Source organism: Acetobacter estunensis (assembly GCF_019083805.1).
Taxonomy (GTDB): domain Bacteria; phylum Pseudomonadota; class Alphaproteobacteria; order Acetobacterales; family Acetobacteraceae; genus Acetobacter; species Acetobacter estunensis_A.
The window spans coordinates 57,398-172,090 of record NZ_JAHRDV010000003.1 but is presented as its reverse complement, the minus strand read 5'-3'; the positions used below and the strand labels follow the sequence as shown (position 1 = coordinate 172,090).

The 114,693-nt window shown below is 58.7% G+C and carries 109 protein-coding genes and 1 tRNA gene (2 of these 110 only partly in view); 64 read left to right on the top strand and 46 right to left on the bottom strand.

Translation table 11 applies throughout. The annotated features are described in order from the left end of the window. Positions 1-321, top strand: partial view of a hypothetical protein gene (locus KUA11_RS05555; protein WP_217409370.1) — the 3' portion only. Its footprint begins 183 nt before the window's first position; 321 of the gene's 504 nt are visible here — the last part of the coding sequence; its start codon lies off the left edge, out of view; its stop codon occupies positions 319-321. A 112-nt stretch (positions 322-433) separates the two neighbouring features. Here KUA11_RS05555 and KUA11_RS05550 read toward each other — a convergent pair. The 7 genes from KUA11_RS05550 to hisG form a co-directional block, all read right to left on the bottom strand. Continuing rightward, a tRNA-Phe gene (locus KUA11_RS05550) sits at positions 434-509 on the bottom strand. Positions 510-575: 66 nt separating this feature from the next. Further along, positions 576-761, bottom strand: coding sequence for a DNA gyrase inhibitor YacG (locus KUA11_RS05545; RefSeq protein WP_217409369.1), 186 nt, complete (start codon positions 759-761; stop codon positions 576-578). Then, positions 754-1,878: a ribonuclease E/G gene (locus KUA11_RS05540; RefSeq protein ID WP_217409368.1), complete on the bottom strand. Its 1,125-nt coding sequence runs from the start codon at positions 1,876-1,878 to the stop codon at positions 754-756. Before KUA11_RS05540 ends, KUA11_RS05545 begins: the two co-directional genes overlap by 8 nt. After that, on the bottom strand, positions 1,866-2,462 hold the full coding sequence (locus KUA11_RS05535) for a Maf family protein (protein WP_217409367.1): 597 nt from the start codon (positions 2,460-2,462) through the stop codon (positions 1,866-1,868). Before KUA11_RS05535 ends, KUA11_RS05540 begins: the two co-directional genes overlap by 13 nt. A 48-nt stretch (positions 2,463-2,510) precedes the next feature. Further along, positions 2,511-2,729, bottom strand: a complete 219-nt coding sequence (infA, locus tag KUA11_RS05530; RefSeq protein WP_146889024.1) for a translation initiation factor IF-1 — start codon at positions 2,727-2,729, stop codon at positions 2,511-2,513. A 108-nt stretch (positions 2,730-2,837) separates the two neighbouring features. Beyond that, positions 2,838-4,130, bottom strand: a complete 1,293-nt coding sequence (hisD, locus tag KUA11_RS05525; protein ID WP_217409366.1) for a histidinol dehydrogenase — start codon at positions 4,128-4,130, stop codon at positions 2,838-2,840. A 56-nt stretch (positions 4,131-4,186) separates the two neighbouring features. Continuing rightward, positions 4,187-4,924 (bottom strand): ATP phosphoribosyltransferase, encoded by a 738-nt coding sequence (gene hisG / locus KUA11_RS05520; RefSeq protein WP_217409365.1) that lies wholly within the window; start codon positions 4,922-4,924, stop codon positions 4,187-4,189. Between the two features lie 173 nt (positions 4,925-5,097). Here hisG and KUA11_RS05515 point away from each other — a divergent pair, with 173 nt between their 5' ends. From KUA11_RS05515 to KUA11_RS05495, 5 genes are all read left to right on the top strand, one after another. Then, a complete protein-coding gene (locus KUA11_RS05515; RefSeq protein WP_217409364.1) occupies positions 5,098-6,099 on the top strand; it encodes a glycosyltransferase family 2 protein in 1,002 nt (333 codons plus the stop codon). A gap of 112 nt (positions 6,100-6,211) precedes the next feature. Next, a complete protein-coding gene (locus KUA11_RS05510) occupies positions 6,212-6,913 on the top strand; it encodes a YggS family pyridoxal phosphate-dependent enzyme (RefSeq protein WP_217409363.1) in 702 nt (233 codons plus the stop codon). Positions 6,914-7,003: 90 nt separating this feature from the next. Further along, positions 7,004-8,992, top strand: coding sequence for a potassium transporter Kup (locus KUA11_RS05505; protein ID WP_217409362.1), 1,989 nt, complete (start codon positions 7,004-7,006; stop codon positions 8,990-8,992). A gap of 4 nt (positions 8,993-8,996) precedes the next feature. After that, on the top strand, positions 8,997-10,199 hold the full coding sequence (hemW, locus tag KUA11_RS05500) for a radical SAM family heme chaperone HemW (protein ID WP_217409360.1): 1,203 nt from the start codon (positions 8,997-8,999) through the stop codon (positions 10,197-10,199). Between the two features lie 178 nt (positions 10,200-10,377). Then, the gene (locus KUA11_RS05495; protein WP_217409359.1) at positions 10,378-10,908 is read left to right on the top strand and encodes a hypothetical protein; all 531 of its coding nucleotides are present in this window, start codon (positions 10,378-10,380) and stop codon (positions 10,906-10,908) included. Between the two features lie 45 nt (positions 10,909-10,953). Here KUA11_RS05495 and KUA11_RS05490 read toward each other — a convergent pair whose 3' ends face one another. Together KUA11_RS05490 and KUA11_RS05485 are read right to left on the bottom strand one after the other, a co-directional pair. Next, on the bottom strand, positions 10,954-11,496 hold the full coding sequence (locus KUA11_RS05490; RefSeq protein ID WP_217409358.1) for a peroxiredoxin: 543 nt from the start codon (positions 11,494-11,496) through the stop codon (positions 10,954-10,956). Between the two features lie 3 nt (positions 11,497-11,499). Then, positions 11,500-12,903, bottom strand: coding sequence for a lytic transglycosylase domain-containing protein (locus KUA11_RS05485; protein ID WP_217409357.1), 1,404 nt, complete (start codon positions 12,901-12,903; stop codon positions 11,500-11,502). 226 nt (positions 12,904-13,129) lie between these two features. On the opposite strand from KUA11_RS05485, the gene KUA11_RS05480 reads away from it, so the two are divergent. From KUA11_RS05480 to trhO, 3 genes are read left to right on the top strand one after another with little or no spacing between them, the layout of a single operon-like run. Then, the gene (locus tag KUA11_RS05480; protein WP_254454701.1) at positions 13,130-14,053 is read left to right on the top strand and encodes an ABC transporter permease; all 924 of its coding nucleotides are present in this window, start codon (positions 13,130-13,132) and stop codon (positions 14,051-14,053) included. A 15-nt stretch (positions 14,054-14,068) separates the two neighbouring features. Further along, the gene (locus tag KUA11_RS05475; RefSeq protein ID WP_217409356.1) at positions 14,069-14,896 is read left to right on the top strand and encodes an ABC transporter ATP-binding protein; all 828 of its coding nucleotides are present in this window, start codon (positions 14,069-14,071) and stop codon (positions 14,894-14,896) included. Next, a complete protein-coding gene (trhO, locus tag KUA11_RS05470; protein WP_217409355.1) occupies positions 14,896-15,816 on the top strand; it encodes an oxygen-dependent tRNA uridine(34) hydroxylase TrhO in 921 nt (306 codons plus the stop codon). Before KUA11_RS05475 ends, trhO begins: the two co-directional genes overlap by 1 nt. A 19-nt stretch (positions 15,817-15,835) precedes the next feature. Here trhO and KUA11_RS05465 read toward each other — a convergent pair whose 3' ends face one another. The 5 genes from KUA11_RS05465 to KUA11_RS05445 all read right to left on the bottom strand — a co-directional run bounded on the left by KUA11_RS05465 (position 15,836) and on the right by KUA11_RS05445 (position 22,176). After that, complete coding sequence (locus KUA11_RS05465) at positions 15,836-16,990, bottom strand: major royal jelly family protein (protein ID WP_254454700.1); 1,155 nt, start codon at positions 16,988-16,990, stop codon at positions 15,836-15,838. Positions 16,991-17,176: 186 nt separating this feature from the next. Beyond that, positions 17,177-19,342: a TonB-dependent siderophore receptor gene (locus KUA11_RS05460; protein ID WP_254454699.1), complete on the bottom strand. Its 2,166-nt coding sequence runs from the start codon at positions 19,340-19,342 to the stop codon at positions 17,177-17,179. 45 nt (positions 19,343-19,387) lie between these two features. Then, positions 19,388-20,515: an LLM class flavin-dependent oxidoreductase gene (locus tag KUA11_RS05455; RefSeq protein ID WP_217409354.1), complete on the bottom strand. Its 1,128-nt coding sequence runs from the start codon at positions 20,513-20,515 to the stop codon at positions 19,388-19,390. A gap of 195 nt (positions 20,516-20,710) precedes the next feature. After that, positions 20,711-21,445 carry an ABC transporter ATP-binding protein gene (locus KUA11_RS05450; protein ID WP_408744158.1) on the bottom strand — a complete coding sequence of 245 codons (735 nt, stop codon included), beginning with the start codon at positions 21,443-21,445 and terminating at the stop codon, positions 20,711-20,713. Continuing rightward, positions 21,445-22,176, bottom strand: a complete 732-nt coding sequence (locus KUA11_RS05445; protein ID WP_217409496.1) for an ABC transporter permease — start codon at positions 22,174-22,176, stop codon at positions 21,445-21,447. Before KUA11_RS05445 ends, KUA11_RS05450 begins: the two co-directional genes overlap by 1 nt. Before the next feature lie 287 nt (positions 22,177-22,463). On the opposite strand from KUA11_RS05445, the gene KUA11_RS05440 reads away from it, so the two are divergent. From KUA11_RS05440 to KUA11_RS05415, 6 genes are all read left to right on the top strand, one after another. Beyond that, positions 22,464-23,438, top strand: coding sequence for an ABC transporter substrate-binding protein (locus KUA11_RS05440; RefSeq protein ID WP_217409352.1), 975 nt, complete (start codon positions 22,464-22,466; stop codon positions 23,436-23,438). Between the two features lie 20 nt (positions 23,439-23,458). Then, a complete protein-coding gene (locus KUA11_RS05435) occupies positions 23,459-24,619 on the top strand; it encodes an acyl-CoA dehydrogenase family protein (protein WP_217409351.1) in 1,161 nt (386 codons plus the stop codon). Positions 24,620-24,894: 275 nt separating this feature from the next. Next, entirely contained in the window at positions 24,895-25,563 is a 669-nt protein-coding gene (locus KUA11_RS05430; RefSeq protein WP_217409350.1) for an energy transducer TonB, read from the top strand. 60 nt (positions 25,564-25,623) lie between these two features. Then, on the top strand, positions 25,624-26,625 hold the full coding sequence (locus tag KUA11_RS05425) for a MotA/TolQ/ExbB proton channel family protein (protein WP_217409495.1): 1,002 nt from the start codon (positions 25,624-25,626) through the stop codon (positions 26,623-26,625). Positions 26,626-26,627: 2 nt separating this feature from the next. Further along, positions 26,628-27,053 carry an ExbD/TolR family protein gene (locus tag KUA11_RS05420; protein ID WP_217409348.1) on the top strand — a complete coding sequence of 142 codons (426 nt, stop codon included), beginning with the start codon at positions 26,628-26,630 and terminating at the stop codon, positions 27,051-27,053. Between the two features lie 36 nt (positions 27,054-27,089). Continuing rightward, positions 27,090-27,515, top strand: coding sequence for an ExbD/TolR family protein (locus KUA11_RS05415; protein WP_217409347.1), 426 nt, complete (start codon positions 27,090-27,092; stop codon positions 27,513-27,515). 95 nt (positions 27,516-27,610) lie between these two features. Here KUA11_RS05415 and KUA11_RS05410 read toward each other — a convergent pair whose 3' ends face one another. Next, entirely contained in the window at positions 27,611-27,817 is a 207-nt protein-coding gene (locus KUA11_RS05410; protein WP_217409346.1) for a hypothetical protein, read from the bottom strand. 366 nt (positions 27,818-28,183) lie between these two features. Between KUA11_RS05410 and KUA11_RS05405 the strand changes: the two genes are divergently transcribed. Next, positions 28,184-28,870, top strand: coding sequence for an RBBP9/YdeN family alpha/beta hydrolase (locus KUA11_RS05405; protein WP_217409345.1), 687 nt, complete (start codon positions 28,184-28,186; stop codon positions 28,868-28,870). A 34-nt stretch (positions 28,871-28,904) separates the two neighbouring features. Here KUA11_RS05405 and KUA11_RS05400 read toward each other — a convergent pair whose 3' ends face one another. Continuing rightward, on the bottom strand, positions 28,905-29,516 hold the full coding sequence (locus KUA11_RS05400; RefSeq protein WP_217409344.1) for a nitroreductase family protein: 612 nt from the start codon (positions 29,514-29,516) through the stop codon (positions 28,905-28,907). A gap of 370 nt (positions 29,517-29,886) precedes the next feature. Here KUA11_RS05400 and KUA11_RS05395 point away from each other — a divergent pair, with 370 nt between their 5' ends. Continuing rightward, positions 29,887-31,218, top strand: a complete 1,332-nt coding sequence (locus KUA11_RS05395) for an FAD-dependent oxidoreductase (protein WP_217409343.1) — start codon at positions 29,887-29,889, stop codon at positions 31,216-31,218. Further along, complete coding sequence (locus KUA11_RS05390; RefSeq protein WP_217409342.1) at positions 31,215-31,607, top strand: 4Fe-4S dicluster domain-containing protein; 393 nt, start codon at positions 31,215-31,217, stop codon at positions 31,605-31,607. The genes KUA11_RS05395 and KUA11_RS05390 overlap by 4 nt, the downstream gene beginning before the upstream one ends. Positions 31,608-31,623: 16 nt before the next feature. Here the strand turns inward: KUA11_RS05390 and KUA11_RS05385 are convergent, their stop codons facing one another. After that, a complete protein-coding gene (locus KUA11_RS05385; protein WP_217409341.1) occupies positions 31,624-32,616 on the bottom strand; it encodes an ABC transporter substrate-binding protein in 993 nt (330 codons plus the stop codon). Between the two features lie 454 nt (positions 32,617-33,070). On the opposite strand from KUA11_RS05385, the gene KUA11_RS05380 reads away from it, so the two are divergent. Continuing rightward, on the top strand, positions 33,071-35,239 hold the full coding sequence (locus KUA11_RS05380) for a TonB-dependent receptor (protein WP_368040936.1): 2,169 nt from the start codon (positions 33,071-33,073) through the stop codon (positions 35,237-35,239). Positions 35,240-35,340: 101 nt separating this feature from the next. On the opposite strand, the gene KUA11_RS05375 is transcribed toward KUA11_RS05380, so the two are convergent. The 5 genes from KUA11_RS05375 to KUA11_RS05355 are packed head-to-tail and all read right to left on the bottom strand — an operon-like array spanning position 35,341 to position 40,483. Next, positions 35,341-36,954: a rhodanese-like domain-containing protein gene (locus KUA11_RS05375; protein WP_217409339.1), complete on the bottom strand. Its 1,614-nt coding sequence runs from the start codon at positions 36,952-36,954 to the stop codon at positions 35,341-35,343. Beyond that, on the bottom strand, positions 36,951-37,550 hold the full coding sequence (locus tag KUA11_RS05370) for a cysteine dioxygenase family protein (RefSeq protein WP_217409338.1): 600 nt from the start codon (positions 37,548-37,550) through the stop codon (positions 36,951-36,953). Before KUA11_RS05370 ends, KUA11_RS05375 begins: the two co-directional genes overlap by 4 nt. A 26-nt stretch (positions 37,551-37,576) precedes the next feature. Then, complete coding sequence (locus tag KUA11_RS05365) at positions 37,577-38,371, bottom strand: class II aldolase/adducin family protein (RefSeq protein WP_217409337.1); 795 nt, start codon at positions 38,369-38,371, stop codon at positions 37,577-37,579. Between the two features lie 26 nt (positions 38,372-38,397). Further along, entirely contained in the window at positions 38,398-39,384 is a 987-nt protein-coding gene (locus KUA11_RS05360; protein WP_217409336.1) for an NAD(P)-dependent oxidoreductase, read from the bottom strand. Between the two features lie 7 nt (positions 39,385-39,391). Beyond that, positions 39,392-40,483, bottom strand: a complete 1,092-nt coding sequence (locus tag KUA11_RS05355) for an LLM class flavin-dependent oxidoreductase (RefSeq protein ID WP_217409335.1) — start codon at positions 40,481-40,483, stop codon at positions 39,392-39,394. Positions 40,484-40,639: 156 nt separating this feature from the next. Here KUA11_RS05355 and KUA11_RS05350 point away from each other — a divergent pair, with 156 nt between their 5' ends. The 7 genes from KUA11_RS05350 (at position 40,640) to KUA11_RS05320 (ending at position 47,103) form a co-directional block, all read left to right on the top strand. Then, the gene (locus tag KUA11_RS05350; RefSeq protein ID WP_166318250.1) at positions 40,640-41,542 is read left to right on the top strand and encodes a LysR substrate-binding domain-containing protein; all 903 of its coding nucleotides are present in this window, start codon (positions 40,640-40,642) and stop codon (positions 41,540-41,542) included. Positions 41,543-41,638: 96 nt separating this feature from the next. After that, positions 41,639-42,337 carry a peroxiredoxin-like family protein gene (locus tag KUA11_RS05345; protein ID WP_254454698.1) on the top strand — a complete coding sequence of 233 codons (699 nt, stop codon included), beginning with the start codon at positions 41,639-41,641 and terminating at the stop codon, positions 42,335-42,337. Beyond that, positions 42,327-42,887 carry a flavin reductase gene (locus KUA11_RS05340; RefSeq protein WP_217409333.1) on the top strand — a complete coding sequence of 187 codons (561 nt, stop codon included), beginning with the start codon at positions 42,327-42,329 and terminating at the stop codon, positions 42,885-42,887. Before KUA11_RS05345 ends, KUA11_RS05340 begins: the two co-directional genes overlap by 11 nt. Then, positions 42,887-43,948 (top strand): ABC transporter substrate-binding protein, encoded by a 1,062-nt coding sequence (locus KUA11_RS05335; protein ID WP_217409332.1) that lies wholly within the window; start codon positions 42,887-42,889, stop codon positions 43,946-43,948. Before KUA11_RS05340 ends, KUA11_RS05335 begins: the two co-directional genes overlap by 1 nt. Then, the gene (locus tag KUA11_RS05330) at positions 43,945-44,925 is read left to right on the top strand and encodes an ABC transporter permease (protein ID WP_217409331.1); all 981 of its coding nucleotides are present in this window, start codon (positions 43,945-43,947) and stop codon (positions 44,923-44,925) included. The genes KUA11_RS05335 and KUA11_RS05330 overlap by 4 nt, the downstream gene beginning before the upstream one ends. After that, the gene (locus KUA11_RS05325; RefSeq protein WP_217409330.1) at positions 44,919-45,698 is read left to right on the top strand and encodes an ABC transporter ATP-binding protein; all 780 of its coding nucleotides are present in this window, start codon (positions 44,919-44,921) and stop codon (positions 45,696-45,698) included. Before KUA11_RS05330 ends, KUA11_RS05325 begins: the two co-directional genes overlap by 7 nt. Positions 45,699-46,125: 427 nt before the next feature. Beyond that, positions 46,126-47,103 (top strand): MIP/aquaporin family protein, encoded by a 978-nt coding sequence (locus KUA11_RS05320; protein ID WP_368040945.1) that lies wholly within the window; start codon positions 46,126-46,128, stop codon positions 47,101-47,103. Between the two features lie 184 nt (positions 47,104-47,287). Here the strand turns inward: KUA11_RS05320 and KUA11_RS05315 are convergent, their stop codons facing one another. The 4 genes from KUA11_RS05315 to KUA11_RS05300 all read right to left on the bottom strand — a co-directional run bounded on the left by KUA11_RS05315 (position 47,288) and on the right by KUA11_RS05300 (position 51,262). Beyond that, positions 47,288-47,890 carry a YceI family protein gene (locus KUA11_RS05315; protein ID WP_217409328.1) on the bottom strand — a complete coding sequence of 201 codons (603 nt, stop codon included), beginning with the start codon at positions 47,888-47,890 and terminating at the stop codon, positions 47,288-47,290. A 48-nt stretch (positions 47,891-47,938) separates the two neighbouring features. After that, entirely contained in the window at positions 47,939-48,742 is an 804-nt protein-coding gene (locus KUA11_RS05310; protein WP_217409327.1) for a DODA-type extradiol aromatic ring-opening family dioxygenase, read from the bottom strand. Positions 48,743-48,964: 222 nt separating this feature from the next. Next, positions 48,965-49,987: a phosphotransferase enzyme family protein gene (locus KUA11_RS05305; protein WP_217409326.1), complete on the bottom strand. Its 1,023-nt coding sequence runs from the start codon at positions 49,985-49,987 to the stop codon at positions 48,965-48,967. Positions 49,988-50,002: 15 nt separating this feature from the next. After that, entirely contained in the window at positions 50,003-51,262 is a 1,260-nt protein-coding gene (locus tag KUA11_RS05300) for a class-III pyridoxal-phosphate-dependent aminotransferase (protein WP_217409325.1), read from the bottom strand. 246 nt (positions 51,263-51,508) lie between these two features. Here KUA11_RS05300 and qhpR point away from each other — a divergent pair, with 246 nt between their 5' ends. After that, positions 51,509-52,558: an AraC-like transcriptional regulator QhpR gene (gene qhpR / locus KUA11_RS05295; RefSeq protein ID WP_217409324.1), complete on the top strand. Its 1,050-nt coding sequence runs from the start codon at positions 51,509-51,511 to the stop codon at positions 52,556-52,558. 21 nt (positions 52,559-52,579) lie between these two features. Here the strand turns inward: qhpR and KUA11_RS05290 are convergent, their stop codons facing one another. The 4 genes from KUA11_RS05290 to KUA11_RS05275 all read right to left on the bottom strand — a co-directional run bounded on the left by KUA11_RS05290 (position 52,580) and on the right by KUA11_RS05275 (position 57,365). Then, positions 52,580-52,894: a hypothetical protein gene (locus KUA11_RS05290; protein ID WP_217409323.1), complete on the bottom strand. Its 315-nt coding sequence runs from the start codon at positions 52,892-52,894 to the stop codon at positions 52,580-52,582. Continuing rightward, positions 52,891-54,315 (bottom strand): PepSY-associated TM helix domain-containing protein, encoded by a 1,425-nt coding sequence (locus tag KUA11_RS05285; RefSeq protein WP_217409322.1) that lies wholly within the window; start codon positions 54,313-54,315, stop codon positions 52,891-52,893. The genes KUA11_RS05290 and KUA11_RS05285 overlap by 4 nt, the downstream gene beginning before the upstream one ends. Continuing rightward, entirely contained in the window at positions 54,312-54,560 is a 249-nt protein-coding gene (locus KUA11_RS05280; RefSeq protein WP_217409321.1) for a hypothetical protein, read from the bottom strand. Before KUA11_RS05280 ends, KUA11_RS05285 begins: the two co-directional genes overlap by 4 nt. A gap of 336 nt (positions 54,561-54,896) precedes the next feature. After that, positions 54,897-57,365: a membrane-bound PQQ-dependent dehydrogenase, glucose/quinate/shikimate family gene (locus KUA11_RS05275; protein ID WP_217409320.1), complete on the bottom strand. Its 2,469-nt coding sequence runs from the start codon at positions 57,363-57,365 to the stop codon at positions 54,897-54,899. A gap of 293 nt (positions 57,366-57,658) precedes the next feature. On the opposite strand from KUA11_RS05275, the gene KUA11_RS05270 reads away from it, so the two are divergent. The 5 genes from KUA11_RS05270 to KUA11_RS05250 all read left to right on the top strand — a co-directional run bounded on the left by KUA11_RS05270 (position 57,659) and on the right by KUA11_RS05250 (position 63,332). After that, the gene (locus KUA11_RS05270) at positions 57,659-57,991 is read left to right on the top strand and encodes a hypothetical protein (RefSeq protein WP_166313622.1); all 333 of its coding nucleotides are present in this window, start codon (positions 57,659-57,661) and stop codon (positions 57,989-57,991) included. 117 nt (positions 57,992-58,108) lie between these two features. Next, complete coding sequence (locus KUA11_RS05265; RefSeq protein WP_217409319.1) at positions 58,109-60,214, top strand: S9 family peptidase; 2,106 nt, start codon at positions 58,109-58,111, stop codon at positions 60,212-60,214. Positions 60,215-60,352: 138 nt separating this feature from the next. Further along, complete coding sequence (locus KUA11_RS05260) at positions 60,353-61,426, top strand: AI-2E family transporter (RefSeq protein ID WP_254454719.1); 1,074 nt, start codon at positions 60,353-60,355, stop codon at positions 61,424-61,426. 169 nt (positions 61,427-61,595) lie between these two features. Continuing rightward, positions 61,596-63,101 (top strand): MATE family efflux transporter, encoded by a 1,506-nt coding sequence (locus KUA11_RS05255; RefSeq protein WP_254454697.1) that lies wholly within the window; start codon positions 61,596-61,598, stop codon positions 63,099-63,101. Positions 63,102-63,128: 27 nt separating this feature from the next. After that, entirely contained in the window at positions 63,129-63,332 is a 204-nt protein-coding gene (locus KUA11_RS05250; protein WP_166313473.1) for an SHOCT domain-containing protein, read from the top strand. Positions 63,333-63,382: 50 nt separating this feature from the next. Here the strand turns inward: KUA11_RS05250 and flgH are convergent, their stop codons facing one another. The 6 genes from flgH to KUA11_RS05220 form a co-directional block, all read right to left on the bottom strand. Beyond that, positions 63,383-64,108, bottom strand: coding sequence for a flagellar basal body L-ring protein FlgH (gene flgH, locus KUA11_RS05245; protein WP_166313474.1), 726 nt, complete (start codon positions 64,106-64,108; stop codon positions 63,383-63,385). A gap of 30 nt (positions 64,109-64,138) precedes the next feature. Further along, the gene (gene flgA / locus KUA11_RS05240) at positions 64,139-65,137 is read right to left on the bottom strand and encodes a flagellar basal body P-ring formation chaperone FlgA (RefSeq protein WP_217409317.1); all 999 of its coding nucleotides are present in this window, start codon (positions 65,135-65,137) and stop codon (positions 64,139-64,141) included. After that, a complete protein-coding gene (gene flgG / locus KUA11_RS05235; RefSeq protein WP_217409492.1) occupies positions 65,134-65,919 on the bottom strand; it encodes a flagellar basal-body rod protein FlgG in 786 nt (261 codons plus the stop codon). Before flgG ends, flgA begins: the two co-directional genes overlap by 4 nt. 30 nt (positions 65,920-65,949) lie before the next feature. Continuing rightward, complete coding sequence (flgF, locus tag KUA11_RS05230; RefSeq protein ID WP_166313477.1) at positions 65,950-66,690, bottom strand: flagellar basal-body rod protein FlgF; 741 nt, start codon at positions 66,688-66,690, stop codon at positions 65,950-65,952. 81 nt (positions 66,691-66,771) lie between these two features. Then, positions 66,772-67,983 (bottom strand): 5-demethoxyubiquinol-8 5-hydroxylase UbiM, encoded by a 1,212-nt coding sequence (gene ubiM, locus KUA11_RS05225; protein WP_217409316.1) that lies wholly within the window; start codon positions 67,981-67,983, stop codon positions 66,772-66,774. A 10-nt stretch (positions 67,984-67,993) separates the two neighbouring features. Further along, a complete protein-coding gene (locus KUA11_RS05220; protein WP_254454696.1) occupies positions 67,994-68,599 on the bottom strand; it encodes a nitroreductase family protein in 606 nt (201 codons plus the stop codon). 277 nt (positions 68,600-68,876) lie between these two features. Between KUA11_RS05220 and KUA11_RS05215 the strand changes: the two genes are divergently transcribed. Then, on the top strand, positions 68,877-69,476 hold the full coding sequence (locus tag KUA11_RS05215) for a biliverdin-producing heme oxygenase (RefSeq protein WP_217409314.1): 600 nt from the start codon (positions 68,877-68,879) through the stop codon (positions 69,474-69,476). 3 nt (positions 69,477-69,479) lie between these two features. After that, complete coding sequence (locus KUA11_RS05210) at positions 69,480-72,053, top strand: HWE histidine kinase domain-containing protein (protein ID WP_217409313.1); 2,574 nt, start codon at positions 69,480-69,482, stop codon at positions 72,051-72,053. A 71-nt stretch (positions 72,054-72,124) separates the two neighbouring features. Here the strand turns inward: KUA11_RS05210 and KUA11_RS05205 are convergent, their stop codons facing one another. After that, positions 72,125-73,885 (bottom strand): alginate export family protein, encoded by a 1,761-nt coding sequence (locus KUA11_RS05205; RefSeq protein WP_217409311.1) that lies wholly within the window; start codon positions 73,883-73,885, stop codon positions 72,125-72,127. A 378-nt stretch (positions 73,886-74,263) separates the two neighbouring features. Here KUA11_RS05205 and KUA11_RS05200 point away from each other — a divergent pair, with 378 nt between their 5' ends. Beyond that, on the top strand, positions 74,264-75,511 hold the full coding sequence (locus tag KUA11_RS05200) for a DNA recombination protein RmuC (protein WP_217409310.1): 1,248 nt from the start codon (positions 74,264-74,266) through the stop codon (positions 75,509-75,511). Between the two features lie 77 nt (positions 75,512-75,588). Further along, positions 75,589-76,449, top strand: coding sequence for a KPN_02809 family neutral zinc metallopeptidase (gene ypfJ, locus KUA11_RS05195; RefSeq protein ID WP_217409309.1), 861 nt, complete (start codon positions 75,589-75,591; stop codon positions 76,447-76,449). Between the two features lie 14 nt (positions 76,450-76,463). Here the strand turns inward: ypfJ and KUA11_RS05190 are convergent, their stop codons facing one another. After that, complete coding sequence (locus tag KUA11_RS05190) at positions 76,464-76,832, bottom strand: DUF488 domain-containing protein (RefSeq protein ID WP_217409308.1); 369 nt, start codon at positions 76,830-76,832, stop codon at positions 76,464-76,466. Positions 76,833-77,026: 194 nt separating this feature from the next. Here KUA11_RS05190 and KUA11_RS05185 point away from each other — a divergent pair, with 194 nt between their 5' ends. From KUA11_RS05185 to KUA11_RS05070, 24 genes are all read left to right on the top strand, one after another. Beyond that, positions 77,027-80,185 carry an efflux RND transporter permease subunit gene (locus tag KUA11_RS05185; protein ID WP_217409307.1) on the top strand — a complete coding sequence of 1,053 codons (3,159 nt, stop codon included), beginning with the start codon at positions 77,027-77,029 and terminating at the stop codon, positions 80,183-80,185. Between the two features lie 8 nt (positions 80,186-80,193). Next, entirely contained in the window at positions 80,194-81,546 is a 1,353-nt protein-coding gene (locus KUA11_RS05180; RefSeq protein ID WP_217409490.1) for an efflux RND transporter periplasmic adaptor subunit, read from the top strand. Further along, positions 81,543-83,156, top strand: coding sequence for an efflux transporter outer membrane subunit (locus tag KUA11_RS05175; protein ID WP_217409306.1), 1,614 nt, complete (start codon positions 81,543-81,545; stop codon positions 83,154-83,156). Before KUA11_RS05180 ends, KUA11_RS05175 begins: the two co-directional genes overlap by 4 nt. Before the next feature lie 171 nt (positions 83,157-83,327). Next, positions 83,328-84,059 carry an endonuclease III gene (nth, locus tag KUA11_RS05170; RefSeq protein ID WP_254454694.1) on the top strand — a complete coding sequence of 244 codons (732 nt, stop codon included), beginning with the start codon at positions 83,328-83,330 and terminating at the stop codon, positions 84,057-84,059. A gap of 163 nt (positions 84,060-84,222) precedes the next feature. Beyond that, entirely contained in the window at positions 84,223-85,173 is a 951-nt protein-coding gene (locus tag KUA11_RS05165; protein ID WP_217409304.1) for a tetratricopeptide repeat protein, read from the top strand. A 6-nt stretch (positions 85,174-85,179) separates the two neighbouring features. Further along, positions 85,180-85,890, top strand: a complete 711-nt coding sequence (locus KUA11_RS05160; RefSeq protein ID WP_217409303.1) for an LON peptidase substrate-binding domain-containing protein — start codon at positions 85,180-85,182, stop codon at positions 85,888-85,890. Between the two features lie 52 nt (positions 85,891-85,942). After that, positions 85,943-86,125, top strand: coding sequence for a Trm112 family protein (locus KUA11_RS05155; RefSeq protein ID WP_217409302.1), 183 nt, complete (start codon positions 85,943-85,945; stop codon positions 86,123-86,125). 20 nt (positions 86,126-86,145) lie between these two features. Further along, positions 86,146-86,505, top strand: coding sequence for a hypothetical protein (locus KUA11_RS05150; protein ID WP_368040935.1), 360 nt, complete (start codon positions 86,146-86,148; stop codon positions 86,503-86,505). A gap of 87 nt (positions 86,506-86,592) precedes the next feature. Beyond that, positions 86,593-88,134 carry a hopanoid C-3 methylase HpnR gene (gene hpnR / locus KUA11_RS05145; RefSeq protein WP_217409301.1) on the top strand — a complete coding sequence of 514 codons (1,542 nt, stop codon included), beginning with the start codon at positions 86,593-86,595 and terminating at the stop codon, positions 88,132-88,134. A 313-nt stretch (positions 88,135-88,447) separates the two neighbouring features. Then, positions 88,448-89,956 (top strand): exopolysaccharide biosynthesis polyprenyl glycosylphosphotransferase, encoded by a 1,509-nt coding sequence (locus KUA11_RS05140; RefSeq protein ID WP_254454693.1) that lies wholly within the window; start codon positions 88,448-88,450, stop codon positions 89,954-89,956. Beyond that, on the top strand, positions 89,946-90,761 hold the full coding sequence (locus KUA11_RS05135; protein WP_217409300.1) for a WecB/TagA/CpsF family glycosyltransferase: 816 nt from the start codon (positions 89,946-89,948) through the stop codon (positions 90,759-90,761). The genes KUA11_RS05140 and KUA11_RS05135 overlap by 11 nt, the downstream gene beginning before the upstream one ends. 42 nt (positions 90,762-90,803) lie before the next feature. Next, on the top strand, positions 90,804-92,987 hold the full coding sequence (locus KUA11_RS05130; protein ID WP_254454692.1) for a GumC family protein: 2,184 nt from the start codon (positions 90,804-90,806) through the stop codon (positions 92,985-92,987). Positions 92,988-93,008: 21 nt separating this feature from the next. Next, on the top strand, positions 93,009-94,130 hold the full coding sequence (locus KUA11_RS05125; RefSeq protein WP_368040934.1) for a glycosyltransferase family 4 protein: 1,122 nt from the start codon (positions 93,009-93,011) through the stop codon (positions 94,128-94,130). A 19-nt stretch (positions 94,131-94,149) separates the two neighbouring features. Then, positions 94,150-95,529: an outer membrane beta-barrel protein gene (locus tag KUA11_RS05120; RefSeq protein WP_254454717.1), complete on the top strand. Its 1,380-nt coding sequence runs from the start codon at positions 94,150-94,152 to the stop codon at positions 95,527-95,529. A 59-nt stretch (positions 95,530-95,588) separates the two neighbouring features. Next, the gene (locus tag KUA11_RS05115; RefSeq protein ID WP_368040932.1) at positions 95,589-96,158 is read left to right on the top strand and encodes a polysaccharide biosynthesis/export family protein; all 570 of its coding nucleotides are present in this window, start codon (positions 95,589-95,591) and stop codon (positions 96,156-96,158) included. 449 nt (positions 96,159-96,607) lie between these two features. Beyond that, positions 96,608-97,960 (top strand): adenylosuccinate lyase, encoded by a 1,353-nt coding sequence (gene purB / locus KUA11_RS05110; protein ID WP_217409297.1) that lies wholly within the window; start codon positions 96,608-96,610, stop codon positions 97,958-97,960. Positions 97,961-98,115: 155 nt separating this feature from the next. Further along, positions 98,116-98,880, top strand: coding sequence for a phosphoribosylaminoimidazolesuccinocarboxamide synthase (gene purC / locus KUA11_RS05105; protein ID WP_166313495.1), 765 nt, complete (start codon positions 98,116-98,118; stop codon positions 98,878-98,880). Between the two features lie 48 nt (positions 98,881-98,928). Then, positions 98,929-99,171, top strand: coding sequence for a phosphoribosylformylglycinamidine synthase subunit PurS (purS, locus tag KUA11_RS05100; protein WP_217409296.1), 243 nt, complete (start codon positions 98,929-98,931; stop codon positions 99,169-99,171). After that, complete coding sequence (locus KUA11_RS05095; protein WP_217409295.1) at positions 99,168-99,575, top strand: Rap1a/Tai family immunity protein; 408 nt, start codon at positions 99,168-99,170, stop codon at positions 99,573-99,575. The genes purS and KUA11_RS05095 overlap by 4 nt, the downstream gene beginning before the upstream one ends. Further along, positions 99,572-100,273 carry a phosphoribosylformylglycinamidine synthase subunit PurQ gene (purQ, locus tag KUA11_RS05090; RefSeq protein WP_217409294.1) on the top strand — a complete coding sequence of 234 codons (702 nt, stop codon included), beginning with the start codon at positions 99,572-99,574 and terminating at the stop codon, positions 100,271-100,273. Before KUA11_RS05095 ends, purQ begins: the two co-directional genes overlap by 4 nt. Further along, positions 100,270-102,480 (top strand): phosphoribosylformylglycinamidine synthase subunit PurL, encoded by a 2,211-nt coding sequence (purL, locus tag KUA11_RS05085; RefSeq protein ID WP_217409293.1) that lies wholly within the window; start codon positions 100,270-100,272, stop codon positions 102,478-102,480. Before purQ ends, purL begins: the two co-directional genes overlap by 4 nt. Before the next feature lie 19 nt (positions 102,481-102,499). Continuing rightward, positions 102,500-102,730: a BolA family protein gene (locus KUA11_RS05080; RefSeq protein ID WP_217409292.1), complete on the top strand. Its 231-nt coding sequence runs from the start codon at positions 102,500-102,502 to the stop codon at positions 102,728-102,730. 71 nt (positions 102,731-102,801) lie between these two features. Next, the gene (grxD, locus tag KUA11_RS05075; RefSeq protein WP_166313501.1) at positions 102,802-103,137 is read left to right on the top strand and encodes a Grx4 family monothiol glutaredoxin; all 336 of its coding nucleotides are present in this window, start codon (positions 102,802-102,804) and stop codon (positions 103,135-103,137) included. A 130-nt stretch (positions 103,138-103,267) separates the two neighbouring features. Then, positions 103,268-103,585: a hypothetical protein gene (locus KUA11_RS05070; protein WP_217409291.1), complete on the top strand. Its 318-nt coding sequence runs from the start codon at positions 103,268-103,270 to the stop codon at positions 103,583-103,585. Positions 103,586-103,645: 60 nt separating this feature from the next. On the opposite strand, the gene KUA11_RS05065 is transcribed toward KUA11_RS05070, so the two are convergent. Further along, a complete protein-coding gene (locus tag KUA11_RS05065) occupies positions 103,646-104,179 on the bottom strand; it encodes a YraN family protein (RefSeq protein WP_254454691.1) in 534 nt (177 codons plus the stop codon). Between the two features lie 30 nt (positions 104,180-104,209). Between KUA11_RS05065 and dapB the strand changes: the two genes are divergently transcribed. From dapB to trmB, 3 genes are all read left to right on the top strand, one after another. Further along, positions 104,210-105,016 (top strand): 4-hydroxy-tetrahydrodipicolinate reductase, encoded by an 807-nt coding sequence (gene dapB, locus KUA11_RS05060; RefSeq protein WP_217409290.1) that lies wholly within the window; start codon positions 104,210-104,212, stop codon positions 105,014-105,016. A gap of 133 nt (positions 105,017-105,149) precedes the next feature. After that, complete coding sequence (gene metK, locus KUA11_RS05055; RefSeq protein WP_217409289.1) at positions 105,150-106,337, top strand: methionine adenosyltransferase; 1,188 nt, start codon at positions 105,150-105,152, stop codon at positions 106,335-106,337. A gap of 9 nt (positions 106,338-106,346) precedes the next feature. Further along, positions 106,347-107,075, top strand: coding sequence for a tRNA (guanine(46)-N(7))-methyltransferase TrmB (gene trmB, locus KUA11_RS05050; RefSeq protein WP_368040931.1), 729 nt, complete (start codon positions 106,347-106,349; stop codon positions 107,073-107,075). On the opposite strand, the gene KUA11_RS05045 is transcribed toward trmB, so the two are convergent. The 6 genes from KUA11_RS05045 to aroQ form a co-directional block, all read right to left on the bottom strand. Then, a complete protein-coding gene (locus tag KUA11_RS05045) occupies positions 107,045-108,502 on the bottom strand; it encodes a hypothetical protein (RefSeq protein ID WP_217409288.1) in 1,458 nt (485 codons plus the stop codon). The two genes, trmB and KUA11_RS05045, sit on opposite strands and share 31 nt — an antisense overlap. Positions 108,503-108,705: 203 nt before the next feature. Continuing rightward, positions 108,706-109,425: a hypothetical protein gene (locus tag KUA11_RS05040; protein WP_217409287.1), complete on the bottom strand. Its 720-nt coding sequence runs from the start codon at positions 109,423-109,425 to the stop codon at positions 108,706-108,708. A gap of 114 nt (positions 109,426-109,539) precedes the next feature. After that, entirely contained in the window at positions 109,540-111,120 is a 1,581-nt protein-coding gene (gene purH / locus KUA11_RS05035; RefSeq protein WP_217409286.1) for a bifunctional phosphoribosylaminoimidazolecarboxamide formyltransferase/IMP cyclohydrolase, read from the bottom strand. 160 nt (positions 111,121-111,280) lie between these two features. Then, positions 111,281-112,624 carry an acetyl-CoA carboxylase biotin carboxylase subunit gene (gene accC, locus KUA11_RS05030; RefSeq protein WP_217409285.1) on the bottom strand — a complete coding sequence of 448 codons (1,344 nt, stop codon included), beginning with the start codon at positions 112,622-112,624 and terminating at the stop codon, positions 111,281-111,283. Beyond that, a complete protein-coding gene (locus tag KUA11_RS05025; RefSeq protein WP_166313518.1) occupies positions 112,624-113,076 on the bottom strand; it encodes an acetyl-CoA carboxylase biotin carboxyl carrier protein in 453 nt (150 codons plus the stop codon). The genes accC and KUA11_RS05025 overlap by 1 nt, the downstream gene beginning before the upstream one ends. Continuing rightward, positions 113,073-113,528 carry a type II 3-dehydroquinate dehydratase gene (gene aroQ, locus KUA11_RS05020; protein ID WP_217409284.1) on the bottom strand — a complete coding sequence of 152 codons (456 nt, stop codon included), beginning with the start codon at positions 113,526-113,528 and terminating at the stop codon, positions 113,073-113,075. Before aroQ ends, KUA11_RS05025 begins: the two co-directional genes overlap by 4 nt. Before the next feature lie 209 nt (positions 113,529-113,737). Here aroQ and KUA11_RS05015 point away from each other — a divergent pair, with 209 nt between their 5' ends. Beyond that, positions 113,738-114,220, top strand: coding sequence for a septal ring lytic transglycosylase RlpA family protein (locus tag KUA11_RS05015; RefSeq protein ID WP_254454714.1), 483 nt, complete (start codon positions 113,738-113,740; stop codon positions 114,218-114,220). An 8-nt stretch (positions 114,221-114,228) separates the two neighbouring features. Here the strand turns inward: KUA11_RS05015 and KUA11_RS05010 are convergent, their stop codons facing one another. Then, a protein-coding gene (locus tag KUA11_RS05010; RefSeq protein ID WP_217409282.1) for a YihY/virulence factor BrkB family protein crosses the window boundary here: on the bottom strand, positions 114,229-114,693 show its 3' end. 528 nt of this gene lie beyond the right edge of the window; only the last 465 of its 993 coding nucleotides appear in the window; its start codon lies beyond the right edge, outside the window — the gene reads right to left on this strand; its stop codon occupies positions 114,229-114,231.

The following is a 114,693-nucleotide window of genomic DNA, read 5'->3' as shown; positions in this document are numbered from 1 at the left end:
GGTCCAGTCGTTCTTATTCCAAAAGGCAACAAATATATTCCTGAACCAGCAGGAACAATTATTAATGGAATACCTGCGCCCCAGATTAAAGGCGCTATTACCTTGAAGGACGGCTTTCAGTACGATGTCACATCATCGTCTGTCTCGCTTTATACAGCGGCCGGAACCTCCGTTAATAGCAGTCAGACACCGTTGTCTGTGTCACTTGGAATGGATCGAGAATCAGAAGCGGCAAACAGTAAGGAGGCGTTGATTGCAAAACTGTTTTCGAACACAACGGAGGACAAAAAGAATGTCTCTTCGTATCGGACATCAGCTTGAGAGATACTCTTTTGAGAACTCAAGGCAATACTGTTTCAGTAGAAAATACTGCGTTGCTTTTTCTAAGAGGAGAGCAATCTGAGGACTAAGTTTTTGATAAACTTATTTGGAATGGTGCCCAAGACCGGGATCGAACCAGTGACACTGCGATTTTCAGTCGCATGCTCTACCAACTGAGCTACTTGGGCACCGTGCTGAAGGGGACGTATCCCCGTCAGGCATGAAAAGGCGTTTAACCCGACAGACGGCGAAGATCAAGACAGCAGATCGTCATCTTTGCGAGATTTTTCGTCCTCTTTGTCAGCAATCGGTTCCGGCACGCGGTAATCGCCAGAAAACCAGCGTCCCAGATCCACGTCGGCGCAGCGTCGTGAGCAGAAAGGGCGAAAAGCGGGCGCGCTCGGCTTGCCGCAGATGGGGCAACGGGTCTGTTCAGTCACGTGCGGATCGTCCCTCGACAAGGTTCCATGACAACGGTGGCAGCGAAGGATCGCTGATGATCGTTAGCGGATGTTCACACCATACAGTGACGTCGTTCACCGCCAGCGGATCCTCTTCCAGCGCTCGAGCAAGTGTTGTGCCGGCTTTCAGAACGGGGCGCAGCCCGGATTGACCCGCGCAGTGTGCAGCGACTTCCCGCAGGGCAGCCAAAGCGCGTCCGTGCGGGCTGGCCAGCTCTTCGTGCAGAGGCGCGTGAGTGCGAGCACGCACGATTTCAATCAGACCAAGCGCCGTGATGCCGAGGCATCGCGCACGAAGAGGGTCGGCTTCCAGCGCTTTGTCCACGCAATCGCGGAGCGCCTGTCGTTTGCGGGTGGACAGACCGGCCGGGTCGATCAGGATCGCGCCCGAAAGATTGCGCAGAACAATCTGGCGCACGATCGCAGGCAGGGCGTCGCGGTTGAGAGCGAACTGCGCCGTCTGCTTCGGGAGCGAGGCGTTCGCTGCCGTGCCGCTGTCCATGTCGATGGCCACCAGCGCTGGCGTGGGCGTGATGGTGGCCGCCATGCCGCCGGGCAGGGAGACATCGGGAACGCTCAGGGCATCTACGGCGTCCGCAATGTCCTCATCCCATGTTTGCGGGACGATGCGGACACGTTCCCGTAAGCGGCTTGGTACACGGGCAGCAAAAGTCGGCGTGTCGATCAGGATGTCACCCGTCCAGCGCTGTGCCATTTCTTCCAGAGCCGAAGGACCGGGTTTCAGAAGTCCCGGAGAGGCCGCAGGCATCTCGCGGGCAAGACTCAGGCGTGGCCCTTTGTTCCCCATGGGCGCGCGAGTCACGCGCACGGTGATGGCTTCGCCTTCGCACAGTGGAGGGTGATGTTCTTTCAGGGACAGGAAGCCATCGCTGCCAAAACCGGGGAGCGCGATGAATGCGCCGCCAAGAGTGGGCGCCAGTTTGCCGACGCGGCCTCGGAAAACGGCGCCCAGCAGATCCGGTTTTCCCGGTATCCACAGACCAAAATCTTTCAGAGTGCCATTTTCGAAAACGGCGATCCGGGCCAGTCCCGGTGAACAGGCCACCCGCAGGGCAGCGTCCGTCACGGCAACCATGCCCCTTTCTGACCGCGCAGAAGCTGAGCTGTCTCAAACAGGGGCAGGCCGATAACGGCTGAGGGGCTGCCGGACACGAAGCGGATGCAGGCGGCGGCCTGTCCCTGCAGCGCGTAGCCGCCCGCCTTGCCTTCCCAATCTCCACCGTCCAGCAAGGCTGTGATCTGGGCATCGGTCAGGCGTGAAAACGCCACAGCGGTCTCGACCACGCGCAGACCGCATCGTCCGTCCGGCCATGCGGCAGAGGGACGAACGGCCACAGCCGTGATGACAGTGTGACGACGACCTGAAAGCAGTCGAAGGCAGCGTTCCGCTGTTGCGCGGTCGGTGGCTTTGGGAAGAATGCGTCGCCCGAGCGCCACAACGGTATCGGCCCCGAGAATGAGAGCGGGATCGGATGTGCGCGTGGCGACGATCTCGGCCTTGGCGCAAGCGAGACGCTCGGCGTAGGGACGCGGCAATTCACGCGGCGCGGGCGTTTCATCGAGGTCGGGCGCGTCGATGCGGTCAGGCGTCAGTCCGATCTGGGCAAGCAGAGCCAGACGGCGGGGAGACGCGGAGGCGAGCACGAGCGCAGGGCGCACGCGACTCGACTCTGTCTCCGGGTGAGCGGGTGTTCCCGTCACGCAGGCTTACTTGAAGCGGAAGGTGATGCGACCCTTCGTCAGGTCATAAGGCGTCATCTCTACGCTCACACGGTCACCGGCCAGCACGCGGATGCGGTTCTTGCGCATCTTTCCGCTCGTGTGGGCAAGGATCATGTGCTCGTTGTCGAGCTTGACGCGGAACATGGCGTTGGGCAGCAGCTCCGTGACGGTTCCGCTGAACTCGATCATGTCCTCTTTAGACATTCTGGCTTCCACTCATTCTGTGTTTCCTGTCCCATCTGGGGAAATGCAAGGTCGGGGTTATGGCCGCGGCACGGGGCCGCGGTCAAGTTTAGGTTGCGCGGCCGCGCCTCAGCGTTTGTCCAGCCGGGCCGAAATGCTGAGCGCGTGGGCTTCCAGCCCTTCGGCCTGAGCGAGTGTGACGCCTGCGGGACCGATGCGTTCCAGCGCAGTTTTATCGGCGGCGATGAACGTCGTACGTTTGAGAAAATCATAGACAGACAGACCGGAGGCGAACCGCGCCGTGCGCGATGTCGGCAGCACATGGTTCGGACCGCCGATGTAGTCTCCCACGGCTTCGGGGCAGAACCGTCCGAGGAAGGCCGCGCCTGCGTGTTTTGTCTTGGCAAAGAGGGCGCGTGGGTCGTCCACCATCAGTTCCAGATGTTCCGGGGCAATACGGTCCACCAGACGCGCCGCCTCGTCCCAGTTGGGAACGAGGATGATCGCACCGAAATCACGCCAGCTTGCTGAGGCAATGACCCGGCGTGTCAGCATTTCCAGTTCGCGGGCAACGGCTTCGGCCACACGATCGGCGAAGGAGGCGTCATTGGTGATGAGGATGGCCTGCGCCAGTTCATCGTGCTCGGCCTGTGCAAGCAGATCGAGGGCCACGAGTCGCGGATCATTGTTGGCGTCGGCCACCACCACCACTTCGGACGGCCCTGCGATGCTGTCGATCCCCACGCGACCGAATACCTGCCGCTTGGCTTCCGCCACATAGGCGTTGCCGGGACCGACGATGCGGTCCACCGGACGGATTGTTTTCGTGCCATAGGCCATAGCACCTACGGCCTGCGCGCCGCCGATACGGTATATTTCGGTCACACCTGAACGGCGGGCGGCCGCAAGCACCAGCGGGTTGAGGATGCCATCGGGGGTCGGCACGCACATGGCCAGCCGCTCCACGCCTGCGACATGGGCGGGAATGGCGTTCATCAGCACCGAGGAGGGGTAAGCCGCCTTGCCGCCCGGCACGTACAGCCCCACGGCGTCGAGAGAGGTCCAGCGTTGACCGAGCGTCACGCCGTCTGCGTCGGTGAATTCCATGTCCGTGGGGAGCTGGGCGCGATGAAAGGCCTCGATGCGGGTGGCCGCGACTTCCAGCGCATCGATCTGATCGCGGGGCACCTGTGCAATGGCGGCGTCCACTTCGGCGGACGGGATGGCAAGCCGGTCAGGTGTCAGTTCCATGCGGTCGAAGCGGGCGGTGAACTCGCAGATGGCTTCATCGCCCCGCGTACGCACGGCTTCAAGAATGGCGGCGACCGGGGCGTCCACCCGTCCGCTTTCGGTCTCGCGGTCCGCGAGCAGGGCGGTAAAGCTGGCCTCGAACTCCGGCGTGCGGCTGTCCAGACGTTTCATGGCTGTTCTCTCTGGTCTGGCATCCGTGTTCGGCATTGCTTCACGGATGCGGGCATTCAGGCAGCGACGGGCAGGAGAGCGTCGCGGAAGCGGGCGATAAGGGCGGCGATTTCTTTCGGGCGCGTCTTCAGCGCGGTGCGGTTGACCACTAGTCGGCTCGTGATCTGCATGATGGTTTCCACTTCGTGCAGGCCATTGGCGCGCAGGGTAGAGCCGGTGTCCACCAGATCCACGATCAGGCGCGAAAGGCCGAGCATTGGGGCCAGTTCCATCGCGCCATGCAGATGCACGATATCGGCGTTGATGCCGCGCTCTGCGAAGTGACGACGGGTGATGTTGGGATATTTGGTGGCAACGCGGATGCAGGAGTGACGGCTCCAGTCGTGGGCGTCGTCATCGCCATCAGGGCTTGCGACCGAAACGCGGCAACCGCCGATTCCGAGATCAAGCGGGGCATAAAGCTCGGGGTAATCGAACTCCATCATAACATCTGCGCCGCAAATGCCGAGCTGCGCTCCACCCTGCGCCACGAAAGTGGCCACGTCGAACGAGCGCACGCGCACGACGTCGAGATCGGGGTTGTTGGTGTCGAAGCGCAGACGGCGGCTGCTTTCGTCGAGGCAGTCGGAGGACGGCACGATTCCCGCGCGCGCCAGAAGTGGTTTCGCGCTCTTGAGAATACGGCCCTTGGGCAGGGCAAGAATCAGCTTGCCATCCGCCGCTCCGCCGTGATGCGGGGTTCCGGCACAGACGGGGGAGGGTGCTACAGGGGCCGGGTTCCGCTCGACAGTCATCCAACACTCCGGGGCGGTCGGGACGTGGGAATCAGGGGTCCGCGACGGCTTCATGATGTTCGCTGCCGCCTTACCATACTGCGCAAGGAGCGCCAAAACGGTGTGGTCGGTGGGCAGGCGGCACGCGGCGGCGTAGGGTGCGCGCAAACGCGAGAGACTGAAGCGAGGGCGCCATGGCGCGAGTAAAATGCGTGATGATGCAGCGTGACGAGACGCTGCTGCTGGAGCCGTGGTTCCGCCATTACGGGCATCTGTTCGGTTTTGAAAACCTCGTGGTTCTGGATAATGGCTCCGTCGAGCCGGACGTGCTTACCACGCTCGATCGCTACGCCCGGGCGGGCGCGCAGGTTGTGCGGGGTCTTGGCCGCACCATGGATTTTGAGGCCAAGGGCCAGTACGTCCGCCAGATCATCGAACACTGGGACACGGCGGAGGATTATGACTTCGCCCTTCCCGTGGATTGTGACGAGTTTCTCGCGACTTACACCGCTGGCGGGTTGAGCTGCGCGCGAGGGGCCATTCACGCGACGCTCGATGCATTGATCGGGGAACAGCGCGCCATGCAGATCCGCTTCAACCCGGCGAACGTGCCGGGCGTGGCGGGTGGATTTCTTCCGATGGATTTCCCCAAGAAGTTCGTTGCGCGCGGCACTGTGGGAGAGGTGGATCTGGGCTATCACGCCATCTCGTCGCGCGTGGCGGAAGGCTTCGTGGAGACGACGCTTGCCTATCTTCACATGCACAACAAACCGTTTCCCATGCTTGTGGAACATGCGGCACGCAAACTGCGCGACCGCGTGGACGTCACGGACAAGAAAGCGCTGAAGACTTTCGTGGGTGCGGGGATGCACCTGATCGATTACTTCTTCATGACAGAAGAAGACTATCTCGCGCGTTTCGCCAATGGCGTGTTTCTGCGTTTTCCGGGCGTGGTGAACCATTTCCGGGCTTTGGGAGTGTGCAACGAATTCTTCGGCACGCTAGCCCCTATGGAGCCTGAACGACCGCTCGACCTCGTGGAACTGGTGGAGGTTGTGGACGGTCAGGTCACACGTTCACGCCCATTCGACGCTCAGGCCTATATGGCGTTGCACGCAGACGTGGCGGCCTCAGACATGTCCGCCTTTTACCACTACTGCGCATTCGGGATGCTGGAAGGGCGAGGGATCGGGTGATCGTTGCATCCGGACATTTCTCGTCACCTGGTTTCCTGAAAAGGAGGGTGATTGTCTGCTGCTCGTACGCGCCCTCTTGACCCTCCGCTTGCGTGCGGCATTTTGTGCCATCATGGATATCGCATCTTCCCAGCACGACGTGGTGTCGGCACTTGCCGGTGTGCGGGCTCGCATAGAGCGGGCGGCGCGTGAAGCCGGACGTGATCCGGCGGATGTAACGCTGGTGGCCGTCTCCAAATTCCATCCGCAAAGCGCGGTCGAGGCTGCATTACAAGCGGGCCAGCGCGTCTTTGGCGAGAACCGCGTGCAGGAAGCCACGGCGAAGTTTCCGGCGCTGCGCAAGGCATGGCCCGATCTGAAGCTGCATCTCATCGGTGGTCTCCAGACCAACAAGGCGCGGGAGGCCGTGCGTATCGCGGACATGATCGAGAGCCTCGACCGGCCCTCTCTGTCGGATGCGCTGATGAAGGCAGCCGATCAGGAAGGGCGTCTGCCCGATCTTCTGATCGAGGTGAATACGGGTGACGAGCCGCAGAAATTCGGCGTTCCGCGTGAGGAAGCGGACGCTTTCATCCGGGCGAGCCGGGTGCGCTTCGGCGACAGGCTGCGCGGTCTGATGTGTATCCCGCCCGCAGGCCAAGACCCCATTCCGCATTTTCAGTTTCTACGTCGGCTTGCCGATGAGCACGGGCTTGCCGTGCGTTCCATGGGCATGTCGGCGGATTTTCCACAGGCCATTGCACAGGGTGCAACACTGGTGCGAGTGGGAACGGCCATCTTCGGTGCCCGGCCCGCAGGACTTGCGGCGAACTGACCGGGGCCGGTAAGTCAGCCGGACATTGAGAGACCCGCAGGCACGGTCGGGGCATGTGTGCATACCGTGCGAGGGAGTGTGACTCGGAATATGACTGCAAGCGCGACACCGCCGGACAACCACGCGGTCCCTTCGCCACCTTCGAACGGCCAGGAACCGGCGAAGAAGGCTGGAGCGTGGAGCGCTGAGTTCGGAGCGGACCAGCCGCAACACGCGGCTCCGCCGGTCGGCTTTGCCGCGCTTTTGGGCGTTCTGGGTGTGGTCTATGGCGACATCGGCACCAGTCCGCTCTATGCACTGCGCTCCACGATCGAGATCGTCTCGGGTCATCACGCGGTCCAGAACGCGGAAGTCATGGGCATTGAAAGCCTGATCTTCTGGACCCTGATCGTGGTGGTGACGTTCAAATACGTCCTGCTCGTCATGCGGGCCGATCACAACGGGGAGGGCGGCATTCTCGCGCTGGCGTCATTGGCCCAGCGTGTGACGGCCAATAGCCGTGTGCGGTTGGTGCTCGGCCTGACCGGCATCGCGGGCGCCTGTCTGTTCTTCGGTGACGGTGTGATTACGCCCGCCATTTCGGTGCTGTCGGCCATTGAAGGTGTGGAAATCAGTGTGCCGGGTGCGCGGGACTTCGTGATCCCGATCGCCATCGCCGTGCTGATCGGACTGTTCAGCGTGCAGTGGGTGGGCACAGGCAAGGTCGGTGCCATCTTCGGGCCGGTGATGCTGCTGTGGTTCGGCTCCCTGGGCATGATGGGACTGGTCCAGATCCTCCATCACCCGGGCGTTCTGCTCGCCATTTCGCCGCTTTATGCCATCCTGTTCATCATCCACCATGGAGCGCTGTCCTTTCTGGCGCTCGGTTCCGTGGTGCTGTGCGTCACCGGTGCCGAGGCGCTGTACGCCGACATGGGACATTTCGGGCGCCAGCCCATTCGCTATGCGTGGCTGTTCTTCGTGCTGCCCATGCTGGTGCTGAACTATTTCGGCCAAGGCGCACTGGTGATGTCTCACCCGGATGCTCTGGCCAATCCGTTCTTCATGATGGCCTCGAAGTCGATGCAGATCCCGCTGGTGATTCTCGCGACATTTGCCACCGTGATCGCCAGTCAGGCAGGCATTTCAGGCGGCTTTCAGGTCTGCCGCCAGCTCATCCAGCTTGGCTATCTGCCGCGGATGCGGATCGTGCACACGAACGCGGAAGAAGAGGGGCAGATTTATCTGCCGGGCTTCAACCGCTTTCTCATGGTGGGGTCCATCCTGCTGGTTCTGGCTTTCCGTAGTTCGGATGCCTTGGCAGCGGCCTACGGTATTGCCGTGACGGGCACCTTCCTGTGCACGGATGCGCTGTGCTTCGTCGTGTTCCGGGGCCATTTCAAATGGGCGGCCCGTGCGGTTTATGCGACCTTCGTGCCGCTAGCGCTGGTTGATCTGACGTTCTTTTCCGCCAACGCGCTCAAAATCCCCGATGGTGGCTGGGTGCCGCTGATGCTCGGCTGCGTGCTGACACTGATGATGACGACATGGAAGCGTGGCCGCAGCCTGATCGTGGCCCGTCAGGGGCAGGACAGCCTGCCGATGGGGTCGTTCATTGCGCGTCTGCCGCAGTCGCGCACCATCCGTGTGCCGGGCATGGCTGTTTTTCTCACCGCCACGCCGGATTTCGTGCCGCCGTGCCTGCTGCATAATCTCAAGCACAACAAGATCCTGCACGATCACGTCCTGTTCGTGACGGTGGAAACGCTGGATCAGCCGGAGGCGGATCGTGGGCATCGTGTCGCTGTCGAGGAACTGGCGCATGATATTTATCGCGTGATCCTGCGTTACGGCTTCATGGAAACGCCGAACATCCCGCGCGCGCTGGAAGACCTGAAGGCCAACGGTGTGGACTTCGATCCGTTGCAGGCGTCCTACTTCATCTCGCGTGAACTGCTCACCCGTTCCTCTGTGACCAAGATGTCGCGTTGGAGATTCGCCTTGTTCATGTTCATGGCGCGCAATGCGACCCCGGCTACGGAGTTCTTCCGTATTCCGATGGACCGTGTGGTCGAACTGGGCGTGAAGGTCGCCATCTGACGGCGTGACGCTTTCTCCTGTCGCCCTCAATGCCTCATCGGCGCCATCCCGGCACGGTGAGGCATTCGCGCTCTACATTCACTGGCCGTTCTGTCTGGCCAAGTGCCCTTATTGCGACTTCAACAGCCATGTGCGGGAGCGCATTCCCACCGAGCGGTTTATCGCAGCCCTTCGGCGCGAACTGACGCACGAGGCAGAGCGGCTCGGTCGCCGCCGCCTGACGTCCATTTTTTTCGGGGGCGGCACGCCCTCACTCATGCCGCCCGAAGGAGTGGGTGCGCTAATCGCGGATGCCCGACGGCTTTTCGAGGCAACCGACGACATCGAGATCACGCTGGAGGCCAATCCGACGAGCGTGGAAATCGATCGTTTGCGTGGCTTCCGGGATGCGGGAGTCAATCGCGTCTCTCTGGGTATTCAGTCGCTTCGTGATGATGCGCTGAAGATGCTGGGGCGTGAGCATTCCGCCGCGCAGGCCGTGAGTGCTCTGGAAATGGCCCGCAGGCTTTTCCCCCGCGTGACATTCGATCTGATTTACGCCCGACCCGGTCAGTCACTGGCGGACTGGCGAGTGGAACTGGATCAGGCCCTTACGCTGGTGGCGGATCATGTGTCGCTTTATCAACTCACCATCGAGCCGGGGACACGTTTCGAGGGGTTGGCGCGGCAAGGCAAGATCGTCATGCCCGATGAAGACCACGCTGCAGCTCTCTATGGGGAAACCGGCGATGTCACGGCCCGCCATGGGCTCGCGGCCTATGAGGTGTCCAACTACGCACAGCCGGGCGCGGAAAGTCGGCACAATCTCGCTTACTGGCACTACGACGATTATCTAGGCATCGGTGCGGGTGCTCATGGACGGTTGACGCTGGGGGGAGAGTTGTGGGCCACGCGTCGGCACCGTGCGCCCGAACCATGGGCCGAGCGTGTGGAGGCGACAGGAACAGGGCAGGTGTCAGCGGAAACCCTCAGCCGTGAGGATCGCGCCCGCGAGATGTTGCTGATGGGGCTGCGGCTGGAGAGTGGTGTGGACGCCGCGCATTTTGCCGCTCGTGTAGGACTGCCATTGGAAGCGGCCGTAGATCGGGATGTGCTCGCGGCCTGTCTGGAAGAAGGGTATCTTGCCGCATCACCGGAGGGCGGACTACGCGCCACAACCAGTGGGCGGGTGCGGCTCGAAGCCATTCTGCCGCGTCTGGTGCTGTGAAGGTGGGTGGTGACATCATCAATGAAAGATCAATGATGCACGTCTGCATTGCCTGTCCGCCCGAATGCTTTATCAGGAAAGAGACGCGCTTCACCCGAAGACACGCAGAACGGCTTCTGGGCGTCGTGGGTGCATCTGGCGCGTGCCCCGTTGCAGGAGGACAGTCGTTTAGCCCGTCATGACGTCCGAAGATCCAAAGACCTCCGAACAGCCTGCCTCAACCGCCACATCTCCCGGGCAGATAACATTTCATGCCGTGGCATGGCTGGTGCAGCCCACATCCGGGGAAGGGTGGGTGGATGCGACGGACCCGGAGCGCTACCGTTCGCTGGGCTATGCGATCATGCCACTTGTGCGGGAAGATCAGGCCCTGACTGCCATCAAGGCTGCCGTGGAGGCCGAGCATGAGGTGGGCGTGCAGCGTCATGCCCGCGATCTGGTCGCGCTGGCGTCTGTCGTGCATCGGCTCAAGACGATCCTGAACGAAGGTTATGAGTACGACCGCGAGAAAATCCGCGCGGATCTGGTCGGTTGGGGATACATCGAACCGGATGGAGAGGACGGGGAGAGAGCTGTCGAAACGCCGGAAGGGCACAGACTTGCGGCAGTCATGGAACTGGAATGGCTGAAAGCGTCCGTGGAGCGTAAGACCGATCGCCACTTTCTCCGCGCCATTGCCGCCATGAAAAGCGCCGCAAAGTCAGACTGACACCGAACCGCGGGTATGTGTGTTCAGGATAAAACTGTTCCGGGATCAGTGACCCGAACGGGTCTTCCATTTTTCGAGTGTGGCCAGAGCGGTTTCGATGTGGCTGTCCGGAGCCCGGTCTTGATGAGCCGAAAGAATCCGTCCGTCAGGAGCGATGACGTAGGAAACGCGCTGGGCATGTTGATCGGATGTCTTGCGTGCATCGTAACGTGAGGCGACGGCACCGGTTGTGTCGGCGGCTACGGCAAAGCGACTGCGGCAGGCGCTGATGGAGAACCGTGTGACCGTTGCAAGGTCATCCATGGAGACGCCAATGACCGTTGCACCAAGAGCGTGAAAGCGGTCCATGGCGTCTGCGAAATCATGGGCTTCGATAGTGCAGCCGGGGGTGAAGGCGGCAGGATAGAAGTACACCACCACCGGCCCTTTACGCAGCGCATCCTTCAGTGAAAACGTGAAAGCATGGCCCGCAACGCTGGCCGGAAGCGTGAAAGCTGGCGCGGAATGTCCCACGGGGAGGGCGGCCTGCGCGGAGGACAACCCGAGTCCCGCTGTCAGCAGAGTGACCGCGACAAATCGCTTTCGCATGTTCTAGGTGCCTTCAGGGGAGACAACGACGCAGGGACCAGCGCTCAGTCGCCGACAGGCGTCCACGGCTTCATTGCGTGACAATCCTGTCAGGCGCGCGCGGTAGAGCTGGCCATGCGGCGCATGGACGCCGGCAATCTGGGCGCGGGCTCCGGCGAGATCACCGGAAGCGCGCGTGCGGGCGTGAGTGGCTGCCGCCTGCGCCATGGCCGGGGAACTGAACGCCCCCACCTGAATGGCCCAGTTCCGCGCACTTCCGACCAGTCCGACAGAGCGTGTCGTCTCGCGGGCGGGAAGACGCGAGGAGGATGCGCTCGCGGGGGACACCAGCGCAAAACGCGGACTGGCGACTCTCGATGAGGGGAGCGCTGCGTCCATCGAATGAACGACCACAGGAGCGGAAGCGGTGCTGGCCGCCTCCGAGGTGTTGTCGCTGCTGTCGGAAGAAGAGACTCCCTCCGCCTGCAGGCGCTGCTGCCAGGCCGCGCTGACGGATTGCGGCGATTCTACAGCATTATGCGACACTGCCGGGAGCGTCTGGGTATAGGCAGGCGCCGTCTCGTTGACGGGTGTGGTGTCCTCATCCGCGGATGCCTGCGCTTCCGCCACTTCCACCGGCCGCTCTGCGCCATTGGTCCGATGGGTCCAGGCGTTGCGTACGGACGCTGCCGTGGAAGAGGGCATGGCCGCTGCGGCATAGGCGTAGGCCGGGCTGCTGGTCGAGGTGTGGCTGGCTACGAGCAGATCGGCCTGCGAGCGGCTGGCGGGATAAGTGCCGATGATCTCGCGCCCGATGGCCGCGACATAGTTGCGTGTCTCGCGCGGGAGCGTGCGGTTATGGCCGAGAAACTCTTCCAGTCGTCCCGGTCCGGCATTGTAGGCGGCGAGGAAACCGGGGGAGCCGTAAATGTCGTACATCTGCCGGATATAGGCGGTGCCGGCCAGAATGTTGTTGTGCGGATCGTAAGGATCGCTGCCGAGATTGTACTGGGACCGCATGGTGTCGTAGGTGGGCGGCATGAGTTGCATCAGCCCCATGGCGCCGGGCGCGGACGTCACAAGCTGGCCATGGTGATAAAGCTGACCGCCCGACTCACGCTGGATCACGCTGCGAATCCATAGCTCGGGAACATCGAAGCGTTGCGAAGCTTCGGTGATGTAGGGCCCCCATGGATCATCGGAGCCGCCTGGTGGCGCGTAATAGGACTTGGCCTGCGCGCGGTAACGGGCCTCTTCCTGAGCCACCGAAATTTGCATATCGGAGGCGGGATTCTGGCTGGCGCAGGCCGATAGCAGGGCCAGAAGACCAAGGACAACGGGAACCTTGAGGTTCCGTGAGACGGCGGGGGGGCGAGAGGCCTTCGGCAAGATGGTGGTGTGGGTCCGTCCCGTCCGCAAGGTCTGCATCTCCGCTCTCGTCTCTGATTCCGGTGACAGGAATACTGCCCGTTGCCGTCGATTGCACGTGGTTTGTCTGGATTCTCCGGGCGTCGTTGCAGACGCTGCGGTTCATGGCCACAAATCTGTGACGCGATTGTGGCCCGAACGTGGCAGAGGCGACGCTCCTTGCGTCACTGAACGGAGAGGAGTGCACAGTTGCCGCGTGCGGTCCGGATGGGCTACGCGAAGGCCCATGAACATCCCTTCCGGTCAGCCACCCGTGGCCTCACAGGATAAGGACAGCGGCTCATCCTCCGATGTGCTGCTGGCGCCTGTGCGCGTGCAGACGGTTCCGCCCATGGTGCGTCGCCTGCGCGCGTTGCCCCGTCGCCGGGTGGTGCTGGCGCTCGAAGACATCGCGGAAGGGTTGCATCTATGGCGACTGGCGGTCTCGTTGGGATTGCTTGACATCCGGTTGCAGTTCCGTGGCTCCACGTTCGGTCCGCTATGGCTCACGCTGGGCACGGCTATCATGATCGGCGCGATGGGTGGTATTTATGGCCAGTTGTTCCATCTCGTGCTGCGCGATTATCTGCCCTATCTCTCCATCTCCATGATCCTGTGGCAGGTGGGCATCGCGTCCATCACGCAGGAAGCCTGCATGTGCTTCATCAGCGCAGCGTCCTCCATCCGGGCCACACGCCTGCCGTTCTCGCTTCAGGCGCTGCGGGTAATGGTGCGCAACGGCGTGACGTTCGGCTACAACATTATCGTGCCGATCGGGGTCTATCTGATCTTCGGGCTGTTGCCCGGTCCCGTGGCGCTTCTGGCTCTGCCGGGCCTGCTGGTGTGGGGCATCAATGCGTTCGCGTTCTGCCTGCTGCTTGGGTCCATTGCCGCGCGGTACCGCGATATACCGCCGATCGTGAGCAGCGCGGTGCAGGTGGCATTCTACGTCACGCCGATCATATGGAACGCCAGTCAGCTTGGTGAGCGCGGGTGGTGGCTGATCTTCAACCCGTTCTATTCACTGCTTGAAATCGTGCGGGCGCCGCTGACGGGACATATGCCCTCACTGCTCATCTGGAGTGTGGCGCTCGGGTTGAGCGGTCTGCTCTGGGCGGCGGGTTTCTTCGTCTTCTCGCGGTCGCGGCCTCGGCTGGCGTTCTGGCTGTAGGGACATATGAGCACGATGACCGATATTTTGCCAGTTAGGGGCACGCAGGATGAGGAAAAGCCTTTTATCCGGCTCTCCCATCTCACGCTGGATTTTCCAATCTTTCATGGCGGCTCGCGCTCGCTGAAAAAGACCCTACTGCGGAGATTGAAGAAACCGCTGGAAGCGCAGGAGTCCGGTCATCGCACCGGAGGCGAGATTCACGATGCTGCGGGTGTGCTGCATGTGCGGGCGCTTAACGATCTGTCGTTGTCCATCGACAGCGGAGAGCGTGTGGGGCTGGTGGGGCATAATGGCGCTGGCAAGACGACCCTGCTGCGCGTGCTGGGTGGAATCTACGTCGCGATGCCGGGCATGGCGACTGTCCATGGCACGGTCGAGACGCTCATTAACCCCAATTCCGGCATGAACCCGGAACTGACGGGGCGCGAGAACATCGCCCTGCATGCCCAGCACAAGGCGTTGCGTCCGGCGCAGTTGCGTGCACTGGAAGCGGATGTGGAGGCGTTTGCCGGACTGGGCGAATTCATGGATCTGCCTGTACGGCTTTATTCCTCGGGTATGACCGTCCGGCTGGGATTCGGTTTGGCCACTGCGATCGCTCCCCAGATCCTGCTGATGGACGAGTGGTTCATGGCGGGCGATGCCGCCTTTCAGGACAAGGCGCGGGCACGGCTTGCGGGTGTGGTGAAGGGGGCGGATATTCTTGTGCTGACGTCTCATTCCTTGCCTGTGTTGGCGGAATGGTGCACCCGCGTGATCTGGCTGGAAGGGGGCGCGGTGCGGATGGACGGTCCGGCGGCCGATGTTCTCGCTGCCTATGAAAAAGCCATGGAACTCTGATGACCGACGACACTCTGCTGCCCGTGAGAGTGGTGGCGCTTTATCGTTTCACCCCTTTTGCCGACCACGAGACGCTGCGTCAGCCATTGGCGAAGCTGTGCTGTTCGCTCGGTGTGAAGGGCACGCTCCTGCTGGCGCATGAAGGCATCAACGGCACCATCGCAGGACACGATGACGCCATGGAGCAGGTGCTGACGCATATCCGTGCTTTGCCGGGATGCGCCGATCTGGGCGTGCGCGAATCCCGCGCCGCCGAGATGCCGTTCGGGCGCATGAAAGTTCGGCTCAAGCGCGAGATTGTCACCATGGGGGAGCCGGATATCGATCCCCGTACGGTGGTCGGCACCTATGTCGAGCCTTCGGCATGGAATGCGCTGATTTCGGACCCGGACACGCTCGTGATCGACACTCGCAACGATTACGAGGTGGCGGTGGGGACGTTTCGTGGCGCGGTCGATCCCGATATCGCCACGTTCCGGGAGTTTCCGGAATGGTTCCGCAAGCGTCGTGACGAACTAGCCGCGCAGGGCCGCACGCCCAAGGTGGCGATGTTCTGCACAGGTGGCATCCGCTGCGAGAAATCAACTGCGCTGGCGAAGAAGGAAGGCGTGGACGAAGTCTATCATCTGCGTGGCGGCATCCTGAACTATCTGGAGACCATCCCCGAGGCTGAAAGTCTGTGGGATGGAGAGTGTTTTGTCTTTGACAAGAGAGTGACGGTGACGCACGGGCTGAAGCAGGGGCAGTACGATCTCTGCCACGCCTGCCGCCGTCCGATCAGCGAAGAGGACAAACGCTCGCCGCTTTATGAAGAAGGCGTGAGCTGTCCCGCCTGTCATGACGAGCGCACGGACACGCAGCGCCAGCGCTACGCCGCGCGCGAGCAGCAGATGAAGCTGGCGCAGCAGCGCGGAGAGTAAATCCGCGCGCTGTCACGCTTCAGTTTTTGCCGAGAGTGATCCGCACAAGAATGTAGGGCCGTTCCTGCATGTCGCGTCCGTTGTGAAAAGCGGGCAGACGCGCCCACTGCCCTACTGTCATCAGCAGGCCACTGGTGCCGTCCGGAGCGATGCTGTCGGGCGCGATCAGACGGGGATCGTGCGCGACCAGAGTGAGCGTGCCATCCGGCGTACGACGGGTGACGCCATGCCGCTCTTCGTCCGCCATGTAGAAACTGCCGTCGGTCGCAGTAAAGATACCGTCCACGACACCGACTTCGCCTTCGTCATGCACGGCCTGCACAAGATCAGCGGGCTTCACTCCCGGATCGGCCAACACGGCAGTGGGTACGCTGTAGAGACGGCGTGAGGAGAAGGGCGACCAGAACAGACGCGCGGAATCGCGGCTTAGCCCGATCCCGTTTATGCCGCCCTGCGGCATGGCGGGATGGTCCGGATCGTAGCGAAACAGTTTGCCGTCCACTTCCATGACATGGCCGGGTGCGGCGCTGACGCTGCGGTCATCGGCCAGCAGTCGTCGTGCCTGTCCGGTGGCGATGTCGAGTGCGATGATAGCTGGATGCACTGTCTGGGAGGAATCGGAAATGAAGACCGTCCCTTCCGCGCCATGTGTCAGGTCCACGCGCAGATCATTGATGTGACTGTCCGCGCGTACTACAGGAACGGCGAGTGAAAAGCGGCGTACGATGCGATTGGCGACCGGGTCGATCAACACGATGGCGGGTGTCAGCGGTGTCGTCTGCCCGGCGACCGATCCTTCATCGATGACCCACAGCCGTCCACGACCGTCCACTGTCATGCCGAGCGGAGAGATCAGGTCTTTCTGTGCATTGGCGTTGGGAAAGGGCGTCAATGTCGTGCCGCCATGCCACACGGCGAGGACCGGACCCGGATGTGTCTGTGCGCTGGTGGGGAAGGACAGCACCACGCGCCCGTCGGGCAGGCGGGCGATGCCGGAAGGTTGCGCGTGAGCGAAACGGGCGACGACCGTGACATTGCCGGAAGGCGCGGCGCCATGATCGACGCTATCGGCAGCATGGGCTACCGGGTTGGTGGAAAGAAGGCATGAGGCTGCCAGCAGTCCGGCTTTCATCCAGAAGGGAAGGCAGAGTTTACGAAAGCGGTTTTCCGACATGCGAGGATCCTCAGCGGCCTGACTGTTCGGATCAGCCATAACGGGAAAGACGGCAGGCGACCACATATCGCCGGACGAACGCTTTGCGCGGCACCGTTGCAGCGTATGCACGTTGATGGACCGTTTTGCCGGAAATGAAGGGATGACATGGTCATGTTTCACTTCCGGCGAGAGGACCGGGGCACGTTACAGATCGAAGCGGGTGCTGAGCGTGACGGTGCGAGGCGCGCCAGCAAACAAAAGGCTGTCGCCGCGGCTGAGCCAGTAGCGCACGCCGCCGATGTTTTCCACGGCAGCGCGGAATGTCAGTGTGTGATCGCTGACGCGCGTGATGTAGGTCGCGCCGATATTGCCCACGATGTAGGACGGAAGCCGGATGGTGTTGGCGGCGTCCAGCCAACTGCGGGAAAGATAGTTGAAGCCCGCATTGACACTCAGCCCCTTGATGGCCGGTACGCGGTAATCGGCGTTCAGGGCCGCCTGAAAGGGTGCGACGGCTTCAATCCGGTGACCGGCATAGCCAACAGCAGCCTTTACATAACGCGCGTCCAGATAGGCCAGACTTGCATTGATATTCAGGTCTTTTGTCACGAGCCACGAAGCCGCAGCTTCTACTCCCTGATAGCGTGATGTTCCGTCCTGCACGTAATAGTTCTGGGCATTGGTGTAGGCGGCGCCTGTATCCATGCGAAAGAGCGCGAGCGTGCCGCTGAACGTCTTGCGCTGGACTTTAACGCCCAGTTCATACTGATCGCTGCGCATCGGGCTGAAGACCTGCATGTAATTGGCGGTGCCGGCGGTGGCCTGGCCGCCCGCCTGCATGGCCTGCACCCAACTGAAATAGGCGTTGATCCACGGCTTGAACTTGTAGCTCAGTGAAACAACGGGGGTGACGGGATTGTTGCGATGGGCTGCCGTGCGCGCCCCGGTCGTCGCGTAATCGTTTTCCATGTAATTGGTGTAGCGGGCCCCCGCCATTAGAGACCATTTGCCCCATGTCATGGTGTCGCTCCAGAATGGCGCGACCTGTTGGTAATCGATGTAGCGATACATACGTGGATTATAGTGTGACGCACTCGTCAGGGACGGGCGGTTGAAATGCACATTGCCGTATTCATATTCGGAAGCCGCACCGGAGTTGGCGTCCGCATCGAATATCTGTCGGAGCCACGTTACACCGATGACGACATCGTGGCGCAGCGGGCCTGTATCGAAATGTCCCTGTGTCATGAAATCGACCTGATGGTAGGTCAGGACACGGGTCATCTGGAACGGCTGACTCATGTAATTGCCGCCAGTGCTTGTGAATGTCAGCATGCTGGAAGGAAAGCGCTCGTCCAGATGTGTGTAGCCATAGGTCAGGCTCGCGTTCCAGTTTTTCGCAAACTCCCAGTCAAATCCAGTGCTGAAGCGCTTCATGTCGTTAGTTTTCCATGAACCCTGCGCACCGAACGCGGTGCGTCCACTGATGGGTTGAACCGTGCCCACGCCACTGGCGACACGAATGCCGTTCACCAGACCTTTCTGAAGGGTGTTCAGATAAAATGTATTGAAATGCCAGTGCAGTTTGTCGGTGATGCGCACATTGGTGGTGAACGATGTGGAAAGATTGCGTACAAAGCCCTTGTTGTACTGATCGCCGACCTCGCTTGCGAAAACGAGGCGCGTCTGGACCCGGTGGTCCTTGTCCAGCGAGCCGCCGACATCGAGCATCTGTCGAAAGATTGAGTCCGAACGATATCCGGCTTCCAATGTCAATTTGCGATTTTCCAAAGGCGCCTTGAGGCGATAGTCCAGCACGCCGCCCGGCGAGCCGAAACCGTACATGAAGGCGGATGCGCCTTTGAAAACCTGAATCGTGTCGAAATTCGCGACCGGCAGATCGATATACCAATAAGGAATGGCAAGACCGTCGATCTTGTAGCCATTTGTCCAGTCAAGATTGAGACCGCGCACACGCACGCTTGAGCCAGACGCGGTGGCTCCTCCATTGGAATTGGCCTGCACGCCCGGCTCATAGCGCATGACGTCGTTGATATCGTTTGCCTGCATGGCCTCGATACGAGCAGCGGAGACGGAACTGACGGAAAAAGGCGTGTCGAACTCGGAGTGGTTGCCGAATGCGCCCAGCGGCACATGACGAGCAAGACGCGGTGTGTTGCGGCCCACTCGGATGGAGAAGGTCTCGTTGCCGCCCTGAACCGGCGCATGGGCTTTTTGTTGATGTATTTTCTGGTGGGGTAGGGCGGCAGCCGTAGACGACGTGGCATGAGGTGTTGCGGCATACGCCGTGGCAAGGCCGGGAAGAGGGGCGAGCAGAAGGGCGCGCAGCCCGGTGCGGATCATGATCATTGGATTTCCGGGCAAGAAGAAACGAAAATACTGAAGAGGAGGATATCAGGCAACGGAGGCGCCACAGCGTTCTTCTTGTGCGACAAGCGCTTTTACACGTGGGATCAGTTCACGGCCGTAGAGAACCGTGTCTGCGATCGGGTCGAAGCCCCGGATAAGGAATGTCTCGATACCAAGACGGTAGTAGCGCAGAAGGCTTTCCGCGACCTGATCGGGTGTCCCAACGAGCGATGTCGAGTTCCAGCGCCCGCCGGTAGCCTGAACCACACCTGTCCACAGTCGCTCATCATGGCGTGCGCCACGGGATGAAATCGCCTGAAGACGTCGAGATCCTTCGTTTGTGGGAAGTGTTTCAGGAGTAGGGCGTGTACCGGGACGATCGAGGGCGATACCGCCTTTTTCGCGCTCATGTTCCTGACGTGACCTGAGCGTGGCTTCAATGTCAGCAGCCCGTTCCCAAGCCTGCTTTTCCGTATCCGCGATGATGGGCCGAAAGGAAATGGAAAAGCGTAGAGTGCGACCGTATTTTCCGGCGGCTGTACGAACGCGGTTGACCAGCTGTGCGGCTTCATCAAGAGGTTCCCCCCACAGAGCGTATCCGTCCGCCTGCTCTGCCGTGACAGCGATGGCTTCTTCCGAAGCTCCGCCAAAATAAATGGGAATACTTCCCGATGCGTGCGGCAAGACGGTCGAGTTGGCGCCATGTAGGCGATAGAATTTACCCGTGTGATCGAAGGGAGTGCTGCTTTCCCATTCCCGTCGAACGATGCGGATGTATTCGGCCGCTCGGGCGTAGCGCTCGGCTTTGGTCAGGCGATCGCCATCGGCTTGCAGTTCGAGATCGTTGCCACCTGTGATGACATGCATGGCCACGCGCCCGTTGGTCAGATTGTCCAGCGTGGCGAATTGTCTGGCGGCCAATGTGGGGGAAGCAAAACCCGGTCGATGCGCAATCAGCAGACCCAGCCGTGTGGTGACGGACGCTGCGTGCTGGGCCACGAGCAGGCTGTCGGGTGAATTGGAATGGAAAGCCACCAGCACACGGTCGAAATCACCGCGTTCATGCAGCAGAGCAGAAGATTCGATATAGACGGGATCGACGGCTGGACCAAAGGGTCCGACGATTTCCGTCTGCTCACGCGCGCTGACATATCCGATGAATTCGACAGGCATTTTCTCTGACCACATAATCTCTTGATGAGTAGATGTTATGGATTTTTCAGATAAAATCACGAGAGGAATGGTCATGTATAATGTTGTGAATCGTAAACGATGCTATTTATTAAGTATTGTTGTTCATCCACTTCGTGGTAAGGCAGTGATCGTGGTGTCTATCCCGTCACAACATTATAGAATCTGAGTGTGCTGCTATTCATGCACGCCCAGATGTTCCAGCAGCGTAGCACGCAAGCGCACAAAAACAGGATCGGCGTGCCGACGCGGACGGGGAAGAGGGATCGGCAACTCAGCCCGGATACGCCCAGCTTCCAGAACTACGGCGCGATCCGCCAGTAAGAGCGCTTCATCCACGTCGTGAGTCACCAAAAGCACGGCACTTTTGTGTCGTTGCCACAGGGCTGACACGAGATCCTGCATACGCAGGCGCGTCAGCGCGTCGAGTGCTGCAAAGGGTTCATCCAGCATCAGGAATTTCGGCTCCCGTATGAGCGCCCGCGCCAGTGCAGCGCGTTGGGCTTCCCCGCCGGATAGGGTCAGGGGCCAGGCATCAATGCGATGGGCAAGTCCCACTTCTTCCAGAACATGGCGTGCCTGATCTCGTGGTGTATCGTTGCGGCCCAACGTCACATTCTGCCAGACTTTTTTCCATGGCAGGAGCCGGCTTTCCTGAAACACCACGGAGATTTCCTGAGGGCAGGAAATGTGACCTTCCGTGACAGGGTCGAGACCTGACAGGGTACGGAGCAATGTCGATTTACCCGAACCGCTGCGACCGAGAAGAGCGACAAACTCGCCTTGAGCAATATCCAGATTCAACTGATCGAGTACGCGCGGACCGTTTCCAAAACGGCGGCTCAGGCCGCGCACACTGACAGCGGGTTGAGCGACGGAGGGAGCGGCGATCAGGGGAGATATCTGATTCATCATGCGCCCGCTGTTGTTTTAAGATGCTGAGGACGCCAGACGAGGGCTTTTCGTTCCAATATGCGCACGACCTGATCCGAGATCAGTCCCAGAAGTCCATAGATCGCAAGTCCGACGAAAATGATATCGGTGCGCAGGAAATCCTGTGCGTCCATCATCATGTGTCCGATACCACTGTCGGCGTTGACCTGTTCGGCCACAACCAGCATCAGCCATGATATGCCGACCGCAAAACGGATGCCGACCAACAGATCGGGCAATGCTCCGGGAAGGATCACATCGCGGATGGTCTGGCTGCGTGACAGGCGCAGGGTGCGGGTCATTTCCAGCAATTTGGGGTCGATCGAGCGAATGCCCTTGTGAAGATTGAGATAGATTGGAAACATGGAGCCTAGTGCTACGAGAAGAATTTTTGGGGTTTCTCCGATGCCAAACCAGAGAATGAACAGCGGCACGAGAGCAAGAACCGGCAGCGTACGGAAGATCTGAAGTGGGGCATCCACGATGTTTTCACCAAGTTGGGAAAGTCCCGAAATCAGGGCGAGGCTGGTTCCAACCAAGAGAGCAAGGGAAAGCCCGGCGACCGCGCGCAAGAGTGACACACCCATATTGGTCGAGAGGGTGCCGTCTTGAACCAGCGTCCAGCCTGTTCCGAGAATTTGAAGGGGTGACGCAACAAGTCGGGTGGACAGCAGTCCTGTAGAACATGCGGTCTGCCAGCACAGGATCATCAGCAAGGGGGAAAGATAGCGGGCAAGGTTCTGCAGTTGCAGCCTGTTGACCCACTCTCTCCGCGAGGAGGAAGAGAAGGCAGTGCCTGACGGCACGTCAAACCGGGGTGCGGCGGGAGATGTGTTGTGCAGGGTTGCGCCGGACATGACTTCGTGACTCCACGCTGTACGTATTTTCAGGAGACATCCTTTCATATTTACATTTTTATATAGTGTGAATTATATTAATGTCATATGTTTACGTGATTTGATTGAACTCCGCGATGTCTGGTGATGGTTTTTCGAGAATGAAACATGCTTCACCGCTTTTGCGCCGCCTGTTCGGCCGCTCTCGCCTCCTGTCATGCGTTTTTGTTCTTGTGGCTGGGGCGCTTCCGGGGATGTCCGCCCGGGCGCAAGACGAATTGATTGTCGCGGATCAGAAAGGCCAGCAGAAAGCCTTGTTGGAAGCGGCTGGGGTGGACAAGGACTTGCCCTATCGCATTCGCTGGGTGGAGTTCGAGGCGGCAGCCCCGCTGTTGCAGGCGCTGGGAGCCAGAGCTGTCGATACGGGTATCGCTGGAGACGGTCCGTTCATTTTTGCCTGGGGAGCAGGATTGCCCATCAAGGCGGCGTGGCTGATTCCGCCGCGTGGGGGAGGAAAAGCCACGGCCGTGATCGCACCGGAAGGTTCTTCCATCACCAGTGCGACGCAGTTGTCGGGTAAGCGGATTGCCACGGGTCGAGGCTCCATAGGTCATCTGCTTCTGCTACGTCTGCTGGCAACAGGAGCCATTTCTGCTCCAGCGCCGAAGTTCGTTTTTCTTTTGCCGGCACAGGCAAAGGCGGCGCTCGATACACAGCGTGTGGAGGCGTGGTCTACGTGGGAGCCTTATGTCTCTCTCGCCGTCATATCCGGACATGGACACGTTGTGGCGGATGCCGCCGGTCTGATGCCGAACAACAGCTTCTTTGTGGCCAATACGGAGGCGCTGGTCAGCAAGCGTGTGCTGCTGGCTGATTTCTATCGCCGGATTACGGCGGCCTATGCATGGGGCACTCAGCATCAAGCGGAATATGCCCGCATTCTTGCCCGCCAGACCGGAATCCCGGAAAATGTGGCTGTGTCTGTGGCGAAAAAACTTATTGCCACGCCAGCACCTGTGACGCCTGATGTAATCAAGGCCGAAACAGGTGTTGCCGATGCCTACCGATCTGCCGGTTTCCTCACGCGGTCGGGCGCTTTCGATAAGGCATTCGAACAGAATCTGACATCACCCTGACGGAAGATGGATAGTTTATCATGGACGGATCACGGATTATCGAACCCACGCAGGTCGAGATAGAAGTGCCGGATGATCTCGTGCGCCGGTTTGCTCTTCATGCGGCGGAACATGATCGTCGTGGTGAAATCGGTTTTGATAACCTAGAAGATTTGCGAAAAGGCGGGTTTCTTTCTCTGGCGGTGCCTCGCAACAGAGGCGGCGGTGGGATTACCCTGCGTCAGATCGTGAAAATCGTGGCGCGTGTGGCGCAGGGTGATCCTTCCACAGCTTTGATTCTGGCCATGCAGTATCTTCAGACAGCTGGGATCGTGGCATCCGACACATGGCCCGAGGATGTACGTGGCGAGGTGCTTGATTCGATTGTCCGCTCGGGCGCGCTCGTCAACGCTTTGCGGGTAGAGCCGGAGCTTGGCACGCCAGCACGTGGCGGAATCCCGGCCACACGGGTGCGCCGGGAAGGCGGGCGTTGGCTGCTCTCCGGGCGCAAAATCTTTTCGACCGGTTCCTCGGCGCTGCACTGGGGCGTTGTATGGGGTGCCACTGAGGAGGATGTGCCGCGGATCGGGCAGATCCTTGTGCCGCTCAATTCTCCCGGTGTCCGGATCGAGAAAAGCTGGCATCAACTCGGGATGAGAGCGACCGGCAGCGACACCATCGTCTTTGAGGATGTTGAAATTCCTGAGCGGTATCTCATCAATTTCCATGACAGCCGGAGCAATCCGGAAACCCCTGCGCTCGCCACATGGCATACGGTTGTTGTACCCGCCCTCTACGATGCGGTTGCGCACGCGGCCCGGGAATGGCTGGTTGGATTTCTCGAAGGACGCGTTCCTACGGCACTGGGTCGTCCTTTGTCCACATTGCCGCGTTTTCACGCTGTTCTGGGAGAGATAGACGGATTGCTTCTCACCAATGAAGCTCTGCTGGATCGAGCGCTAGCGAAGGTTGAGAACGGAACCATCACTCTGGTGGAGGCTGGACAGATCAAGCGTCTGGTGACCGAAAATGCCATTGCCTCCGTTGCCCGGGCTGTGGAAGTCACGGGAAATCCGGGCCTTAGTCAAGACAATCCTCTGGAGCGGCATTATCGAAATGTTCTGTGCGGGCGTATCCATACCCCGCAGGCGGATGCGGTGCTTGAAGGTGCGGGACGATCGGCTTTTGAAACCGTGCGGTAAACGGCTGCGATCAAAAGCGATTATGCGTCGATAGGGGCCTTGGTCTGGAAAGATAATTTCTGGCCAAGGCTTTTTTGCGTCCGTGACAATATCGATTCATTGGCGAGCATTGACTGACGGTTGAATATAACTCCGGTTTCATAAGAGGGTTTTTCGCATACACTTTCAGAACGGGCCATTCTTCGGAATTCACGTTTTCAAAAGGGAAATGGATTTCCCTACCACCCGAAGTATGGCTCTCGCGCCAATACATGGCTGTCTGGGAGTTGTCTTGCATGTTCGATTACGCGCAGGAGCAGCGCAGTCCGGTAAAGCAGGCCGTTGGCGTTGGCGGGGTCTCGTTCATCTTTCTCGTGCTGGGGGGGATTTATGCGACCTGGGTGGACAAACAGCCGGCTCCTGTTCAGCACGTGCCCATGCAGGCTGTAGTGATTCGACCGGTCAAGCCGCCCCCGCCTCCTCCGCCTCCACCCCCGCCTCCGCAGCTGACCGCACCACCACCGCCCTATATTCCTCCACCAAAGATCAAGGTGCCGCAGCCGCCCAAGCCGGTCGTTCGGCACGTGACGCATACAAAGCCGCTCAAACCGGTTGTGCCTTCGCCGCATGTGGCAGCGACACCCGCGCCGACGTCATCAGCGCCACCGGGTCCAGCCGTGCCCGATCATGTCGCGGGCTCGCGCCCTGTGAACCACGTGGCGCTGGAATATCCCGATGAGGCCCAGGATGAAGGGCGAGAGGGACGTGTTTCCGTCGTGTGCGACGTGGAGCCTACGGGCGAGACCAGCAACTGTAAGGCGACAAGTGTTACCGGAGGGCAGGACTTTGCCCGTGCCGCACTCGATTACGTGCGCAAAGCCCGTTACGTGCCGGCCACGGCAAATGGTGTGCCCGTCAAAGAGTTTCACCACACCTATACGATTTCATTCAGCCTGAATGAATGAGTTTCCGACGTTCGCGATTTTACTATCTGTTGATCACAAGACACAGGAATGGAAATGCCAATGACACCCCTGTCGCACCGCTCGCGCTTTGGTGGTTTTGCCGTCCCGCTGCTCGTGGGGCTGCTTGCTTCCTCAGCACCCATCGCTGCTTTCGCGCAGGACGCTGCTGCACCTGCAATTCCGTCGGCGGCACAGAATGCCGCCGCTGACGGCACAGCTGCACCTTCTTCATCGTCGTCTCAGGCTCCGGTAGTTGCGGCACCTTCCGTAAATGCGGCGCCGGAGGCTGCGCCTATCGCTCCATCTCCGGTGGTGACTGAGAAATCGGCGGACAATCCTTATGGACTGAGTGCGCTCTGGGCGAATGGTGACATCATTGCGCGCGGCGTTCTGATCATCATGCTGCTGATGTCCATTGGATCGTGGTACATCATCATTACGAAATTCGTTGAACAGGCACGTCTTCTGTCCTCGGCCAAGGCGGCTGCGAAGAATTTCTGGTCGCACCGGACACTTCAGGAAGGAGCGGCATCGCTCAAGACGACTTCGCCGTTCCGTTACGTGGCCGAGACCGCTATCACGGCTGCAGAGCATCATGAAGGGACGATGCAGGATTCAATCGATCTTTCCGACTGGACATCTGCCCAAATCCAGCGATCTGTCGATACGGTGCAAAGTAACCTTCAGAGTGGACTGGCCTTCCTCGGAACGGTTGGTTCGACCTCGCCATTCGTGGGGCTGTTCGGCACGGTCTGGGGTATTTACCACGCACTCACGGCCATCGGCATCGCTGGGCAGGCGTCAATCGACAAGGTGGCAGGACCTGTCGGTGAATCGCTCATCATGACAGCGATTGGTCTGGGCACCGCCGTTCCTGCCGTTCTGGGCTACAATCTTCTGGTTCGTCGCAACAAGAACGCTCTTGAACGGGTACGCAATTTTGCGTCAGACGTGCAGTCGATCCTGATCGGTGGTTTCCGGCATGGCGCTACACGCGAGACGATTGTCGTGCGGCCCGATCGTTCGCCCACCACAGCGACCGCATCAGCCCGGGTGGCCTGATCATGGCAATCTCCATCGGTGGGGGCGGGGATGATGATGAGGTCATTTCCGCCATCAACACGACGCCTCTCGTTGACGTCATGCTTGTGCTGCTCATCATCTTTCTCATCACCATTCCGGTGGCGACCCACACGGTGAAAGTAAGTCTGCCCAAAGACACCAACCAACCCAGCAAAGTATTGCCGGGCAACGTCACCCTCGCGGTGACGGCGGATGGACAGACATGGTGGGATCAGACGCCGCTGCGTGACCATGCGGATCTGATGGCGCGGCTGGATAAGGTCGTACGTCAGCAGCCGCAGCCCCAGATCATGATCCGGGGCGATGCAAGTGCCCGCTATGAGCCGGTAGGGAAGCTGGTTGCAGCCTGTCAGGAAGCGGGTGTGACGCGAGTGGACTTCATCACGGAGCAGCCTCATGCAAACTGAAGCGTGGCTCTTCATTGGCCCGAGAGGAGAGTGCTCATGGGTATGAATGTCGGTTCTGACAGCACCACTGAGGATGAGGGTATTGTCGATATCAACACCACGCCGCTGATCGACGTGATGCTGGTGCTGCTGATCATGCTCATCATTACTATTCCGCTTCAGACGCACTCCGTTTCGCTTAATCTTCCGCAGGGCGATCCACCGCCACAAACCACGCCGGATCCACAGACCGTCACACTTGGGATTGATTTCGACAACACGATCACCTGGAACGGTGCCCCTGTTGTAAGTGAGGCTGAACTCCAGAGCCGCCTGCAGGAAGCTGTTGCTCAGCCGGAGCAGCCGGAAATGCACATCAGTCCGAACCGTCTTGCTGATTACAAGATCGTTGCTCATGTGTTGGCAGATGCCCAACGGTTGGGCATCACAAAGCTTGGGATTATCGGAGGCGGGGAGGAATAGCGGCTCCCGATCCTGATTTTATCTGATCTGAAAAAAAAAGCCCGGATGCTGTTCAGCATCCGGGCCTTTTTCATGATGGAAACTGGTGGCGATGATCACGAAGGATATGCGGCAGTATACCGAGCACGCCGCAGATGCAGAGCTGCTTGTCGCATGAGTTCGCCCGGTTCGGACGCCGTGCGTTTATGAAGTGAGCGAACGCTATCGTGCACGGCATAGAAACGATGTCTTGGCGGTGTATGGTCCAGAATCAGGGTTCCGAGGAATATGCCGTCAATCTTGATGATGCGGGAGGCGATCATGGGAATGTTTCCCTATCGGAGTAAAGTGAAACTACTGTCTTCGGTGTGAGAGATCTCTGCCCGCTGAAAGGGAAAGAAGATCGGGTGATGCGTGCGGGGACTTTCGACATCGTGGAAAAGTCGCTGTTTTGGAACTCATTGTCGGTAAGATCCTTTAATTTTCGAAATGGATTCGGAATTTGATTGTTTTGTCAGATGAAGATCCGCATGATTCGTGAAATCGTTTCATGATGTTATTTTCTGTTTCTCAACAGCTCATTGATTCCTGCGAAATGTATGGGTTTTCTCTTATTCACGAAAGACGTTTTCAGAAAAGAGTATCATGATATCTACAATGATGTGATGCCCGCTAGCCGGAGACCTGTCATGCGTCTTTCCTCTTCGTCGCGCTCCAAATTTCCCGTGCCGCACCCGGTTTCGTCACTGGTTGATGAAGAACAGGATGGGCGGAAGAGTCTCGTTCAACGTCTCGCCGCTTTTGATGTGGTAATTGTGCCCGGTCTTGACGGTTCAGGTGCGCGACATTGGCAATCCCTGTGGGAGGAGTTTCTGCGGAGGCATGGGGTGTCTGTGCAGCGCGTCGAACAGACTGACTGGTCGCGTCCTGATCTGGTGGCGTGGCAAACGGCCCTGCAAGCTCTTGTCAACGTGTGTGTCCGGCCTGTCATAATCATTGCCCATAGTCTGGGCGCCTTGCTGACGGTTCATTGTGCGAAACTGAACATTGCTGGCGCTTTGCTTGTGGCGCCGGCAGATGTGGACGAGTCCAGGGCATCGGGTGTGATGCGCACAAGAGGGTTCGCACCCGTGCCTCAAAAGATTATTGCATTTCCATCCGTTCTGGCCGCGAGCGATAATGACGAGTGGCTTTCGCCGTGCCGCGCACGGTTTCTGGCTCAACGTTGGGGAGCGGAGCTATTTCCGGCAGGATGGGTTGGGCATATAGGAAACCGAGAAAATCTGGGGATGTGGCAGGCAGGATTTCATGCTCTGGAGCGACTTCTTGATCGGATCGACAGGGAACGAAAAACCGAAGGAGAGTATGAAATCTGAAACGGCGATCCCACTGGGATCGCCGCCTGAGCGGTCAGGATTGGGATGTCGGAGGTATAAAGCGGCCCTCGAAGGCCAGCGTTTCAAGGGAGGCACGTGTCGATGGCGCTTCCCGTTCCCGAAGATTTTCCGGTAGCTGGCTGGCATCTCCACGATGTCCAAGAACGATGGCTGCATGCACCACATGGTCTTCAGGCAATTCCAAGCCAGCGTGGGCTAACTCTTTGTCGAAGCCGCTGATGGGATGAGTAAACCATCCATTCTGATTGGCCTGCAACTGGATCAGAACACTGGCGGCGCCAGCATCAAATGCGTGAGACGGCGCATCGACTGGTTCACCTGTGCGGGCGCTGTCTGTGATGGTTCGGGAAGCAATATAAATAATGGCGGAAGCATTTTCTGCCCAGGCGCGGTTGAAGGGGATCAACCATGACAGGAACCGCTCCCAATCCGGTGTGTTGCGTCGTGCGTAAATGAAGCGCCACGGTTGCGCATTATAAGCAGAGGGTGCCCAACGACCAGCATCGATAATGTTTAGGAGTTCGTCGCGCGTGATGTCATCAGGCGTGAAAGCACGTGGGGACCAGCGGTTGAGAATGAATGGGGCAACCGAAGAATCGGCGTCACGGTCGGGAAAAGATGTCATCAGGGGTGAAACTCCAGAAAGATGAGACAAGGTATCTTGTGCATGTCGTCGCTCTGACAGAGCAAATTTCGAGACGAACAGTCGACGAGGGCGTATGAGATGCGAAATGTGTAACTTCCCTTCGCTGTTCGTGGTGGTTCTGTTGAGCAAGGTGATATTACATTGAGGCTAGCGGGCGACAAGGGACAGTGAGGAATTCTGAAGATTCAGATGGAAAGTGACACGTCTGGCTGTATTCAATTTATTTTCATCAAGCTGCACGTAAGAAATACTTTCTGGTTAGTGATGGGTGTGGGAAATAGAGTAAAAGTTCTGACGAAAGATCGTCTTCTTTCGTCATTTTTCAGTCTTTTCCTGCGAAAGCTCCACCATGCATGAAATTACCACAGACGTCTTGATCATAGGTGGCGGCATGGCAGCGGGATGGGCTGCCATATCGGCAGCCAAGGCAGGCGCGTCCGTTGTCGTTGTGGATAAAGGATTTATGGGCACGAGCGGTGTCACAGCGCCTGCCGGTCCCAACCATTGGTGGGTGCCCCCAGAGGAAGGGCGACGGGAGGCTGCGGTTCGAAAAAGGCTTGAAACAGCCTTCGGACTGGCCGATCCGGTATGGATGCATCGTATTATTGATATAACGTGGCAATCCATTCCTGAACTTGCGCCATGGTATCCTTTCTCCGGTGATGGACGTGGCGGTGTGTTTCGTTCGGGATTGCGCGGGCCGGAATATTTGCGCGCGTTGAGGTGTTACGCGCTTTCACTGGGTGTGACGATCCTTGATCACTATCCGGCGTTGGAACTTCTGGCGGGAACGGATGGTGCCATTGCGGGGGCTGCGGGTTATGCGCGTCTGTTGGGTAGGCCATGGCGGGCATATGCGGGCGCGGTGATCCTTGCGACGGGAGGGTGCGCATTCCGTTCGGGATTGCTCGGCAGTTATTCCAATACCGGGGATGGGTACCTCATGGGTGTGGAGGCGGGTGCGGAACTGTCGGGCATGGAGTTCTGTGTGTCCTACTCCATCTCTCCTTCGTGGTTGTGTACCCGGACGCTGCCTTATACCGGAGCGCGGTTTTTCAATTCTCAAGGAGATCAGTTGGAGATTCCGGGATGGGATCGACCGCGTGACTATCTCTGCGCTTTGGCGACGGCGTTTCAGGATGGTGCTGTGTATGCAGATCTGCATGAAGCTCCAGCTCAACTGCCTGCCGTAATTCGCGAGATCCAGCCGGCAACCGTTGCCGCGTTCGAGAGGCGTGGGCTGAATATGTTCCGAGATCGCTTCGAAGTCAGTTTGTTTGGCGAGGGTACGATCCGGGGTGTTGGTGGTTTGCGCATTGTGGATACCGGATGCGCGACATCGGTGCCGGGGCTTTATGCCGCCGGAGATGCGGCCACACGCGAGCATATCGCGGGAGCCACCAGTGGCGGCGGGGCGCAGAATGCTGCATGGGTGGAAGCGCGGGATCATCTGCATGGTGAAGGTCTTGATGCAGTTGCTGCACGGGAAACAGCAGCTATGGCTGCTACCGCGCGGTGGTGCAATGCGGCTGCCCGGACGCGCTGTGAAAGCCGAGGCATGCATGTGCGTGTGGATTATCCGGATATAAATGCTGATTACGAACAACATCTTCTGACAACCGGGCTTGAGAGCGTTCATACGAATCTGGAGAGTTTAAGCGCAGCGGAAAGCGGATCATGACCATAGACATTCTTGAGGAGCGTTGCACCGGTTGCAATACCTGTGTTGTGGCCTGCCCGGATCATGTCCTGGATATGGGACAGGAAGAACAGGCTCCGACTGTTGCTCGTCCGGATCAATGCCAGATATGCTTTATGTGTGAAGTCTATTGCCCTCACGATGCGCTCTATGTAGGTGTGGATGCTGTGCGGCGCGATGAGCTGTCCCATGATCCTCTTGGACAAATCCGACATGATTACGGATGGGATGGAGCCAGTGCGGATCCTTTGCGTAATTTCTGGCGACTGGGGCCATTGTTGCGTGAAGGCGTGGAAATTTCTTCTGAACGTTATGCACGACAAAAGAAGAGGCATGAAGACCCGCTATTTTCCGAGGCGAAGTTTTCCTGACGACTCTAGTAGTACATCAGCCGGTCAGGAGGGCTGTTAATTCATTGGAGAAGACGGACTTCAGGTCTGGCCGTGAGGGAATGAGGCGCTGTTCTACAAAAGTATCGGCAACAATCTGGGCGCTCTGGATATCACCATCATTCCATGGGCGTATGCGGTAGGGACGATTTTGAGCGTCGAGATCGCTCAGTACAATGGGTTCGGGTATCTGGATGATAGGGGAAATGGCTTTCGCCCACCGTGTTTTGTTCTGTGTGAGAAGTGTATAGGCTTTACCGAGGCGGTTGATGTAATCCGCTGCGGCTGCTCGAAAATCTGGGTTGGGAAGCCGGAGTGGGTTGGCGCCGATGAAGTAATGGCCGGAGAGGATATTTTCGGCACTTTCGAGAATGCGGCCGAAACCATCAGCCATGAGAAGCGGAATGACGTAACCATAGGTTGCCCAGGCGTCCAGACTGCCTGATTTCAGTGCTGTGAGGCCCTGACTCATTCCGAGTGGGACCGGCGTGATATCGGCAAATGTAAGACCAACTTTCTGAAGCATTCGTATCAGGAAATAATGTGCTGTAGTCGAACGGATATAGCCAACTTTCCGACCTTTCAGATCGGCGAATGAACGGGCGGGAGAGTTTGCGGGTACAACGACTGCTTGATTGGTTGTGGGACCATCGATTGTTGCAACTATCTTCACCCGCGCAGCGGAAGCCGCGATGAAGACAAGAGGAATCTCGCTCCATCCACCCAGGTCGACAGCATTGGCGTTGATGGCTTGAGCAATGAGATTGCCTGAATTGAACTCACTGAATTCCACTTTGTATGGAAAATCCGCGAGCTCGGCAGCAGGAATGATTGTGGAATCCATACCGCGAAAGCTGGCAACACGCAGAGTGATGGATGAGAGGTTTGCCGCGTGGGCGCGGCGCGGAGAGATCGGGAGCGAAGCTCCGAGAATGGAGAGCGCTCCGAGACCGAAATGACGGCGAGATATACGTGGATCCAAAGACGTCATGCGTGTTTCCATTTGGAATTATGGTGTATTTATCTTTTCATGGATTGAGATGTTTCGAGTATGAAAAATACTCGACTGTTGGATAAATGTCGGGAAGAGCGACCGAACAGAAGGCATCATTTCAGTCTTTTGCATTAGTTGATGGACGATCCGAGTGCATTTGAGGACATAGCGGAGAGTGAAGGAGAGTTAGTATTCTTCTCATTTCTTCCCTCTTGCACATGAGACCGAGGCGACAATGCATTTGCGTCATGGCACTGTTTTGACTGAATATGTGGGAAACCAACGTGTCCGTTCCCATCTCCTGTTTCAGACGACATGCTGCGCGACGCTTCTTTTTTTTGGATCGGCACAGGATGCTTTCGCGGCAACAGCGGTCACCCGGCATGTAGCGCCTGATAACGGTAGCTCTGTTTCCGGCCATTCGCCCCGTCATGCCAAGACCCCTGCTGCGGTGCGAGCATCCGATCAGGCTGAGACGGTGAGCATCGCGGGCAAAAGTCGCACCGCCCGTAAAGAGGCCGTACTTCAGAAAACACCCTCATCCGCCACGTTGATGTCAGCTGCGCGGCTCGATCGGCTGGGGGTGCAGAGTACGAAACAACTCGCGCGTCTGACGCCCAATCTGTACATTCCCAATAATATGCCGGGTTATTCTGTCACGAATTACTTCATCCGTGGCATTGGTGAGATTGATCCACAGGGTGAGCCGTCCGTGGGTACCTATATCGACGGAGTGTACCTGCCGCGTAACATGGGCAATATGCAGGAACTGCTGGATGTGGAGAACATCCAGATCGACCGTGGCCCTGTAACGTCGATCGGCCATCAGTCCGAAGGGGGAGGAGTGCACATCAATACTCTCGTGCCTACCAACAAGCGGCGCGTTGTGGTCCAAACCGGTTACGGCACCTATAACGAATGGCAGATCGGTGTGGCGGCCAGCGGTGCGATCCTGAAGGACAAAATATATGGCAGCTTGGCCTTCGATCACCATGGGCGGGGCGGGATCGATCACAATTATGCGGTGGACAAGGACACCAATAACATCGATTACACGCAGGCCCGCGGTAAACTTCGCTTCACGCCCAATCAGGACTGGGACATTACGCTTGCTTTTGACGGTACAGTGGATGGCAGCACCAATCGCGGTGTGGGCAACCTTCTGAATGGTTACAAATACGGCAATTACAATCCGGCTTTTCCTAAGAACAATTATTCGCAGGCCGGGTTTACAGGAAATATCCGTTACACCATTTCCTCACGTCTGACCTTGTTCTCGATCACTGGCATTCGTGGATATGATGACAAAGGCATGTACGACAACTACGGTGATATCTATTCGCGTGGATCGCAGCAGCTCTATTACAAGGATCGGATGTATTCTCAAGAATTTCGCCTGCATGGCGATTACGGCAAAGTGGATTTCAATGTCGGCGCGTATTTCCTTTATGAGGACTGGTTCACCAACCGCAACGCGAATAATTCTTATGGCACAATGACCAATGATCCAGCGCAGATCCGTTACATGCCGGTCAATGCTGTGATCGACCAGCTCAATCGCAACTGGGCTGTGTATGGAGAAGCGCATTATCACCTCACGCCCACTGTGACGTTAACGGCTGGACTGCGCTTCAACTGGGAAAATCATTCAAACTCTGAAACGCTTAGCTATCTTGCCGGAGGTAATCACATCACCACGGTTGCCAATCAGCTTGCGACGCTGCTGTCTTCCAGTCCGCAGGGCGGTGTGGCGTGGACGGCTTCTGGACGAAAGAGCTGGATACAGCTTCTTCCGAAAGGCGCGATCACTTGGCAGGCTCTGCCTCATCTGATGACGTATGCGTCCATTTCACAGGGTGGCAAGTCAGCAGGGTATGATTTTCGCGCTCAGTCGGCGGGTGCCACAGGAAGCCTGCAAGCGTCCATTCCCTACAAGCCCGAGATTGTAACAACCTATGAAGTGGGGTTGAAATCTGACCTGCTGCCGGGGCGTGTGCGCTTCAACGGTGCGCTGTTCTGGAACCAGTTTGACGATATCCAGTTGACCACGCTTGATCCCTCATCGGGGCTGAGTCGTCGGTTCAATGCGGGCAAGGGGCATTCCGCTGGTGCCGAAATCGAAACATTCGTGAAGATCACGAAGGATCTCGAACTGCACTATACTGCCTCTTATCTTTACTCCGTGCTTGATAAATTCAAAGGGAATGCCAGTCGCATAACACTGGCTGACGGAAGCCTTTACAACACGACGCCTTATGCCGGCGCGCCCCTGCCGTGGTCACCGCGTTTTCAGACGGCGGGTTCTCTGACCTATCGTATCCCTGTTCCCCTGCCGGGGACATTTGTGATCGGTGCCGATGTTTCGTTCCAAAGCAGCCTGCACACGACATCGCTTGCCAATCGTCAGGATCGGATTCCGCCCCAGACCTATGTCAACGCAATGATGAGCTGGACCAGTCCGGACAAACGCTGGCAGTTGCAGGCGCAGGGACGGAACCTTCTTGACCATCGCTATCTTCAGGGAACTGCTTTTACGCAGGGAAACGGAGTGCCGATCTATTATTCTGGTTATTATGCCGATCCGCGAACGATTTTCGTGACCGCCCGCTTCACGTTGTAGGAGGCGAGGGACGGGCCGAAAGAGAGGCCCGTTCCCAAAATAGAAAAGGGAGAAGCGTATGTTCGCTTCTCCCTTTTCTTGGCACATTCAGTGAAGCAGGCTTATTCCAACACTGAAAACCCATGTGTGCCGTCGCGTTCAAGCTGAGCGATGAGACCGAACTCCCAGTCGAGATAGGCCTGCATGGCTTCACGGGCATTATCCGTGCCTTCGTAAGGCCGCTTATAGACATCGATGGGTGCCGAAAGAGCATTGTCATCAGTGAGGCCGGAGGCAAGCGGGCGGCCCGCCGTCTTCCATTCTGCCGAGCCTCCCTTCAGTACCCGCGTCCTCACACCGTTTTCTTCCAGTCGCAAGGCGGCAATATGTGCGGCTACGCCATCGGGAGATGTCAAAACGACGTTTCTGGCGTTCTGTACACGTCGATGTGCTGTCAGGTCTGTGGGAAGGATGAAGAATGCGCCGGGCACATGAGCCGCACGAAATGTTCGGCTTGTGGCAAGATCGAGCACCAGCGGTGGGGTCACTCCGGTAAGTTCCGTTTCCAGTTCCTCGGCGGTGATGACCGGGACAGGGGAAAGAGGGCGTGCCAGCAGGGTCGGTTCCGGTCCAGTTGCGTGTTTCAGTCCTTCCCAGTTATCCAGAACATAGACGTGTTTCCATCCAAGCTGACGCAGCCAGTGGCCAGTCATGCGGGCACGTACGCCGTCTGTGTCGGTAAGCACGATCGTGCCATGACGTACGCCAATCCATTCATCCGTTGCCTGCACAAGTTGGCCGCCGGGAGCGGAGCGGAAGCCGGCCAGGTGGTCGACTTCGTATTCCTCGGGGGAGCGGACATCCAGACGGTAGAGTGTGCGGCCGGTTTCATTTTCCAACGCGCGCAACTGTTCGGCTGTAATGTTCCGCACGCGAGTCTTCTCGGCCAGTTCGCGCGCTCTGTGTCGCGCTCTTTCGTGATTTTCTTCTGTAGGGTCAGGGGCTTTTCGTGTTGCGCCGTGATCGAGTCCAAATCCGGCCAGTGTCCAGCCGATGGTGCCATTGCGCAGCGCGAATACCGGATTGGGAAGGCCCGCATTCACGAGAGATTGCGTGCCGATGATCGAGCGCGTGCGACCGGCACAGTTTACGATCACAGTGGTATCGGGTGAGGGCGCGATGTCGCGGGTACGTAGGGCAAGCTCTCCACCTGGCACGGAGCGGCCACCGGGAATGGACATCGTGTTGTATTCCACAAAGCGTCGGGCATCGAGAATGACGAGATCATCTCCTCGTGCGATGCGGGCATGCACCTCTTCCGCCGAAAGGGACGGTGTGTGGCGGACATGCTCGACCAACTCACCGAACGCCTTGGAGGGCACGTTCACGTCAATGAACAGTTCACCTCCCGATACGCGCCATCCGTCCAGACCACCCGCCAGCACCGAGACGTTGGTATAACCCAGTTGGCGGAGTAATCCGACCGCAGTTCGGGCGCGACCCTCACCGTTGTCATACACCACGATGGGTGCCGTGCGCCGTGGTATAAGACCCGTCACACGTTCCTCAATGCGCCCCAGCGGCAGATTGACGGCAAAGAGAGGATGACCTGCCGCGAAGGGGGCTTCCTCGCGCACATCGAGCAGAGCGATTTCCTCGCCTGCACGTAGTCGTTCGCGCACGGTTTCGGAAGAGACTCCGGTCAGCGGAGCATCAGAGGGAGAAAGGGCGTTCATGCGGCCTGTCTTTCACGAGATCGGTCCCACAGATTGGGTGTTTCCTGGTTGGAATAGCCCGAGATGAAGCTTTTTTCCGTGCCGGTTTCGGGGTCATAGGTGGCGCGGGCCACACCACCGATATTGGCGCCATAGACATGGATGGAGATGGAAGTCTGATCCTCCAGCGCATTGGCCACCAGATGGTAATCGTTGATGCCGGGGGTGAGGGGCGCCACTTCGCCGGGTTCGAGAAAAGTGGTGTCGTTGGCATGAAAATGACCATTTTCGTCCCGCTCATACTGCGTCTCGCTCTCGCGCCCACGCAGCATTCCGATCAATCCCCAGACACGATGATCGTGAAGTGGCGTCTTCTGTCCAGGGCCCCAGACGAAACTGACGACAGAGAAACGCTCCAGCGGATCGCAATGCAGGAGATACTGACTGTAACGTTCCGGACTGGGTTGGGCGAACTCGTCAGGTAACCAGTCGTCGCGTGAAACAAGCCTGCGAAGGAGTGCGGCTCCTTCGGTCTGGAGTGTCTGTGCGTTCTTTCTTGAGTCATGAAGTTTTGTGAAATCAACGATGAAGTCACGCAGAGGGGAAATCGTGGCCATGGAAAACTCCTGCCTGTGAAAAAGGGTTAGTCGAGGAGATCGGGCTCCTGTGCCACGATCCAGTCCCACAAGGGCTGGAACGAGAAATAACCACCCTGTTCGGTGCCGACCTGTGCCGCAGTTTTGCGGGCGATATCGGGAGCGATGGGTTTCACCGGGCCTGCAGCCTGCGCGAGAAGCTGGGCATGAGCGGCGTTGTCCATGGCGATGAAACGCCATGCAGCGGCTTCCACGGTGTGACCTACCGTCAGCAGGCCGTGGTTCTGCAGAATGAGCGCCTTGTGACTGTCCAGTGTTTCCGCCAGCCGTTCGCCTTCGCTGTCTTCCAGAACCACGCCTGAGAAGGGGTCAAACACGGCATGATCTTCGTAAAAAGCGCAGGAATCCTGTGTGAGTGGGAGGAGAGGTATGCCGAGCGCCGAGAAGGCTTTGCCATAGGTGGAATGGGTGTGGGCAGCGGCAATCACGTCTGGGCGGGCTTTGTGCAATGCGGAATGGATGGTGAAGCCCGCCGTGTTGATCGGACGATTGCCGATGAGAATGTTGCCCTCATGATCGACAAGCTGAAGATTGGACGTGCGGATCTGGGAGAAATGCACACCCAATGGGTTGATCCAGTATTGATCAGGAAATTCCGGATCGCGCGCAGTCACGTGGCCAGCCAGTCCCTGATCGAAACCATACCGGCCGAACAGGCGGAATGTCGCGGCCAGCCGCTGCTTGCGGTGCAGACGTTCCTCTTCATGCGACGTGGCAGGTGGACGCGGCTCAAGACGGTAGGTGCGGGCCTTGGGTGGAGAAAGGGGAGAGATGGCGTTCATGAAGAAGGATCCTTCGTTTTGCGCGTTCAGTAACCGCGTGTCGGGTCGATCGTGTCGAGGAGAGGTTCATTGTTGAGGAAACGTGACAGATTGGTGCGGATGCGCCGTGCTAGATTGGCGCGCACATCCGGTCCGACCCAGCTGATATGCGGGGTCAGTCGCACACGGGGATGGAGGTAGAGAGGGTGCCCGGCAGGCAGAGGCTCGGGCGCGGTGACATCCAGAGTGGCGAAAGCCGGACGACCGGCATCAAGGGCTTTCAGGAGTGCGTCCTGATCCACCAACGCACCACGTGCGACATTGACGAGATGCAATCCCGGCTTTGCTTCACGCAGGACATCGAAATTGACGATGCCGCGTGTCTCATTGGTGAGCGGCATGGCGAGAACGAGATGATCGGACTGGCGAAAGAGTTCGCTCAGTGACGAGACGGGTTCGATGCCATCCTCCGTCTCTGCCCATGAACCGCGACGCAGCACGCGAATACGCATTCCGAAAACACGGGCACGGAGGGCGATGGCACGCCCGATTGCACCGTACCCCGCCAGTCCCAGAGTTCGCCCGTGTAGGGTTCCGGTGATGGGCGTGTGTCGGAAAGGCGTTGTCACCTTCACCCATTCCTGCGGCGTGGTCGGATGCAGCGCGTCGATCTGACGCTCATAGTGGAGCAGGGCGGACATCACGTATTCCGCAATCGGTGTGGCGGCATCTCCGCGCCCACAGGTGACGATCCGCCCTTCCGTCAACCATTTCGGAAAACTGTCGATTCCGGCTGATGCCACCTGAACCCAGCACGGACCATCCTGCCATGAAGCGGGTGGAGATGATGGGGCATTTGCCCAGCTTGGAGAGGGGCCGGTGAACAGAATGTCCGCACCTTCAGTCCGCCAGGGTTCAGCCTTATCGCGATCTCCCGCTACGACGCGCACCTGCTGCGCATAGTCAGCCAGAACGGCGGCAATGGGACCGCCGATCTGATCAAGGAGCAGGGGGCGTGCGGGTGATGAGGGCATGGCAGTGTCATGCCGCGCGTGTGAGGTGACGATTGTCTTCTGCGGCCACCAGTTCACGCACCAGAGGGATCAGGTCGCGACCGTATTCGTAGGCGTCGAGAAGAGGATCGAAACCACGGATGAGGAAGGTGGAGATGCCCAGCCGGTAATAATCGATGAGGGCTTCAGCCACTTGCTGAGGCGTGCCGACTAGCGAAGTGGAGTTGCCTTTGGCGCCCGTCAGCGCGGCAAGGCCCGTCCAGAGCCGTTTATCGAGCCGCGTTCCTTGAGCGGCAGCGGCCAGTAGACGACGTGACCCCTCATTGGGGATTTCCGCCGCGCGGATATAGCCGGTCTTTTCCTGAAGAGCGTGGGCTTTTTCAAGAATACGATCGGCACGTGCCCATGCGGCTTCTTCCGTTTCTGCAAGGATAGGCCGCAGGGAAAGGGAGAAACGGGGTGAGCGACCATGCTTCGCTGCGGAAGCGCGAACACGGGCTACGGTTTCGGCCACCTGCTCGTAGGTTTCACCCCATAGGGCATACACATCGGCATGTTTGCCCGCGACCTCGATCGCCTCTTCCGAGGAGCCGCCGAAATATACGGGAATCCCCTCTTCTCGATAGGGATGGACGAGCGAATTGGCCCCATGCACGTCGTAGAATTCGCCCTTGTAATCGAATGGTGAAGTCTCGCGCCATTCCCGCCGCACAATGTCGAGATACTCGCTGGTGCGGGCATAACGCTGGGCCTTGGTGGTGTGATCGCCATCGGCCTGCAGTTCCAAATCACTTCCTCCAGTGATGATATGCACAGCAACACGACCTCTGGTGATGTGATCGAGTGTGGCAAACTGACGCGCGGCTATGGTCGGGGCATTGAAACCGGGGCGGTGAGCGATCAACAGACCGAGATCAGGCGCGGTTGAGGCGGCGTGTTGTGCGATCAGTATGCTTTCGGGTGAATTGGAGTGAAACGCGATCAGTGCACGGTCGAATCCTCCGTTATCGTGAATTTTTGCGGCTGTCTCGATATGTTTCGGATCCACGACGGGGCCGGATGGAGGAACGATTTCTGAATGATTGCGGCTGCCGATGAAGCCGATGAACTCGACGGGCATGGTCAACGCTCCTTAATTACTAAAAAATATAGTTGATAATAAAATTAACGCTTGAAAATCGATTAAAAGCAAGCAAGGAATGCTCAAGACGCACTTCATCTCTCTTAATGTGGCCACATCGTCCACTAAGCGGAGAGTGAGACTGGAGACCTCGGCATGTCCCAAACCGCCCAATCTTCCTCAGCCACTCCGCTGCCTCAGCGCATGGCGCGCAATGTGCCGAGCGAATTGCTGCGGTCGTTCGTGGCCATCGTGGAAGCGGGTTCGATGGCGCAGGCCACGGAGACGATCTTCCTGACCCAATCCGCGCTCAGCTTGCAGATGAAGCGGCTGGAAGACGTGCTTCAGCAGAAGCTTTTTCGCCGCGATGGCCGTCGTCTGATTCTCACACCCATCGGTGAGGAACTGGTGGGATATGCGCGCCAGCTTCTTGCACTCAATGACCGGATCATGCGCACCCTTGGGCAGGATTCCGAGCCGGAGCCGATCAGCGTTGGTATGGTGCAGGACTTTGCCGACACACTCTTGCCGGACGTGCTGGGACAGTTTCGTCTGGCACACCCCCGTTCGCGGCTGGTGGTGCGTGTGGGAGGATCGGCAGAACTGCTTGAGATGTTCGACCGCTCAAGGCTCGATCTGGTTTTGTGCCTGGGGCAGCACGGAGATCGTTCTGGCGCGACATGGAAAGTGGTTGGGCACGACCGCATGACCTGGATCGGCGATCCAGCCATTGCGGAACGGTCCGAGGTGCCGCTGGTTCTTCTTGAGCCACCCTGCCGTTTTCGCGATGCCGCTCTGCGGGTGCTGACACAGGAGCGACGCGATTACCGACTTGTGCTGGAAACACCCAACCTTCCAGCCATGCGTGCCGGTGTGCGTGGCGGACTGGGTGTGAGTTGCCGCACGCGTCGCTTCGCGACGGCGGAAGGTCTGCCGACCATTACAGGCGATGCTCTTCCTGCGGTTCCTGAGATCGAGACCATTCTTGTGCGACGTAACCATCTTGGTGATGCTGCAACCGATCTTGGGGATCTGCTGGCGGCTGCCGCGAGCGGTTGAAAGATGCTCAAGGAACGGATGACAAGAACTCCTTATGCGTCAGGGAAGTCTTCGCGGCAGGATCGGATCGTTCCGATTTTCGCAACGAGGTTTCTCATGACGTCATCTGCATCTGCTGCTCCCCTTCGCGCACAGTTCCGCTCTCTCGAAGAAGAGCGTGAGTGCACGTGGGAGCCTGCGGCTCTGGCCGTCAACGTAAACCAGAGGCAAACGCTGGTGCGCGAGCATGGCAAGACAGCGCATATCGTGCGTGAAGGGGATGTGTTGCCAGCCTTTACGCTTCCGGCCGTCGATGGAAGCACGGTTTCGCTGGATGATCTGGTGGCGAAAGGACCGGCGGTTCTGGTGTTCTTCCGTTTTGCCGGTTGTCCGGCCTGCAACATAGCCCTTCCTCATTATCGCGACACTCTGTGGCCGGACCTTAAGGCCGCAGGCATTCCGCTGGTGGCGATTTCTCCCCAGCCGGCAGCGGCGCTTTCCGACATTGCTGTACGTCATGATCTTCCTTTCCCGGTTGTCACCGATACAGGGCTGAAGCTGTCGCGGGCGCTGGGCCTGACCTACACCTTCGATGAAGCGTCCCGGCAGAGTGCTCTTGCCAAGGGCGGGAAGAGCGCGGCTCTGAATGGTCTTGATGATACATGGGAGCTTCCCAAACCTGCGGTCATTGTCGTGGGGCCCGAGCGTGTCGTGCATTTTGCAGATGTTTCGCCCGACTGGATGGACCGCACGGAAAGCGCGCGTGTCCTTTCAGTTCTGGGACTGAACCGAGGAGAGGTCTCTCATGCGGCCTGATAGTGCCCTGTTCGAGGTGAACTCATCGGTTTCGGTGGAACTGTTCCGGGAAGCCATGAGCCGTCTGGGGGCGCCCGTGACAGTGGTGGCCACCGACGGTCCTGCCGGACGCCACGGGCTGACGGTGTCCGCCATTACGAGTGTGAGCGATACGCCTCCGACTGTTCTGGTGTGCCTCAATCGCAGCAATCGTTCCCATGAGGCATTCCGGGGCAATGGTGTGGTGGGGATCAGCATTCTTGGGCATGGGCATGACGGTGTGGCGGGGGTTTTCGCAAGTTCGCGCCGCACGTCCGATGAAAAGTTTGCAAGTGGTGTTTGGCGTGTCGGAAGAACAGGTGCGCCGTTGCTCGACGACGCGGCTGTAACGCTGGATTGCATGATTGAGGATATCCGTGTGTCCGGCACGCATGATGTTCTGTTCTGTGTGGTGCGTGACATTGTCATCAGTGAGCGGATTGCCACCGGTCTGGCATGGTGCGGCCGTGCTTTTCACCATCTTCCCTTTGCGCCGCTGACGGCGCCTCTGGCAGCTCAGGATACGGCTTGATGATGTTCGGTGCCTCTTTTTCCCGCAGATGGCTTCTTGGTGCGGCATTTTCTGGCGTGGGAGCGGCCACTCTGGCTTCGCGTTCTCTTCATGCACAGAACATGCCGGATCATGAGGGGGCGTGCGCGGCAGCGATTGCCGGGGATGTCACGCCGCTGACCAAACCACGCAAGTTGACGATTGCATGGAACGAGAACTCGATCTGCACGGCGGCTGTTCCTGTGGCTAAAGAAAAGGGATTTTTCGCGCGTCACAATATTGAAGTGGATTATGTGAATTTCGGCGGTGCAACCGATCAGCTTCTTGAGGCGCTGGCCACGGGAAAGGCGGACGGAGCGCCCGGCATGGCGCTGCGGTGGCTCAAGCCGTTGCAACAGGGTTTTGACGTGAAACTAGTGGCCGGTCTTCATGCGGGCTGCATGTATCTGATGACGGCCCGTGACAGTTCCATCCGTTCTCTGAGTGATTTGAAGGGTAAAACAGTCGGCGTGACCGACATGGGTGGACCGGATCGCAATTTCTTCTCCATCCGTCTGAAAGAAGCAGGAGTGGATCCCGAAACCGATGTTTCGTGGCGTGCCTTTCCTCCCGATCTTCTGCCGCTGGCTTTGCAAAGGGGTGAAGTGCAGGCCATTTCGGATGGTGATCCTGTAAGCTGGATGCAGAAGAAGCAGTTCAATCTGCGGGACATCGACAGCAACATGACCGGAGCATGGGCGCATACGACGTGCTGCGTTATCGGTCTGCGGGGCAGTCTGGTGCGGAACGAGCCGGATGTGGCGCGTGCGGTTACACGAGCAATCATGGATGCGGGAGCCTGGCTGGCTTGCAACCCCGATGAAGCCGGAAAGATATTCCAGCCCTTTGCTCCCAAGGTTCCAGCGCAAGATATTGCCGAGATGATTCGGATACAGGGGCATCATCACCAGACTCTTGCCGGGTCTTTCCGTGATGAAATCGTGCGTTATGCGGAGGCGCTCAAGGGGATTGGCGTGTTTCGATCTTCGCTCGACACTACACGGTATGCCGCGCGGGTGACACAGGATCTGTTCGCGTCATGAGCGGGGCGGAAGCGACGTTTGTGGCGGATGTGCCAGACACTGAGACACGGGCGGTGGTGAGGACATCGCCCGTGGCATGGCTTGCGGGGCCGGTGTGGCTGTTTGCGGCCTTCCTGACATGGCGTTGGCCGGATGCGGATGATTTTCCCGCTACCGATGTGCTTGCGGCTGTCTTTGCTGTGGTGGGAATTGCTTTACTGACCGGTGCCGCGCTGAAGCTGCTTCGTGAGCGCGCCGCATGGGCATTGGCACTTGGTTTGGGGCTTGGTGCGTGGGAGGTGGCACAGGCCAAACTGCTTTTGCTCCCACGTCCATTCTTTGGCACCCCGCAGGATCTTCTGGATGTTTTCCTCACAGACTGGGCGCGTCTGGGCAATTCGCTGCTTCATTCGCTCGGGTTGCTGCTGGTGGGCTATAGCCTTGGTTCTCTGCTCGGCATTGCTGTGGGGATTGGACTGGGGCGCTCCATGCGATTTCGCTACTGGGTGCACCCGGTGCTGCGCATGATCGGCCCACTGCCTCCGGTTGCTCTGCTGCCGCTTGCCTTCGTCATGATCCCGTCAAGCTGGGTGGCTGGCGAAGCGTTGATGATGCTGGCTTCGGCTTTCCCCGTGGCCGTGTTGACATGGTCGGGCATTTCAGCCGTGGACCCGGCTTTTCATGACGTGGCGCGCACCATGGGAGCCGGGGAGCGGTTTCTTGTCTTCCGCGTTGCTCTTCCGGCCGCTCTTCCACAGATTTTTGTGGGGCTGTTCATGGGGCTGGGCGCGTCGTTCGCCATGCTGGTGGTGGCTGAAATGCTGGGAGTGAAAGCGGGACTGGGCTTCTACATGCAGTGGGCGCAGGGATGGGCGGCCTATCCCAACATGTATGCAGCGCTCGTGGTGATGTCCGTCATGTGCACCGGTCTGATTACGCTTCTGTTTCGGGTGCGCGACAAACTTCTTGTCTGGCAGAAGGATGGTCTGAAATGGTGACGGGGCAGGCGAGTAAATCAGGTGAGGAGTTGGCGCTGCATGTTCGTGGTGTGCAGCATGGATATCACATTGATGGAACCTATCGCCCGGTCATTCAGGAGATGGATCTGCGTGTGGAGGCGGGGGAGTTCGTGGCGCTCCTTGGGCCGTCCGGGTGCGGTAAATCGACCCTGTTGCGGTTGATCGCGGGTCTTGAAAAACCGAGTGCAGGATGGATCGAGGTGGATGGCAAATCCGTCACCGGTCCGGGTCCGGATCGTATCGTGATGTTTCAAGATCCGACGCTCTATCCGTGGCGGACCGTGCGGCAGAATGTGGCGCTTTCACAGGATATTTCAGGGAAAAGAGACGACCAGGCTGTTGATGAAGCTATTCGGCTTGTCGGGCTGGGAGGTTTTGAAAAGGCTTGGCCACACCAGTTGTCTGGTGGGATGGCGCAAAGGACGGCATTGGCGCGTGCTCTCGTCAATCATCCGCGAATGCTTATTCTCGATGAACCCTTGGGCAAACTTGATGCGCTGACACGACTTACGATGCAGACGGAATTGCACAGGCTGTGGAAGGAAAGGGGTTTCACCGCAATCATGGTCACGCATGATGTGGATGAAGCACTGTTTCTGGCAACGCGGGTGCTGACATTGGGCGGTGCGAGCCGCTCACGCATCCTGTCTGATATTCGCGTGGAGGCTCCTTTTCATCGCCATAGAGACGATCCTTATCTTCTTGGACTACGGCAGGAGATATTGTCGCAGTTGGGGTATAAGGATGTATGACGATTGTGGGTCTGCTTGTGAGGGTCGGTTGGATGTGTGAGAACGCGAATATTTTAGTTTAGATGTTTTGATGATCTTATAAGAAAAGCTGTATTTTTAAAATTCAAAATTAATATAGATTTTGTTTTTTGTATAATTATGTGGTGTTAGGTTTGTGCATCTTTTTGCGATGCGTTATGTTTTGGTATGTAAATATACATATAATACATATTCATTTGTGTTTGGTGAAATTAATCAAGAAAATGTTACGTTGAATATCTACATTTCATTCATACATAAATAAAAGCGAAGTCGAAATTATTTTCGGCACACGATCACGTTCAGGTCAAAATGTTGATTGCGATAAAGAAGAAAGATGTCAAAAGACAATAGAAATCAAGTGGAAAAATGGGATCGTCCGTTGCATTTTCATCTTCCCCTTTCTCACATCAAAGTGCCGCAGATTCACTGGCCACATTTTCATATCCACTTCCATGACCGGCCGTTGGCCGGTGAACCACATCCGGAGCGACCATTTCATTGGCGGCTTTATTTTTGCGAAATGGTCGCGACTGCTGTTCTGATGCTCATAGGTCTTGCCTGTGTAATTCTGCTTTCTGCACCTAAGACATGGCTGGGCGATAGGCTGGCTCCTCATCCAGCCTTGCAGGCGGCTTTGTGTGGTCTGTGCTTTGGTCTGGCAGGAACAACTGCCGCCATGACCCCTTTTGGCAAGGTCAGTGGCGCGCATTTGAATCCCTCCGTCACGCTCGCGTTTATGCTGTCAAAAAAGATCGTGTGGATTGACGCTTTGGGTTACGTGATCTCGCAGGTCATTGGAGCGGTTCTGGGAACAGCGATTGTCTACGGTATAGGATATCTCCTTTCATCATGGAAAGTGGACGCACTAGCCGTTCATTACGGAGCGACAGTGCCTTACACGGGTATTTCTGTCTGGTTTGCCCTTGGTTCGGAGATGTTGGTAACGGGGCTTCTGATCGTCACTCTTTACTGGTTGGCCGCTCATCCTCACCATAAATGGATAACGCCGTGGATTGGCGGTGTCTTTTTCTTCGTCATGAACCCTCTTACGGCTTGGATTTCCGGCAATAGCGCCAACTTTGCCCGATCATTTGGCCCCGATCTGTTCGCTGGGAATTGGAATGGTTTATGGATTTATCTTCTGGGACCGTTCATTGGCTCTTCCTTGGCTGTTCTTGCACTCAAAGCCGACATACTCGGTAAAATTCATCTTATGGAGGCCCGTCTGGTCAATTTTGGACATTATGGTCGAGTGCCTCATATGGACGATCCGCATTTTGTGCATGCTGCGCCCGAGTATTATGAGGAATATAGGCAGCATCTTGAGATGACTGAAGCGATGCAGAAAGGTAAAAATGCTGTGGAAGAAAAACCCGATACGTAAGTATAAATCAGTCTACGTTGTCTTTATTTTAGATTGTGTGCACTCCAACAGTAAAGCTGAGGTCTGCGCACGTATTAAGTGTTTTCTATTGGAAACGTGGGTTGCCATCGACGGCAGTGATTGTCGTCATATGCCCATGCATCATGGCATGCCCCTAGGGGAAAAGTGTCGTGACTGTTGCATCTTACTCGCGTTCGAATGCCCCCGCGATGGTCAGTTGGACCTGATCGCCCACCATCGGAACATACGTCTTCACGCCAAACTCACTGCGGCTGATGGTCGTGGTGCCCTCAAAGCCGAGTGTGTAGGCTTTGTCCATTGGGTTCTCGCCCGAACCGATGAAAGTGGCTTGGAGGACAATGGGTTTTGTGATGCCATGCAAGGTGAGGTTGCCTGCGATATTGGCTGCGCCTTCGCCCGTAGATGTGACGACGCCGGAGACAAAAGTGGCTGTGGGATAACGACCCGTATCGAGCCACTTTTCCGTTTTCAATTCAGAGGTCAGCCTTGGGCTGGTGGTTTGTAAGCTATCCACTTTGAGGACGACATTCAGCTTTGTCTTCGTCATGTCTTTTGGATCGAAGGCCAATGTGCCTGAGGCGTCTGAAAGTAATCCGGAGTAATGGGTAAAACCGAAATGCAGAAGTGAGAAGATGACCTGTGTGTGGGCGGGTTCCACACCATAAATGCCGCTCTTCACATCGGCGGGGAGAGGGGCTGCATGGGCGGCGACAAAAGAACATAGAACGCCCAGAAAAGTGGCCGCAGCCAAGAGATGTTTCTGCATGAGGTTGCAACTCCTTGGAGAGGGAGCGAAGGCTCCCATGAGAGAGGGTCAGCCGAACCGAAAACCCAAGAGCGCTTTTCCCATAACGGTGTCGGTATAGGTGCGTACACCACGATCGGAACCAGCCGCGCCCGCAGCGAACATCAGTGGCAGCAGATGCTCTTCGCGGGGGTGGCAGATACGTGCTGCGGGTGCCTGCTCCCACTGACACAGATTGCGGTCACGTACGGACGGATCAGCTTCGATTGTGGTGGTCAGCCATCTGTCGAAGTCATAGGAGAGGCTGTCCGTTGCGGGATCACCACTCATGAAGTGGCGGAGGTTATGATAGGTCATGCCGGTTGCCACGATGAGAATGTTCTCCGAGCGCAGGGCTTCAAGCGCTCGTCCCACCTGAAGTTCCCGAGTGGCATCCAGATTTTTGTCCATTGAAAGCTCAACCACAGGAATATCCGCGTCCGGAAAGGCGAGCAGGAAGGGAATAAATACGCCATGATCGAAACCACGCGCATTATCCTGCGCACAGGGAAGCCCCGCCTGTTCAAGCAATTCCTTTACGCGCGTCGCCAGCGCGGGCGAACCGGGTGCGGGATAGGTCAGTTCGTAGGTGTGCGCAGGAAAACCATAGTAATCGAAGATCAGTTCAGGTCTTTCCGCCATTGTGACGGTTGGTACGGCTGTTTCCCAGTGACCTGACATGACGAGGATACCCGAGGGTCTGCGTGGAAGGGTTTCTGCGAGACCTTGGAGGTGAGCATCGAGCTTTTCCCAGCCGGGCCAGTCCATGAAAAAGCACGGACCGCCACCATGCGGTACGAACAGAACGGGTTGACGGTCAGAGAAAGAGATCATGGTCAGGCTTTCTGCCGGGTTGCGGATATGAGCCTTTTGTCCAGCCCGACCATAATCATACCCGCGACGTGCACATGATTTCCAATTATGAATACGGGCGGTGCATTCTGATGAGGTGATAGGCGTCTTTTCTGTACAAAGTTCCTTTCACGTGATCCGGGTCAGGCGAGATTCCTTGATTTATGTTTCTATGCCGAAACAAAATGGGCAAATGAAACAATATCAAGCATTTTCTGTTGTGCGTGTCAGGCAGGAAAGGAACGTACCATCGAGATAATCCTTTGCCATAGTAAGAGATTTTTCAAGAAATCCAGGTTCCAGAGCGCGCGCTTCGGCTGAATGTTGGTGTGTGGTGAACCAGCCGACCATCAGAAGACGACGCAGCATCAGCAGCGTTGGTACGATCTGAATATCTTCCTGCGAAAGAGGACGAACCTGTTTGTAACCGCGAAGCCATGAGGTGGTGAGAGCCTCGATGTTGTCGCAGCATTCCATGAAGGTGCAGGCGCAGGCGAATTCGTACATGTGCCAGCCAAAGCCGCAGTCATCGAAGTCGATGATGCAGGTTTCATCTCCGTTGCGCAGGATATTCGTCAGTCGCATGTCGCCGTGAAGGAGACCCCAGCGTGCAATCGGGCGGCCATAGCGCTCCAGCTTGATTCGGACCATACGGTCAGCGGCATCGAGAAGCGTAGTCTGTTCTGCGGTCATGTTGCTAGTGTTGCGCCAGCAGCCCCACATGGCGTTTGGACCGATAGCGACATCCACATTCCAGATAGGACGGTGCAGGCGGTTCAGATTGGTATGGGTGGCTGTGTAGTTGTGGAGGCGTGCGGAGATCCGTCCAAGCTCATGGAACTCATCTGCCAGACGGTCTTCCGATGGCGCGTGACCGGGTTGGTATGCAAACAGGACCGCATGTTGCTCCTGTTCTCCTTGTCCGGTGAAGCTCAGCGTCTCTCCGTTCAACGTGGGCAGGATTGCGGGCGTGAGAAGCACGTTGTCGGTGCGCAGATGTTCGATGAAGGTGATTTCCGAACGGATATCGTCCACGCTGCGATAGTGTGGACGGTGAAGTCTGAGAATGAAAGTCTCCCCCTGCGGAGTATCGATCCGATAGACGGCGTTTTCTGAAAAGCTGAGCAAGGACCATGCTGAATCAGGGTCTATGCCATAAAGCGGCAGGAAAGGCGCGACGTTTTCATGCCAATTCCATGAGGTCTGCTGCCAGGCGCGGGCGGTCATGGGGCGTTCCTCCTCTCAAAAAGGCGAGCTGGCAGCGACGGCGTCGTCCAGTCGTTGCAGGATGTCGTCCACCTGTCCGGACTGGAGCAGGAGACCGGGCTTGAACTGAAGCACGCGCGGATCGAGTGTGGAGAAGATGGCCCAGACGCCGCGCTTGTACAGTTCACGCATGACGGGCTTCGCGCCTTCGGCGGTCGCGAATTCCAGACCGATGATGAGACCTTCCTGTCGGACGCCGACAAACCAGTCCGGATAGCGTTTGCGGATGTTTGCCAGCCCTTCTGCGAATTGCGTGATGATGGCATGGACATTGGCCACCGTTTCGGCGCTTGTCGTCAGATCGAGCACGGCGTTGGCGACATGACATCCCACTTCCGATCCGGAGAAGGTGGACATATGGGCAAAGCCGTCCTGCTCCAGCCAGCCGCTGGCTTGTTTCGTCAGCAGCAGAGCGCCAAAGGGATAGATGCCGCCTCCCAGTCCCTTGGAAGTGACGAGAATATCGGGGCGCACATCCTGACGTGAGATGGCCCAGAGAGCGCCGGAACGCATAAGGCCGGTCTGCACTTCATCGGCGATATAGAGTGTGCCGGTTTCATCGCACATGCGCCGGATTTCCGCGAGATACCCCGGCGCGGGTAGAGGAAACCCGTAGGTGGCGGGAATGGTTTCCATGATCACGGCTGCGGCGGGCTCCGCTTTCAGCGCTGCCTCCATGGCTTCGAGATCGTTGAACGGCACCTGCACGAACTCTTCGGGGCGATCCGCAAGGAACAGCCGGCTGAATCGTTCGTCTCCCGTGGCTACGGCAAGGCCGGTATGGCCATGATAGGCCTTGCGGATGGAGATGATCCGGCGGCGTTTCGTGGCGTAACGGGCGCTCTTGATGGCGAGATCGATCGCTTCGCTGCCGCTGGTGGCATAGGCCACCCGTTCGAACGGCTTTCCTGAAAGCTTGATGAGCTTCATGGCCAGCGCTGTGCGGGACGGAGAGGGGAAGTGGTGGTTGCCGATATCGAAATATTTCAGCGCCTCGGTGAGAGCGGCGATGAGCTCGGGATTGCGGTGGCCAAGGTTGTAGGTGCCGCCGTTGAGATGGACATCGATCAGTTCGTGTCCATCCACATCGGTCAGTACGTAGCCTTCACGACGCCCGATGACGAGCGGCACATTCACATCCTGCCAGAAGCGCGTCTTGTCGGGATTCCAGAACTCTTCCGAGGCAGCGAGGACATCCGCCTTGTTGTCGAAGCCGGCTAGAAACGGATCGGCCATAATGTGTCTCCCACTGTCGCAGCAAGGGCCAGCTTTGAGGTGGCCGTATCGGCTCAGGTTAGGTGTGAGGGGTGGATCGGATAATGACATCCGGGGACAATTTCATGACATCCGGCAACGACTGCGTTTCGGATAAGAAATGAATTGACAGGAAGAGGATTGCGCCTTCACTTTAAGTGTCTTTCGTTCGTGCAATCCGATGACCGGACGGAGAGTTCCGGCCCGTTGGAAGAGAGGTCTGGCGCAATGACGCGCATGCCGGTTCATGGACATTTCGGCCCCGCTGCCGCTTCGACAACGGTGCTGGCGTCCGTGGTCTATGGTCTGGACAGCTTCATCGCGCGCTTGGGAGCGCAGCCTGTCAACGTGTTCAGTCGCTGTGGACTGGAGGGTCGGCGCAGCACGCTTCCATCCGATACCGTGCCTCTGGATGCCTATTGCCGTACGCTGGATTGTGCGGCGCGTGAAACAAGTACGGAGAATTTTGGCCTGTGGTTTGGCCATCAGTTTGCGCCCCGACGGTTGGGGATGCTGGGTTATGCTGTGCTTTCCTCTTCCGTGCTGGGTGAGGCACTGGACAATCTGGCGGCTTTTTTCCCGATTCATCAGGACAACAGCGTCGTAAGTCACCGGAAAGAAGGCGGAGTGTCTCGGCTGGATTACGATGTGACGGACCCGCTGATTCATGACCATCGGCATGACGCGGAACTTTCACTGGCTGTATTCTGTAATGTGATCCGTGAAGCCCTTGGGCCGGACTGGGCGCCGATGAGTGTGCGGTTTCGACATAAGGCGCCAGCCGGTGTGGATGACCATGAGAAGGCCTTCGGTTGTCCGGTTCTGTTCGAACAGTCCACCAACACTCTTGTGTTTTCCGAAGACATCCTCACAGTGGCAATGCCGGACGCGGATGGCATTCTGTTCAGCGCCATTAAAGCCGGACTGCTTCAGATACAGAGGGGAAAGCAGGCTGCGGATCAAAAGTCTCTGATGCATGTGCGGCAAGTCATTCTTGATCTTTTGCCACATGGGTACCCTTCTATCGCTCAGGTGGCTGAGCGCCTTGGCTGCCCTTACTGGACGTTTCAGCGTCGCTTGGCGGACGCGGGCATGACCTATCGGAATCTGGTCGAGGATGTGCGGCGGCATTATGCGCTGAAATATCTGCGGGAAGCGGAGCATTCCGTGGCGCAGACGGCTTTCCGGCTTGGTTATAGCGAGGGAAGCGCTTTTACGCGTGCCTTTACGCGCTGGTATGGGTGTTCGCCGCGTGTCTGGATAAGTGGCAATAGTTAAAAGTCGTGGAAGAAAAGGTTCTCAGGTTCTCTGTCGATCTCGTGTCGTCAGCGCTGCGAGACTGGCCGGATGCACGGCCAGCCATGTTGCTGTGAAAAGACTGTTGATGGACAGAAGCATGATCCAGATGGCAAGACCAGCAGCGTGTCTCCATGAAACAAGGCAGCCAAGAGCCCCACAGTGTGCGAGCAGGCCAGCACCTTGGTTGCGCGCGTGTGTTGTTGGCAGGCTGCGTAAGCCAAGGCAGCGACGGGGATAAACAAGCGAGCAGGCCCATAGAAGGCAGCCTGTCAGGGACAGAAGTTCCGCACCGATGAGGATGAGAGAAGGCATCATGTGCGGGGTCTCATCCAGAGAGCGCCGGACAGGGCGGCCAGACCTGTCAGAGCGCAAACGGCATCGACAGACAGGAACAGGGAATGGCGCCAAAGATGCGAGGGACCAGTGAGCAAATCGAGGAGCGGGAGGCCTAAGCCTGCGAGGGCCGTGAGAGTGAGCGGAACGGTCCATAGGACAGGGCGCGGAAGGCCGAACGCGAGCAAGACGGTGCTCCCCCAAAGAACGAAAACGGTTGTAATTTCCAGCATCGAACGATCTTCCCACTCATAGGGAAGCAGTCGGTTGGCCCAGAGATAGGCCAGCGACGCGAAGACCAGACCGCTCATGATACCGGCATTCAGTCGTTCGAGGCGCGGGGATGTAGGCTGGCGCGCGCTCGCACGCTGTCGTGCTGTGTGAAACACGAGGCCGCTGGCGACCATTACGGTCGCGGCCAGTCCGCCGAGGAACCAGAGCCAGCGCAGAACCGGTCCCATGGTGTGGGCCATATGCAGCCCCGTGAAGAGGGCTTCCGCGCGTTCCATTCTGTCAGGTGGAGGAGGCGCTACAGCTTGTCCCGTCACACTGTCGAATGTCGTCGGTGTTTCGTGAATGCTCAGACTGTCGGGGTGCAACGAATAGATCGAGATATGCTTAGGAGAAAACAGGATGTACGTGACGGTATTGCCGGTCAGTCGTTCCGTTTTATGGACGAGAGGTGCGAGCGGGAATGTTGGGAGGTGATGGTGCTCTACGACGGCTGGAGGTGCGGGAGTAGCCTCCAGCGCGACAAGTGGAAAGGCGATGTTTCCAAGAAGAAAAAGCCCTGTCCATGTAATCATAATGTGGAAAGGCAGCATGGCGGTGCCTGTCAACACATGAAGATCGAGAAGGCGACGTGGGGTAGCCGCCTGAAGGCGCAGGGTGAAATAGTCCGGTATCAGGCGCGCAAGATGCAGGAGAACACCTGACAGGATAAGGAGAGAGAGGAAGAGTGTCGTCAGAGCGACGAGATATTCTCCCCATGGTGAGGGGAGGCGCAGTGTGTAGTGAAAGTTGAAGAAAAACGCGCCGCCTTCCGTCTGGCGTGTCGCAATGAAGTGACCATCGTGCGGATCGAGGACCGGACCGATCAGGGCGTGTCCATCGTAGCGAAAAATATGCAGTAGAGGATCACGTGCGGAGGGTAGGGAGAGGAAAGCCGATGGTTTTCCCTGCCGTTCATCGTCACGGAGAATCTGCATGGCGTGTTCGAGAGCCTGATCGGACAGAGGCTGTTCCGGCAGGATTTCGGTGCTTTCCGGCTGCATCCAGCGTGTCAGTTCGATATCGAAAAGAGAAAGGGTGCCGGTGAAGAAGATGGCGAACACGATCCATCCGGCCACAAGGGCTGTCCAGCGATGCAGCCAGTTCAGTCGCGCACGCAGTATGGGCGTCATGGAGCGAAATGGAGCATCAGCGCCCCGCTCAGGACGAGCACCAGAGGAACCCCAAGTGCCAAGTGCGGTTTTTCCGTTAGAAAGGGCCAGATGAGAACGGGAACGGCAATAATCGTGACCAGAAGGCGGTAGGAACGGCTGGAGACGAGGGCGAGATCACATGCGAAGGATCCCCACAGCACAAAAGCCCCCCACAGGAGCACGATGCCTATGGAGCGGCAGGTTCTGTCCTGACCGGTGGTCATGAGGCAAGTGTGAGGAAAGACATGAGCGTGCGTGGGACATCTTCCATGAGGTTGATGGCGTTGAGAACGATCGATCCGAAACCATGGAGAGGACAAGGCGACATGGTGGAAGCACCCATTCTGGGCAATGGAAAGGAAATGGCCTTGTTAGTGAGAATGACTCGCACGCGCAAGGTTGCGTCTGACGGGCTTCGTCCGTCGCTTTGCGCGAAAATGACACACGTTACGAAGGTTGAACGCAAAACGGGCGCCGTTCCCAAAAGGAACAACGCCCGCCTTTGCGTGTATGTCCGTTCAATCGAAATCGGACATATCACGCATCGATAAATGGTCAGCTTATTTCCGGTTCGATCCTTCCGGAACGCCCGGCGTGGCTCCCGCCGTGTCGGGCAGGGCATAGGCGATGATGTCATCGCCAATATCGGGCGAGTGACTCATGCCGCCAGCGGAGATCACGACATATTCCTTGCCCGTCCGAGGCGAGCGATAGATGAGGGGCGCTGCAACTGCACCTACGGGCAGGCGACCCTGCCACACGATTTTGCCGGATTTCGCGTCCAGCGCACGCAGGTAATAGTCCTGCGTGCCCGCAAAGAACACCAGCCCGGAGGCGGTCGCTGTCGGGCCGCCGAGGGTGGGCATGCCGAGTGGCACAGACATGTGTGTTTTGATGCCCATTGGCCCCGTATCCTGCACAGTGCCCAGCGGCACCTGCCACACCAGTTTCTTGGTGCGTAGATCGATGGCACTCATCGTGCCGAAGGGCGGTGTGTTGCAGGGCACCTGAAGCGGTGACTGAAGGATGTCGATCTTCACGCCGCCATAGGGACCGGCTACCTGCGGACGAATGGTGCCCATGAAACCGGGAACCTCATCCGTCGAGACCTTGAATTTCTTTGCGTTTTCCCGTGTCTCCAGCGTCATCTGGAGCGGAATGCGCATGTCGTTGACGAACATCAGCCCGCGGGACTCATCGATCGCAACGCCGCCCCAGTTCATGCCGCCCAGAAGGCTCGGCCACTCGATGTAGGGTTTCTCGCCCGGCGGGGTGAACGGACCCGTATAGGCCGACTGTTTGAACTTGATGCGGCAGTAAAGCTGATCGAACGTGCTCACACCCCACATTGAGCGCTCGCTCAGCGGATCGGCTCCGATGAGAGGCATGCCGATGGAAGTGGGCTGGGTTTTCGATAGGTGTTCGCCTTGTCCCGCGGGAGACGTGGCGACATAGCGTTCTTCAACGGCCGTGATCGGTGTGCCGGTGCGCCGATCGAGCACGAAGATGTTGCCGGTCTTGGTCGTCTGGATCAGGGCGGGAACTTTCTCACCCTTCTCGTTCGTCACATCCTGCAGGACGGGCTGGGAGGGCAGATCATAGTCCCAGACATCGTGGTGCACGGTCTGGAACACCCATTTCGTTTTGCCCGTGCTGGCATCGACCGCCACCACCGCGGCGCCAAACTTCTCTTTCACCGCGTTCCGGTCTCCGCCCCAGTAGTCCGGGGGACCGTTCCCGGTCGGGAGATAAACGAGGTTCAGCGCCCGGTCGTAGGTGGGTACCGTCCACATGTTGGGCGTTTCGAGTGTGTAGGTTTCCCCTTCTGGCGGGGCGCCGGTGCGATCCGGAGCGCCGACATCCCATGCCCAGACGAGGGTGCCGTTGCGCACGTCATAGGCACGGACCACGCCGGAGGGTTCGCCATGCACGATGTCGCGCACCCACCCGCCGATGACGGCGATATGCCCGGCAATCAGGGGCACGGCGCTCGGATGATAGCGTTTGCCGCCTTCTGTCGGTCCCATCTGTGGCTTGAGATCGACAAATCCGTCCTGTCCGAAGCCGGGGCAGAGTGTGCCGGTATGCGCGTCCAGTGCGAAGAGACGTGCGTCCACTGTCGAGACGATGAGGCGCTGGCGGCAGGGTTGCGCCGGATCGGCGGCTTTGTCGTCGGCGGTCAGGGAGTCGTCATGGTAGATATCGTGATAGCCCACACCGCGACAGGAAACGTGTTCTGCCGTGCGGGCATTGGGATCGAACTTCCAGATGCGCTGTCCGGTATCGCCGTCGATGGCAGTGACGATGTTCTCAGGTGAGCAGGAATAAAGGATATTGCCGATCTGCTGCGGAGTGTTCTCGTCCACGCCGATGGCGGCACCCGTCAGGCGGCGTCCGGTGTGATAAGTCCACGCCACTTTCAGCTTTTCGACATTCTGGGGCGTGATCTGGGTGTAAGGCACAAAGCGTGTGCCGTTGGCATTGCGCCCGAAGAACTCCCAGTTGTCTCCTGTGTCGTCCTGCGCAACGTCCAAGCCCTCTGACCCAGCCATTGCTTCGGGATGATGGATCTCGCCATGTGGGAAGAAGGCTTCCACCAGAGTGACCAGCAAAGCGGATGTGACGGTAAGACCGCCACCTGTCAGCGTCCGTCGTGTGTTTGTACTGAGCGCGGGAAGGCTGGCCGCGCAGGTCCACAGACCGAATGTGAAAAGGATGGCGGGCAGCACGAGGCGCGGCAGTAGCGGCCAGTAGCCGATCTCGGGCGTATCGAGAACCGCCCAGACGCAGGTGGCGGCGAAGACCAACACGGTGACAGGCAGAGCGATGCGACTGCGGGCGACAAAGAGGATGCCAAGCAGGACATAGGCCAGTCCCGCCAGAACGTAGTAAAGAGATCCACCCAGCGTGGCGAGTTCAAAACCCTCCCATGCCAGCCACAGTCCGACGAGACCGGTCAGGGCGGCCACAGTAAGACGAAAGACGGTGGCCGCGCCGGATCGTCGTCTCTGATTACTTATATCGTTCATAAAATATCGTCCGTCATGACGGGTGAATCATCACCGGGGCCGCCTGTGTGGCGGAAAGTGGCGGACCATACAAATGGAATGCATGAGAGCCATCAGAAAAGTGTTGAGACGGGGGCGTGATGCTTTTTCATGGGACACGTCCGCTTACCGCATCTCTGCTTTCCGTGTGGAAGGCTGTATGTAGAACGCGACGCTAGGACACCGGGCAACATTCGGCCGTCTGGTCCGTTGCCTCCACAAGGCGACGCTCCCTGTGGGAGCGGGCGAACAGAAGAGTAAGGAGCTTTGAGATGGTGGATAATCCGCTGGAAGACTCACCCAAGCGTGACGCGCAGATCAAGGCGAAAGCCCGTGAGATGTGGATTGCCGATGGCAAGCCCACATGCGGTCCCGAGGGCTACATGGAGGCCGCGACGGACTTGGTGGGCATGACCATCAACCCGGATGCGGGCGAAATCCCGGTGGAGCCGGAAGTGCCCATCGGCCCGGAGGGCGAGCCGATCGAGGACGCGCGGATTCAGGAAAATCTGGGCAATCTTGGTGGCAGCATGGACGAGCAGGATGACCGGCAGGAAGTGCCGTTCGGCACGCGCGAGGAAGAGGCGAAGGCCCTGCGCGACTCCTGATCCGTTCCGCCTCCATCGACACGATGGAGAGCCTGCCGCCGATATGCACTCAGCACGGTGGCAGGCGGCCCATCCTGTGGCACAATGCACGGCGTGCGCTCACAGGAAAGGCCTTTCATGTCCCAGCTTCCTTCACCTCCCGTCGCCCGCAAGGAATCGCGTCGCATCGAGCAACTCGGGCGGGCGCGTGAGGATGATTATGGCTGGATGAAGGATGACAACTGGCAGGCGGTCCTGCGCGAGCCGGGACTTCTGCGCTCCGATATAGCCACGCATCTGCGCGCCGAGAACGCTTATTCGGAAGCCGTTCTGGCTTCGACCCGCACGTTGCAGGCCGCCATCGTGGCGGAGATGAAGGGGCGTCTTCAGGAAGACGAGTCCTGGCCATTCCTGTCGCACGGTCCCTGGCGCTATGGCGTGCGCTACGAAGCCGGCGCGCAATATCCTCGCTATGTGCGTCACCGCGAAGGGCGCCCCGATGAGGAAGAGGTGCTTCTCGACACGGATGCCCGTGCGAAGGATCAGGCGTTTTACGCCGCGCGGAGTGCCGCGCACAGCCCTGATCACCGGCTGTTTGCGTGGGCCGAGGACACGCAGGGCTCCGAGATTTACACGATCCGCGTCCGCGATCTGGCGAGCGGCGAGATGTTGCCGGTGCAGATCGACAACTGCTCGGGAAACTTTACCTTTTCACCGGACTCTACGCATATTTTCTGGACATGGCGCGATGAGAACGGTCGCCCGATGCGGGTGTATCGTCGTGCACTCGCGGGCGGTGAAGACGTCATGGTGTACGAGGAGCCGGATCCCGGTTTCTTTGTCGGTGTAAGTGTTGCGCGTTCGGGGAAATGGGTGGTGATTTCCACCAATGACCACGACACTTCGGAAGCGTGGCTGGTGCCCGGCAATCAGCCCGAAGCACCTGCTGTCTGTCTCGCCCGACGCGAGAAGGGGCTAATGTACGATCTGGTGCATTGGGGGGACCGGTTCGTGGTTCACACCAATGCGGACGGGGCCACCGATTTCGCTTTGATGACGGTAGCAGATGAGGCTGTGGGTGAGCGCGCCAACTGGCAGCCGCTCGTGGCGCATCGGCCGGGGCATTACATTGCGGGCTGCCAGTGTCTGGCGGACTATGTGGTCTGGACCGAGCGGGTGAACGCCAACACCGTGATCGAAATCATGGACCGCAAGGGCGCGCGACAGAGCGTGGGGGAGGAGGAGGAGGCGTACACGCTTTCTCTGGACGGTGGCTACGAGTTCGAGACGGCTGAGCTGCGCTACTCCTTTCAGTCTCCCACCACACCGCGCCAATGGTTCGCGTTGGATCTGGCCACGCGCCAGCGGCATCTGCTCAAGGAGCAGCTCGTGCCTTCGGGTCATGATCCGGCCAATTATCGCACGCGTCGTCTGATGGCCCGGGCGCCGGACGGGGAAGAGGTGCCGGTCACGCTGCTGTTCCATCGTGACACGCCCGAAGGACAACCTGCGCCGTTGCTGCTTTATGGCTACGGCTCTTATGGCCACGCCATTGAACCGACCTTCTCCACCCGCACGTTGAGCCTCGTCGATCGGGGTTGGGTCTATGCCATCGCGCATGTGCGCGGTGGTTCCGAGAAGGGGTGGAACTGGTTCCTCGGTGGGCGGGGGATGCACAAGACCAACACGTTCACGGACTTCATTGCCTGCGCCGATCACCTGATCGCTCAGGGGTGGACGGAAGCGGGCCGAATTGTTGCGGATGGCCGCTCAGCCGGTGGAATGCTCATGGGGGCGATTGCCAACATGCGGCCCGAACTGTTTGCGGGCATCGTGGCCGTGGTGCCGTTTGTGGACGTGCTCAACACCATGTCCGATGAAAGCCTGCCGCTGACACCGCCCGAGTGGCCCGAGTGGGGCAATCCCCTGAAAGACGAGGCGGCTTATGATTATATCGCCGGTTACTCGCCCTATGATCGGATTGAGAAAAAGCCCTATCCCGCGATCTTTGCCATTGGTGGCCTGACCGATCCGCGTGTGACCTATTGGGAGCCGGCCAAGTGGATCGCGAAATTGCGGGACTACAGCACCTCGGAGAATCCGCTGCTGTTGAGGATCAACATGGAAGCCGGTCACGGTGGCGCGTCGGGGCGGTTCCGTGCACTGGATGAAGCGGCGCTGATCCACGCTTTCGCCATCTGGGCGGAAAGTCGGGATCGCGATACGGGTAGTTCGTGTGACTGATCTGCGAGTGAAGATGACAGTATGTGTAACCGGCCTGGTGACATTGCGCATGGGAAGGGCAATGTGATGTCCCATACCGGTCCACAGGCTTCGTCCGTGAAAGAGGGGGCTGAACCGCTCACGCCTCGGCTGGTGGAAATGGACACGATGGTCCAGCGAACAGCGGCGCGAAAAGCGCAGTGGCGGGCGCGTGAAGTGCTGACGGCGTTTATCGTTGCCATCGCGCTCTATACAATCCACGGTTTTCTTTCGGCTCTTGCGTGGGGCGGCGTGTTTGCCGTCGCCACATGGCCGCTTTTCCGACGCATGCAGGAACGCTGGCCTCGCCATGCCGATGGTGTGCTGCTTCCGGCCATATGTACGGCGGCCATGGCGCTTCTGTTTCTCGTGCCCATGCTGTTCGTCGGGCTGGAAGCGGCGAATGAGGCGCAGAATGTGCTGCTTCTGATGAAGGACGCGCGCCACGAAGGTGTGCCGGTGCCATCATGGGCCGGGCGTATTCCCTTTGGCAGCAAGACATTGGTCAACTGGTGGAGGATGCATCTTTCCGATCCAGAAGCAGCGGGTGAGTTCTTCAGTTCCTTCGACAGTCGTGGGCTTGCCATGACCCGTACGCTTGGATCCCAACTGGCGCATCGGGGAACGCTGTTCTTTTTCTCGATCCTGACGCTGTTCTTTCTCTACAAGGACGGTAACGCCATCATGCGGCAATGCACGGTGGCATCCCGCAGAGCCTTTGGGCGCCGGGGAGAGTTGATCGGCCAGCAGATAATCGCCTCTATTCACGGCACGGTGGCCGGTCTCGTGCTGGTGGGTGTGGGCGAGGGGCTGGTGATGGGCGTAGCTTATTTCATCGCGGGTACGCCGCATCCGGCCCTGCTGGGCGGCGCGACCGCTATTGCGGCGATGATTCCGTTCTGCGCCATGATTCCGGTCGGGCTTGCCTCAACCTTGCTGCTGGTCAGCAGTGGGACGATGAGTGCCGTGGTCATCTTTTGTCTGGGTGCCGTGGTGATTTTCGTGGCCGACCATCTCGTGCGTCCTACCCTGATTGGCGGCAGTACGAAGCTGCCGTTTTTGTGGGTTCTGCTTGGTATTATCGGTGGCGCGGAGACATGGGGATTGCTGGGACTGTTCGTCGGACCGGCCGCCATGGCGACGCTCCATCTGCTGTGGCGCAACTGGTCGCGGGAACGCGGGGACGCGGCTTGAGCGCTGATATGGGTATTTTCACGACGTTGTGTGATTGATTTTCCGTATGTGAAAAATAAAGACGAAGAAATTTTGTAAAATTGCTTTTCCCGCGTTCGCAGAGCGCTGGGAACGTGGCATACCTTGAGAAACGGGAGTCTGGACAAGGCCAGCGCGGACAAGGAGCCGGATGAGGGCAAGAGCATCAGCAGCGAGCCGTGCCTGCTTCGTGACAGGCAGCATCATGCGGCATGTGCTGGTCATGGCAGGGACAGGTGCCATCGGCCTCATGGCGGTGTTCTCCGTGGACATGCTGAACATGATCTACATTGCTCATCTGGGCGACCCGGCCCTGACGGCGGCCATTGGCTTCGCCGGAGCGGTGGGCGGTATTCAGATCGCGGTTTCCATTGGTCTTACGATCGGACTCGGTGCATCGGTTGGCCGTGAAATCGGGGCCGGGCATTGCCCGCTGGCGCGTCGGATCGCGTCTTCTGTTTTTCTGGCGACCTTTGGCGTGACGCTGGCTCTTGGGCTGCTCACGGCTTTGCTCGCGCGGCCGGTTCTGGAGATGCTGGGGGCTTCCGGCGCAGCGCTCGATCAGGCGGCGTTCTATCTCCAGATCACTTCGCCATTCCTGCCCTTCGTGTCCCTTGGCATGGCCAGTTCCGCCCTGATGCGTGCTGTGGGTGATGCGCGCGGTTCAATGCATGTCACGTTGGTCGGCGCCATGCTGACGGCAGTGCTGGATCCGGTGCTCATTCTTGGAATGCATGAAGGACTGATGGGCGCAGCCGCCAGTCTGGTTCTTTCGCGCCTTGCCGTGCTGGGACTGGGTGTGCGGGGGGCTACCGCTCATCACATGCTGACATGGCCACGGCTGTCGGCCTTCTTTCCCGATGTACGGCGTGTGGGTGCCATTGCGCTACCGGCCATTCTGACCAATCTCGCGACGCCCATTGGCGGCGCTTATGTAACAGCTCATATGGCTCGGTTCGGGCTGGACGCAGTGGGTGGACAGGCGTCTGTGGAGCGGATCGTGGTCGTGGCGTTTTCGTTTGTCTTCGCGCTCACCGGAGCTGTGGGACCGATCATGTCCCAGAATCTTGGAGCAGGGCAGTTCGATCGCGTGCGCGAGGTGCTTCTGGCGTCATTGAAAGCCGTCGGTACGTGCGTGGCCGTGACGTGGATCGTGCTGATGCTGTGCCAGAATCTTCTGGTAACGGGGTTCCATGCGGTGGGAGAGGGAGCTGTCCTGATCCATCTGTTCTGCTCGTGGACAGTGCTGAGCTATCTCTTCATCGGCATGCTGTTCGTGGCCAATACAGCGTTCAACAATCTTGGACATCCACTGTATTCCACGCTGTTCAACTGGGGCCGTGCCACGCTGGGGACCGCGCCGTTTGTCGCCTTCGGTGCGCGTTTCGGGGCGCCGGGTGTGCAAATCGGTCAGGCATTGGGGTGCGTGGTGTTCGGGAGTGTCGCGATTATGTGCGCTTTCCGGGTCGTGGGAACGCTGGCCAGCCGAACCGGAGCGCAGATGGCCCGTATAGAAAAGCCGGTCATGGCCTCCGATGTTCCGACTCTCAGCGCTGAGGCGGCCATGGCCGATCTTGATGGTATGGATGAGGAGGAATGCGAGGAAACGGCTTTGTCTGCGGAGAGGAAAGTGAATAGGCTCTCGCATTCCGGCTGATCTGTCGGAGCCAGAGGGAGACCCCTTATGTCGAAATTGACTGCGGCTGAACGCAACGCCCTTCCTGACAGCGCCTTTGCCTTGCCCGGACGGCGCTATCCCATTCCCGATGCGACCCATGCGCGTGATGCGCTTGCGCGGGCGAGCGAGTTCTACAATCGGGGAGAACTGACCGACGAGGAATATGAGACAGTGGTGCGCCGGGCCAAGGCGGTCCTCGGTGAGGACTGATTTCTCGTAAAACACCCTTGGAATTGCACGAAGAAACGTAGGATCTTCGTTCAGAATGGCGCTATGGCATCAATGAGTTGCTGCCCATAACGCGGGGCCTGCAGGACGGAAAGCTGACCACGGCCACCATAAGAAATGCGGGCTTCGGCCATACGGTCGTGGGTCACGGTGTTGTCGGCTGTGATGTCCTGTGGGCGTACGACGCCTGTGACCTGCAATTCACGCAGTTCGTTGTTCACACGCACTTCCTGCCGCGCCACGACCATGAAGTTGCCGTTGGGCAGTACCTGCGTAATGGTGCCCGCCACACGTACGGTGACGGTTTCGTTGCGGCTGATGCGCCCAGCGGCGGTGTTGCTGCTGTCGCTGGATGTGGCGAGCGCCCCTGATCCAAGAACATGGGAGATGGCTTTGCCGTGGAAGCCGAACAGGCTGGGGATACCCATGCTCTCGCTGCCCGTGCCGCTTGCGCTGGTGTTGTCGACAATGGTCGCGTTGTCGGTGATATCCACGATGACAGTTACAAGATCCCCCACCTGTGCTGCGCGCTGATCCTTGAAGAACGCCCGGCTGCCCGGTCGCCAGAGGCTGGCGACTTCAGCCGGAGGCGGCTGGAGTGGCGGCATGGGCATGGTGACGGGACGATACGATGTATCGCGTGTGGGATCCTGCGTGCGTGTCATCGCAGGTGGGTGCCCTATCTCACTCAAGTGTCCGATGCCGCCATTACAGGCGGTCAGGGCAAGGAGACTGAGCAGGGAAAGGGCGCGTTTCATATAAAAGGCAGTATCCAACAAGAAGAATAATCAAATGTTTCGATGAGAACGTTGACCGTTCGAATGCAATTCATGTGCGTCCGCCGGCATTGGGGTCGTGCCCGGCGTGACTTCAACTCGGGTCCGGTCAATGACGGATCCCACCACGACCATGCGGGAGACGGGGTTAAGGACATGGATGTGTTCGCCACGGGCGCCTGAATCCAGAGCTACGCCGGACGCAGTCAGGTGCAGGCCGGTGGAGGAGACATCCAGCACGACGGGGGCCCCTTTTTCCACCAGAAGCACATGATCAAGGAGGGCTGTGGTGAGTGTCGTGTGCGCCCGAATATCGTGTTTGGTGAGCATGTCCACGGCATCGTCCGGGTCGAGGATCGCACCGGATGGCAGAGCACGGGAATCGATTGTGGCTGTCGTCAGATCCGAGGCCGCGAGAACCTGTCCGGCGACGAGGTCGTGACTGGCCACGACAACGTCCATACGGGAACTGACCGTGCCGTCTGCCCGAAAGGAGACAGGCGCGCTGCCCTGCTGTGGAATGGAAAAGAACGCAGAGAAATGTCCGTGCGTCGCGTCATAGACGATGTTGGTCAGACGCAATGTGGGCGCGGGGTCTGCTGCAACTGTTGGTCCAATGAAATCGGCAAGGTCGATGGTGGCGGTGTCGCTTACGCCCCGATCCTTCAGGCCGGATAGAACGAACGGCATGACCTCGTCTTCCGTAATGGTGTGACTGGCGCGGGTCAGGGTCGTCTGGGCCAGTTCGGAGGCATCCGGCCAGTCGACGCCAAACTGTTGTGCGATGGCTTCGAGTTGTGGGCCGCCGATGACAAGAGTCTGTCCCACCGCAGGAGCGGGGCCAAGGTCGCAGTCCTGCCCTGGATCGAGCCCCTCGAAAAGATCGGACAGATGGACCTGAGTGTTGTGAAGCGTTGCAGTCCTGCGCAGCGTCGCCGCGTTGAGCGGCGACGAGGCAAGGCACACCCCCATTCCGAGGATGAGGAAAAGACGATGTGCCGTCAGGATCATTTCAGGGCAGACAGGGTCTGGAGCATCTCGTCGGATGCTGTGATGACCTTGCTGTTCATCTCGTACGCGCGTTGGGCGGTGATGAGATCGGTGATTTCCGTCACCACATTGACGTTGGACTCTTCCACATAGCCCTGTCGCACGCTGCCGAAGCCTACACTCTGGCCTGTACCGGTGATGGCGTTGCCCGAGGACTGTGTTTCGGTGAACAGGTTCTGACCCATGGCGGCCAGACCGTTTTCGTTCTGGAACGTGGCCATCTGTAACTGGCCGACAACCGTGGACTGTGTTTGACCCGAGATCGTGACCTGTACCTGACCGGTCTGGTCGATGGTGATGGTCTGAGCGTTGTTGGGAATGGTGATGCCCGGGCTGACTGGATAGCCATCTGCGGTGACGATCATGCCTGTGTCGGACAGGGAGAATGTACCGTCGCGGGTGTAGGCATATTCACCGGAGGGGAGTGTGACCTGAAAGTAACCCGGTCCCTCTATGGAAAGATCGAGGCTGTTGTTGGTCTGCTCCAGTGTTCCCTGCTCGTTGATACGGTAGATGCCCGCCGTGCGGACACCCAGACCCACCTGTGCACCGGCGGGAACCAGCGTGCCGCTGTCCGAACTCATGGTGCCGACGCGCCGCAGATCCTGATAGATGAGATCCTGGAACTCGGGACGACGGCGTTTGAAGCCCGTCGTCGTCATGTTGGCGATGTTGTTGGCGATGACCTCAACATTCGTCTGCTGGGCCTGCATGCCGGTGCCGGCGATGTCGAGGGAACGCATCATGTCAGTGGGTTTCCATTTTCAGATAATTCAGGACTGGGTCTGGATGATCTTGTCGATCGCATTCTGGCGTCGCGTGGACTCGCTATCGACGAGATTGGCTGTGATTTGGAAATCACGTTGCAACTGAACGAGGTTTGTCATTTCCGTCATGGTATTGACGTTGCTGCCCTCAATCATGCCCTGCCGGAACTCCTTGACCTCCATCTGCGTGGTGGGGGTCTTGGCGCGGAAAAGCTGATCGCCTTCCTCCGAGAGGTCGTGCGGGTTGGCCACGTTCACGAGGCCGAGTTCGGCCACCACGCGGCTTTCCGTCGAGATGGTGCCATCAGCCGAAATGTTGATCGTGCGGTCTTCAGGGCGCAGGACAATGGGCTGTCCCGTTCGGTCGAGCAGAGCGTTGCCCGCCGCATCCGTGACGCTTCCATCCGAAAGTTTCTGGAAACGGCCATTGCGGGTGAGACGCACGCCGTTTGCGGTCATCACGGAGAAATAGCCTTCTCCAGAAATGGCCAGATCAAGCGGATTTCCGGTCTGTTGCAGGGCACCCTGCGAAAAGTCGCGCCATGTCGCGCGGTCCTGCGTGTAGGTGTCGGGGGATTCGCCCGGGGCGGGAGTGCCTCCCTTCGCCTTCACGAGATAATCGGAAAACTGGAGATGACCGGCTTTGAATCCGGGCGTGGAACCATTGGCCAGATTGTTGGCCAGCACGCTCATGGCCCGCGTTTCAGCGTCCATGCGTGACAGCGCGATATAGGTCGTGTTGTCCATGCGGGGCGGCTCTCCTTTGGAGGCCACCCTGACCGTGAAAGATTTACAAAGAGTTGTTTCGTCCCGATTCCACTGGCGTCTTCAGCCGGAGAAAGAGGACGGCCCCCGATCCATCAACATGGCCGTTACCGCTGATTTGAAAGGAGGTAGCGCGTCGGCAACACGCAGTCCCATGGCGCGAAGCGCCCGAAACGGCGCGGCGTCGCGGGTGTAGAGCGTGGCGATACCGTTCGTGGCCGCAAACATCGGCATGGTGGCAGCGCGGTGCTGTCGCTCGAAACGGCGAAGGACTGACGTAGCGCCGATATCCTGTCCTTTCCTGAAGGCATCCCCGACGTTATGGGTGAGCGTTTCCGCCCCGCGCAGGCCCAGATTGAAGCCGTGCGCGGTGATGGGGTGCATGCCCACGGCCGCATCTCCGATCAGGGCCAGTCGGCGTCCCGCGAAGCGGTGGGCGTAAACCGCCTTGAGTGGATAAGCATGGCGTGTGCTGACAAGACGCAATGTGCCAAGACGATTGCCAACGCGCTGCATGATTTCGGCATTGAAGACCCCTTGCTCGGCGTGCATCAGGCGCCCGATATCGGCGGGCGGCAGGGTCAGCACCAGCGAAGAGGCGTTGCCGTTCACGGGCAGAAGCGCGATGGTCTGACCGCGATCGAACCATTGCAGGGCGACGTTGTGATGCGGCAGGTCATGCGTCATGCGACAGACCATCATCATCCGCTGGAAATCATGAACGACAGCCCCGATTCCCGCGCGGCGTCGGGTGGGGGAGAACCGTCCATCCGCTGCGATGACCAGACGGGCCGGGAAGCGTCCGTTGCGCTCCCCGCCATGGTGGATGACGGCTTCGTTCGTGTTCTGTCGAACGGTGTCCACCGTCACGTCAGGCATGAGCGTGATACCAGCACGCTCTTCCGCCTCCGCATGCAGTGCGCGACGGATCATATTGTTGGAGACAAGCCACCCCAGTGGGTTTTCCGTGGTCCCCTGTCCGTTCTCGAAGATCAGCGGATGGTTCTGTCGCCCTGTCTCCACGCGCGCCTCGGCCAAAGGGCAGATGACGCTGTGGGGGATATGTTTCCACGCGCCAAGGCGCTCCAGCATCTCGCGGGCATGATGCGTCAGTGCGATCTCGCGTCCGTCGAAATGCGGTTGCGCCCAGATATGCGCGTCCGCCCGTTCCAGAACCGCCACCGATAGCCCCGCCGCCTCCAGCGAGAGAGCTGCGGCGAGTCCCACGGGGCCTCCTCCGATGATGGCGACATCATGTACGGCGGGGTGAGTCATATCAGCAGCCTCAGTCCTTGTCGGCCGCGAAGGTGGCGGGCGCGCCCGTCCATTCCGCGACATAGGGAGCAACAGGCCGACGCTTTGTCTCGTGGTCCGGCTTTTTGGGCGTGCCGACGAAGAAGAATCCGGCCAGCGCATGCGGGGACGGGAAGCCGAGTTCGGTCGCCAGCACGGGATCGTAGGTGATATCGCCCGAAACCCAGACCGCGCCATAGCCTGTTGCGTGCAGAGCATTGAGCAGGTTCATTCCGGCCGCGCCCACGGCGAGTTCCTGCTCGATCAGGGGGATATTCTTGTCCACTGGGCGCAGATGCATGCCCAGTACGATGGTCAGTGGCATGTTCGCCATCCGGTCATGGCGCTTTGCGATCTTTTTCTCAGGAACGTCCGGATCGAGCCGCTTCATGCTGGCGACAACTTTCTCCGCCAGTTTCTGGCGGGCATCACCACGGACAAGCAGCAGACGCCATGGGCGCAGTTTGCCATGATCGGGCGCACGCATGACGGCGGAGAGGATGGTTTCCAGCTCCTCACCCGTCGGTGCGGGCGCTTCGAGATCATCGGTGGACGCACGCGACAGCAGCACATCAAGGGCCGAAATATCGTGCTTCATGGGACCGGTCTCCTGCTGGGATGAAACGTGGGCGCACCATGACGCAATCGCAGGGGCCAGTGCAATGCTATCGACATGGAGAAGGAAATGGGTAGGGGGCAACAGTCATTTTGTAACGCGTGAAACGGCTGTCTTGCTGATGTGTCAGAAGTTCCTTGACGTACGCTCGGCAGCCGGGCTTCAGGTGAAAGGAACAAACGTTCCATTTGTATGGTTCGCAGCGTAATCTGGATAACTGGTTCAATTAGAGGCGCGGTCTTACAGTCATGGAGGTCAGGTGCGTGTCTTCACTGACGTCATGCAGAATCCTATCTGCTTTGGTATTTCCTGTTTCATGAATGAGATTACTCTTCGTGGACGTCTGCGCTCCGCCACCCGTCCCCTGCACAATGAACTCGATGCTTTGATCGAACCACTCACAACGCCAGAGGCGTATCGGCGATATGTGAGAGGAATCGCAGGATTCCGACTCTCTGGTGAAGAAGCATTGCGCTCGGCCTGTTGGCCAGAGGCATTGAATGACTGGCGTCCCACCTTTCTGAAGCCAGAACTGCTGGCGGATCTTGCCGATCTGGAACTTGAAGCGGCTCCGGTGGGAGATGTTCTGGTGCTGGATTGTCCCGAAAAGACAGTGGGGCTGGCGTATGTGTTGGAAGGCTCCGCGCTTGGAGCGCGGGTACTGATTCAGCAGGCGCAAGCGCTGGGTTTCGATCAGAATTTTGGCGCTCGGCATCTCGTCCGCCAAGTCTCCCGACCCACACACTGGAGCGGGTTTGTAGAGCGTCTTGAGAAGATGGACTATCTGGCGCCAGACAAGGTTATGTCGGCTGCGTGTACGGCATTCGTTCTGGCGCGTGATGCAATGATTCAAGGATGAAACATGACGGATACGCAGGTTGATCCTGTAATTTTTGGGCAGGCCGACCTGACGACCTGTGATCGCGAGCCCATCCATATCCCTTCGTGCCTTCAGCCGGGCGGGTGCATGCTGGCATTTTCTGTCGGTAAGCATCAGCTCGTGCGATATTCCGTCAATGCGGAAACCGATATGGGGTGCTTGCGCCTGTATTTGGGAATGTCGCTGGAAGAATGCGTTGGTAGCGATGTTGCCGCAACGATCCTGGCACTTTCCAATCGTGAGGCATTCGGACATCCGGCCATACGTTTTGACGTCGTGTTTCCAGGCGGTCTGCGGCGTGACATGGTGGTGCATCGGTCCGGGCAGGATATCGTGGTGGAATGCGAGCCGGTCAGCGCCGATCCTCTGACGGTTCTGCATCTGCTCACGCGTCTGCGCACAGCGGTGGAGCGGTTGCGGAATCATTCCGACATTCTCGCCCTGCTTCGGGTTGCGGCCTCTGAACTGAGCCGCGCTTTCGGCTATGATCGCGTGATGATCTACCGCTTTGCGCCGGATTGGTCAGGTGAAGTGGTGGTGGAAGAGCGGGCGATCGAGCTGGAGAGCTTTCTCGGGCAGCATTTTCCCAGCAGCGACATCCCCGCTCAGGCTCGTGAACTATACAGGCGCTCGCTCATCCGGGTGATCGGCGATGTGGCCTATGAGCCGATCCCGCTTGTGGAGGAGGATGGTCGTGCGCCGCTGGACATGTCGTTCATGCATCTGCGGGCTGTCTCGCCTATCCATTGCGAATATCTGACCAACATGGGCGTGCGAGCATCCATGTCGATCTCGCTTATCGTCGATGGGAAGCTGTGGGGATTGATTGCTTGCCATCACTATAGCCCAAAGCGGCTGTCGATGGGTGAACGTATTGCAGCCAAAATGTTGGGAGAGATCGCCTCTCTTCAAATCGTAGCTCTTGTGCGCGCCCGCCGGCTGGCGCTCCGCGCGAAAGCGGATACATTTCTTTCGCAGTTTCTGCATGACGCAAAGGGCGTTTCGGACATTGCGTCCTATGTGCATCGGCATCTGGCGGCCCTTCTGCACCTTATTCCCTGCAACGGCGGCGGCGTGTGGACAGAAGGGCGGTGGACGACGTCAGGGCTGGCTGTGTCTGAGGACGTGGCAGGGCGGATCCTCGCCTCGGCAAGGCAGCAGGGACATCATCAGATATGGGCATGTGATCATCTGAGTGCGGCCTCCCCCGATTTGGAACGGCAGGTGGGTGAGGTCGCGGGCGCTCTGGTTATTCCCATCCTTCCCGATGCGCAGGCCTACCTCATTCTTTTCCGGCAGGAAGCGATCCGCACTGTAGTGTGGGGTGGTGATCCGGAGAAAACCTATACCACTGGTCCAAGCGGAATGCGGCTCACGCCGCGTCGTAGTTTCGAGATATGGAAAGAAGAAGTGCGAAAGCGCAGCGTGGCATGGTCAGAAGATGATCTTGAACTGGCCTCTGAACTTCGCACGGCGCTGATGGAGCTTATGGCTGTTTCACATCAGCAGAAGTTGCGTGAGCGGGCGCGGGGCGAAGCCATGCAGCGCATGATCAGCAGCGAGTTGGATCATCGTGTGAAGAACATTCTCTCCGTGGTGCAGTCGCTTGTGTCGCATGTGGTGGCAAGTGGCAGTTGCACGATGGAGGATGTCGTGCAGTTGCAAGGCCGTCTGCGTTCATTGGCCGAAGCGCATGACCAGATGATGAACCCCGAACAGAACACGGATCTGCGGGAGATATTGACGATCGAACTCGCACCGTATGTGGGGGAATCCGATCGCATGCAACTCGATGGTCCGGACCTGCCACTGACGGATAGAGCCACGACGTTTCTGACTTTATTGCTCCATGAATTGGTGACGAATGCTGCCAAATACGGCGCTTTGTCCGTTCCGGATGGACGGGTTGCAGTGACATGGACGCATGACGCAGAAAAACGGGAATGGAGCATTCTGTGGCAGGAAAGCGGTGGTCCACCTGTGCAGGAGCCTGCACGGTCGGGCTTTGGTACGCTGTTGATGAACCGTGCCATCGCGCACGATCTGGGCGGACGCACAGCTCGCCGGTTCGAGCCGGAAGGATTGATCGTGGAGGTGCATCTTCCCGCTAATGTGGCAGCCGCAGTTCCAATCGCGCCACCTGAGAAAGGAGACGCCCCATCAAGGGCAGATGTGGGCGAAAAGCGCACACCGGAAATTGTATTGAGTGGAAAGCGTGTTCTGGTGGTGGAAGACGAGTTTCTGGTTGCGATGGAAGTGGAAGAAACGCTTGAAGTCTGTCAGGTCGCTGCCGTACGGGCGGTGTCATCAATACGGGAAGCTCTGGATACCATAGGCACAGATCCGCTCGACGTTGCTTTGCTTGATGTTAATGTGCGTGGGCAGTCATCCCTGCCGGTTGCGCACGCACTTGAAAAGACAGGCGTGCCGTTCGCGTTTGCCACTGGATACGGAGGAGCCGCGTCCGTTTTGTCGGAGTTCGGCCCCATACCTGTGTTGCGCAAGCCTTACGATATGACTCAGGTGGTGGAGATGTTGGCGGAGCTTCTGGAATAAAATAGTACGGGGCTGGAATGATAGAGATCCGTGGCAGAAGGTGGAAACCTTCGCCACAGTCCCGACAGCTTTCAGAACGTCAGTTCGAGGTTGCTCTGCACATAGGCGCCCGAGGATGCGCCGGCGTTGATCATTGATTTGGACGCAAAGATGTATTCACCGTCGATGCTGAATGTGATGTGGCGCGTGGCGCGCCATGTGAAGCTCGCCTGAGGAAGAGTGGCTGTGTAGCCGCCATGTGGGCGCAGCCCGTAGGCGGCCGTGCCGGAAGCATAGAGCGCATCATTGGTGCTGGCGCGCCATACGACAGGCACTTTCATGATGAGCGTGGTGTTGGGCGTGGGAGTGAGCGTCACCATCGGGCCGACATCGATCAGGTTCTGGTCGCCCAGATAGGTGCTTATGTCGAGGTAGTAGGCACTAGGCACGAAAGGCGTCATGAAGCTGCCCCAGCTTCCGGTGGAGCTTTTGTTGTAGTTGCCGCCAGAGAAAATATCGGCCTGCATGCCAAGAGCCGGACGTCCCCACCATTTGGCGAAGCGCCATGCGACCTGAGAGGTGAAAGCGTAGGCGCTGACGGGGCGCGAGGGACCGTTTTTCGCCGTATTGAAATAACCGCCCTGCCACGCGCCACCGAGCGAGAACTCGATCGGGCCTGCATTACCCCACACACGCATGCCCGGCATGTCGCGGCGCGTCGATCCGGCAATGGTGCCAGTTTGTCCAGCGATGGGTGCTGAGGCCAGCAGAAAGCCAATATAATAGGTGTCGATGAAGACCTGACTTTTCTTGCCGAGGAACTTGAAAGACGGCGCGGCATAGGAAGTATAGGCGCCGAACATGCGGGTTTTGTAGCCTACCTGATTGTGGAACGGCACATTGGCCGTGGACCAGTTGGTGAGCGTCAGATCGAAGAAATCCGCGCGGAAATTCTTCCAGAAAGAATAGGCGCGGATGCCGTTCCATGAGAACGGGATGGAGGGATAGACCGATCCGGCCGTGAACCACGGTGGGGCATCGAGGAAAGTCATGCGCCCGACTATCACACCCATATTGGCGTGCAGCAGCCGTCCTTTGAACTCGACGAACGCCTGCTGCGCGTCGAGATTGTTGCGCCACCGTCCATTGTTGTAGCCGTAATAGTTCACGCCACCAGCCTGACCGCTCATCAGTTCGCCATACAGGCGCACATGTTGGCCCAGATGCAGATCGGCGCCGAGATTCCAGCGTAGGTTCTGGCGATAGGCCGGGTCTTTCTTGGTTTGTCCGAAGCCCGCTCGCTGATCGTAGAAATTGTGCTGACGGAAGTTGCCGCTGAACGTCAGATAAATCGAACCGCTGTCGTTGAGCGGGATGTATTTGACCGGGTCCATGATGTCGATGCGGTTCTTGGGATCGCGCAGGTTGGACCAGTCTTCCGCCCACCGCGAGACGGCGTAATAGCCGACCGTTCCCCAACCGGAGGCCGCTCCGGTGTTGGAGTTGAAGATACCCCATTGCCCCTGATGCAGGAGGGACGCGGGCGTTTGGGCTGGCAGCGCGAGGTTTTGCGGCTGGGCATACGATTCCGGACGGGATTCCAGTGGTGGAAGCAGTCGGGTGTTGTCCCAGAACCCTTTTCTGGGTGGTTTCACGGGTGAGGAAGCCGTAGCCGCGGAGGGACGGTATTCCTCCGGCGTCTGCGGATAGTGATGAATGTTGGCATTTGGCGCGGTGTCGGCACGGGCGGGTACGTCCAGAAGCAGGACGGGCAGACCGGCGATGACACTGGAGAGAAGGAACGGACGGACGGAACGGCGGCAGGAGAAAGCCACTGGGGACGACGTGTTCATGCGATCGGTCTCTGTTCTTTTTGTTGGTGGAGGCCGGACATGCGCCTGACTTATTCATTCATGGCATATCAGTTACTCATTATTTTGCTGCTATTTCATGATTCGTCACTTCGCAAAAGCGTGTGGTGAAGGGCCATTCGCTCAACGTGACGGATCGGTCACAGTTCGGGCTCACTCCCACTCTTTTCTCCTGTGTTACCGCCACGCCACAGAGAGGAACGGCCTCTTTCCAGACTGTGGGAAGCGGACAAAGGAGAAAGCCTCATTCACGTCTTTTGACGGGCGCCTCTTGTCTCATGTCTGCTCCTGTCCGATGAGCAGGCGGCGGCCACGCGGCGGATTGTCCATGGCCAGAGTGGGACAGGGCGACGGCAGCGCATGAACGGCATGACATCCTTCGAAAGCATCATTCTGTTTGTGGGGCTTGCGATCGTGGTCGGCCTGCTCGTGCTGCTTCTTCTGCGCCGTTCGGGTGGAGGAGGCGCCGATGACAGCGATCTGCTCGCGCGGCTGTATGTGCTGGTCGAGCGCGAGGGCAGTCTGAGACAGTCGGAGCTGGACCGTCAGCAGGCGCGGCAGGTCGAGATGGAGCGTGCGCTGATCGGACGTGTCGAGCAGATGCGCGTGGAGATGTCCGAGCGGCTGGGGCAGATGTCAGGGCAGATCGGACGTGAACAGGCGGAATCTCGGGCCGCGCAGTCCGAGGCGTTGCGGGAAATGGCGACGACTTCGGCCCAGCAGCTTGCTGCCATCCGTGGTGCCGTGACCGAGCAGCTTCACGCGGCGGTGGAAAAGCAGATGCAGACCTCGTTCCAGCGGGTTCTGGAGCAGTTTTCCGCCATGCAGAAGGCCATGGGCGAGGTATCGGCTATGACGGCGCAGATCGGAGACCTCAAGCGGCTGTTCGGCAATGTGAAAACCCGTGGCGGCTGGGGCGAGGCGCAGTTGCGCGCCATTCTGGAGGATGTGCTGCCGCCGGGAACATGGGAGACGAACTGTCGTCTCGGGCGTGGGGGCGAGGTGGTCGAGTTTGCCGTGAAGATGCCTGTGCGCGGATCGCATCCGCCTGTGCTGGCCATCGACAGCAAGTTTCCGACCGAAGCCTATGAGCGCCTTCTCGATGCCTGCGCCAATGATGACAAGGACGGTGAGAAAGCTGCGCGGCGGGCGTTGGAGACCGCCTTGCGGATGGAAGCGCGCAAGATCACGTCCAAATATATCGTGCCGCCAGAGACAGTGGAGTTTGCCGTTCTCTATCTCCCCACCGATGGTCTCTATACCGAGATTGCCCGTGCGCCGGGACTGATCGATGAGATCGGGCGCACGTGTCGCGTGCTCATCATGGGGCCGTCGCTCATGCCCGCGCTGCTGCGCACCATCCATCTGGGCTATGTCACGCTCTCGCTTGAAGAGCGCACGGACACCATTGCGCGGCTTCTGGGGGCCACGCGTCAGGAAATGCTCAAGATGGACGGCGTGCTGGATAAGCTCTCACGCAACGCGCACGCCATGTCCACGACCATTGAGGATGCTCGTCGCCGCACCCGCGTGATGGCGCGGCAGTTGCGCAGTCTGGACTCCGGTGAGCCTGCGGAAGAAGGCAGCGACCCGGAGACGTTGCTGTAGCGGCCCGTAACCATATTTCTTGTCGTGCATGAGCGTGATACGCACGATGAAAGAAACATGACACGGAAGCCCTCACGATGCGCCTGAATGACGAACGCGAAAGCTCCAATATCGAGGATCAGCGTGGCTCGGGCGGAGGAGGCGGGCGTCCTCTGAAGATTGGCGGCATCGGGGGCGTGCTGCTCATTCTCGGCGCACTGTATTTCGGCGTCGATCCTCAGGTGGTGTTCAACCTGCTTGAAGGGGGTGGAAGCTCTTCGCCGCAGGTGACGGCGCAGGCTCCCACTGCGCAGGACGATGCAGGCAAGCAGTTCATCGGTCGCGTGCTGGCGTCCACCGAGGACGTCTGGACAACCTACTTTCAGGCTATGGGGCGGACATATCACGAGCCGCATCTGGTGCTGTTCAGTGGTGGCGTGAATTCCGCCTGCGGTTACGCCCAGACATCCGTGGGGCCGTTCTACTGCCCGACGGATCAGAAAGTGTATCTCGATCTTGCGTTCTTTCAGGAGCTTCAGAACCGCTTGGGTGCGGGGGGAGATTTCGCGCGGGCCTATGTGATCGCGCACGAGGTTGGACATCATGTCCAGAACGAACTGGGCATCATGGACCGGGTGGCGCATCTGCGCACGCAGGAAGCCGAGAATGGTGCAGGCGGCCTGTCAGTGCGCACCGAGCTTCAGGCTGACTGTTTTGCTGGCGTGTGGGCCAAGCGCGCCGATGACGCCAAACGTATTCTTGAGACGGGCGATATCGAGGAAGGCATCAATGCAGCCGCCGCCGTGGGCGATGACCGGCTCCAGAAGGAGATGCAGGGGCGGGTGGTGCCGGACAGCTTCACACATGGCACCTCGGCCCAGCGTGTGGGCTGGTTCCGGCGTGGACTGGCATCGGGTGATATTCACCAGTGCGATACGTTCTCTGCCCCCCAACTCTGAAGAGCGCGCTTACTTCATTTTGTGCGGCTGAGGTGTGAGCGTAGCCAGTCAGCCAGCACGATGGCTTCATTGTGCTGCGTGTCGCGAGCGCCGAACAGCAGCGTCACACGCCCCTCTTGCGCACGGGCGAGCAGTTCCTCCACGGCCTGTGTGTTCGCGGCAAGTTCGGTGCGGTAGCGCGAGGTGAATTCTCCCCATTTTGCCGGATCGTGCGCAAACCACTGCCGCAGAGCAGTGGAGGGGGCGATCTCCTTGTCCCATGCGGTGAGAGCGGCTTTTTCGCGGCTGAGGCCGCGCGGCCAGAGGCGGTCCACGAGAATGCGCTGTCCGTCATCGGGAGACGCCGGGTCGTACACACGTTTTACATGGATGTCGGGTGTCACGATGGAGGACTCCTTTGTCGGGAGATAGGAAGAAAAACACCATGTAACGAACGGTTACACGATGTTGAATGTTTCAAAACTTGTGATTTTCATGCCGGTTTCAGGTTGGCTTGTCGCCCATTCCCTGTTTAGACAGGTCGCATGACTGTCATGTTCCTGTTGCTTTCGTGTGACCGGCCAGAGGTCGGTCCCGTATGAATGAGATCGTCCTTGTAGCCCTCAAGCGGCCCTACACATTTGTGGTCCTGTCGATTCTCATCGTGGTGTTTGGCATAAAAGCCATCGTATCCACGCCGACAGACGTGTTTCCCAGCATCAAGATTCCCGTCGTCGCGGCTATCTGGACCTATGACGGACTGATGCCCGAGGACATGTCGGGCCGCGTGATCTATTATTATGAGCGCGCGCTGACAGCCACCGTCAGCAACATCGAACATATCGAAAGCCAGTCCTATTACGGACGCGGGCTGGTGAAGGTGTTCTTCCAGCCCGGCACCGATCCATCGGTTGCGCAGACGCAGATCACCTCGGTCTCCCAGACGGTCATCAAGCAGATGCCCACTGGCAGTACGCCGCCGTTGATTCTGACGTATGACGCGTCATCCGTACCGGTGCTGACGCTTCAGGTGTCGTCAAACAACATGACGGCGTCTCAGATCTATGACATGGCTTCCAACCTTGTCCGACCGGCGCTGGTGTCGGTGGCGGGCGCGGCCATTCCCAACCCGTATGGCGGTCAGCTTGGTAACGTGATGGTCGATCTCGATCCGACCAAGCTGCTGGCTCACAAGCTCTCGCCCTCGGATGTTTCGGCAGCGCTCGGGCGTCAGAACATTGTGTTGCCAGCCGGTGATCAGCGTATCGGCACGTTCGACTGGATGGTGCAGACCAACGCATCCCCGCGCGAGATCGACAGTTTCAACAGTATCCCGATCAAGCAGGTGGGCAATTCCGTCATCTATCTGCGCGATGTCGCGTGGGTGCATCAGGGCGGCCCTCCACAGACCAACCTTGTGCTTGTGAAAGGGCAGCAAGGCGTCCTGATCGTCATTCTCAAGGCCGGTAACGCTTCTACCCTCGATGTGGTCGCGGGCGTGAAGAAGGTGCTGCCCAATGTGGTGAAGACACTCCCCGATGGCGTGAGCATCAAGATCATCGGGGATGCGTCCGGCTTCGTGAAGGAATCCGTGCGCGACGTGGTGCAGGAGATGGCCACGGCGGCGTGTCTGACGGGACTCGTGGTGTTGCTGTTCCTCGGCTCGTGGCGTTCGACCGTCATCATCGCCACTTCGATTCCGCTGGCCATGCTATGCTCGATCATCGGGCTTGGCTGGGCCGGGCAGACCATCAACGTGATGACACTGGGCGGTCTGGCGCTGGCTGTGGGTATTCTCGTCGATGACGCCACGGTCATGATCGAGAACATCGACGCCCATCTGGCGATGGAGAAGGATCTGGAGCAGGCGATCATCGACGCCGCCAATCAGATCGTCACCGCCACGTTTGTCTCCACGCTGTGCATCTGCATCGTGTGGATGCCGCTGTTCCAGTTGAGCGGTGTGGCAGGCTGGCTGTTCCGGCCCATGGCAGAGGCCATCATCTTTGCGATGATCGCGTCTTTCGTCCTGTCGCGGACACTGGTGCCCACCATGGCGAAATACATGCTGGCCGCTCAGGTGCATGGACATGGCGGAGAGCCGAAATCGTTCTTCGGGCGGTTTCAACGCGGTTTCGAGGCGAAGTTCGAGCGTTTCCGTCACGCTTACCGCGAAGTGCTGGATCGCTTCATCGGTATGCGGGGCGCTTTTATTGGCGCCTTCCTGCTGGCGGCGGTGAGTTCACTCGGCCTGCTGTTCTTCGTGGGGCAGGATTTCTTTCCTGAGATCAACTCCGATGCGCTGGCGCTGCATATGCGCGCGCCCATCGGCACGCGGCTGGAGGAATCTGGCAAGATCACCCAGCTTGTGGAGCGCCGGATCCATCAGCTTCTTCCCGGAGAAGTGGAATCGGTGGTGGCCAACTGCGGTCTGCCGGTCAGTACGCTCAATCAGGCGTTCATCCCTACACCTACAGTGGGCACGGAAGATTGCGATCTGACAATTTCGCTCAAGAACGCGGCGGCGCCGGTAGCGAAGTTCCGGCACATTCTCCGCAAAGGGTTGGCCCTGAGCTTCCCGGGCACGCAGATCACGTTCCAGCCTGCTGACCTCACGGCCAAGATCCTGAACTTCGGCAGCCCGGCGCCTCTGGATGTTCAGGTGATCGGGCGTGACCTCAAGGACAATTTCGCCTTCGCCAACCGGCTGGTTTCGCGGTTGCGTCGTGTGCCGGGCATTGCCGATGTGGTGGTGCAGGAGCCCATGACCGCGCCGACGCTGACGGTCACGACCGGACGTAGCTTCGCGCTGGGCACGGGCATCACGGAAGCGGATGTCGCGGGCAACATGCTGGTCGCCCTTTCGGGCAGTTCGCAGGTGGGGCAGGTGTACTGGCTCGACACCAAGACGGGTGTGTCCCATCTGGTCGATATCCAGACGCCGGCTTACTACCTTCAGACGCTCAACAATCTTGAGACGCTGCCCATCGACAAGGGCGATGGCAACCCGACCGGGCAGATCCCGCAGCTTCTGGGGGGCTTAAGCAAGATTGGCGCGGTGGGCACGCCTGCCGAGATTTCGCACTACAACATCATGCCTGCCTTCAATATCTACGCCATGAACGAGGGCATCGATCTTGGCACCGTGGCGCGTCAGGTCGGGCGCATCGTGGATGAGGAACGGGGCAATCTGCCGCACGGCACCTCCATGGCCGTGCGCGGGCAGGGCGTGACCATGAACACGGCCTATGCCGAGCTGATCGGTGGGCTTGCGATGTCGGTCCTGCTGGTCTTCCTGCTGATCGTGGTCAACTTTCAGTCGTGGCTGGACCCGTTCATCATTATCACAGCGCTGCCGGGCGCGTTGGGCGGCATTGCCTGGGCATTGTTCCTGACGCACACGGCCCTGTCGGTGCCGGCACTTACGGGCGCCGTCATGTGCATGGGCACAGCGACGGCGAACTCCATTCTGGTCGTGTCATTCGCGCGAGATGAACTGGCGCGGCATGGCGATGCCGTGCGGGCCGCGCTGGATGCGGGGTTCGAGCGTATCCGTCCCGTGCTGATGACGGCGTCGGCCATGATTGTGGGCATGCTGCCGATGTCGATGAGTAACTCGCAGAATGCGCCGCTGGGCCGGGCCGTCATGGGCGGTCTGTTGGTAGCAACTGTCGCCACGCTGCTGTTCGTGCCTTGTGTGTTTGCGATGATTCATGGCCGTAAGGCGCGCCATGCCAACGAAGGAGAAGCTTCATGAACGGCGAGATGACAGAGCGTCCAGCCGCTCATGGAACTGTGGGTGGACAGGACGGGCAGCCGCCGCACAGGAGCCGTTCGCGCTTTCGGTTGATCACCACGATCGTTGTGATCGGGGCGGTTGGCCTTGCGGCATGGGGCATCATCGAACGCAAAGCGCATTATGTGCATCTTGCGCGCCAGACCACCGAAGCGGCCATGCCGCATGTGCAGGTCATCAGTCCGGCACCCGGCCCGGCGCGCCGTACACTGGATCTGCCCGCCAATATCTCCGCATGGTATCTCGCGCCGATCTACGCGCAGGTCTCGGGCTACGTGAAGATGTGGTACAAGGATATCGGCGCGCAGGTCCATGCGGGCGATGTTCTGGCCGAAATCGACACACCGGGGCTGGACGCGCAATACGCTGCGGCCAAGGCCAATCTCGATGTGGCCGTAGCCCGCTACAAGCTGGCGCGTATCACCGCCAAGCGCTGGAAAGCGCTGGAGGGCACGCAGGCTGTCTCGCAACAGGAAGTGGATGTGCAGGCGGCCAATGCCGAAGCCGAGCAGGCACAGGTAGAGGCCGCCCGCCATGAGATGGAGCGGTTTCAGGCGCTGGAAGGCTTCAAGCGGATCATCGCTCCTTTCGATGGCGTGGTCACGGCCCGCATGGCGGATGTGGGCGACTATGTGAACGCCGGACGCGGTGACGTTGGCTCACGCGGTAATGCGACGGAGTTGTTCAGCGTGGCCGACACGCACGCCATGCGCGTGTTCGTCTCGGTTCCGCAGGACTATTCCGACATCATCGCGCCCGACCTCAAGGCCACGCTTTCGCTGCCGCAGTTCCCATCCCGGACGTTCAAGGCGCGGTATCTGGCAACGGCAAGCGCCTTCAATCCAGACACACGCACGGTCACGACCGAGTTGATGGTGGACAATCCGACCGGCGAGCTGTGGCCGAATTCGTTCGCCATCGCGCATTTCGAGGCGGCGGGCGATCCCAACATCCTGATCCTGCCGCAGGGCGCCATCATCTTCCGCGCGGAAGGCACGGAGGTGGCAGTGGTGGATTCTACCAATCACGTGCATCTGGTGCCGGTGAAGGTGGGCACGCTTCTGGGCAAAACGCTCCAGATACTCTCAGGTGTGAAGCCCACCGACCGAATCATCAACAATCCCTCCGCCGGCCTGCTGGATGGGGATGAGGTCCGGATCGTGAAGGGAACGCCCGGTTATAACATGCTGTCCGAACACGCAGCGAAAGCCAAGACCGGCGCGGCGCGTGATGAGCACAGCGGCGCCGCCGATAATGATGATGTGCGTGCCATGCCCGAAGGGGGAAACGCACCCGTGGCCGATCCCGGTGGTCATTCATGAAGGGCGTGCATCGCGTTCTTCATGGAGCTGCGGCGCTGTGTCTTTCCGTAGCCCTTGTTGGCTGCGACATGGCGCCGCGTTACAAGCCGGCGCAGTTTGCTTTCCCACCGGACTGGAAAGGTCAGGGCGTCATTCGCTACGGGCATCCTGATGACGCCGCACCGCGCGCGGACTGGTGGAAGGATTTCCACGATCCGCAACTGGACGCGCTGGAAGACAAGGCGCTCGCGTCCAATCCCGACCTTCAGGCAACAGCCGAATCCTTCACGCAGGCGCGGGATGTTGCGGCCCAGATAGCGGCGCATCTCTACCCGCAGATCAACGGTCAGGCGGGCGGCGAGAAATACAAATCTTCCGCGCATCGCCTGTGGCGTGGAGCGGGTTCGACCGGCCCGATGTACATGTCGTCCGAGCAGTATCAGGCAGCGGCCACGTGGGAGCCGGATTTCTGGGACGCCATTCGTAACCGCACGCGCATGGCCAAGCAGTCTGCCCAGCAGAGTGCTGCGGAATATGCTGTGGCCCGATTGTCGCTGGAATCGGAAGTGGCGCGGGACTACATCGCGCTGCGGGGCTTTGATGAACAGGATGCGGTCTATCGGGACTCGATCCGCTACTATGAGTTAGCGGTCCACATCACGCAGATGCGACTGGCCGGCGCCATCTCGGCAGGGATCGATGTGTCGCGCGCCGAAGCCCAGCTTGAGGCGACGCGGGCGAAAGAGACCCAGATTCTTGCCAGTCGAGATGTGATGGAGCACGCGCTCGCTGCCTTGACGAACACTGCGCCAGCCGCTTTTCACATCGCGCCCCGGCAGGCGTTCGGAATGGCGGATGTGCAGCCTGCCGCGGGCCTGCCGTCCACACTGCTGGAGCGTCGTCCCGATATCGCGGCGTCCGAGCGTGCGATGGCGCAGGCCAACCGGGCCATCGGTGTGTCACGCGCGGCGTTCTATCCGCATGTGACGTTCAATGCCGCGACCGGCTTCATGGATAACGGGTTCGATCTCGCCTCTCTCTACAACTCGCTTTATCAGTTCGGCGCACAGGCAGCGCTCCCGCTCTTTCAGGCGGGCATACGTCGCGCCGAGCTTCAGCGGTCATGGTCCCAGTATCGGGAGGCCGAGGATCATTATCGGTCCACGGTGCTGTCCGCCTTTCAGGAAGTGGAAGACGGTCTGACGAATGTGAATCGTCTGCGCACGGCTTCGGCGCAGGAGAAAGCGGCTGTGGATGCTGCTCTGCGAACGCAGACCATGACGATGGAACTCTATACGGGCGGTCTGACGAACTATCTCGATGTCGTGGTGGCGCAGGAAGCGGCGCTGACGGCACGGATTGCCTATGTGCAGGTCGTGACGCAGCAAAAGCAGTCGGTCGTGGAACTGATTACAGCACTCGGCGGCGGGTGGTCGCAGACACAACTGCCGCGCGAAAAGGACATCCGGCCTTTCAAGCCATTACAGTATGAAGGGCTGCGTCATCCCAAGCCGGTGGGCGGCATTGATACGACGCCGCATCCCTCAGATGTGGATCTGACGCGGATGCCGGCACCGTCCCTATCGAGCACGACCACTCCAGCCGTTTCTGGAAACGTCCTCACGCGCTGAATGGGGTGCTTCAGGTTATCCACAATTTTGTGAGCACTTCCGTGGACAATCCTGTGGGGCGCGTGCGGACATCTCGGACGATGTGAGGAAGCGGGCCGCCTGAAAGCGGGGATGGGATGATTTTCGGTCCCACCCTTTGACCTTGAGGCGGGCATGGAGGACAGTTCCTTCATGACCTCTTCCGCTTCTCATGTGGACGGCGACATTCCGCGCCTCCCCAATGGCACGGCCATTGCGCCGCGTGACATGACGAAACCTGAAATCCGGCGGTTTCTCTCCGATCTGGCCCGCTCGTGGCCGGATGCCGAGACGGAGCTTGTCTTCAACACGCCCTATCAGCTTCTGGTAGCGACCGCGCTCGCCGCACAGGCGACCGATGCGTCAGTCAACAAGGTGACGCCCGCGCTGTTCAAAGCAGCGCCCGGTCCGGCGGAAATGGCGGCGCTGGGCGAGGAAAAAGTGGCGGAATACATCCGCACCATCGGCTTGTGGCGGAACAAGGCCCGCAATCTCGTGGCAATGTCTCAGGCTCTCGTCGAGCGGCATGGAGGAGAAGTGCCTGCGGACCGGGAGGCGCTGGAAGCGCTGCCGGGGGTAGGGCGCAAGACGGCCAATGTGATCCTCAACGTCGCGTTCCGATTGCCTGCCGTGCCGGTGGACACGCACTGCTTTCGGTTGGCCAACCGGACGGGGCTGGCACGCGGAAAGAACGTGGTTGCCGTCGAGCACGCGCTGGAGGCGCGCGTTCCCAAGGACATGCTGCGGGAGTCCCATCACTGGTTGATTCTGCAGGGGCGCTATGTGTGCAAGGCGCGCCGTCCCGAATGCTGGCGGTGCGCGGCCGTGCAGGACTGTCTCTACCCCGAGAAGGAACTGATTCCGCCCCGTCGTGCCAAGAGTTAATGTTGCGCGAGAAGAACCTCGTTCCCAATTGTAGGGAAAAGGACTCCTCTCCCGGATTGCTCCAAGAGGCGAGGCCGCAGGTTTGTATTCATGTTCCCCTGCGCTAGACCGGAGAGAGATTCCGGTCCGGTGCGGACGGGCACATAAGGCAGGATTTCAGACAATGGACTACATGATCGGCCAGAAATCTCCCGCACAGCCCGGAAGTGGGGCGGTAAGCGGTGATATCGTCATGGACGGCAGCGAAGCCAATTTTGTGCAGGCGGTGATCGAGACCAGCCGCAAGGTTCCGGTGCTCGTAGATTTCTGGGCGGATTGGTGCGGTCCCTGCAAGCAGCTCGCGCCCGTTCTGGAACGGGTGGTGAACGCGGCCAAAGGGCGCGTGCGTCTGGTCAAGATCGACATCGAGGCGAACCGTGCGCTGGCAGCGCAGCTTGTGCAGGCCGGTCTGCCGCTTCAGTCCATTCCGATGGTGGCGGCTTTCTGGAAAGGACAGATTCTGGACCTGTTTCAGGGGGCGCAGCCGGAAAGTCAGATAAAGCAGTTCGTGGAGAGAGTGCTCAAGGCAGCGGGCGGTGGCGCGATGCCGAGCGCCGACATGCTGGCGGAAGCACATGTGGCCATGGAGACACAGCAGCCGGCGCGGGCGGCCGAATTGTGCTCGGCCGTGCTGGAGGATGAGCCGGAGAACCCGGCGGCATGGGGCGGTCTGATTCGCGCCATGTTGGCACTCGACAACGAAGAAGCGGCAGCCGACGCGCTGGCCGATGTGCCCAAGGCGATCGCGACCCATCCTGAAGTCGAGGGAGCCCGGGCTGCTCTGGAACTCAAGCGCGAAGGTCGGCAGGTGGCGGGTGAGGCGGACGCACTGCGTCATCGCATCAAAGCCAATCCTGATGATTTTCAGGCTCGTTACGATCTGGCCAATGCGCTCAATGTGGCCGGGCATCATGAGGAAGCGGCGAACGAGCTTCTGGCCATCATCAAGAGGGACCAGAGCTGGAATGAGGGTGCGGCGAAGCAGCTTCTGTTCAAGTTCTTCGAGGCATGGGGCCATGACGATCCGGCGACATTGCAGGCGCGTCGTCGCCTGTCGTCTTTTCTGTTCGCCTGAGGCGAGATGAGTCTGACCCAAGCCTTTTTTGAAGATGATGTTCCGCGTCTGGTGCCCCGTCTTGCCGATGTGACGCTGGCGGACCTTCCGGCGGAGGTAGGGCTGTTTCCACTGGTGGGAACTTTGCTCCTTCCGCGGGGAAAGCTGCCGCTCAACGTGTTCGAGCCGCGTTACGTGGCGCTGGTTGAGGACGCTCTGGCAGGGGAGCGGTTGATCGGCGTTATCCAGCCCTTCGGAGACGGTGAAGAGGACGAGGAGGAGACCGGGCCTCTTCCACTTTTTGAGGTGGGCACGCTGGGGCGAATCACGTCCTTTTCGGAACGAATGGACGGGACGTTTGCCATCACGCTTACGGGTATTTCCCGTTTTCGCTATCTCCGCGAGAGTGGGGAGCGACGGGGCTATCGTCGGGCGCGGATCGATGCATCGGCCTATGCGGGCGATCTGAGCGAACTTCCTCCAGCACCGTTCGACCGTGAGCATATGATGGCCTCGTTGCGGACATATTTTCAGTTGCGTGGGATGGGAGTGCGCTGGGAAGTGATCGATCGGCTGGAAGATGACGCGCTTCTGATTGCTCTTCCCATGATCTGTCCCTTTCCCTCGCCGGAAAAACAGGCGCTTCTGGAGGCGGATACGCTGACGGATCGTGCCCGTGTGCTGCAATCGCTGCTCGATCTGTCCGATCCGACGCTGGACGATGGACCGCCTTCGTGAGCATGAAGCGTCTTCCTTTTCTTCTCCTCTCCTTCTGCCGGAGCAAAGACCAATGACTTCAGCCCCTCTCGATCCGCGTCTGCTTTCCCTGCTGGTGTGTCCGGTAACGAAAGGGCCGCTGATTTATGATCGTGAGGCACAGGAACTCATCAGTGAGCGGGCGGCGCTGGCGTTCCCGATTCGCGATGGAATTCCGGTCATGCTGCCCGAGGAAGCGCGCGCTCTCGCGGGCTGAAGAGAAAGGTGGTGCCGGACGTGCGCCGTGGATCGGCGCGTGGAGTCGTTTTTGTCACCATTGCGGCGCTGGAACTGACGGCGTGCGGCATGTCAGGCACCGATCCACGCGCTGGGGACAATATCGATGTTCCGTATGAGCGCCCGGGTCGCAATTTTCCCGAAGCGGCGGAAGCCGAAGCGCGACGCGAGCGGGATGCGGATTACAGCAAGCCGCCCGTTAAGGATGTCGCGGCTGGCTATGAACCCGCACCGCGTACGGATAATGCGCTTCCCAAGCCGGGGTCGAATGTTACCCCAGATACGGAAGTGTCCTATGGAAAAGCGTCCCCGAAGGCGGCTCGTGCGCCCGAGGCCGGTACTGGCCTCGGTGGGGAATAGGTGCCATCCGGTGAAAATGGGTGACATGTGCGCCGACCCTTGTAGGTTGGGCAGTCATTTTTCGAGATCGTTTGACGGGGTAATGCAATGAAACTCCTGGCCGTGCATCCGAGCGCGCTGATGTACACAAAGGTGTTCCTGCGACTGGAGCCTTTGGGACTCGAGCTTGTCGCGGGTGCGGCGCGTGATGCGGGTCATGACGTGCGACTCATCGATCTTCAGGTCGAGACCCACAAGGACTACTGGGAGATCGTTCAGGAGTTTCGCCCCGACGCCATCTGCTTCTCGGGCAATTATTTGGCGAACGTCCCCGAGATCGTGGATCTGTGCAAGGAGACCAAGCAGCGTCTTCCGGGTTGCCTGACGGTCGTGGGCGGTCATTCGGTGTCTTTCATCGCCAAGGATGTTCTGACGCTTGGTGATGGGGCGATCGACTGCATTCTGCGCGGTGAAGGTGAGCCCAGCATCGGCCCGCTTCTGAACGGCTGGCAGGATGGCGACATCTCGAAGGTCCCGGGCGTGGTTACTATGGACTTCGAGGGACCGGAGCCCGAGTTCGTCAAGAGTCTCGATACGGTGCGACCGGCGCGCGATCTGCTCCGTCATCGCAATAAATACTTCATCGGCACGCTGGACCCGGCGGCGTCCATTGAATTTGCGCGTGGCTGTCCATGGGATTGCACGTTCTGCAGCGCCTGGACGTTCTACGGTCGGTCCTATCGCACCGCGAGTGCTGAGACCATTGCGGATGAACTGGAGGCGCTCAAGGAGCCGGGCATCTTCATCGTCGATGATGTCGCGTTCGTTCACGCCGAGCATGGCATGGCCATCGCGCGGGAAATCCGCAAGCGTGGCATCAAGAAGGAATATTACCTTGAGACCCGCGCGGATGTGCTGATGCGCAACAAGGAGGTCTTCAAGGAGTGGAGCGAAATCGGGCTGAGCTACATCTTCATCGGTCTTGAGGCTGTGGATGAAGAGGGGCTGAAGCAGTTCCGCAAGCGCGTATCGCTGGACAAGAATTTCGAAGCGCTGGAATACGCTCGCTCGCTGGGGTTGATGGTGGCGATCAACATCATCGCCGATCCTTCATGGAGCAAGGAGCGTTTCGAGGCGGTGCGGCAGTGGTGTCTGGAGATTCCGGACATCGTCAATATTTCTGTAACGACGCCTTATCCGGGTACCGAAATTTGGCACAAGGAAGCGCGGCGTCTGACGACGCGCGATTATCGCCTGTTCGATATCCAGCATGCGGTGCTGCCGACCAAGCTTTCGCTTCCCGAGTTTTATGAAGAACTGGTGAAGACTCAGCAGGTGCTCAACACCAAGCACATGGGGCTGCGGGCCTTGTGGGATACGGTGGGGATTTCCACTCGTCTGCTGATGAAAGGGCAGACGAACTTTGTGAAAATGCTCTGGAAGTTCAACTCTGTTTTCAATCCCAAGTTGCAGCTTGACGACCATATGCGTCGGCCAAAATATGAAATGCCGATTCAGCCGGACGCCGTGGACAAGATCAATGCGCGTGATCTTTACGTGCATGATCCCAAGGGGCGTCGCTCCCGGGCGCTGGACGATGCCACCGAGAAGTTCGTGGATGAGACGCGTATGGGGGTTGAGGCGTCCTGATCGTCTGAAAAAATGGAATTGTATCCGATGGTTGCATAACAGCCATCGAAACGCAGAGAAGCCGGGTTTCCCTTTGGGGATTCCCGGTTTTTTTATGATCTGGGTTCTCGACTGGTTCGCAATTGGGCGTTTATCATGTCTTAACCAAATGTGCCGCGCGGTTCCGGATGCCGAACGGTAGGAAGAGTGTGAAAAATCTCTTCCGTTTTGTGATGGGACGTGGCCACGTGGCCGCATCAACGAGATTCCCTTGTATGCGTGGGCAGGGAACGGACGGTGGCTGGACGCGCCGAACGTGGTGGAGAGTGTAAGCATGATCGACCGGTCTGGGGCCACCGGACATACCCACGAGGAACTGTTGGCCGAGAGTGGCCAGATGGGTCTGCTTATGCAGCCCGTGCGACGGCAATTGTTGCAGGAGCCTTATCCATATCTCCACACTCTGCTGGCTGCGATTATTGCCTGGATGGATCTGGCAGGCGTGGCATTGGGGAGCGGGTTTGCTCATTTTCTGGAATGCTCCGGACTGACGCGGCAGATGGCAGAAGCGATGGGTGCTGCCGATCTTGTGGCGGTGCTGGTCTTCCTGCTGTTTCCCAAGAAGCGCACTTTGCTTGCTTTTCCGAAAGTGCGTCGACTGAAAGCTCAGTGTCGCTATCTCGTGCCGCCAGTTCTGGCGGCAGCCTGTGCGCATGTCTTATTGTGCGCAGTGCTTGAAATGCCGGTGATCCAATCCGTGCGGCTGACGGGAATATGGTTGCTGGCGGTCATGGTGCCGCTTCTCATCGCGCGGGGAGGGTTAACTTTCTTTTTGTATCAGCCTTCCGTGATTGCCGGTTTGCGTCGCAAGATCGCCATTGTGGGAGAAGGGGATCTTGCTTCTGAACTGGCGGAGCGCATTTCGCACGATGCGGGCCACACCTATGGTCTGTTTGGGGTCTTTCCGGACAGCGAGGCTTCTGCCGATGACGCGGTGAAAGGGTCTCTTCAGGCTCTGGTGCAGAGAAGTCGTCATGAATCTCTTCATGCCATTATCCTCGCTTTTCCCGAGGCAACGGTTCAGGAAGATGTGGTGCGCCGCACCTGTTTTGCCTTGCGTTCGGTAGCCTGTGATATCTACGTGACGCCGAATATGGTGACGGGCATCGATCAGGCTTTGCCGCAGGAATTTCTGGGGCCAAACACGTTGCTGGTGCTCCAGAGACGCCCACTGACGGAAACGCAAAACTTTGAAAAGCGGGTGCTGGATATCGTTCTTGGGATATTCGCCCTGATCTTTCTGTCACCCTTCCTGATATTGGTTGCGCTGCTCATCCGACTGGATTCACGTGGGCCTGTGTTTTTTCGTCAGCCACGTATCGGCAAGAATGGACGAGAGTTTCTCGTCTATAAGTTCCGTTCGATGTACGCGAATCAGGCTGATCTGGGTGCGGCCAAGCAAACCAGTCGGGACGATCCACGGGTCACGCGGGTGGGAAAATGGCTTCGTAAACTCAGCATCGACGAAATTCCACAGTTGTTTAATGTGCTTAAGGGCGAAATGTCGCTTGTCGGGCCACGCCCACATGCGCCGCAGACGCGGGCTGGCGGTCTTCTTCTGGATGACGCGCTTGCGGAATATGTGCTGCGTTATCACGTGAAACCGGGGATCACGGGTTGGGCTCAGATCAATGGTGCACGAGGTGAACTGGTGACGCTTGAAGATCTTGAGAAGCGCGTGAATCTGGATCTCGAATACATTCGCCGCTGGTCCATTCTGTTCGATCTCAAGATCATGATTTTGACCGTGGTGAGAGAGGTATTCAGCCGCCATGCATTCTGACGACAAGGCGCAAGCGTTTGCCCGTGAGGTGGATGGATATTCATTTCCCGTGGTTAACGTTATGGGGTTGCCGCTTCTTGATATTCCGCGCGAAGAGATCGTCCGGATTCTGGTCGATCTGGTAAAGGCCGGAAAAGGCGCGCGGGTGATTAACGCGAACGCGCACTGCGTCACATTATCTCAGAGATTGCCGTGGCTGCGGATGTTGTTTCGACAGGCGGAGATCGCTTTCTGTGACGGTGCGGGCGTGCAGCTTGCGTCACGTTTTCTGACGGGCCGTTCACTGCATCGCACGACGCCTCCCGAATGGGTCGGAAATGTTCTGGAGGCTCTGGGGGAAGAGGCTTCGGTTTTCTGGCTTGGAGGTGCGGACGGCGTGGTGCAGGAGGCAGCCGAGGCGTTTTCTGTAAAGTATGGTTGTCGGACGGCAGGCTGTCAGCACGGTTTCTTCGATGCTACGGCTGGATCGCCGGAATCGGAAGCGGTGGTCAAAGCTATCGTAAAAGCACGTCCTTCGATCCTGCTGCTCAATATGGGTATGCCGAGGCAGGAACGCTGGTTATGGGACAACTGGAATCGGCTGCCTCCTGTCGTGGCGATTACGGCGGGTGCGCTGGTCGATCATGCGGCTGGACGTGTCAGTCGTCCGCCAATGTGGGTGGCAAACGCCGGACTGGAATGGCTTGTGCGACTGAGTCGTGAGCCGCAGCGTTTATGGAAGCGCTATCTGATTGGTCTGCCGCTTTTTGGGTTGTATGTGCTGCGCTGGAAACTGGGAATGTTGCTGGGAAGGAAGGCGCGTTAATGCCAACAGAGATGCTGCATTCCCCGATGGGAGAGGGCGGAAATGTCTGATCATGCTCTGGAAGTTCCCATAAACAGGGTGGTGCCCTCGCCTCCACCTGAAACGGGCGCATATGTTCTGGTTCGGCGCTATCTGGGAATCGGTTTGCGGTATCGCAAGCTGTTCCTGGTCGTATCGCTTTTGGTTCTCGTTCTGGGAACCGCGATGGTGATGACGCTAAAGCGCTCTTTCATGGCGACGGCCACGGTGGTCGTGACGACCCATATGGTCGATCCGCTGAGCCAATCGTCAGACAGTAATACGGCGCTTGAAGACGATGAACTCGCGACGCAGGCGGAACTCATGACCTCGCGCGATGTCGCGGCCCGTGTGCTCAGGCAATATCCACCACCGCCATCGCCTCAGCATGGGCAGGGATGGCGGCGTTTTCTGTGTGAACACGGGGTGCACTCAGTATGCCCCGTGGCATCGGAGGCAGCGAGCAACAGCGCCGGAGAACTCGACCGACAGATTGACGCCCTTCTTGGGAGCGTGACGGCGGAACCTCAGCCCCATTCGCGGATTATCACCTTGAGCGTAAAGGCCGACACCGGTGAGCGTGCGGCTGCGCTGACGAATGCCCTTGTGACAAATTATCAGGCGGTTGCTCTCGCGCAGCAGCGTAGCAATCTGCAGAAAGAAGCCGACTGGCTCGATGAACGGACGGCTGCTCTTCGTGAGCGGTGGCTGGACGCTGAACGCACCACGAGTGGTTACAATGTTCAGCATGGACTGACCAACACGGAAGGTGGATCGCCGCTGGTGGAGCGGCAGATTGCCGATATGGCGACCAGTCTTGGACAGGCCCAGAGCCGTTATGCTTCGGCGCAGGCAAAGGCCATGGCGTTGAAAGCGGCCATGCAGGCAGGCGATGCATCGGCTATGATCTCGCTTGCCGAACAGCCTCTTCTTGTTGCTGCGGCGAGTAATTTGATGCAGGCGGAAACGCAGCGAGCCGAGAAGCTTGGATCTCTTGGTCCCAATCATCCTGATGTGCGGTCGCTGAATCAGCAGATATCTCAAGCTCGCACGACATTGAATATTGAGACACGACGAGCCCTGACCTCCATGAGTGGTGAGGTTGTGGCGGCCCGAGCAGATGTGGATGCCCTGACGGCGCAACTCAATCGTCTTCGTGGACAGTCGGCCGGTCAGAGCGGCGCGCAGGCGGAATATCGAACGCTGGAGCAGGAATCGCAGAGCGCCCGGAGTGTGTATGAGGCGTTTCTGGATCGTGCCAAACAACTGACGGACCGTGTGGCATTGCTACAGCCGCCTGTAACATTTGTTTCCCATGCGGCCGTGCCGGCAGCCCCCACGTTTCCCAACCGTAAAAAACTGATGATGGGTGTCATCGTGCTGGCGATGGTCGCCGGTGTATCAGCCATAGTCATGAAGGTGGCCTTGTCGCCAAGTTTCGTGGATATGGATGAACTGCGCAATTTTGATGGATTGCCACTTCTTGCGGTGCTGCCGCATTTCGGCCAGCTGGGCAAAGGCGTGATCAATCCTGTCATGGCGCAACCGTTTTCGCAGGTAGCGGAAACAGTAAGAGGAATCTCTGCGCAATTGGCGCTGTTGCCGGGTGATCGGCGCTATGGGGAAACGGGTGTTGTGAGTCTTGTCTCGGCTGCGCCGGGCGATGGAAAAATGACACTGGCCGCGTTGCTGGGCGGATCTTTGGACGCCTGCGGTCAGAAGACGCTCATCATAAATGTCGATCCTCGGCGGCATGACGTGCGAGAAAAGAATGTGCGCGGATTTTCCGATGTGCTGGCTCGCAGAGCCATGGCGCGAGATGTCATTGAGCGTGACCCGGCTTTGGGGGTAGATGTGATGGGGGCAGGGGAGGCGCGGGTTAGCGCTTTCGATGCTGCGGAAGTTCTCCAGATCCGCGATCTTCTGCGCGATCTCTCTCAGGAATATCGCATGATCCTGCTTGTCACGCCGCCATTGGCCCTTGCCTTGGACGGATTGGTGATGGCTTCAGTTTCCGATCAGACGGTTTTTGTGTGCCGATGGGGACGTACGTCTCGTACCATTATGGCGGCCTGTCTAGAGCGTTTGCGTGTTTATGGCGCTCGGATGGCGGGGATCGTGGTGACGGGCGCTGAAGTGAAATCTGCAAACCTGTTGGGCGGTGTTCCTCTGACGCGCAGCGAGACGCATCTTCTGACTAAGCAATGAATGAGTGAAAAAGGTGCTCGCGTGAATATCGTCCATGTGGTGAGGCAGTTCAGCCCTTCGGTTGGGGGGCTGGAAGATTCTGTCCTGAATCTGGCCTTGGAACAAAGGCGGCAATTCGGATTAAATGCGCGGGTTGTCACGCTCAATCGTGTGTTCAATCGAGAGGGCATTCTGCCGCCTCGTGATGCTGTCGAAGGTATTCCTGTGACACGTCTGCCATGGCGTGGGTCCACGCGTTACCCTCTGGCTCCCTCCGTTCTGTGGCATTGCCGGGATGCGGACCTGATTCATGTCCATGCCATCGACTTTTTTTTCGATTATCTGGCGTGGACGAAGCCTCTTCATCGTAAGCCTCTGATCGTCTCCACACATGGAGGGTTTTTCCACAGCGGAGCGTATTCAGAGCTTAAGAAGATATGGTTTTCCACAATCACACGCGCGAGTATCCGCGCGTATGCCAAAGTCGTGGCTTGCAGTGAAAATGATGCGAAGCTGTTTGCAGACGTGGCGCATGGGAAACTGGTGACGATCGAGAATGGGATCAATCAGGACAAGTTTCTGGATGCGTCATCGCCACATCCTTGTCGTACATTGATTTCTTTTGGACGGTTTTCTCCACATAAAAGACTGGATTTGCTGTTTCCGCTTCTCGCTGCTCTTCGGAAATGCAATCCGGAATGGCGCCTTATTATTGCTGGTCGTCCGGCTGAAATTTCTGTCGCTGAATTACAGAAGCAGGCACATCATTTCGGTATGGAGAGTGCTGTTACGTTTCTGGTCGAGCCTTCGGATGGTCAACTTCGTGATGCGATGAGTCAGGCTTCGTGGTTCGCGAGCCTGTCTGAGCATGAAGGCTTCGGGCTTGCCGCTGTCGAAGGTATGTCGGCGGGGTTGGTGCCGGTGCTTTCCACCATTCCGCCTTTCCGCCGTCTTGTGACTCAGACGGGTGTTGGGTTGCTGAGTGAGGGTGGTGATCTGGCACAAACGGCATCTCGGATGGAAGCCTTGCAGGAGGCGGGTTTGACCGGTCTTCGGACGCAGGCGGCGCAGGGTTCGCGCATTTACGATTGGAAGGATGTCGCTGGGCGTTATGCGCAGGTGTACGATGAAGTTCTGCATGACAGGGAAAGAGCCATCCCATGAATGGTGACTTCGCGTGACCATGAAAAGTGGGAAGCCATTTCTTGATCTAAGGAGAGAAAAGGCGCGACTATTTCTGATGTTCTGTGGTGTGGTCGGCTCAGGGGAACTTGGATCGCCTGCTTATGCGCAGCTGATTACCCAGTCTTTCCCGAGTGAACTTCCAGGGTATTCAGCCGACTCTACGGGCATTGTGTCATTGCGTGAGGTATTGCGGCAGCCTCATGCTGGAATAAATGTAGGGTCTTTTATTTTTCATCCAAGTGTTTCCCAGAAGGTTGGGTATAATGGCAGTATCCTTGGAGCTAGCCATACTGGAGGTCTCGAGCTTGATTCGATGGCCGGATTGGGTCTGAATTCAAATTGGAGTCGGCATTCTTTTGGTGTGTCGGCGTCTGTAAAAAATACTGCCTATCCAATAAATAATAAATATTATCCATCTTTGTCCGAAGCTGGCTACACAGATTGGAATGTTGCAGCCGGGGGAGGGTTGAACCTCGGACATGATACGCTGTCCGCAGGCTATAGCCATGCGGTCAAGCATCTATCTGCGACTCAATTAGGAAATTTCGGAGTTGGATACCCAGTTCCTTATGTTGTAGATGATGCGCGATTAAGTTATCGAAAGAATTGGACGCGGATAGCGCTGATACCGAGCGTCGCCTACGACGATTTTTCTTTTGGTGAGGCCGCAGGTTCCATTCCTACTGCTGGGCGTAATACGCATTCTTTGAGCCATCAGTTGGAAACCCAGATGCTTCAACTCCGATACGAGATATCCAAGGGAAACGCATTGCTTGGCATTATCCGCACTTCGGAAGCTCAATTTGTCAGCGTTAGCGATGGCCATCCAGCCGATTATATCTCGGGTGGTGGATTTGTTGGCTTGGATTTGCGAGCTGATGCCGTGTGGCAATATCGGGCACTTATAGGAGCAGAAACGCGTCATTTCGTGCGTGGAGGTGGGCGTACATTGACCACGCCAACGGCAGAACTGGAAGTGATCTGGATGCCGGATAAACTGGATACGTTTACGCTGACCGGCCAACGTGGACTGTTCGATCCAACATCTGCCTTTTCACGTAATCAGATTGTCTCCACGGTACAGCTTGAGGAAGAGCGCGAATTATTACGAGATGTTTTTTTTAGTGGCCAGGTTGGGTTTGCCCGCACGGATTCGTTTGGAGCATCGGCGGGGAGTGCAGGTCATCAGCAGGTGCAATTCAGGGGAGGAGCTGGTGTGGACTGGCAGTTTAATCGTGATTTCAAGCTGACATTGAAATATATGTATACCAAAAGTAAATCTAAGTTAACTGGAAGCGAAGAAGGTAATGAGACGGGCATTGGTAGTGGAACGTATACTAATCAGACAGTAAGCTTGGGGGTTGCATTCACGCGATGATGCGACGGTCAGGATATGAAAATCGTGGTAATAACCGTGAGCGGCAAGGAAAACAGGGCGTGAAAAAGTGGAATAAACGTATTGCTGTGGGTGCTGCCTTGACAATACTTGTTGCTTGCTCACCAACGCATGGCCTCAAGCCCATACCGCCTGTTGATGGCTCCTACAGACTGGGGGCAGGTGATCAGATTCGCGTTATCGCCTATAACGAGCCTCAATTAACCAACACGTTTACAGTCAGCGATGCCGGAATGATTGCTTTTCCGCTGCTCGGCAGGGTGCCGACAGCAGGTAAAACGCCCGGGGAACTGGCACAAGAAATCGGGACAGATCTTTCGCAGCAGGGGCTATTGCATAAGCCGAGCATCTCTGTGGAAGTGACACAATACCGACCGGTGTTCATTCTGGGTGAAGTGCAGAAGCCGGGGCAGTATAATTATCTTCCTGGCATGACCATGCAGACGCTGGCGGCTCTTGCTGGTGGTTATACCTACCGAGCTATTACAAACACGGCGAGCGTCGTGCGTACGGAAGGCACGCATGATGAACATCCTGTTGAAGGCAAGATCAAACCGGATAGCCTTCTGGCGCCGGGAGATGTCGTCACAGTGTACGAGCGGTTCTTCTAAGCGGCTTTAAATCTTTATTGCGCGAGATTCACGGAGTGCGCGTGGCGGCACTTTGTCAGCGATGAAGCCACCACGCGATACCGGTCCAGAACGGCAGACAAAGAAGCGCACCGAACGCCATGCCGCGGAAAGCTGAAAATTCACGCTTTTCCGTCAAAGGTGGCGGGGGAGCGTGAGATAAAGTGGAAGAAGGCGACACGCGGGTAGACGGGGCAATATGTTGGATAACCTGTGACACGACGGTTGATTCCATCCAGCACGAGTTTCAGTTGCCGTATCATTAAAGAGAAAAAGATTTAGAAGGGTTAATAGACCAAGCTGGTCCAATCCGTTTCTATCCAAGGCAGAGCGACAGGGAGAAATATTTCATCCAGCCGCAAAATGGTCTACGAGCAGCGCCATGTTCCGGCCTGTCGGTCGAATGCCACATGGAAAGAGAGGGCTTCCTCATGGTGCCGCGCTATACGAGACCTGCGATGTTGGCCATCTGGGCCCCCGAAAATCGTTATCGTATCTGGTTCAATATCGAAGCCCTTGCCTGTGAGGCCATGGCGGAACTTGGTGAGATCCCCAAGGAAGCGGCCAAGACAATTCGTGAGCGTGGCGATGCTGCGATGGCGGCATTTTCTCAGGCCGATCTCGATCGTATCGATGAAATCGAGGCCGAGACCCGTCATGACGTCATTGCCTTTCTGACGTGGCTGGCGGAAAAAGTCGGTCCTGACAGCCGTTTCGTGCATCTGGGTATGACGTCCTCTGACGTGCTGGACACCTGTCTGGCCGTTCAGCTTGTGCAGGCGACCGATCTGCTGCTCACGGATCTCGATGCGGTTCTGGCGGCGTTGAAGAAGCTGGCCTTCACCCATAAGCACACTCTCACCATTGGCCGTAGCCATGGAATCCACGCCGAGCCGACGTCCTTCGGCCTGAAAATGGCGGGGCATTATGCCGAGTTCCAGCGCAACCGTGAGCGACTGGTGACGGCGCGAGCGGAAATCGCCACCTGCGCCATTTCGGGTGCTGTCGGTACGTTTGCCCATCTCGATCCACGTGTTGAAACCTATGTCGCTGAAAAACTGGGGCTGAAGCCCGAGCCGGTTTCCACGCAGGTCATCCCGCGTGACCGTCATGCCGCCTATTTCTGTGCGCTGGCTGTCATTGCCAGCGGCATCGAGCGTATCGCGACGGAAGTGCGCCATCTTCAGCGTTCGGAAGTGCGCGAAGCGGAAGAATTCTTCCATCCGGGCCAAAAGGGCTCATCGGCTATGCCGCATAAGCGCAATCCGGTTCTCTCGGAGAATCTCACGGGATTGGCGCGTCTTGTTCGTGCGGCTGTGGTGCCGGCGCTGGAGAACGTGGCGTTGTGGCATGAGCGCGACATCAGTCACTCGTCCGTTGAGCGCAACATCTGTCCGGACGCGACGATCGGGCTGGATTTTGCGCTCGCTCGCCTTGCCGGCATGATGGACAAACTCGTGGTCTATCCCGAGCAGATGGCGGCCAATATCGAGAGCCTCGGTGGTGTGGTGCATTCCGGCGAGGTGCTGCTTGCTCTGGCGCGTGCTGGCGTGCTGCGTGAGGATGCCTACCGCATCGTGCAGCGCTGCGCGATGGACACGTGGCGTAACCTTGGAAAGCCGGGTGGCCGTACTTTCCGCGAGAATCTCGATGCTGATCCTGAGATTGCGGGCCGGATTTCGAAAGAGATACTGGACGCGGCTCTCGACAGCCGCTCGCATCTCAAGGCGATCGACAATCGCTATGAACTCGTTTTCGGGGAAAAGGGACCGTCTGCTCCCTGATCTGCTTGGGACCATCCGCGTGCGGTGCGTCACGCGGATGTATCATCTGAGGCGGAAGGCTGCTAAGAGGCAGCCGCATATGGGGCCTGTCAGGGCCAGATCTGTGGACGCTTTGCGCGAGCGTTCGTGCTAGTCAAAGAGAACAAGGGACGATCATGGCCCGTCGCCGTCAGCTGTACGAAGGTAAAGCCAAGATTCTGTTCGAGGGCCCCGAACCCGGGACGCTCGTGCAGTATTTCAAGGACGACGCCACAGCCGGAAACGGCGCGAAAACCGGTGTCATCACAGGCAAGGGCGTGCTGAACAACCGCATCAGCGAATACGTCATGCTGCGGCTTCAGGAGGTGGGAATTCCCACTCACTTCATTCGTCGTATCAACATGCGGGAGCAGTTGATCCGCGAAGTGGAAATCATCCCGCTTGAGATCGTGGTGCGCAATGTTGCCGCAGGCAGTATTGCCAAGCGGTTGGGCATTCCCGAGGGTACGCGCCTGCCGCGTTCCATAGTGGAGTATTATTACAAGAACGACGCGCTGGGCGATCCGATGGTGGCTGAAGAGCATATCACGGCGTTTGGTTGGGCGTGCCCGCACGACATGGATGACATGGTGGCCATGTCCCTGCGGGTGAATGATTTCCTGTGTGGCTTGTTCGCAGGCGTTGGCATCACGCTGGTGGACTTCAAGCTGGAGTTCGGGCGGCTGTGGGAAGGTGAGGATATGCGCATTATTCTCGCTGACGAGATTTCGCCCGATAATTGCCGTCTGTGGGATGCTCGCACGAACGAGAAGCTCGATAAGGACCGCTTCCGTCGGGACATGGGCAATGTCGAGGAAGCCTATCAGGAAGTGGCCCGGCGTCTCGGCATCCTTCCCGAGACGGCAAATGGTGATCCGAAGAGTTCGGATCTGATGCACTGAAACGCACGAAACGGTGCGGTGAAATAAATTCTGTTGGCAGGTGGCGGCATGAAGGTACGTGTGACGGTGTCTCTCAAGGAGGGCGTTCTCGATCCGCAGGGCAAGGCGATCGGACATGCCTTGCACGTGCTTGGCTTTGACGAAGTCGGTGAAGTGCGCGTCGGCAAGGTGATCGCACTTGATCTGGCAGGTGAGGATGCTGCGAAGGCCGAGACGCGCGCGCGCGCGATGGCCGAGCAGCTTCTGGCCAATCAGGTGATTGAGGATTTTGCAGTCGAGGTGGTGAAATGAGGCGCACGGCTCTTCTGATTGCAGCACTCGGCCTGTTTGGCGCGGAAGCAGCACACGCTCAGCGCGTGTCTCCACTGACGGCTGGCAGTTTTGGCCGTATCTGCACCCGTGGGGCGGCAGCGGGCAACGAGATTTGCGATGCCTATATTTCCGGCATGGCGGATGCGGTCGCGCTGGCCAAGATCAATGATCGAAATGAGGGTGACCCCAATGCGCCGGCGGGTTTCTGTGTGCCGGCTTCCGAGACCGGGCCTTCCATGCGGAGCAAGGTGATCGCGTGGCTCAGAGCGCATCGGGACGTGCTTCAGAAGCCGGTGGGTGAGGGCGTGTTCATGGCGCTGCATGATGCTTATCCGTGTGCTGCCAAGACAACGGCTCCCAAGACCGAGAGCGCTCCGAAATGAAGGCGGCTGTCGTCCTCTTTCCGGGAACCAACCGTGAGCGTGACATGATGATCGCGCTGAAGGCTGTGACGGGGCACTCGCCAAGTCTTCTGTGGCATGGCGAGACGTCGTTGCCGGATCTGGATCTGGTCGTGTTGCCGGGTGGCTTCAGCTATGGCGACTATCTGCGTTGTGGCGCGATGGCGGCTCATTCGCCCATCATGCACGAGATCCGCGCGTTTGCTGAGCGCGGGGGGCATGTGCTCGGGGTGTGCAACGGGTTCCAGATTCTGACGGAAACCGGGCTGCTGCCGGGTGCTTTGTTGCGTAATGCAGGGCTGCGATTTCTTTCGCAGGATTGTCACCTGCGTGTTGAAAACGCGCAGACGCCGTTTACGAGTAAATGGGCCAAGGGCGATGTGTTCCGCACGCCGCTTGCGCATGGCGACGGCAATTATGTAGCCGATTCAAAGACGCTCGACACTCTGGAGGGCGAGGGACGGGTGGCGTTCCGCTATGCCGGAATGGACGGCACAGTCGATGCCGCCGATCGCACGATCAACCCGAATGGTAGCGTGAACGCGATCGCTGGCATTCTGAGCGCCAATGGTCGGGTGTGCGGGATGATGCCGCATCCTGAGGATCTGGTAGATCCGCTGATGGGCGGTGAGGACGGCAAGCCCCTGTTCGAGAGTCTGGTGGAGGCATTGAGCCGGTGAGCACGAAGCACAAGACGGTCGACGCAGATCTCGCACGCGAGTTTGGGCTGTCGGCGGAAGAATATGACCGCGTTCTTTCCATCATGGGACGCACGCCGAGCCTGACGGAACTGGGCGTGTTCTCGGTTATGTGGTCCGAGCACTGCTCGTACAAATCCTCCCGCAAGTGGCTGAAAACTCTCCCGACAACGGCGCCTTGGGTGATTCACGGGCCGGGTGAGAACGCGGGTGTGGTGGATATCGGGGAAGGCTTGGCAGCCATCTTCAAGATGGAAAGCCACAACCATCCTTCTTTTATTGAGCCGTATCAGGGGGCGGCCACTGGTGTTGGTGGCATCCTGCGCGACGTGTTCACGATGGGCGCGCGTCCAGTGGCCAATCTGAACGCGCTGCGTTTTGGCGCGCCCGAGACGCCACGTACCCGCGAGATCGTGGACGGCGTCGTTCGCGGCGTTGGTGGATACGGTAATTGCGTGGGTGTGCCGACAGTTGGCGGTGAGGTGAACTTCCACCGCGCTTATGACGGAAATCCGCTCGTCAATGCGATGACAGTGGGTGTGGCGCGGCAGGATCGCATCTTCCTTTCGGCGGCAGCCGGTATTGGCAACCCGGTGGTGTATGTCGGCTCTAAGACGGGCCGCGATGGCATCCATGGCGCGACCATGTCGTCGGCCGAGTTTGATGAGAATGCTCTCGCCAAGCGCCCGACCGTGCAGGTGGGCGATCCGTTCGTTGAAAAACTACTGATCGAGGCCTGTCTCGAACTGATGGCAACGGATGCGATTGTCGCCATTCAAGACATGGGCGCTGCGGGGCTCACGTCCTCTTCCGTCGAGATGGCGGGCAAGGGTGGCGTGGGCATCGACCTTGATCTTGACGCAGTGCCGCAGCGTGAGCCGGGCATGACGGCGTATGAAATGATGCTCTCCGAGAGTCAGGAGCGCATGCTCATCGTGCTCAAGCCCGAGCGCACCGAGCAGGCCCGTGCGATTTTTGAAAAGTGGGAGCTGGATTTCGCGATCGTGGGGCATCTGACCGATACCGGTCACATCGTGGTGCGTCATCGCGGCGAAGTGGAAGCGGATATTCCTCTGGATCCGTTGGCGGATCAGGCTCCGATCTACGACCGTCCGACGGCGCCATTGCCTGCGCCAGAGCCGGTGGGCGACATTCACGATCCGTTGGGTCTGGAAAAGACGTTGACCACGTTGCTCGGTTGTCCGGATCTGGCATCCCGTGCGTGGATCTGGAACCAGTATGACAGCACTGTCGGTGGCCAGACTGCAAAGCGTCCCGGTGGCGCGGATGCCGCGATTGTGAAGGTGGATGACACCACCATTGGTCTTGCTCTGACAACGGATTGCACGCCGCGCTACTGCAAGGCGAATCCGCGTGCCGGTGGAGCGCAGGCCGTGGCGGAAGCGTGGCGTAACATCACAGCCACAGGTGCCACGCCGCTGGCCGTGACGGATAACCTGAACTTCGGTAATCCCGAAAAACCCGAAATCATGGCGCAGTTCGTCGCCGCGATTGAAGGTATGGGAGAGGCGTGTCGGACGCTCGATTTCCCGGTCGTGAGCGGCAATGTCTCGCTCTACAACGAGACGCGGGATCCGGATGGCACGACACAGGCCATTCTGCCGACTCCCGCCATTGGCGCGCTGGGTGTGCTCAAGGATGTGCGTCAGCACATCGGATTGGCCATGCCCGAGAAAGGAACGCTTTTGCTTGTGGGCGAGACGAAAGGCCATCTCGGTCAGTCGCTCTGGCTGCGTGAGGTGCTCGGCCGTGAAACGGGTGATGCTCCAGAAGTCGATCTGCAGGCCGAGCGCCGCAATGGTGATTTTGTGCGCGAGCAGATTCTGGCCGGTAACGTGTTGGCCTGTCATGATGTGTCCGATGGCGGCGTGCTGATTGCTGTGGCGGAAATGGTCATGGCGAGCGGTCATGGCTGCGAACTGGAGCCGCCTCAGTCTGGAATGCGTCCTGAAGCGTTCTGGTTTGGTGAGGATCAGGCGCGTTATCTGGTGGCTGTTTCCGATGATGGGACAGGCTTCGCGACTGCGGCGAAGGCGGCAGGTGTTTCGGTCCGCGTGATGGGCCGTATCGGCGGTGACAGTTTGACGTTGCCCAGTGGTGCCATATTGGCAGCCGCGCGTTTGCGTGCTGTCAACGAAGCCTTTTTTCCTGCGTTGATGGATCGCTGAGCAAGAGGACACACACATCATGGCGATGACAGCCTCAGAACTGGAAGCCTATATCCGCGAGGCATTTCCCGATGCGCAGATCGCCATTGATGATCTGGCGGGCGACGGGGATCATTATGCGTGTACTGTGGTCAGCGAAGCATTCCGTGGTGTTTCACGGGTGAAGCAGCACCAGATGGTGTATAACGCGCTTCAGGGACACATGGGTGGCAAGTTGCACGCGCTGGCGCTGAAAACTTCGGCGCCCTGAGCGGATTTCACAGGAATTACGAAGGCAGCCTCATTCATCGTGGGGGTGTCCGCAGAACGGAGTCGAAAGATATGTCCACATCTGTTGGCCAGCGCATTCAGGCGCTGATTGAAGAGAACCCGGTTGTTCTGTTCATGAAAGGCACTCCGGATTTTCCGCAGTGCGGCTTTTCTGCGCGTGTGGTGCAGATTCTCAATCATCTGAATGTTCCTTTCCGGGGCGAGAATGTTCTGGCCGATCCGGAAATTCGGGAAGGTATCAAGATTTTCTCCGATTGGCCCACGATCCCGCAGCTCTACGTCAAGGGCGAGTTCATCGGTGGGTGCGACATCGTGACCGAGATGGCCAAGTCTGGCGAGTTGCAGACGCTGCTGACCGAGAAGGGTGTTACGGTCAACGCAGCCTGAAATATTCGACTGCGTTTAACGGCTTGATAAGGAAAAACTCCGGTTTTCGGCCAGAAACTGTCTGCTCGCGGGTTGCGGCGAGAGGCAGAGCTGGTAAGGTCGGAGAAACAGATACGGCGCGAGAGACGAGATGATCAGGACGGTGGTGCGGAAACTGACAGTTGTAACGGCTGGTATCGGTCTCATGACATGTGTGGCAGGTGCAAAGTCGGCTCATGCAGAGCGCATCATCTCCGATTTTGAAGCCAGTAAGCTGACACTGGAATCGTTGACTGCAGTGCCCGTTTATCATCCGGTTGCCCATCACGTTGCAGCGCGTCATGCGGGTAGCCTTCATATGGCCGTTGCCAGCCGTCGTGGGAGCAATATGCACGGGTTGGTGCATCTGGCATCCTACCGGACAGTAAAACGCTCAACTGCCGTGGCGCATGTTCGTCATCGCACCTGATTTCAGACAGTTGATGTGATCTAGAAAAGGCTTCCAGAAATGGAGGCCTTTTTCTTTGGGTTATTCCTGTCTGAAAGCGTCGCGAATGTGACGCAAACTGCCGGTTGACGCTATGGCAATCACATCGAAACTGATGCCTTCATAAGTCCACTCGGGGTGGGCTGTGAGCAACAGTTCGGCAGCGGCCATCAGGCGACGGCGCTGTCGCATCGTGATGGCTTCGGACGCGGTCTGGCAACTCGCACGTTTCTTGACTTCAATAAAAGCGAGATGATCGTTTTTGCTCGCCACCAGATCGATTTCACCGCAGGGCGTACGGGCGCGCTGAAGCAGAATGTGCCAGCCATCGGCCAGCAGATGTTGTCGCGCAATGTCTTCCCCACGCAGACCGTCCGCATGTGCGATAGATCCGCGTGTCTGACGAGAGAGCGATGGTAGCGGCTTCTGCATAGGGCCAGCATGGGAGCGATGGATGAAGGCAAGATGAACACGCGTCCTGTCTGCATTGAAGCTGTACGATAAAATCCGTAGGAGAGTGACGCGCTGTTTGTCACGAACATGCGTGGTGGTGCCGTGTCGGTGGACACGCTCCATCTCTTTCATTGTCAGGGACCGGACAGCGCGATGACCAGCACTCCTCTTCGTATTGGTATAGCCGGCATTTCGGGGCGCATGGGGCAGGGACTCGTGCGCAGCGCTATCGAGTCTGGCTGTGTCGTAGCTGGCGGCACCTGCCGCACTTCGCCTATGGACGCGGCGGTGCGGGCGAGGCTTACGAACAATGGAGCAATCGTCCTGTGTGACAGTCTGGGCGAGCTTGCGAAAATCTCCGATGTGGTGATCGATTTTACGCATGTCACAACGGTACAGTCTCATGCGCGGTTCTTGGCGGACGCCGGCGTGCCGTGGGTGCTGGGCACAACGGGTCTGACGGAAGCCGATCAGACGGCCGTGGATGCGGCAGCGCTGCGGATTCCTATCGTTCAGGCCGCAAATTTCTCCACCGGTGTGACGGTGCTTCTTCGGCTTGCCCGCGAAATGGGGGCGGTGCTGCCTGCTGAGCGTTTCGACGCGGAAATCGTCGAAATGCATCATCGGCAGAAAGTCGATGCGCCCTCGGGCACGGCGCTGGCCATTGGTGAAGCCGTGGCCGAGGGACGCGGAACGCGACTGGCCGATGTGCGGGCGCCTGTGCGTGAAGGGCTATGCGGTCCACGCAAGACGGGAGAGATCGGTTTTGCCGCCCTGCGCGGGGGACAGATCGTGGGCGAGCATGAGCTTTTGTTCACGTCCGGCACGGAGCAGATCACCATTGGACATCGGGCCTTTGACCGTCGCGTGTTTGCCGATGGCGCGGTGCAGGCGGCGCAGTGGTTGGCGGGGCGCGAGCCGGGTCATTACGACATGGAAGACGTGCTCGGAATGAAATGAGAGGCACCGTAGGGCTGTTTCCCGCGCTTCCTGCTTGACCGGACCGAAACTCTCGGCCAAACGACAAGTCCCTTTCTGCGTGAGGGCCGCGATCGCGGTCGTTCCATTTTCTAGCGAGGCAGTCGGCACAATCATGCTCAAGCACGGCGAGTTCCTGTTTACCTCGGAATCGGTGTCCGAAGGCCACCCGGACAAGGTTGCGGACCGGATCAGCGACACGGTTCTGGATGCCTATCTTGCGGCCGACCCGGAAGCGCGCGTTGCGTGCGAGACGCTGGTGACCACCAATCGCGTGGTTCTGGCCGGCGAGGTCCGCGGTCCTTCCTCCATTACGTCCGAGAGCCTTATCGAGGCGGCACGCGAGGCCATTCGCGATATTGGCTACGATCAGGCAGGCTTTTCCTGGAAGAATGCCGAGATCAGCAACTATCTGCACGCGCAGTCGGCCGATATTGCCGTGGGCGTGGACAGCGCGGGCGATAAAGACGAGGGCGCTGGCGATCAAGGGATCATGTTCGGTTTTGCAACCAACGAGACCGACAGCCTGATGCCGGCTCCGCTGTATTATTCGCACAAGATCCTCAAGACGATGCGCGATCTGCGTCGTGCGCACGATCCGCGTGCGAAGGGCCTGCAGCCGGATGCCAAGAGTCAGGTCACGCTGCGGTATCTCAACGGTAAGCCGGTTGAAGCCACGTCTGTTGTGATTTCTACGCAGCATGATGATGGCATGAGCCAGGAGGCGATCCGTCATGAACTGCACAAGATCGTCAAGGACGTGCTGCCGGAAGGCTGGATGCCGGCTGACAAGGAATTCTACGTCAATCCGACCGGTATCTTCGTGATCGGTGGACCGGACGGGGACGCTGGCCTGACGGGTCGCAAAATCATCGTGGACACCTATGGCGGTGCGGCACCGCATGGCGGCGGCGCGTTCTCGGGCAAGGATCCCACGAAGGTTGACCGCTCGGCGGCCTATGCGGCGCGCTATCTGGCGAAGAACGTGGTGGCCGCCGGTCTGGCGGATCGCTGCACGCTTCAGCTTTCTTACGCTATCGGCGTGTCGCATCCTCTGTCGGTCTACGTCGATCTCGATGGCACAGGCAAAGACGTGGATGAGGCGAAGCTGGGAAGCGTCCTGCGCGAGGTGATGAATCTTTCGCCGCGCGGTATTCGTCAGCACTTGCGTCTGAACCGTCCGATCTACACCGAGACCTCAGCTTACGGTCACTTTGGCCGCACGCCCGATGAGGTGCGTGATACGTTCCCGTGGGAGCGCACGGATCTTGTGGACGCGCTGCGTAACGCCTTCAACCGCTGAGGTTGATGCGTGACGGTCGATACGTCTGATTTGACGCCGGGCAAGGTGAAACCACCTGCCCGGCGTTTGTATGGTCGTCAGCGCGGTCATCCACTTCGTCCGCGCCAGCAGCGTCTGATGGATGAGACGTTGCCGCGCCTGCGTCTGTCGGAGCACGCCGCTTCCGATCCCTTGTCGGCGTTTGCTCACCGACCCGAGCAGCTTTGGCTGGAAGTCGGCTTTGGGGGAGGCGAGCATGTTCTGGCGCAGATCGAGGCGCATCCCGAGGTAGGATATATCGCCTCGGAAGTGTTCGAGAACGGTCTGTGTTCACTTCTCTCGCGTCTGGTTCCCGAGGATGAGGAAGCAACAGCCCCGGTGCCGCCGCTGCTGCGTATCTGGGATGAGGATGCGCGGCTGCTTTTAGAGAAGCTGCCGGAAGCCTCGCTGGATCGTATGTTTCTGATGTTTCCCGATCCATGGCCGAAAGCGCGTCATGCCAAACGACGCTTCGTGCATCCGGGGAATCTTCCGCTTGTCGCGCGAGCGCTCAAACCGGGAGCGCAGTGGCGGGTAGCCAGCGACGATCCAACTTATCAGGCATGGGTCACTGAGGTGATGACTGATCAGCCGTTTTTTGTGGCTGGTGAGCCCAGCATGGAGCGGCCAGAGGGCTGGCCCGGAACACGGTATGAAGCCAAAGCACTCAAAGCGGGTCGTCAGCCGTTTTACTGGACATTTATAAGAAAACCTAACTGAGGATTGTGTCCAGAAAGGCAGGACACCATCTCTTCAGAGTAAGAGGGAGTGTTCTGCGCAGGAATATGTGCCTGTATTTGCACTGGAATAAGAGCAAAAGCCTCCCATTGCTGGCAATTTGGTGAATCCATAACGACAACATGATCGGGATGTGAGCACAGATTGCCTTGTCTGGTCTGCACAGACAGAAAAGAATCGCTTGTGTCGGGAGTGGTGCGGAGTAACTGTCTGTTCTGAAATGGCGTAAAGGCCAAATTGGTTGCATCTTCCGGATTGTTTGTAAGACGTAGTCCGGCATCTGTTTCCGCGAAATAGAATAGAATTCCATATCTTTCGATACACAAAAGATATCGGTCCGTGGAGGTGTCACACAACACAGGGATGGCTGCGTTATCTGCAATGATCAGAGATTGGCAGAGAAATCCTTTTTGTTCCGGGGCGTAAGCCAGAATGGTTCCGTGCCATGTGATGATTTGGGGCAGTTTTCCCGGTGAGGTAAAGGGAAAAATACATCCGGAAGATTGGTGTTCTCCCGTCAGATGCCGGTTGATAAGATTGGTCAGAAGATCGAACGCATTTGTCCAGTATCGATAACGGCAAAGAGCCGCGATGACACGTGTTATCAAAGGTTCGTCTTCAGTGATCGCGCGAGAAAGTTCATCATTTTGGTGTAGACATCTCTGTAGAATCTGGCCGCAGAGAAGGGGATGAGACGAAAATCCGTTTTCCAGACGGCATTGAATGTTACGACTGTTATGGCGACGCGCCCACGAGATTACGGCCGGCACGCGCCTTGCAGAATCTTCGCTTCGTAAGGCATCCACAAGTGCCTTTATATTGGCTGAGCCACGAATATGATCGAAAATCAAATGTCCAGTGTAAAATGTTGGAACAAGTTGGGATTCCGGTACGATTTCAGCAATCTTGTGGGCATGGATATTGTCGATGTGGTCTCCTGGATCATATGGAATGAAGATTTTACCTTGGACTTGTGAAGCCCGGAGACCCATGCCTTCCATGCCGGGGCGCAGATTGTTGTCCACATAATGCTGCGGAATCTCGATTTCTGCGGGATCAAGAGACCATTTGGGAACAGCAGCGAGTACAGCGTCTGCGTTCAATCGACGTGAAAATGCCAGAGCGGCGTAAGCACCCATAGAAAAACCGATCAGAATGATCTGTCGGTAAGAGCGACTGAGCGTGGTGATCAGTGAAAGGACATACTCGGTATCGGACGACAAATACCAATGATCGACTTTACTGGTAACACCGATGGCGCTGATATTGTTTTTCTGGAGGGGATGTTCGGCAAAGAAGGTCTGGGTCGCGATATGAGTGCGATGCGCACCCTGAAAGGTAATGACAACATAATCTGTCGTACCGTTAGCATGATGGACGACCAGTTCTTCGCCTTCATACACGATCATAATATATGTGCCTCAACACGTATAAACACAAACAGAGAAGATTTTCTTTTCTCTATTGGTGTGTTCTTTATTTGATTTTGTTATGCGTATTGAATGAATAAAACGTCAAATTAAGCATCAATTGGTTCTAGAAATATTTTGTCGTAAAGAGAACGGCTTGGCAGAAAGAAGAAAAACAAAAGGGGGCACGAAGCCCCCATTTTTCAGCGCGCTTCCGCCGACGCTGCGGATGGAATGAAGTCATAGCCCGGCGAACCCGGTGGCGGTCCGGGGGGAGGGACATCATCGGCGGCCAGAGAGGACAACTGCGCCGCGCTTGGGCCAACCTGATGGGCGTAGATAGAGGTTCCGAATTCACCTGTGGAACCGGGGCCTGCTGCAAAGATCGTTGTTCCCGGCCGAAGCTGTGGCAACAGACGGGTAGCGGCACGGCTGGGCATCTGAACGACCGTCCGATCCTTGAGAATGACACCAGCGGGCACGCCGTGAACATCGTAGAGTGTTTGCGCTACGACCCCGTGAACCATGATGTCCGGTCCTGTGACCATTTCGGGCGCGTGCTGCGGCATGGTGATGCCTGTGTCTTCCGCCCGTTTGCCGCGCGGACCTGCGAGCGTATAGGCGCGAATCAGCGGAAGCTGACGACCTTTCAGGCCGGTGCCGGTCAGACGCTCGCCCGGTTTGACGATTTTGGAGACATCCCACGCCAGATCGGGTGAGACCAACACTTCCGTGCCATCGGTGAACAGCACGCCACTGACGCCGCCAGCCGGGGAGGGAAGATATTGCGCAACCGTCCCGCTGAAGGATGGCAGCATGGACACGTCATAGACCGAGACGGTCGGTGGCGTGCCTGCGGCGAAGGTTGGGGTGATCGTAGCCGCACCGAAGGCTACGACTGCAAGACGAAGAAACTGACGCATGACCGATCCATCATTGGCTACGCCCACCGGGAGGGGGAATAGCGGGCAGAATACGCAAGTGTGCCCCGACAACGCCACGAGTGGCGCGTCGGGGCAAGTGGGTCTGCGTGCGGATCAGTGCCGGAAGTGGCGCATACCGGTGAAGACCATGGCGATTCCGGCCTTGTCGGCGGCAGCGATCACTTCATCGTCACGGATGGAGCCGCCGGGCTGAATGACGGCGGTGGCACCGGCTTCGACCAGCGTTTCGAGACCATCCGCGAAGGGAAAGAACGCATCTGATGCGGCGACGCTGCCGCGCGTCAGGGGCTCGCTCTGGCCGCATGCACAGGCGGCCTCGGCGCTCTTGCTGACGGCGATGCGTGCGGAATCCACACGGCTCATCTGACCGGCGCCAATGCCCACCGTCGCACCATCCTTGGCATAGACGATGGCGTTGGATTTGACGTGCTTGGCCACCCGGAAGGCGAACATCAGGTCGCGCAGTTCTGCTGGAGTGGGCGCGCGTTTGGTCACGACCTTGAGGGCGGATTCCTCAACGCGGCCATTATCTCGGGTTTGGGCGAGGAAACCACCTGCGAGTGAGCGCACGATCACCCCGCCTGCGGTCGGGTCAGGAAGCTCGCCCGTGAGCAGAAGACGCAGGTTTTTCTTGGCGGCGAGGACGGCTTTGGCTGCGTCGGTGGCGTCGGGTACGACAATCACTTCCGTGAAAATGGTCGCAATCTTTTTCGCCGTTTCCTCGTCCAGCGTGCCGTTCAGGGCTACGATACCTCCGAAGGCAGAAACCGGGTCACAACGCAGCGCGTGATCCCAGGCCGCGGAGAGGCTGCTGGCTGTCGCCACACCGCAAGGGTTGGCGTGTTTGACGATGACGACAGCCGGATCGGTGAACTCGGCCACCGCCTCGAACGCGGCGTCCGTGTCGTTGAGGTTGTTATAGGAAAGAGCCTTGCCCTGAATCTGACGCGCGGTGGCCACACCGGGGCGGGTGCTGCCATCGGTGTAGAAAGCGGCCTTCTGGTGCGGGTTCTCGCCATAACGCAGTTCTTCACGGCGCTGGCCGGCGAGCGTGAAGCGCTCGGGAAGCAGATCGCCACGCTTCTGGGCGAACCATGCTGCAATCGCGGCATCGTAGGCTGCCGTGCGGGCATACGCGGCACCAGCCAATGCGCGGCGGGCTTCCAGAGTGGTGCCACCTGCCTTCAAGGCTTCGATGACGTTGTCATATTGCGCCGGGTCCGTCAGGATCGTGACGTGGGGATGATTTTTGGCAGCGGCACGGATCAGCGCCGGTCCGCCGATGTCGATGTTCTCGATGCAATCCTCGTCACCTGCGCCGGAGGCGACTGTGGCTTCAAACGGATAGAGATTGACCGCCACCAGATCGATGGGCGCGATCTTGTGCTCTTCCATCTGGGCAACATGCGCGGGCAGATCGCGGCGTCCAAGAATGCCACCATGAATCTGCGGTACCAGTGTCTTGACGCGTCCATCGAGGATTTCGGGAAAGCCTGTGTGATCGGATACTTCCGTGACCGGCAGTCCGGCATCACGCAGGGCTTTGGCTGAACCGCCCGTGGAGAGCAGTTCCGCGCCCTGAGCGACCAGCGCGCGACCGAGTTCGATCAGTCCGGTTTTGTCCGAGACGGAGAGAAGGGCGCGGCGCACGGGCTGCAGGGAGGGCTGGCTCATTGGAAAAGCTCTTTCGATACGCAGGGGATGTGACGGCGGTTGCGTGACCGGAGATCGCCGGAAGTGGCGGTCGTCCGCCGCTCAATAGCGCTGCGGCGTCCTTGCGACAACAGCCGGAAAGAAGAAGGGCGCAGACCGTTCGATCCGCGCCCTTAGTGGCTCATATGTTACGTGCGGTGAAGTTTTCCAGCCAATGGATGGTGTAGTCTCCTCGCTGGAATTCCGGATCGGCGAGAATGCGCCGGTGGAGCGGGATGACGGTCTTCACACCTTCGACCACGATTTCATCGAGTGCGCGCTGCATGCGGGCGATGGCCGCCGCACGGGTGGGAGCATGGACGATGAGTTTGGCGATCATGCTGTCGTAGAACGGTGGCACGCGGTAGCCCGAATAAAGCGCACTATCGACACGAACCCCGAGACCGCCCGGCGCATGGAACACATCCACGGTGCCGGGGCAGGGGATGAAGGTGTCCGGGTCTTCCGCATTGATACGGCACTCAATTGCGTGACCGGAGAAGGTGATGTCGGACTGGCCGTAGCCCAGTTTCTCACCTGCGGCGATTCGGATCTGCTCGCGCACGAGATCCACATCGCTCACCATCTCCGTGACGGGGTGCTCCACCTGAAGACGGGTGTTCATCTCGATGAAGCAGAACTGACCGTCCTGATAAAGGAACTCTAGCGTGCCGGCGTTGCGGTAGCCCATTTTGGAGAGGGCCGCTGTGGCCGTCGCGCCGATGGCGTCGCGTTCCTCGGCGGAGAGAACGGGCGAGCCCGCTTCTTCCAGCAGCTTCTGATGGCGGCGCTGCAGCGAGCAGTCGCGTTCACCAAAATGCACGACGTTGCCATACATATCGCCAAGAATCTGAAGCTCGATATGGCGCGGACGATCGAGATATTTTTCCAGATAAACCGCATCGTTACCGAAAGCCGCCAGCGCTTCCGTGCGGGCAACGCTCCAGGCTTCCGCCAGTTCGTCCTCGCTATGGGCCACCTTCATGCCACGACCACCGCCACCGGCGGCGGCCTTGATGAGCACGGGATATCCCACGCGCGCCGCGACGTCGCGGGCTTCATCAATGTTGGCAAGCTCACCGTCCGAGCCGGGAACCAGCGGCACGCCAAGTGCTTCCATCGTGGTCTTGGCTGTGATCTTGTCGCCCATGGTGCGGATATGTTCCGCGGTGGGGCCGATGAAGGCCAGACCGTGCGCTTCCACCGTCTCGGCGAAATCCGCGTTCTCGGAGAGGAAGCCATAGCCCGGATGGATGGCTTCCGCGCCGGTGATGGTGGCGGCGGAGAGGATCGCGGCCACGTTGAGATAGGACTCGCGGGCTGCGGGCGGCCCGATGCACACGGCCTCGTCCGCGAGGCGTACGTGCATGGCGTCCGCGTCGGCCGTGGAGTGCACGGCGACGGTGCGGATACCCATTTCACGGCAGGCGCGGAGCACCCGCAGGGCGATTTCGCCGCGATTGGCGATGAGGATCTTGGAAAACATCACTCGACAATGACGAGAGGCTGACCGAACTCGACCGGGTCGCCGGAGGCCACGAGAATCTGCTTCACGGTGCCGGCTTTGGGCGCCTTGATCTGGTTGAAGGTCTTCATTGCCTCAATCAGCATCAGGGTCTGACCGGCGGTCACGCTCTGGCCTTCCGTTACGAACGGCGGAGACGATGGATCGGGCGCCAGATAGGCCACACCGACCATCGGGCTGTTCACGGCGCCGGGGTGACGCGACAGGTCCGCAGGTGCGGCCGCCACGGGCGGGGTTGCAACAGGCGCTGCGACCACGGCCTGCGGAGCCGGTGCTACGGCGGCAGTGGAGACGGCCCGCACGACGCGGATACGGCTGTCCTTCTCGGCGATTTCGATCTCGGTCAGACCGGTGTCCGTCAGGATGTCGGCGAGTGCCCGTATGGCATCTGCGTCTACGAGCAGTCGGCTCATTGCGTGTCCTCGTTGAGAATGATGTCGGCCATGGCCTGAAGTGCGAGGGCATAGCCCTGCACACCCAGACCGCAGATCACGCCGAGCGCGCCCTTCGACACATAAGAGTGGTGTCGGAACGGCTCGCGGCGATGAATGTTGGAGATATGCACTTCGATCACGGGCAGATCGACGGCCAGCAGGGCATCGAGCAGCGCGATGGAGGTGTGGGAATAACCGGCGGGATTGATGATGATGCCCTGCGCCCGGCCACGGCATTCCTGCACCCAGGAAATCAGCTCCCCCTCACCGTTGGTCTGGCGGAAGTCGATGCCGACTTCCAGCTTCTCGGCCACCTGCGCGCACAACTGCTCGACATCGTCGAGCGTCGTCGTGCCGTAGACTTCCGGTTGGCGCAGACCGAGCATGTTGAGGTTGGGGCCGTTGAGAACGGCAATTAGCGGAAGATCCATGATGGCGGGCCGTTAGCACGACCGGAGGATGGCTCCAAGTGTCGTGTGATGAAATGATGTCAGTCGTGCAAGGTGTTACGGAGTGTTTCTGTCCGTTATTTGCCTTTTGTTTGCCATGATCGTCTAATGAATGGGACTATAAACAGCAGTGGGATGAACGGGTGAGCTTTTTGCGAAGAATGCGGGTTTCAGGATTCGCTGTGGCTGCCATGCTGGGATGCGGCGGTGCTGCGGTCGAGGCACAGGCTGCTGAAACCAGCACGATGGATACTTCCTCCACGCTTTCTTCGCATACATCATGGGCGGCATCCGTTCGCGCAGCACTTACCCGGCGGGCCGAAGGTGTCGCCACCATGACCCGGCGTGTTCAGCATGGGATGGCCAGTTGGTACGGCGGGCGATTCGCGCATCGGCGCACAGCGTCGGGCAATCGCTTCGATCCCACAGAGCTTACGGCCGCCCATCCGTCGGCGCCTCTCGGTTCACGGCTGCTGGTTCGGTCGGAAGATACGGGGCGGGCGGTTGTCGTGACGGTGCGGGACCGTGGGCCTTACTCGCATGGTCGCATCATCGATCTTTCCCACGCGGCAGCGGAGCAACTTGGCATGCTGCACAGCGGGGTCGCGCATGTGAGCGTGCATCCTTTGACGGAACAAGAGGCTATCGAAGTGGCTGAAGCTCCCGAGCGCTGAGACACGCTTCAGACGTGCAGGATTTCCCGTTTGACGCCTTTGGCCAGAGCTTCGATTTCCGCGTTGAATTCCGCTCCCAGTAACACCACCCACGCACTGACGAAAAACCACATCATGATGGCGACTACCGCTCCCAGAGGGCCGTAGGTCGAGCCGTAGCTCGCGATGTTGGCGACATAATACGAAAAACCCGATGCTGCGGCGAGCCAGATGACCGTGGCGGTGATCGCACCCGGCACGACCCATCGCCATTCGGTGTGGTGGCCGCACGGGCCGAAGCGGTAGAGAATCATATAAGCGAAGATCATCAGCACCGACATGATGCTAAGTCCGGCCATGCGGATAGCCAACTCCATTGACCCCGGTGGCGGTTCCACATGCAGCAGGATCGGGAGATAGGCAAACAGGATCGGCACGGCGACCATGAATGCAAGTCCGAGACACGCTTCCAGCGTGGCAGCCAAGGTCAGTGC

Bases quoted from the DNA above. Each gene is read 5' to 3' on its own strand.
- KUA11_RS05205 (WP_217409311.1), bottom strand. From the start codon at position 73,885: ATGAACACGTCGTCCCCAGTGGCTTTCTCCTGCCGCCGTTCCGTCCGT.
- ubiM (WP_217409316.1), bottom strand. From the start codon at position 67,983: ATGACTCACCCCGCCGTACATGATGTCGCCATCATCGGAGGAGGCCCC.
- KUA11_RS05140 (WP_254454693.1), top strand. From the start codon at position 88,448: ATGATCGACCGGTCTGGGGCCACCGGACATACCCACGAGGAACTGTTG.
- flgH (WP_166313474.1), bottom strand. From the start codon at position 64,108: ATGAAACGCGCCCTTTCCCTGCTCAGTCTCCTTGCCCTGACCGCCTGT.
- KUA11_RS05395 (WP_217409343.1), top strand. From the start codon at position 29,887: ATGCATGAAATTACCACAGACGTCTTGATCATAGGTGGCGGCATGGCA.
- KUA11_RS05355 (WP_217409335.1), bottom strand. From the start codon at position 40,483: ATGCCCGTCGAGTTCATCGGCTTCATCGGCAGCCGCAATCATTCAGAA.
- KUA11_RS05415 (WP_217409347.1), top strand. From the start codon at position 27,090: ATGGGTATGAATGTCGGTTCTGACAGCACCACTGAGGATGAGGGTATT.
- KUA11_RS05070 (WP_217409291.1), top strand. From the start codon at position 103,268: ATGATCAGGACGGTGGTGCGGAAACTGACAGTTGTAACGGCTGGTATC.
- KUA11_RS05495 (WP_217409359.1), top strand. From the start codon at position 10,378: ATGACGTCCGAAGATCCAAAGACCTCCGAACAGCCTGCCTCAACCGCC.
- KUA11_RS05505 (WP_217409362.1), top strand. From the start codon at position 7,004: ATGACTGCAAGCGCGACACCGCCGGACAACCACGCGGTCCCTTCGCCA.
- KUA11_RS05390 (WP_217409342.1), top strand. From the start codon at position 31,215: ATGACCATAGACATTCTTGAGGAGCGTTGCACCGGTTGCAATACCTGT.
- KUA11_RS05490 (WP_217409358.1), bottom strand. From the start codon at position 11,496: ATGCGAAAGCGATTTGTCGCGGTCACTCTGCTGACAGCGGGACTCGGG.
- KUA11_RS05425 (WP_217409495.1), top strand. From the start codon at position 25,624: ATGACACCCCTGTCGCACCGCTCGCGCTTTGGTGGTTTTGCCGTCCCG.
- KUA11_RS05160 (WP_217409303.1), top strand. From the start codon at position 85,180: ATGAGTCTGACCCAAGCCTTTTTTGAAGATGATGTTCCGCGTCTGGTG.
- KUA11_RS05255 (WP_254454697.1), top strand. From the start codon at position 61,596: ATGAGGGCAAGAGCATCAGCAGCGAGCCGTGCCTGCTTCGTGACAGGC.
- KUA11_RS05250 (WP_166313473.1), top strand. From the start codon at position 63,129: ATGTCGAAATTGACTGCGGCTGAACGCAACGCCCTTCCTGACAGCGCC.
- KUA11_RS05330 (WP_217409331.1), top strand. From the start codon at position 43,945: ATGAGCGGGGCGGAAGCGACGTTTGTGGCGGATGTGCCAGACACTGAG.
- aroQ (WP_217409284.1), bottom strand. From the start codon at position 113,528: ATGGATCTTCCGCTAATTGCCGTTCTCAACGGCCCCAACCTCAACATG.
- purC (WP_166313495.1), top strand. From the start codon at position 98,116: ATGGCCCGTCGCCGTCAGCTGTACGAAGGTAAAGCCAAGATTCTGTTC.
- hpnR (WP_217409301.1), top strand. From the start codon at position 86,593: ATGAAACTCCTGGCCGTGCATCCGAGCGCGCTGATGTACACAAAGGTG.
- KUA11_RS05485 (WP_217409357.1), bottom strand. From the start codon at position 12,903: ATGCAGACCTTGCGGACGGGACGGACCCACACCACCATCTTGCCGAAG.
- KUA11_RS05200 (WP_217409310.1), top strand. From the start codon at position 74,264: ATGAACGGCATGACATCCTTCGAAAGCATCATTCTGTTTGTGGGGCTT.
- hisD (WP_217409366.1), bottom strand. From the start codon at position 4,130: ATGAAACGTCTGGACAGCCGCACGCCGGAGTTCGAGGCCAGCTTTACC.
- KUA11_RS05460 (WP_254454699.1), bottom strand. From the start codon at position 19,342: ATGATCATGATCCGCACCGGGCTGCGCGCCCTTCTGCTCGCCCCTCTT.
- KUA11_RS05455 (WP_217409354.1), bottom strand. From the start codon at position 20,515: ATGCCTGTCGAATTCATCGGATATGTCAGCGCGCGTGAGCAGACGGAA.
- KUA11_RS05185 (WP_217409307.1), top strand. From the start codon at position 77,027: ATGAATGAGATCGTCCTTGTAGCCCTCAAGCGGCCCTACACATTTGTG.
- KUA11_RS05365 (WP_217409337.1), bottom strand. From the start codon at position 38,371: ATGAACGCCATCTCTCCCCTTTCTCCACCCAAGGCCCGCACCTACCGT.
- purQ (WP_217409294.1), top strand. From the start codon at position 99,572: ATGAAGGCGGCTGTCGTCCTCTTTCCGGGAACCAACCGTGAGCGTGAC.
- KUA11_RS05300 (WP_217409325.1), bottom strand. From the start codon at position 51,262: ATGGCCGATCCGTTTCTAGCCGGCTTCGACAACAAGGCGGATGTCCTC.
- KUA11_RS05385 (WP_217409341.1), bottom strand. From the start codon at position 32,616: ATGACGTCTTTGGATCCACGTATATCTCGCCGTCATTTCGGTCTCGGA.
- KUA11_RS05220 (WP_254454696.1), bottom strand. From the start codon at position 68,599: ATGAAGCACGATATTTCGGCCCTTGATGTGCTGCTGTCGCGTGCGTCC.
- ypfJ (WP_217409309.1), top strand. From the start codon at position 75,589: ATGCGCCTGAATGACGAACGCGAAAGCTCCAATATCGAGGATCAGCGT.
- KUA11_RS05445 (WP_217409496.1), bottom strand. From the start codon at position 22,176: ATGATCCTGTGCTGGCAGACCGCATGTTCTACAGGACTGCTGTCCACC.
- KUA11_RS05335 (WP_217409332.1), top strand. From the start codon at position 42,887: ATGATGTTCGGTGCCTCTTTTTCCCGCAGATGGCTTCTTGGTGCGGCA.
- KUA11_RS05510 (WP_217409363.1), top strand. From the start codon at position 6,212: ATGGATATCGCATCTTCCCAGCACGACGTGGTGTCGGCACTTGCCGGT.
- metK (WP_217409289.1), top strand. From the start codon at position 105,150: ATGCTCAAGCACGGCGAGTTCCTGTTTACCTCGGAATCGGTGTCCGAA.
- qhpR (WP_217409324.1), top strand. From the start codon at position 51,509: ATGACGCGCATGCCGGTTCATGGACATTTCGGCCCCGCTGCCGCTTCG.
- KUA11_RS05135 (WP_217409300.1), top strand. From the start codon at position 89,946: ATGCATTCTGACGACAAGGCGCAAGCGTTTGCCCGTGAGGTGGATGGA.
- KUA11_RS05480 (WP_254454701.1), top strand. From the start codon at position 13,130: ATGAACATCCCTTCCGGTCAGCCACCCGTGGCCTCACAGGATAAGGAC.
- KUA11_RS05325 (WP_217409330.1), top strand. From the start codon at position 44,919: ATGGTGACGGGGCAGGCGAGTAAATCAGGTGAGGAGTTGGCGCTGCAT.
- nth (WP_254454694.1), top strand. From the start codon at position 83,328: ATGACCTCTTCCGCTTCTCATGTGGACGGCGACATTCCGCGCCTCCCC.
- KUA11_RS05450 (WP_408744158.1), bottom strand. From the start codon at position 21,445: ATGAATCAGATATCTCCCCTGATCGCCGCTCCCTCCGTCGCTCAACCC.
- KUA11_RS05430 (WP_217409350.1), top strand. From the start codon at position 24,895: ATGTTCGATTACGCGCAGGAGCAGCGCAGTCCGGTAAAGCAGGCCGTT.
- purS (WP_217409296.1), top strand. From the start codon at position 98,929: ATGAAGGTACGTGTGACGGTGTCTCTCAAGGAGGGCGTTCTCGATCCG.
- flgF (WP_166313477.1), bottom strand. From the start codon at position 66,690: ATGGACAACACGACCTATATCGCGCTGTCACGCATGGACGCTGAAACG.
- KUA11_RS05420 (WP_217409348.1), top strand. From the start codon at position 26,628: ATGGCAATCTCCATCGGTGGGGGCGGGGATGATGATGAGGTCATTTCC.
- KUA11_RS05310 (WP_217409327.1), bottom strand. From the start codon at position 48,742: ATGATCTCTTTCTCTGACCGTCAACCCGTTCTGTTCGTACCGCATGGT.
- KUA11_RS05210 (WP_217409313.1), top strand. From the start codon at position 69,480: ATGACGGATACGCAGGTTGATCCTGTAATTTTTGGGCAGGCCGACCTG.
- KUA11_RS05400 (WP_217409344.1), bottom strand. From the start codon at position 29,516: ATGACATCTTTTCCCGACCGTGACGCCGATTCTTCGGTTGCCCCATTC.
- KUA11_RS05475 (WP_217409356.1), top strand. From the start codon at position 14,069: ATGACCGATATTTTGCCAGTTAGGGGCACGCAGGATGAGGAAAAGCCT.
- KUA11_RS05435 (WP_217409351.1), top strand. From the start codon at position 23,459: ATGGACGGATCACGGATTATCGAACCCACGCAGGTCGAGATAGAAGTG.
- KUA11_RS05315 (WP_217409328.1), bottom strand. From the start codon at position 47,890: ATGCAGAAACATCTCTTGGCTGCGGCCACTTTTCTGGGCGTTCTATGT.
- KUA11_RS05095 (WP_217409295.1), top strand. From the start codon at position 99,168: ATGAGGCGCACGGCTCTTCTGATTGCAGCACTCGGCCTGTTTGGCGCG.
- KUA11_RS05025 (WP_166313518.1), bottom strand. From the start codon at position 113,076: ATGAGCCGACTGCTCGTAGACGCAGATGCCATACGGGCACTCGCCGAC.
- KUA11_RS05340 (WP_217409333.1), top strand. From the start codon at position 42,327: ATGCGGCCTGATAGTGCCCTGTTCGAGGTGAACTCATCGGTTTCGGTG.
- infA (WP_146889024.1), bottom strand. From the start codon at position 2,729: ATGTCTAAAGAGGACATGATCGAGTTCAGCGGAACCGTCACGGAGCTG.
- KUA11_RS05410 (WP_217409346.1), bottom strand. From the start codon at position 27,817: ATGATCGCCTCCCGCATCATCAAGATTGACGGCATATTCCTCGGAACC.
- KUA11_RS05280 (WP_217409321.1), bottom strand. From the start codon at position 54,560: ATGACCACCGGTCAGGACAGAACCTGCCGCTCCATAGGCATCGTGCTC.
- KUA11_RS05045 (WP_217409288.1), bottom strand. From the start codon at position 108,502: ATGATCGTGTATGAAGGCGAAGAACTGGTCGTCCATCATGCTAACGGT.
- KUA11_RS05405 (WP_217409345.1), top strand. From the start codon at position 28,184: ATGCGTCTTTCCTCTTCGTCGCGCTCCAAATTTCCCGTGCCGCACCCG.
- KUA11_RS05165 (WP_217409304.1), top strand. From the start codon at position 84,223: ATGGACTACATGATCGGCCAGAAATCTCCCGCACAGCCCGGAAGTGGG.
- dapB (WP_217409290.1), top strand. From the start codon at position 104,210: ATGACCAGCACTCCTCTTCGTATTGGTATAGCCGGCATTTCGGGGCGC.
- grxD (WP_166313501.1), top strand. From the start codon at position 102,802: ATGTCCACATCTGTTGGCCAGCGCATTCAGGCGCTGATTGAAGAGAAC.
- KUA11_RS05260 (WP_254454719.1), top strand. From the start codon at position 60,353: ATGGACACGATGGTCCAGCGAACAGCGGCGCGAAAAGCGCAGTGGCGG.
- KUA11_RS05065 (WP_254454691.1), bottom strand. From the start codon at position 104,179: ATGGAGCGTGTCCACCGACACGGCACCACCACGCATGTTCGTGACAAA.
- KUA11_RS05290 (WP_217409323.1), bottom strand. From the start codon at position 52,894: ATGATGCCTTCTCTCATCCTCATCGGTGCGGAACTTCTGTCCCTGACA.
- KUA11_RS05465 (WP_254454700.1), bottom strand. From the start codon at position 16,990: ATGTCGGAAAACCGCTTTCGTAAACTCTGCCTTCCCTTCTGGATGAAA.
- KUA11_RS05275 (WP_217409320.1), bottom strand. From the start codon at position 57,365: ATGAACGATATAAGTAATCAGAGACGACGATCCGGCGCGGCCACCGTC.
- KUA11_RS05350 (WP_166318250.1), top strand. From the start codon at position 40,640: ATGTCCCAAACCGCCCAATCTTCCTCAGCCACTCCGCTGCCTCAGCGC.
- KUA11_RS05540 (WP_217409368.1), bottom strand. From the start codon at position 1,878: ATGGTTGCCGTGACGGACGCTGCCCTGCGGGTGGCCTGTTCACCGGGA.
- flgA (WP_217409317.1), bottom strand. From the start codon at position 65,137: ATGATCCTGACGGCACATCGTCTTTTCCTCATCCTCGGAATGGGGGTG.
- KUA11_RS05305 (WP_217409326.1), bottom strand. From the start codon at position 49,987: ATGACCGCCCGCGCCTGGCAGCAGACCTCATGGAATTGGCATGAAAAC.
- KUA11_RS05515 (WP_217409364.1), top strand. From the start codon at position 5,098: ATGGCGCGAGTAAAATGCGTGATGATGCAGCGTGACGAGACGCTGCTG.
- KUA11_RS05440 (WP_217409352.1), top strand. From the start codon at position 22,464: ATGAAACATGCTTCACCGCTTTTGCGCCGCCTGTTCGGCCGCTCTCGC.
- KUA11_RS05285 (WP_217409322.1), bottom strand. From the start codon at position 54,315: ATGACGCCCATACTGCGTGCGCGACTGAACTGGCTGCATCGCTGGACA.
- KUA11_RS05015 (WP_254454714.1), top strand. From the start codon at position 113,738: ATGCTGGGATGCGGCGGTGCTGCGGTCGAGGCACAGGCTGCTGAAACC.
- accC (WP_217409285.1), bottom strand. From the start codon at position 112,624: ATGTTTTCCAAGATCCTCATCGCCAATCGCGGCGAAATCGCCCTGCGG.
- hisG (WP_217409365.1), bottom strand. From the start codon at position 4,924: ATGACTGTCGAGCGGAACCCGGCCCCTGTAGCACCCTCCCCCGTCTGT.
- KUA11_RS05130 (WP_254454692.1), top strand. From the start codon at position 90,804: ATGTCTGATCATGCTCTGGAAGTTCCCATAAACAGGGTGGTGCCCTCG.
- KUA11_RS05360 (WP_217409336.1), bottom strand. From the start codon at position 39,384: ATGCCCTCATCACCCGCACGCCCCCTGCTCCTTGATCAGATCGGCGGT.
- KUA11_RS05265 (WP_217409319.1), top strand. From the start codon at position 58,109: ATGTCCCAGCTTCCTTCACCTCCCGTCGCCCGCAAGGAATCGCGTCGC.
- KUA11_RS05375 (WP_217409339.1), bottom strand. From the start codon at position 36,954: ATGAACGCCCTTTCTCCCTCTGATGCTCCGCTGACCGGAGTCTCTTCC.
- flgG (WP_217409492.1), bottom strand. From the start codon at position 65,919: ATGCGTTCCCTCGACATCGCCGGCACCGGCATGCAGGCCCAGCAGACG.
- KUA11_RS05180 (WP_217409490.1), top strand. From the start codon at position 80,194: ATGACAGAGCGTCCAGCCGCTCATGGAACTGTGGGTGGACAGGACGGG.
- purB (WP_217409297.1), top strand. From the start codon at position 96,608: ATGGTGCCGCGCTATACGAGACCTGCGATGTTGGCCATCTGGGCCCCC.
- KUA11_RS05040 (WP_217409287.1), bottom strand. From the start codon at position 109,425: ATGCGTCAGTTTCTTCGTCTTGCAGTCGTAGCCTTCGGTGCGGCTACG.
- KUA11_RS05370 (WP_217409338.1), bottom strand. From the start codon at position 37,550: ATGGCCACGATTTCCCCTCTGCGTGACTTCATCGTTGATTTCACAAAA.
- KUA11_RS05175 (WP_217409306.1), top strand. From the start codon at position 81,543: ATGAAGGGCGTGCATCGCGTTCTTCATGGAGCTGCGGCGCTGTGTCTT.
- KUA11_RS05155 (WP_217409302.1), top strand. From the start codon at position 85,943: ATGACTTCAGCCCCTCTCGATCCGCGTCTGCTTTCCCTGCTGGTGTGT.
- KUA11_RS05345 (WP_254454698.1), top strand. From the start codon at position 41,639: ATGACGTCATCTGCATCTGCTGCTCCCCTTCGCGCACAGTTCCGCTCT.
- KUA11_RS05120 (WP_254454717.1), top strand. From the start codon at position 94,150: ATGAAAAGTGGGAAGCCATTTCTTGATCTAAGGAGAGAAAAGGCGCGA.
- trhO (WP_217409355.1), top strand. From the start codon at position 14,896: ATGACCGACGACACTCTGCTGCCCGTGAGAGTGGTGGCGCTTTATCGT.
- KUA11_RS05080 (WP_217409292.1), top strand. From the start codon at position 102,500: ATGGCGATGACAGCCTCAGAACTGGAAGCCTATATCCGCGAGGCATTT.
- purH (WP_217409286.1), bottom strand. From the start codon at position 111,120: ATGAGCCAGCCCTCCCTGCAGCCCGTGCGCCGCGCCCTTCTCTCCGTC.